The sequence below is a fragment of the Bradyrhizobium sp. SEMIA genome (assembly GCF_014844175.1).
Lineage (GTDB): Bacteria > Pseudomonadota > Alphaproteobacteria > Rhizobiales > Xanthobacteraceae > Bradyrhizobium > Bradyrhizobium arachidis.
In genome coordinates this window covers 6875866-6986273 of sequence record NZ_CP046601.1, presented here as the reverse complement: position 1 = coordinate 6986273, position 110408 = coordinate 6875866, and the positions used below count along the sequence as shown (strand labels likewise).

105 protein-coding genes, 2 tRNA genes and 16 pseudogenes (2 of these 123 only partly in view) are annotated in these 110408 nt (G+C 64.3%); 50 read left to right on the top strand and 73 right to left on the bottom strand.

Translation table 11 applies throughout. The features are described 5' to 3' along the window. Positions 1–398, bottom strand: a pseudogene (locus FOM02_RS33835) (zinc-dependent alcohol dehydrogenase); it reaches 777 nt to the left of the window's first position. Positions 399–529: 131 nt separating this feature from the next. On the opposite strand from FOM02_RS33835, the gene FOM02_RS33830 reads away from it, so the two are divergent. Beyond that, entirely contained in the window at positions 530–1315 is a 786-nt protein-coding gene (locus tag FOM02_RS33830) for an SDR family NAD(P)-dependent oxidoreductase (RefSeq protein WP_027561363.1), read from the top strand. 15 nt (positions 1316–1330) lie between these two features. On the opposite strand, the gene FOM02_RS33825 is transcribed toward FOM02_RS33830, so the two are convergent. The 6 genes from FOM02_RS33825 to FOM02_RS33800 all read right to left on the bottom strand — a co-directional run bounded on the left by FOM02_RS33825 (position 1331) and on the right by FOM02_RS33800 (position 7290). Beyond that, positions 1331–2275 (bottom strand): arginase family protein, encoded by a 945-nt coding sequence (locus tag FOM02_RS33825; protein ID WP_265440636.1) that lies wholly within the window; start codon positions 2273–2275, stop codon positions 1331–1333. Between the two features lie 16 nt (positions 2276–2291). Continuing rightward, the gene (locus tag FOM02_RS33820; RefSeq protein ID WP_265440635.1) at positions 2292–2639 is read right to left on the bottom strand and encodes a hypothetical protein; all 348 of its coding nucleotides are present in this window, start codon (positions 2637–2639) and stop codon (positions 2292–2294) included. Between the two features lie 82 nt (positions 2640–2721). Then, positions 2722–3996: a DUF892 family protein gene (locus FOM02_RS33815; RefSeq protein ID WP_027561366.1), complete on the bottom strand. Its 1275-nt coding sequence runs from the start codon at positions 3994–3996 to the stop codon at positions 2722–2724. A 210-nt stretch (positions 3997–4206) separates the two neighbouring features. Then, the gene (locus FOM02_RS33810) at positions 4207–4581 is read right to left on the bottom strand and encodes a response regulator (RefSeq protein WP_265440634.1); all 375 of its coding nucleotides are present in this window, start codon (positions 4579–4581) and stop codon (positions 4207–4209) included. After that, positions 4578–5408 (bottom strand): sensor histidine kinase, encoded by an 831-nt coding sequence (locus FOM02_RS33805; RefSeq protein ID WP_265440633.1) that lies wholly within the window; start codon positions 5406–5408, stop codon positions 4578–4580. Before FOM02_RS33805 ends, FOM02_RS33810 begins: the two co-directional genes overlap by 4 nt. Further along, the gene (locus FOM02_RS33800; protein WP_265440632.1) at positions 5362–7290 is read right to left on the bottom strand and encodes a PAS domain S-box protein; all 1929 of its coding nucleotides are present in this window, start codon (positions 7288–7290) and stop codon (positions 5362–5364) included. Before FOM02_RS33800 ends, FOM02_RS33805 begins: the two co-directional genes overlap by 47 nt. A 272-nt stretch (positions 7291–7562) precedes the next feature. Between FOM02_RS33800 and FOM02_RS33795 the strand changes: the two genes are divergently transcribed. Then, entirely contained in the window at positions 7563–7841 is a 279-nt protein-coding gene (locus FOM02_RS33795) for a hypothetical protein (RefSeq protein WP_265440631.1), read from the top strand. Here the strand turns inward: FOM02_RS33795 and FOM02_RS33790 are convergent. Continuing rightward, a pseudogene (locus FOM02_RS33790) lies at positions 7838–8942 on the bottom strand (NAD(P)/FAD-dependent oxidoreductase). The gene FOM02_RS33795 and the pseudogene FOM02_RS33790 sit on opposite strands and share 4 nt — an antisense overlap. A 137-nt stretch (positions 8943–9079) precedes the next feature. Further along, a pseudogene (locus FOM02_RS33785) lies at positions 9080–10585 on the bottom strand (FAD-dependent oxidoreductase). Between the two features lie 161 nt (positions 10586–10746). Between FOM02_RS33785 and FOM02_RS33780 the strand changes: the two are divergent. From FOM02_RS33780 to FOM02_RS33770, 3 genes and pseudogenes are all read left to right on the top strand, one after another. Continuing rightward, positions 10747–11261, top strand: a pseudogene (locus FOM02_RS33780) (ferritin-like domain-containing protein). Positions 11262–11328: 67 nt separating this feature from the next. Beyond that, positions 11329–11844 carry an inorganic diphosphatase gene (locus FOM02_RS33775; protein WP_027561371.1) on the top strand — a complete coding sequence of 172 codons (516 nt, stop codon included), beginning with the start codon at positions 11329–11331 and terminating at the stop codon, positions 11842–11844. Positions 11845–12245: 401 nt separating this feature from the next. Next, a pseudogene (locus tag FOM02_RS33770) lies at positions 12246–12443 on the top strand (DUF6496 domain-containing protein); the annotation flags it as partial. Positions 12444–12545: 102 nt separating this feature from the next. On the opposite strand, the gene FOM02_RS33765 reads toward FOM02_RS33770, so the two are convergent. The 4 genes and pseudogenes from FOM02_RS33765 to FOM02_RS33750 all read right to left on the bottom strand — a co-directional run bounded on the left by FOM02_RS33765 (position 12546) and on the right by FOM02_RS33750 (position 15208). Next, positions 12546–12734, bottom strand: a complete 189-nt coding sequence (locus FOM02_RS33765; RefSeq protein ID WP_265440630.1) for a carbohydrate porin — start codon at positions 12732–12734, stop codon at positions 12546–12548. Further along, positions 12710–13988, bottom strand: a pseudogene (locus tag FOM02_RS33760) (carbohydrate porin). The gene FOM02_RS33765 and the pseudogene FOM02_RS33760 overlap by 25 nt, the downstream one beginning before the upstream one ends. A gap of 102 nt (positions 13989–14090) precedes the next feature. Continuing rightward, on the bottom strand, positions 14091–14699 hold the full coding sequence (locus FOM02_RS33755; protein ID WP_265440629.1) for a cysteine hydrolase: 609 nt from the start codon (positions 14697–14699) through the stop codon (positions 14091–14093). 2 nt (positions 14700–14701) lie between these two features. Beyond that, a complete protein-coding gene (locus FOM02_RS33750; protein ID WP_265440628.1) occupies positions 14702–15208 on the bottom strand; it encodes a phosphatase PAP2 family protein in 507 nt (168 codons plus the stop codon). On the opposite strand from FOM02_RS33750, the gene FOM02_RS33745 reads away from it, so the two are divergent. From FOM02_RS33745 to FOM02_RS33730, 4 genes are all read left to right on the top strand, one after another. Continuing rightward, complete coding sequence (locus tag FOM02_RS33745; protein WP_265440627.1) at positions 15195–15521, top strand: hypothetical protein; 327 nt, start codon at positions 15195–15197, stop codon at positions 15519–15521. The genes FOM02_RS33750 and FOM02_RS33745 overlap by 14 nt on opposite strands. Positions 15522–15647: 126 nt before the next feature. After that, the gene (locus FOM02_RS33740) at positions 15648–16958 is read left to right on the top strand and encodes an Nramp family divalent metal transporter (protein ID WP_265440626.1); all 1311 of its coding nucleotides are present in this window, start codon (positions 15648–15650) and stop codon (positions 16956–16958) included. A 22-nt stretch (positions 16959–16980) separates the two neighbouring features. Then, positions 16981–17319: a DUF3147 family protein gene (locus FOM02_RS33735; protein ID WP_166818743.1), complete on the top strand. Its 339-nt coding sequence runs from the start codon at positions 16981–16983 to the stop codon at positions 17317–17319. Between the two features lie 5 nt (positions 17320–17324). Next, on the top strand, positions 17325–17762 hold the full coding sequence (locus FOM02_RS33730) for a DUF3147 family protein (protein WP_027561376.1): 438 nt from the start codon (positions 17325–17327) through the stop codon (positions 17760–17762). On the opposite strand, the gene FOM02_RS33725 is transcribed toward FOM02_RS33730, so the two are convergent. The 3 genes from FOM02_RS33725 to FOM02_RS33715 form a co-directional block, all read right to left on the bottom strand. Then, on the bottom strand, positions 17752–17922 hold the full coding sequence (locus tag FOM02_RS33725) for a DUF2934 domain-containing protein (protein ID WP_084334582.1): 171 nt from the start codon (positions 17920–17922) through the stop codon (positions 17752–17754). The two genes, FOM02_RS33730 and FOM02_RS33725, sit on opposite strands and share 11 nt — an antisense overlap. Before the next feature lie 435 nt (positions 17923–18357). Next, on the bottom strand, positions 18358–18768 hold the full coding sequence (locus FOM02_RS33720; protein WP_265440625.1) for a gamma-glutamylcyclotransferase family protein: 411 nt from the start codon (positions 18766–18768) through the stop codon (positions 18358–18360). A gap of 77 nt (positions 18769–18845) precedes the next feature. Further along, positions 18846–19004, bottom strand: a complete 159-nt coding sequence (locus FOM02_RS33715; RefSeq protein ID WP_265440624.1) for a hypothetical protein — start codon at positions 19002–19004, stop codon at positions 18846–18848. Positions 19005–19122: 118 nt separating this feature from the next. Here FOM02_RS33715 and FOM02_RS33710 point away from each other — a divergent pair, with 118 nt between their 5' ends. Both FOM02_RS33710 and FOM02_RS33705 read left to right on the top strand, forming a co-directional pair. Beyond that, a complete protein-coding gene (locus FOM02_RS33710; protein ID WP_265440623.1) occupies positions 19123–19320 on the top strand; it encodes a hypothetical protein in 198 nt (65 codons plus the stop codon). Positions 19321–19699: 379 nt separating this feature from the next. Further along, a complete protein-coding gene (locus FOM02_RS33705; protein WP_265440622.1) occupies positions 19700–20065 on the top strand; it encodes a response regulator in 366 nt (121 codons plus the stop codon). Here FOM02_RS33705 and FOM02_RS33700 read toward each other — a convergent pair. Then, positions 20062–21150: pseudogene (locus FOM02_RS33700) on the bottom strand (ROK family protein). The gene FOM02_RS33705 and the pseudogene FOM02_RS33700 overlap by 4 nt on opposite strands. A gap of 599 nt (positions 21151–21749) precedes the next feature. Between FOM02_RS33700 and FOM02_RS33695 the strand changes: the two are divergent. From FOM02_RS33695 to FOM02_RS33680, 4 genes are all read left to right on the top strand, one after another. Next, positions 21750–22361, top strand: coding sequence for a sensor histidine kinase (locus tag FOM02_RS33695; RefSeq protein WP_265440621.1), 612 nt, complete (start codon positions 21750–21752; stop codon positions 22359–22361). A 214-nt stretch (positions 22362–22575) separates the two neighbouring features. Continuing rightward, entirely contained in the window at positions 22576–23727 is a 1152-nt protein-coding gene (locus FOM02_RS33690) for a YihY/virulence factor BrkB family protein (protein ID WP_265440620.1), read from the top strand. Between the two features lie 418 nt (positions 23728–24145). Then, complete coding sequence (locus tag FOM02_RS47320; RefSeq protein ID WP_416207729.1) at positions 24146–24355, top strand: hypothetical protein; 210 nt, start codon at positions 24146–24148, stop codon at positions 24353–24355. 512 nt (positions 24356–24867) lie between these two features. After that, positions 24868–25170 carry a hypothetical protein gene (locus FOM02_RS33680; RefSeq protein WP_027561382.1) on the top strand — a complete coding sequence of 101 codons (303 nt, stop codon included), beginning with the start codon at positions 24868–24870 and terminating at the stop codon, positions 25168–25170. Positions 25171–25186: 16 nt separating this feature from the next. Here FOM02_RS33680 and FOM02_RS33675 read toward each other — a convergent pair whose 3' ends face one another. Next, positions 25187–25657 carry an SRPBCC domain-containing protein gene (locus FOM02_RS33675; protein ID WP_027561383.1) on the bottom strand — a complete coding sequence of 157 codons (471 nt, stop codon included), beginning with the start codon at positions 25655–25657 and terminating at the stop codon, positions 25187–25189. 123 nt (positions 25658–25780) lie between these two features. On the opposite strand from FOM02_RS33675, the gene FOM02_RS33670 reads away from it, so the two are divergent. After that, positions 25781–26014 (top strand): hypothetical protein, encoded by a 234-nt coding sequence (locus FOM02_RS33670; RefSeq protein ID WP_027561384.1) that lies wholly within the window; start codon positions 25781–25783, stop codon positions 26012–26014. 10 nt (positions 26015–26024) lie between these two features. Here the strand turns inward: FOM02_RS33670 and FOM02_RS33665 are convergent, their stop codons facing one another. Next, complete coding sequence (locus tag FOM02_RS33665; RefSeq protein WP_027561385.1) at positions 26025–26984, bottom strand: helix-turn-helix transcriptional regulator; 960 nt, start codon at positions 26982–26984, stop codon at positions 26025–26027. Between the two features lie 293 nt (positions 26985–27277). Here FOM02_RS33665 and FOM02_RS33660 point away from each other — a divergent pair, with 293 nt between their 5' ends. The 6 genes and pseudogenes from FOM02_RS33660 (at position 27278) to FOM02_RS33635 (ending at position 33645) form a co-directional block, all read left to right on the top strand. Further along, on the top strand, positions 27278–27520 hold the full coding sequence (locus FOM02_RS33660; protein ID WP_027561386.1) for a hypothetical protein: 243 nt from the start codon (positions 27278–27280) through the stop codon (positions 27518–27520). Positions 27521–27546: 26 nt separating this feature from the next. Beyond that, a complete protein-coding gene (locus FOM02_RS33655) occupies positions 27547–27795 on the top strand; it encodes a GCG_CRPN prefix-to-repeats domain-containing protein (protein ID WP_027561387.1) in 249 nt (82 codons plus the stop codon). A 239-nt stretch (positions 27796–28034) separates the two neighbouring features. Next, positions 28035–28406, top strand: a pseudogene (locus FOM02_RS47315) (phospholipase effector Tle1 domain-containing protein); the annotation flags it as partial. Positions 28407–28546: 140 nt separating this feature from the next. After that, complete coding sequence (locus FOM02_RS33645) at positions 28547–30925, top strand: T6SS phospholipase effector Tle1-like catalytic domain-containing protein (RefSeq protein ID WP_265440619.1); 2379 nt, start codon at positions 28547–28549, stop codon at positions 30923–30925. 104 nt (positions 30926–31029) lie between these two features. After that, positions 31030–31713 (top strand): response regulator transcription factor, encoded by a 684-nt coding sequence (locus FOM02_RS33640; protein ID WP_027561389.1) that lies wholly within the window; start codon positions 31030–31032, stop codon positions 31711–31713. Next, positions 31710–33645: pseudogene (locus FOM02_RS33635) on the top strand (ATP-binding protein). The gene FOM02_RS33640 and the pseudogene FOM02_RS33635 overlap by 4 nt, the downstream one beginning before the upstream one ends. Positions 33646–33783: 138 nt before the next feature. Here the strand turns inward: FOM02_RS33635 and FOM02_RS33630 are convergent. Next, complete coding sequence (locus tag FOM02_RS33630) at positions 33784–34074, bottom strand: hypothetical protein (protein ID WP_027561391.1); 291 nt, start codon at positions 34072–34074, stop codon at positions 33784–33786. Positions 34075–34311: 237 nt separating this feature from the next. Here FOM02_RS33630 and FOM02_RS33625 point away from each other — a divergent pair, with 237 nt between their 5' ends. The 3 genes from FOM02_RS33625 to FOM02_RS33615 all read left to right on the top strand — a co-directional run bounded on the left by FOM02_RS33625 (position 34312) and on the right by FOM02_RS33615 (position 36384). Beyond that, a complete protein-coding gene (locus FOM02_RS33625) occupies positions 34312–34536 on the top strand; it encodes a cysteine rich repeat-containing protein (protein ID WP_027561392.1) in 225 nt (74 codons plus the stop codon). A gap of 272 nt (positions 34537–34808) precedes the next feature. Then, positions 34809–36125: a hypothetical protein gene (locus tag FOM02_RS33620; RefSeq protein WP_265440618.1), complete on the top strand. Its 1317-nt coding sequence runs from the start codon at positions 34809–34811 to the stop codon at positions 36123–36125. A gap of 100 nt (positions 36126–36225) precedes the next feature. Then, on the top strand, positions 36226–36384 hold the full coding sequence (locus FOM02_RS33615; RefSeq protein WP_265440617.1) for a hypothetical protein: 159 nt from the start codon (positions 36226–36228) through the stop codon (positions 36382–36384). 210 nt (positions 36385–36594) lie between these two features. On the opposite strand, the gene FOM02_RS33610 is transcribed toward FOM02_RS33615, so the two are convergent. The 4 genes from FOM02_RS33610 to FOM02_RS33595 all read right to left on the bottom strand — a co-directional run bounded on the left by FOM02_RS33610 (position 36595) and on the right by FOM02_RS33595 (position 39694). Continuing rightward, positions 36595–37308: a hypothetical protein gene (locus tag FOM02_RS33610; RefSeq protein ID WP_092218002.1), complete on the bottom strand. Its 714-nt coding sequence runs from the start codon at positions 37306–37308 to the stop codon at positions 36595–36597. A gap of 75 nt (positions 37309–37383) precedes the next feature. Continuing rightward, positions 37384–38097, bottom strand: a complete 714-nt coding sequence (locus tag FOM02_RS33605; protein WP_027561394.1) for a hypothetical protein — start codon at positions 38095–38097, stop codon at positions 37384–37386. Between the two features lie 134 nt (positions 38098–38231). Further along, positions 38232–38480: a hypothetical protein gene (locus tag FOM02_RS33600; protein ID WP_027561395.1), complete on the bottom strand. Its 249-nt coding sequence runs from the start codon at positions 38478–38480 to the stop codon at positions 38232–38234. A gap of 248 nt (positions 38481–38728) precedes the next feature. Beyond that, the gene (locus FOM02_RS33595) at positions 38729–39694 is read right to left on the bottom strand and encodes an NAD(P)H-dependent flavin oxidoreductase (RefSeq protein ID WP_027561396.1); all 966 of its coding nucleotides are present in this window, start codon (positions 39692–39694) and stop codon (positions 38729–38731) included. A gap of 106 nt (positions 39695–39800) precedes the next feature. Between FOM02_RS33595 and FOM02_RS33590 the strand changes: the two genes are divergently transcribed. Then, the gene (locus tag FOM02_RS33590) at positions 39801–41363 is read left to right on the top strand and encodes an AMP-binding protein (protein ID WP_027561397.1); all 1563 of its coding nucleotides are present in this window, start codon (positions 39801–39803) and stop codon (positions 41361–41363) included. 329 nt (positions 41364–41692) lie between these two features. Here FOM02_RS33590 and FOM02_RS33585 read toward each other — a convergent pair whose 3' ends face one another. From FOM02_RS33585 to FOM02_RS33555, 7 genes are all read right to left on the bottom strand, one after another. Next, a complete protein-coding gene (locus FOM02_RS33585; RefSeq protein WP_027561398.1) occupies positions 41693–42466 on the bottom strand; it encodes a thioesterase family protein in 774 nt (257 codons plus the stop codon). 237 nt (positions 42467–42703) lie between these two features. Continuing rightward, positions 42704–43672: an NAD(P)H-dependent flavin oxidoreductase gene (locus FOM02_RS33580; protein ID WP_027561399.1), complete on the bottom strand. Its 969-nt coding sequence runs from the start codon at positions 43670–43672 to the stop codon at positions 42704–42706. Between the two features lie 182 nt (positions 43673–43854). After that, positions 43855–45255 (bottom strand): aspartate ammonia-lyase, encoded by a 1401-nt coding sequence (locus tag FOM02_RS33575; RefSeq protein WP_027561400.1) that lies wholly within the window; start codon positions 45253–45255, stop codon positions 43855–43857. A gap of 31 nt (positions 45256–45286) precedes the next feature. After that, positions 45287–45817, bottom strand: a complete 531-nt coding sequence (locus FOM02_RS33570) for a hypothetical protein (protein WP_027561401.1) — start codon at positions 45815–45817, stop codon at positions 45287–45289. 46 nt (positions 45818–45863) lie between these two features. Then, positions 45864–46466 (bottom strand): YqaA family protein, encoded by a 603-nt coding sequence (locus tag FOM02_RS33565; RefSeq protein ID WP_084334586.1) that lies wholly within the window; start codon positions 46464–46466, stop codon positions 45864–45866. 45 nt (positions 46467–46511) lie between these two features. Continuing rightward, on the bottom strand, positions 46512–46916 hold the full coding sequence (hisE, locus tag FOM02_RS33560) for a phosphoribosyl-ATP diphosphatase (protein ID WP_027561403.1): 405 nt from the start codon (positions 46914–46916) through the stop codon (positions 46512–46514). Positions 46917–47032: 116 nt separating this feature from the next. Then, positions 47033–47404, bottom strand: a complete 372-nt coding sequence (locus FOM02_RS33555; protein WP_027561404.1) for a hypothetical protein — start codon at positions 47402–47404, stop codon at positions 47033–47035. A 226-nt stretch (positions 47405–47630) separates the two neighbouring features. On the opposite strand from FOM02_RS33555, the gene FOM02_RS33550 reads away from it, so the two are divergent. The 6 genes and pseudogenes from FOM02_RS33550 to FOM02_RS33525 all read left to right on the top strand — a co-directional run bounded on the left by FOM02_RS33550 (position 47631) and on the right by FOM02_RS33525 (position 55268). Then, positions 47631–48692 carry an ABC transporter substrate-binding protein gene (locus tag FOM02_RS33550; protein WP_092217997.1) on the top strand — a complete coding sequence of 354 codons (1062 nt, stop codon included), beginning with the start codon at positions 47631–47633 and terminating at the stop codon, positions 48690–48692. An 84-nt stretch (positions 48693–48776) separates the two neighbouring features. Continuing rightward, a complete protein-coding gene (locus FOM02_RS33545) occupies positions 48777–50573 on the top strand; it encodes a glucan ABC transporter ATP-binding protein/ permease (RefSeq protein WP_027561406.1) in 1797 nt (598 codons plus the stop codon). 176 nt (positions 50574–50749) lie between these two features. Further along, positions 50750–52212: pseudogene (locus tag FOM02_RS33540) on the top strand (D-alanyl-D-alanine carboxypeptidase family protein). 193 nt (positions 52213–52405) lie between these two features. Continuing rightward, positions 52406–54091 (top strand): long-chain fatty acid--CoA ligase, encoded by a 1686-nt coding sequence (locus FOM02_RS33535; RefSeq protein WP_027561408.1) that lies wholly within the window; start codon positions 52406–52408, stop codon positions 54089–54091. 16 nt (positions 54092–54107) lie between these two features. Beyond that, positions 54108–54662, top strand: coding sequence for a DUF924 family protein (locus tag FOM02_RS33530; protein ID WP_027561409.1), 555 nt, complete (start codon positions 54108–54110; stop codon positions 54660–54662). A 120-nt stretch (positions 54663–54782) separates the two neighbouring features. After that, a complete protein-coding gene (locus FOM02_RS33525; protein ID WP_008543132.1) occupies positions 54783–55268 on the top strand; it encodes a peroxiredoxin in 486 nt (161 codons plus the stop codon). Positions 55269–55623: 355 nt separating this feature from the next. Here the strand turns inward: FOM02_RS33525 and rnhA are convergent, their stop codons facing one another. Genes rnhA through ispH form a run of 3 tightly spaced genes read right to left on the bottom strand, consistent with a single transcriptional unit; the run spans position 55624 to position 58043 of the window. Further along, on the bottom strand, positions 55624–56088 hold the full coding sequence (rnhA, locus tag FOM02_RS33520) for a ribonuclease HI (RefSeq protein WP_027561410.1): 465 nt from the start codon (positions 56086–56088) through the stop codon (positions 55624–55626). Then, a complete protein-coding gene (locus tag FOM02_RS33515) occupies positions 56085–57068 on the bottom strand; it encodes a homoserine kinase (RefSeq protein ID WP_027561411.1) in 984 nt (327 codons plus the stop codon). The genes rnhA and FOM02_RS33515 overlap by 4 nt, the downstream gene beginning before the upstream one ends. Positions 57069–57074: 6 nt before the next feature. Continuing rightward, positions 57075–58043, bottom strand: coding sequence for a 4-hydroxy-3-methylbut-2-enyl diphosphate reductase (ispH, locus tag FOM02_RS33510; protein ID WP_027561412.1), 969 nt, complete (start codon positions 58041–58043; stop codon positions 57075–57077). A 264-nt stretch (positions 58044–58307) separates the two neighbouring features. On the opposite strand from ispH, the gene FOM02_RS33505 reads away from it, so the two are divergent. Next, a complete protein-coding gene (locus tag FOM02_RS33505; RefSeq protein ID WP_027561413.1) occupies positions 58308–59003 on the top strand; it encodes a DUF1013 domain-containing protein in 696 nt (231 codons plus the stop codon). A gap of 158 nt (positions 59004–59161) precedes the next feature. Here the strand turns inward: FOM02_RS33505 and FOM02_RS33500 are convergent, their stop codons facing one another. From FOM02_RS33500 to FOM02_RS33485, 4 genes are all read right to left on the bottom strand, one after another. After that, positions 59162–59431 carry a hypothetical protein gene (locus tag FOM02_RS33500; RefSeq protein WP_027561414.1) on the bottom strand — a complete coding sequence of 90 codons (270 nt, stop codon included), beginning with the start codon at positions 59429–59431 and terminating at the stop codon, positions 59162–59164. Between the two features lie 235 nt (positions 59432–59666). Beyond that, positions 59667–61577, bottom strand: a complete 1911-nt coding sequence (locus tag FOM02_RS33495) for a propionyl-CoA synthetase (protein ID WP_027561415.1) — start codon at positions 61575–61577, stop codon at positions 59667–59669. Between the two features lie 280 nt (positions 61578–61857). After that, positions 61858–63297 carry a tetratricopeptide repeat protein gene (locus FOM02_RS33490; protein WP_084334588.1) on the bottom strand — a complete coding sequence of 480 codons (1440 nt, stop codon included), beginning with the start codon at positions 63295–63297 and terminating at the stop codon, positions 61858–61860. A 132-nt stretch (positions 63298–63429) separates the two neighbouring features. Next, on the bottom strand, positions 63430–64224 hold the full coding sequence (locus FOM02_RS33485; protein ID WP_265440616.1) for a tetratricopeptide repeat protein: 795 nt from the start codon (positions 64222–64224) through the stop codon (positions 63430–63432). An 80-nt stretch (positions 64225–64304) separates the two neighbouring features. Between FOM02_RS33485 and FOM02_RS33480 the strand changes: the two genes are divergently transcribed. Beyond that, positions 64305–65882, top strand: coding sequence for a cation:proton antiporter (locus FOM02_RS33480; RefSeq protein WP_084334590.1), 1578 nt, complete (start codon positions 64305–64307; stop codon positions 65880–65882). Positions 65883–65951: 69 nt separating this feature from the next. Then, the gene (locus tag FOM02_RS33475) at positions 65952–66722 is read left to right on the top strand and encodes a hypothetical protein (protein ID WP_027561418.1); all 771 of its coding nucleotides are present in this window, start codon (positions 65952–65954) and stop codon (positions 66720–66722) included. A 185-nt stretch (positions 66723–66907) separates the two neighbouring features. Here FOM02_RS33475 and FOM02_RS33470 read toward each other — a convergent pair whose 3' ends face one another. From FOM02_RS33470 to FOM02_RS33450, 5 genes are all read right to left on the bottom strand, one after another. Next, on the bottom strand, positions 66908–67714 hold the full coding sequence (locus tag FOM02_RS33470; protein WP_027561419.1) for an SDR family NAD(P)-dependent oxidoreductase: 807 nt from the start codon (positions 67712–67714) through the stop codon (positions 66908–66910). A 48-nt stretch (positions 67715–67762) separates the two neighbouring features. After that, complete coding sequence (locus FOM02_RS33465; protein ID WP_035730438.1) at positions 67763–68176, bottom strand: DUF1850 domain-containing protein; 414 nt, start codon at positions 68174–68176, stop codon at positions 67763–67765. Further along, complete coding sequence (locus tag FOM02_RS33460; protein WP_035730440.1) at positions 68137–70251, bottom strand: TRAP transporter permease; 2115 nt, start codon at positions 70249–70251, stop codon at positions 68137–68139. The genes FOM02_RS33465 and FOM02_RS33460 overlap by 40 nt, the downstream gene beginning before the upstream one ends. A 160-nt stretch (positions 70252–70411) precedes the next feature. Further along, entirely contained in the window at positions 70412–71359 is a 948-nt protein-coding gene (locus tag FOM02_RS33455) for a TAXI family TRAP transporter solute-binding subunit (RefSeq protein WP_027561422.1), read from the bottom strand. 369 nt (positions 71360–71728) lie between these two features. Beyond that, a complete protein-coding gene (locus tag FOM02_RS33450) occupies positions 71729–72208 on the bottom strand; it encodes a hypothetical protein (RefSeq protein ID WP_027561423.1) in 480 nt (159 codons plus the stop codon). Between the two features lie 194 nt (positions 72209–72402). On the opposite strand from FOM02_RS33450, the gene FOM02_RS33445 reads away from it, so the two are divergent. Next, complete coding sequence (locus FOM02_RS33445) at positions 72403–72705, top strand: hypothetical protein (protein WP_027561424.1); 303 nt, start codon at positions 72403–72405, stop codon at positions 72703–72705. A gap of 173 nt (positions 72706–72878) precedes the next feature. Here the strand turns inward: FOM02_RS33445 and FOM02_RS33440 are convergent, their stop codons facing one another. Together FOM02_RS33440 and FOM02_RS33435 are read right to left on the bottom strand one after the other, a co-directional pair. Then, the gene (locus FOM02_RS33440) at positions 72879–74093 is read right to left on the bottom strand and encodes a hypothetical protein (protein ID WP_027561425.1); all 1215 of its coding nucleotides are present in this window, start codon (positions 74091–74093) and stop codon (positions 72879–72881) included. Positions 74094–74148: 55 nt separating this feature from the next. Beyond that, positions 74149–74772: pseudogene (locus FOM02_RS33435) on the bottom strand (NUDIX hydrolase). Between the two features lie 70 nt (positions 74773–74842). On the opposite strand from FOM02_RS33435, the gene FOM02_RS33430 reads away from it, so the two are divergent. The 10 genes and pseudogenes from FOM02_RS33430 to FOM02_RS33385 all read left to right on the top strand — a co-directional run bounded on the left by FOM02_RS33430 (position 74843) and on the right by FOM02_RS33385 (position 83881). Then, positions 74843–75268, top strand: a complete 426-nt coding sequence (locus FOM02_RS33430) for a PaaI family thioesterase (protein ID WP_027561427.1) — start codon at positions 74843–74845, stop codon at positions 75266–75268. Between the two features lie 301 nt (positions 75269–75569). Then, positions 75570–76592 carry an aldo/keto reductase gene (locus FOM02_RS33425; RefSeq protein ID WP_027561428.1) on the top strand — a complete coding sequence of 341 codons (1023 nt, stop codon included), beginning with the start codon at positions 75570–75572 and terminating at the stop codon, positions 76590–76592. Between the two features lie 16 nt (positions 76593–76608). Next, positions 76609–77963: pseudogene (locus tag FOM02_RS33420) on the top strand (tetratricopeptide repeat protein). Between the two features lie 33 nt (positions 77964–77996). Further along, positions 77997–78815: a CoA transferase subunit A gene (locus FOM02_RS33415; RefSeq protein ID WP_027561430.1), complete on the top strand. Its 819-nt coding sequence runs from the start codon at positions 77997–77999 to the stop codon at positions 78813–78815. Then, complete coding sequence (locus FOM02_RS33410) at positions 78815–79558, top strand: CoA transferase (protein ID WP_027561431.1); 744 nt, start codon at positions 78815–78817, stop codon at positions 79556–79558. The genes FOM02_RS33415 and FOM02_RS33410 overlap by 1 nt, the downstream gene beginning before the upstream one ends. A 200-nt stretch (positions 79559–79758) precedes the next feature. After that, positions 79759–80343 carry a hypothetical protein gene (locus tag FOM02_RS33405; RefSeq protein ID WP_027561432.1) on the top strand — a complete coding sequence of 195 codons (585 nt, stop codon included), beginning with the start codon at positions 79759–79761 and terminating at the stop codon, positions 80341–80343. A gap of 154 nt (positions 80344–80497) precedes the next feature. Next, complete coding sequence (locus FOM02_RS33400) at positions 80498–82348, top strand: ATP-binding protein (protein ID WP_027561433.1); 1851 nt, start codon at positions 80498–80500, stop codon at positions 82346–82348. 22 nt (positions 82349–82370) lie between these two features. Then, positions 82371–82718, top strand: a complete 348-nt coding sequence (locus FOM02_RS33395; RefSeq protein WP_027561434.1) for a DUF3088 domain-containing protein — start codon at positions 82371–82373, stop codon at positions 82716–82718. Positions 82719–82826: 108 nt separating this feature from the next. Continuing rightward, positions 82827–83396, top strand: coding sequence for a cysteine hydrolase family protein (locus FOM02_RS33390; protein ID WP_027561435.1), 570 nt, complete (start codon positions 82827–82829; stop codon positions 83394–83396). Between the two features lie 164 nt (positions 83397–83560). Beyond that, positions 83561–83881 (top strand): hypothetical protein, encoded by a 321-nt coding sequence (locus tag FOM02_RS33385; protein ID WP_027561436.1) that lies wholly within the window; start codon positions 83561–83563, stop codon positions 83879–83881. A gap of 78 nt (positions 83882–83959) precedes the next feature. Here FOM02_RS33385 and FOM02_RS33380 read toward each other — a convergent pair whose 3' ends face one another. Genes FOM02_RS33380 through FOM02_RS33370 form a run of 3 tightly spaced genes read right to left on the bottom strand, consistent with a single transcriptional unit; the run spans position 83960 to position 86648 of the window. Continuing rightward, on the bottom strand, positions 83960–85231 hold the full coding sequence (locus FOM02_RS33380) for a flavin monoamine oxidase family protein (RefSeq protein ID WP_027561437.1): 1272 nt from the start codon (positions 85229–85231) through the stop codon (positions 83960–83962). A 9-nt stretch (positions 85232–85240) separates the two neighbouring features. Further along, positions 85241–85966 (bottom strand): RibD family protein, encoded by a 726-nt coding sequence (locus tag FOM02_RS33375; protein ID WP_265440614.1) that lies wholly within the window; start codon positions 85964–85966, stop codon positions 85241–85243. A gap of 22 nt (positions 85967–85988) precedes the next feature. Further along, positions 85989–86648 (bottom strand): FABP family protein, encoded by a 660-nt coding sequence (locus tag FOM02_RS33370; RefSeq protein ID WP_027561439.1) that lies wholly within the window; start codon positions 86646–86648, stop codon positions 85989–85991. Between the two features lie 296 nt (positions 86649–86944). On the opposite strand from FOM02_RS33370, the gene FOM02_RS33365 reads away from it, so the two are divergent. Continuing rightward, a complete protein-coding gene (locus tag FOM02_RS33365; protein ID WP_027561440.1) occupies positions 86945–87337 on the top strand; it encodes a RidA family protein in 393 nt (130 codons plus the stop codon). A 155-nt stretch (positions 87338–87492) separates the two neighbouring features. Here the strand turns inward: FOM02_RS33365 and FOM02_RS33360 are convergent, their stop codons facing one another. The 13 genes and pseudogenes from FOM02_RS33360 to FOM02_RS33300 form a co-directional block, all read right to left on the bottom strand. Then, the gene (locus tag FOM02_RS33360) at positions 87493–87996 is read right to left on the bottom strand and encodes a hypothetical protein (protein WP_035730446.1); all 504 of its coding nucleotides are present in this window, start codon (positions 87994–87996) and stop codon (positions 87493–87495) included. Positions 87997–88231: 235 nt separating this feature from the next. After that, positions 88232–89551: an aminotransferase class V-fold PLP-dependent enzyme gene (locus tag FOM02_RS33355; protein ID WP_027561442.1), complete on the bottom strand. Its 1320-nt coding sequence runs from the start codon at positions 89549–89551 to the stop codon at positions 88232–88234. 109 nt (positions 89552–89660) lie between these two features. Then, positions 89661–89909 carry a hypothetical protein gene (locus FOM02_RS33350; RefSeq protein ID WP_027561443.1) on the bottom strand — a complete coding sequence of 83 codons (249 nt, stop codon included), beginning with the start codon at positions 89907–89909 and terminating at the stop codon, positions 89661–89663. A 307-nt stretch (positions 89910–90216) separates the two neighbouring features. Continuing rightward, positions 90217–91437 carry an ABC transporter substrate-binding protein gene (locus FOM02_RS33345; protein WP_027561445.1) on the bottom strand — a complete coding sequence of 407 codons (1221 nt, stop codon included), beginning with the start codon at positions 91435–91437 and terminating at the stop codon, positions 90217–90219. 251 nt (positions 91438–91688) lie between these two features. After that, positions 91689–91764: transfer RNA gene (locus FOM02_RS33340), tRNA-Phe, on the bottom strand. 185 nt (positions 91765–91949) lie between these two features. Next, positions 91950–92132, bottom strand: a complete 183-nt coding sequence (gene yacG, locus FOM02_RS33335) for a DNA gyrase inhibitor YacG (protein WP_027561446.1) — start codon at positions 92130–92132, stop codon at positions 91950–91952. A gap of 146 nt (positions 92133–92278) precedes the next feature. Further along, positions 92279–92906: pseudogene (locus tag FOM02_RS33330) on the bottom strand (Maf-like protein). Between the two features lie 154 nt (positions 92907–93060). After that, the gene (locus FOM02_RS33325) at positions 93061–93528 is read right to left on the bottom strand and encodes a low molecular weight phosphatase family protein (protein ID WP_027561448.1); all 468 of its coding nucleotides are present in this window, start codon (positions 93526–93528) and stop codon (positions 93061–93063) included. Positions 93529–93600: 72 nt separating this feature from the next. Beyond that, positions 93601–94098 (bottom strand): UPF0262 family protein, encoded by a 498-nt coding sequence (locus tag FOM02_RS33320; RefSeq protein ID WP_027561449.1) that lies wholly within the window; start codon positions 94096–94098, stop codon positions 93601–93603. Continuing rightward, positions 94095–95390 carry a histidinol dehydrogenase gene (gene hisD, locus FOM02_RS33315; protein ID WP_027561450.1) on the bottom strand — a complete coding sequence of 432 codons (1296 nt, stop codon included), beginning with the start codon at positions 95388–95390 and terminating at the stop codon, positions 94095–94097. The genes FOM02_RS33320 and hisD overlap by 4 nt, the downstream gene beginning before the upstream one ends. 145 nt (positions 95391–95535) lie before the next feature. Then, positions 95536–95985, bottom strand: a complete 450-nt coding sequence (locus FOM02_RS33310) for a DUF2948 family protein (RefSeq protein WP_027561451.1) — start codon at positions 95983–95985, stop codon at positions 95536–95538. A gap of 80 nt (positions 95986–96065) precedes the next feature. Beyond that, a pseudogene (locus FOM02_RS33305) lies at positions 96066–96726 on the bottom strand (epimerase). Positions 96727–96752: 26 nt separating this feature from the next. Further along, positions 96753–97690, bottom strand: a pseudogene (locus FOM02_RS33300) (SDR family oxidoreductase). An 85-nt stretch (positions 97691–97775) separates the two neighbouring features. Between FOM02_RS33300 and FOM02_RS33295 the strand changes: the two are divergent. Next, positions 97776–98417 carry a TetR/AcrR family transcriptional regulator gene (locus tag FOM02_RS33295; protein ID WP_027561453.1) on the top strand — a complete coding sequence of 214 codons (642 nt, stop codon included), beginning with the start codon at positions 97776–97778 and terminating at the stop codon, positions 98415–98417. Between the two features lie 170 nt (positions 98418–98587). Here the strand turns inward: FOM02_RS33295 and FOM02_RS33290 are convergent, their stop codons facing one another. From FOM02_RS33290 to FOM02_RS33270, 5 genes are all read right to left on the bottom strand, one after another. Beyond that, positions 98588–99406 (bottom strand): alpha/beta fold hydrolase, encoded by an 819-nt coding sequence (locus tag FOM02_RS33290; protein ID WP_265440611.1) that lies wholly within the window; start codon positions 99404–99406, stop codon positions 98588–98590. A 128-nt stretch (positions 99407–99534) separates the two neighbouring features. Further along, positions 99535–100044 (bottom strand): hypothetical protein, encoded by a 510-nt coding sequence (locus FOM02_RS33285; protein WP_027561455.1) that lies wholly within the window; start codon positions 100042–100044, stop codon positions 99535–99537. Positions 100045–100233: 189 nt separating this feature from the next. Beyond that, positions 100234–100542, bottom strand: coding sequence for an EthD family reductase (locus FOM02_RS33280; RefSeq protein ID WP_027561456.1), 309 nt, complete (start codon positions 100540–100542; stop codon positions 100234–100236). A gap of 326 nt (positions 100543–100868) precedes the next feature. Continuing rightward, positions 100869–102575: an FAD-dependent oxidoreductase gene (locus FOM02_RS33275; protein WP_027561457.1), complete on the bottom strand. Its 1707-nt coding sequence runs from the start codon at positions 102573–102575 to the stop codon at positions 100869–100871. 24 nt (positions 102576–102599) lie between these two features. Then, positions 102600–102788, bottom strand: a complete 189-nt coding sequence (locus FOM02_RS33270; RefSeq protein WP_027561458.1) for a hypothetical protein — start codon at positions 102786–102788, stop codon at positions 102600–102602. 316 nt (positions 102789–103104) lie between these two features. Between FOM02_RS33270 and FOM02_RS33265 the strand changes: the two genes are divergently transcribed. Next, positions 103105–103179 (top strand) — tRNA-Thr (locus tag FOM02_RS33265). Between the two features lie 1758 nt (positions 103180–104937). On the opposite strand, the gene FOM02_RS33260 is transcribed toward FOM02_RS33265, so the two are convergent. The 4 genes and pseudogenes from FOM02_RS33260 to FOM02_RS33245 form a co-directional block, all read right to left on the bottom strand. After that, positions 104938–105411 (bottom strand): Crp/Fnr family transcriptional regulator, encoded by a 474-nt coding sequence (locus FOM02_RS33260; protein WP_027561459.1) that lies wholly within the window; start codon positions 105409–105411, stop codon positions 104938–104940. A gap of 130 nt (positions 105412–105541) precedes the next feature. Next, positions 105542–106174 carry a ferric reductase-like transmembrane domain-containing protein gene (locus FOM02_RS33255; RefSeq protein WP_027561460.1) on the bottom strand — a complete coding sequence of 211 codons (633 nt, stop codon included), beginning with the start codon at positions 106172–106174 and terminating at the stop codon, positions 105542–105544. 12 nt (positions 106175–106186) lie between these two features. Further along, positions 106187–106674: pseudogene (locus FOM02_RS33250) on the bottom strand (Twin-arginine translocation pathway signal). Between the two features lie 200 nt (positions 106675–106874). Further along, complete coding sequence (locus FOM02_RS33245; RefSeq protein ID WP_167336542.1) at positions 106875–107051, bottom strand: hypothetical protein; 177 nt, start codon at positions 107049–107051, stop codon at positions 106875–106877. Between the two features lie 255 nt (positions 107052–107306). On the opposite strand from FOM02_RS33245, the gene FOM02_RS33240 reads away from it, so the two are divergent. After that, positions 107307–108323, top strand: a complete 1017-nt coding sequence (locus FOM02_RS33240; RefSeq protein ID WP_265440610.1) for an LLM class flavin-dependent oxidoreductase — start codon at positions 107307–107309, stop codon at positions 108321–108323. A gap of 1152 nt (positions 108324–109475) precedes the next feature. On the opposite strand, the gene FOM02_RS33235 is transcribed toward FOM02_RS33240, so the two are convergent. The 3 genes from FOM02_RS33235 to FOM02_RS33225 all read right to left on the bottom strand — a co-directional run. After that, complete coding sequence (locus FOM02_RS33235; RefSeq protein ID WP_265440609.1) at positions 109476–109817, bottom strand: hypothetical protein; 342 nt, start codon at positions 109815–109817, stop codon at positions 109476–109478. A 36-nt stretch (positions 109818–109853) separates the two neighbouring features. Then, positions 109854–110084, bottom strand: a complete 231-nt coding sequence (locus FOM02_RS33230; protein WP_265440608.1) for a hypothetical protein — start codon at positions 110082–110084, stop codon at positions 109854–109856. A gap of 64 nt (positions 110085–110148) precedes the next feature. After that, positions 110149–110408: the 3' portion of a hypothetical protein gene (locus FOM02_RS33225; RefSeq protein WP_265440607.1), read on the bottom strand. Its footprint extends 166 nt past the window's final position; 260 of the gene's 426 nt are visible here — the last part of the coding sequence; its start codon lies off the right edge, out of view; its stop codon occupies positions 110149–110151.

Here is a 110408-nt window from a genome sequence, read left to right as displayed (position 1 = left end):
CCCAACATGTGCGAATAGCCGAACAGGCCAGCGGGCGAATGCCCCCACATTTTCTCAGCCTCTTGGGCGTTGGGGTTGGAGCGCTCGCAACCGGAGTAGAAGCCGTTCTTGCAGAAAAAGCATTCGCCACAGGCAATGGTGAAGGGCACCACCACGCGGTCGCCGACCTTGAGCTTGCTATTGTCCTTGCCGACCTCGACAACCTCGCCCATTGTCTCGTGGCCAAGCACATCGCCTTTTTCCATGGTGGGCATGATGCCGTCGAACAGATGAAGGTCCGAGCCGCAGATCGCGCAGGCCGTCACCTTGATGATCGCGTCACGTCCGTCCTGGATCTTGGGATCGGGAACGGATTCACAGCGGATGTCGCTCTTGCCGTGCCAGGTGAGGGCTTTCATGCTCCGCTCCAAAGGTTGCGCGACCAGACCAAGCATCAATCTTGCGGCTGGTTCCTAACCGCTTAGGAACGCTCTCGCCTGTGCCCCATTAGGCTCAGAGCCACGTAAAAAAACCGAGAGGGAATGCGCCCATGGCCGGACAGTTCGCGATTGTGACGGGTGCCTCGACCGGCATCGGCTTTGAGCTTGCCCGGCTCTGCGCCTCTAAAGGATATGACCTTCTCGTCGCCGCGGATGAACCCGAGATCGAGGCGGCCGCGGAGGCGCTGCGCAAAGAAGTCAACAGCATCGCCGTTGTGGCGTTGCACGCCGATCTAGCTACCATTGAAGGCGTCGACAAGCTCTACGAGGTTGCACAAGGTCGCAAGGTCGACGTGCTGATGGCCAATGCCGGCCGCGGCCTGGGCCATGCTTTCCTGGATCAGGAGTGGGCGCGTGTCCGTCAGGTGATCGACACCAACGTCATGGGGACGACCTACCTGCTCCATCGGGTTGGCCAGGACATGCGCCGGCGCAATGAGGGACAGATCCTTATTACCGGTTCGATCGCGGGCTTCACCCCGGGGAGCTTCCAGGCCGTCTACAACGCCTCGAAGTCGTACCTGAACTCCCTCTCTTTTGCGCTGCGCGAGGAACTGCGCGACACGAAAGTGACGGTCACCTGCCTGATGCCGGGCGCCACCGAGACCGAGTTCTTCGCACGCGCAGATATGCTCGACACCAAAGTGGGCTCTGAGGACAAGGACGATGCGGCGATGGTCGCCCGCAAGGGTTTCGAGGCGATGATGGCGGGCGAAGGCGACGTTGTGACAGGTCTCAAGAACAAGATTCAGTCCGCAGTCGCCAATGTGATGCCGGCCGAAATGCTCGCCAAGCAGCATCGCAAACAGGCGGAGCCGGGCACCGCAAAATCCTGAGGGCGCCTCAAGCTGTCATTGATCCGTTGCCCTCATAGCGGATCGCTGTCGCGCCATGCATCCGAGGGCAACGCAGAGAATGCGTGAGGCGGCTAGCACGCCCAAGCCCCGCACATCCGCATCCGGCACCAGTTCCACGAGGTCAAAACCAACGATCCGGGCCCGCTGCGTAACGCCATGCAACAGCTCGACGACATCGAGATAGCTGAGACCACCCGGCTGTGGGACCAGCACTGCGGGAATGACAGCCGGGTCGAGGCCGTCGCAATCGAGGGTGACGATGCAGCGGCCGCCCAGCGGGATGTGGTCGATGACCGGCTGCACGCCATATCGTCGCACTGTCGCCGCGCTGAACAGTGTCACGCCCCAGGCTCGGGCATCGGCGAGATCCGGTTCCCGCGAGCCACCGATGCCGCGCTGTCCAACCTGAATGATCCGCTCCACCCACGGCATTTCGCTGGCGCGGCGCATGGTACTGGAAAACGTATGCTTGAGGCCATCTCGTTCGTCACACCAGTCGAGATGCGCATCGATTTGCAGGATGGTGACGGGGCCAAACCGCTCGAACCCCGCGAAGAATGGAATTGGAACCGAGTCATCGCCGCCGAGCAACAGGGGCACGGCTCCCCCCTTCAGAATGCTCGCGGTTGTGGACGTGATCAGCGAGCGGTTCTCCTGCGGCCTTGCCGGATCGGTTGGAAGGTCGCCAAGATCAACCGTCCGCAGTCCTTCCGGTATCAAAGGGCCGTCCTGATCGAAATCCCACCGCGAGGGATCACGCGCAATTTGCCGGGTACTTTCCCGTAGAGCCGAAGGAGCCCGTGCGGCATGGCTGGTCGCGCCCGGAACATGCGGCGTCGCGTCCGGCGCACCAAAGATCACGACATCCGCGCTTGAGACCATGTCGGGCGCGGCCGCAGGAAGGCCTAGAAAGGTCGCAGGGGCGACAGGTTGTGTCATGGCGTGTGTGGAAGGCCTAAATTCCTATTGGTATTGGCAACGGCAATTGCACGTCCGCGAAGCGTCCTTCATAGCGGTCGGTAAAAGCGTGCAATGCCTCCGGTATATCGCGGAGCTGGAGATCGCAGCGCCGCCGCAATTCGTGAACCACCTCGGCCGACGCATCGCGCACCCAGCCTTGAGCGATATTGAAGACCGCGACCCGGCGCGGGCATTGATAGTTTCCCTCCAGCAGATCGATCACAACGGCTTCGAAGTCGTTGCCAAGGACGGGCGCCTCGCACCAAACAGGGCCCGAGGCGCCACGATCGTCTTCAACGAGATAGATGTCCTGCTCGTCATGCCGAGCGACGATGGACGACATCAGCAACGCCTCCGACTACAGCAAGGCACGGCGGCTGACGCACGCAGTTACAGTGGCATTGCCCGGGACCGCCCTCATCCGCCTACTGTTCGGTCTGTTCGACGGCGGCCGGCATCTTGGCGACGGACATCAGGGACCGCGCGACTTGGTTGAGCAATTGGTCAGCGTTTTCTTCTTCCGCCAGCGATTTCGACAGAAGGCTGACGACGGCGCTGTGGCGTAGCTGCTGGGCGAGGTTGCGCGCTGTCGTGTAGCCGGCAATCTCATAATGCTCGACCCGCTGCGCCGCGCCGATCAGGGCGAGGTCGGCCGCGGCGTCTTCCTTCTCCTCGCCCTCGGTCATGACTTCCTGACCTTCTTCGACAAGACCCATCATGCCCTTGCAGGGCTTGGCGCGCGCGGACTTGCCGAGCAACTCAAAGCATTCATTGATGCGCTCGATCTGGGTTTCGGTCTCGCCGAGATGCAGCTCGAACAGCTCACGCAACTGGTCGAACCGCGCCGCTTCCGCCATCTTGGGAAGCGCCTTCGTCAACTGCTTTTCGGCGTGAAGGATGTCGCGGAGCTCGTCGATCAGCAGGTCGCCAAGACCGGCCTCGTCGACCGGCGGTGAGCTTTCGGTGACGATAGCCGACGCGGGTCCTGGTTCCCCGGCCTGAATGGCCGGCGATTCCGTAAAGACCCATTCGCCGCCCTCGTTCCAGGGCCCGCGGGTGTCGATCTCACCATGATCGCCAGTGCCCGTGGAGTCGTTGAAGAACTGGTCGACGAGACCCGGTGTAGGCGCGATGCGGCCAATGCTGAAGGCCGGCTTGCTCATGCTCTCGAGGGCGAGCGAGAATGCCTTCATATGGGTGATTTCGCGGGTCATGAGGAACTGCAAGGCGTCCTTAGTGCCGGCGTCGTCAGTAAAGTTGATCAGGCGCTCGTAGACGATCTTCGCCCGCGCTTCGGCGGCGATATTGCTGCGCAGATCCACGTCCAGTTCGCCCGTGATCTTCAGGTAATCGGCGGTCCAGGCATTGCCTTGCGAATTGAAGAGGTTGACGCCGCCCCCACCCGCGATCGCGATCAGCGGATCGGCCTCGGCCGCCTGGCGATCAAACTTCGCCGGCTTGAGATGCATGCGGGCCAGCGTACCGACGACTTCCAGATGGCTCAGCTCTTCGGTGCCGATATCCATCAGGAGGTCCTTGCGATCGGGGTCCTCGCAATTGAGGCCCTGGATCGAATACTGCATCGCGGCTGCAAGTTCGCCGTTGGCGCCGCCGAACTGTTCAAGAAGCATATTGCCAAAGCGCGGGTCCGGCTCATCGACGCGGACGGTGAACATCAACTTCTTGACGTGGTGATACATGGAAGAGCCTCGGGCTTGAAGGGAGATGACTCCCGAACAGCCAGGCGCTGCGGTTGTTCCTATCTACTGAAGTGTCGCGGCATCGACGCTGGACGCGCAGAAGCTAGGCTGGCCGCGCCAACGATGCACGGACCACGCTCGTCAGGGAAGCCATGGTATAAGGCTTCGAGAGCCAACCAAGCGGCGCGAACGGCTCGGCCCGCGTGCGGGTCAAAAGATCATCATGGCCGTAGCGAAGACGCAGCGCAAGCCGAGCTCGCGAAAGAGATCACCGGCCGCCTCAACGCCGTCGCGTCGGCCGGCCAGACGTATATCCATGATAGCAAGGGCCGGCTTCTGTTCCTTTGCCATCGTCAAGGCTTCCTCGGCGGTGGTTGCAATGCCGGTCACCCGAAAGCCAGCATCGAGCAACGCGGCTTCAGCCTGCATGGCGATCAGAAAATCGTCTTCGACGATCAGGACCGCGCGGGACTGATCAACGTGATCGTTCGGTTCGTCGGCGGCGGGCGCCACTTTATTATCAGGCGAACGATCGGTCGGATCGGCCAGCTCATGGCTTTCGGACATGCTCGCCTGTGTCATCATGGACCTCGCGATGCGCCGAAACGAAGCGTAGCGCGCGAAGGCAATCGGCTCACGGTAAACTCGGCATGGAGCTGGCGGGCAAGGCCAAGTATCAGACGCAGGCCCGACGACGTTTGTCGCACTGCATTCAAGTCAAATCCGGGCCCGTCATCCTCGATATGAAGCTCGAACTGTCCATCATGCTCAACAAGGCTGACGCGAATACTGTCGGCGGCCGGATCGCTGATCCCGTGCTTGGCTGCGTTGGTCAGCAATTCATTGAGGATCAGGGCGAGCGGCATGGCAATATCATTGGACAGAGCACTGGTTGCCTGCGTACGCGTGATCTTGATTCTCGCTGGCAGCGTCTGCTGGATCGTTTCGACCACTGCGCCAAGAAACTCATCCGCCGCGAAGCTGGTCGCGTCGGTGATGCCATAGAGAACACGCTGGGCAGCGGCCATGGCGGCAATCCGGCTACAGGCATCGTCGAGCACACGTCGGGCCTCCTCGCTCCGGGCGCTGCGGGCCGGCGTGTACAGGAGCCCCTGGAGCATCTGCATGTTGTTCTTGGTGCGGTGATTGAGCTCATTGAGTAGCAGGCGCTGCTGGGTCTCTGCCTGCTTTCGCTCGCTCAAATCGACCAGCATGTTGATGGCGCCGGTGACCCGGCCGGATGCATCGAACAGGGGCGTCGGGAACGGGATGAACGGAACGCGTGTGCCATCCGGCCGCTCGGCAATAGCCTCGACCCCGCGCACCGGACGGCCTTCCTTGAGGGCGACGGCCATCGGGCACTGGTCATGCGGCAACGGCGTGCCGTCGGGGAGATAGAGCTTCCAGCTCACGCACCATTCGTCGCTGCCGAGCAACGGTGTCCGGCCCGGCGAATTCGACGGCAGTCTGGTTGAAATAGGTGATCTTTCCGTCGGCGTCGGTCGTGTAGATGGCGGCCGGTATCGCGTCGAGCAATTCCTGCAACCGCTGTTCGCTCTCCCGCAATCTCCTTTCGGCAAGCTTGCGCTCAGTGATATCGCGGGCGATCTTCGAGGCGCCAAGGACGCGCCCCATGCGATCGCGGATCGGCGAGATTGTCAGCGAAATGTCGACCAGACTGCCATCCTTGCGGCGACGCACGGTCTCGAAATGATCCACCCGCTCGCCGGCTTTGATCTTGGCCAGAATGCGCGGCTCCTCATCCTGCCGGTCGGACGGGATAAGCATCGTGATCGATCGGCCGACAGCCTCATCTCGGCTGTAGCCGAACAGACGCCGAGCACCGTCATTCCAAGTCTGAATAATGCCATCGAGATTCTTACTGACGATGGCATCGGCTGACGATTCAACGATGGCCGCCAGCTGCTGGGCATCGCGCTCGGCCAGGCGGCGGGCCTCATCGCCGGCAAGGCGCGCAAGGGCAAAGCCGAGCAGGCGTGCCAGCGTGAGCGCCGTATCGAGCTCGGATGGCGTGAAGTGATGGGGCTCACCATGGTAGGCCATGAACTTGCCGGCAAGCCGGCCATCCTGGACAATGGGCGTAAAGGCCGTGGCTTGAATGCCTTCGTTGAGGATTGTCTGTTTCAGATCATCCGGCAGGTCGCTGCGGGCAACGTCTTCGATGCAAACAGGCGCCGGCCTTGTCTCATTGCGGTCCCACGGGGAATGTCCTTCCACCGCCTTTCGGTAGGCTTCCGAAAGGTCGCGCCAAGCCGCGAACCGCATGATGTCGGCCTGGTCATAGAGTAGGATCGAGGCCCGCGTACAGCCCAGCGCGCGCGTGATGGCATCAAGCGCGGCCTGGTGTATTTGCTCGGCCGATTGGCAGTGCTGAAGTCGCTCCGAGAAAGCGAACAAGGCGGCTTGCTCTTCCATGCGCCAAGCGAGCGCCTGTTCGGCGCGCTTGCGGTCCGTAATATCGTGCTGCACACGGACGGCGTACAGAAACTTGCCGGCCGCGTCACGAATGCTCGATGACGTGACGGCCGCCCAGATATGTCCGCCATCCTTGCAATAAATTCGTTTCTCAATGCTGTAGCGATCGAATTCGCCCGCGATCTGGCGGCTGAATTGCGCGCGGTCCTCGGCAATATCTTCGGGCAGCGTCTCCTCGAAGATCGTTCGTCCCAAAAGCTCGGAAGCCGTATATCCGGTCAGCCGGCAAAGCTGCTGGTTGACCCGTAGCATGCGGCCGTCGCGATCGATTTCGACGATGCCGGCGCCGACATGCTCATAGGTGGCGGCAAGTCGTTCGTCGCGGGCCCGCATCCAGTCGTCGGAACGGGCGTCGGACATTTCGAGTCGGCCGCCGATGCGCTCGTGAAAGCAGTTGATGGCCCCGGCCAGGACACCGTCCTCATCGAAGACCGGCGCAATATGGATGGTGACCCAGACGTGTGAGCCATCGGGCCTTTCCAAGCGACCTTCGAGGCCACGGACCGGAGTTCCGGTCCGCAGCACTTCGGCCGTTGGCGTCAGCTCGCGCGAGATCGGCCGTCCATCAAGGAAGAGCTTGTAGGAGCCGCAGAAGAGTTCGCTATCATCACCAGCCCGCGGTGCGCGGCCCCACAAGTCCGCCGCGCGTGAATTGAACCAAAGAATGCGACCCTCCGCGTCACAGGCGTGGATCGCGATGGGAAGCTGCGCGAGGAAACCGGGTGACGGGCTTTGCAAACCGAGCTCTGCGAGCGGCTCGAGACTGTCAAGATCGACCGCCGTCTGCTGAATATTCATAGGCCTCATCCCCCGCGCCAGGACCAAGAGGGGTGCGGCACCATTGTTTTTCCTGCCCCTGGGTCGCCTTGGCCGGTTGGTTCCCGACTCCGCGAAACATGCCTAAACGCCCGGCCGAGACCAGAAGTTCCTAAATCGGGTCTTCCGTACGGCACACGCGAGGACAGACCATTACGCCACGATAAGCGGAGTCGTTGGGGCTTGCTCTCCGTCCTTCGTCTCAGGCGCCGAAGCAAGCTTCCGGCGATGGTTCACTTCACCACAACAGCTTCATGGTGAAGGACAGAACGGTGGAGGAACGACTGGGCATCCATGAGCTTGGCTTGTTGGATATGCCGGAGGAGGATCAGATGGACAGCGAAGACGCCTTGGCAAAAGTGAAGGACGTTTCGGAAGGCGTGCGTGAGACCGCCCGCACGGTGCGGCAAAGCTTGGAAGAAGGGCAGCCGCCGGGCCAGGCGCTCGCCTTTCTGCGCGACGTGGTGCGAGAGGCCCCGCTGCCCTCGCTACTCGTCGCCTTCATGCTAGGCTGCCTGATCGCGCGCCGTTAGCCAGGAATATCGCGGTCAATCGCAAGATCATCGAGCAGGGGCGAAGAGCCTCCGGCAAGCAACGCAGCCAGAAGTTCCGCCGCGAGGAAGCTAAAGGTAATCCCGTTGCCGCCATAGCCAAAGGCGGCGAAGATATTCTTGCAGCCGGGCACCGCGCCGATTAACGGCAGGCCGTCTTGGGTGGTATCGAAAGCGCCCGACCAGGTGAAGTCGACCCGGTCCGAGGCCTGCGGCCAAAGGGCCTTCAGATAATCCTTGAGCGCCGCAACCTTTGCCGGCGTGGCGTCATTACGAGCGTCAGGCTCAATCAGCGCATGATCATCCTCGCCACCAAGGATGATGCGGCCATTAGCGGTAATGATAGTCCCGGCTCGCTTCCCAGATCAGCGCCTGTTCGGGCCACAGATTGCCTGGCTGCCGCCGGGTCGCGATAGCCCAACTGGAGGGTGGTCGGGCTTTGAGCTTCACGATGTCGGGTACCACGTAGCCAGTCGCGAGCACGACATGGCGCGCCTCGATCGAAAGCCCGTTTTCGAGGCCGACGGTTACGCTTCGGGCCGCGCTATCAAAGGCAACCGCATTGGCCTTGAGAAGGCGTGCACCGCGCTGGACGGAGATATCGAGCAGGCCGTGCGTGAGCAGCACGGGATCGGTATCAGCCGCGTCCCTTGACAAAAGGGCGCCCGCCCGCGCGATCCTGAAGCGCTTCAGCAGCGCGGCATGATCGAGATAGCGGGATGGCAGATCGGCGCGGCTCCTCAGCGCATATTCATCCTGAACAAGCTTCGGACTGTCATCGACGGCGAGATATAGCGAAAGACGGGACCGCATCTGGCAGGCAATTCCATGCTGCTTGACCAGGGACAGCAGGCCTCGCGCGGCATCGTGACTGGCCCGATAGCAACGCACCGCTTTCTCGAAGCCATAGAGCTGCGCAAGTTCAAACAGCGGCCGGTCGATCTCCCAGAGCAGCATCGCGGTGCTGGCGACCGTGCTGCCGAGGCTGGGAAGCTCGCGATCGATAATGACAACCTTTCGGCCTTGCCGTGTCAGGCGCTCGGCCACCAGCGCACCGGTTATGCCGGCGCCGATGATCAACACCTCGCATCGAAAGCTGTCAGCGATCGGCTCAATCGGCTGCGGTGGCAGGACGGCCCACGGTGTACGCGGGCTGCGCAGATCGTCCTGCTCGATGTCATCGTCTTTGAAGATAGAACGCTCCCAGGTGCCTTGACCCGCTAGACCTTCACCGGGCGCAAGGCCGACACGGCCGGTGCATTGATCGGCTGTCCGTTGGGGGCAAAGATCGAACCGTGGCACGGGCAGTCCCAGCAGCTCTCAAAGCTGTTCCAGTGCAGATGACAGCCGATATGGGTGCAACTGGCCGAATGAAGATGCAGTTCGCCGGCCTTGTCCTTGTAGGCGGCGATCTTTTCGAGTCCCCGCCGCAGGATAGCGCCATCACCCGGCTCAAGCTCTTCGAGGGAAGCGATTTCACCCGGTGCCACATATTCCGCGAGATTTTGCAGGATCGTCATGTTCTCGCGTAGGAAGTTCCGCGCCGCTGCGAGCGGCTTGCGATCCGGCGCATAGACGGGCTTCCAGGGATGATCTTCGCCCAGAATGAGCGCCGTGTTCAGCATCGCGCCCATCACGCCATGGGTCAGACCCTGGCCTGAATCTCCCATCGCGAGGTAGATGCGCTCGCTGCCGGGCTCGCGGCCGATGAAGCCGGCATAGTCGATCGTATCGAGAACCTGACCCGACCAGCGATGGGTGATGCGGCCCAAAGCCGGGATCAGGTCGCGTGCCCAGCTTTCCAGCCGGGCAAAGCGTTTGTCGGCGTCGTTGGCCTCGCCGCTTTTATGGTCTTCGCCGCCGACAAGGACGAAATCATGATCGTCTGGGCCGGTTTGCAGCCGTACATAGTGGTAGGGATCTTCGGTGTCCCAATAGAGCGCATCGGGAAGTTCGCCCCGTTCAATGTCGAAAGCGACGACATACGTGCGATAGGGAGCCACCTTCGTGTGCAGTTGAAACCGATCGGCGATGGATGCGTTGGTCGCGATCACGGCGTGGCTGGCCGTGACCTGCCCTTGCGATGTTCGCAGCGTGACGGCGCCGTCCTGCTCGGCAACTTCTTCCACTGGACTGTTGGCAAAGAAACGAACGCCGCCGCTCTCGCAAACGGCCGCAAGTCCGGCGAGATATTTAAGGGGGTGGAATTTTGCTTGGCGTGGATATCGAAGGACATGCCGGTTCTCGCAGCCTTTGAGCGGCACGCCGACCAGCCGATGAACGGGAGCGCCGACCTCGCGCACCGCTTCCAGCTCCGCATCGAATATATCGGCCGGCATGCGTTGCCTTGAAACAGATAGCCGTCGAGACGGAGGAAATCGCACGCGATCCTCTCGCTGGCCTGGATGTCCTCAATGCGATCGACGGCGGCGGCCTGGCTTTCGTAGAACAGCTTGGCGGCATCGGCGCCGCGCAGCTTCTTGAATTCGCTCATCAGATCATTACAAAGCGGCGCAAGGTGCGCCGACCGTGCGCGCCGTCATACCGCTTGCGATGCCTTTGCGATCAATGACGACGACTGACCGGCCGCGCTTCATGAGTTCGTGCGCCGTCGAGAGCCCGGCGATGCCGGAGCCGACCACGGCGGCATCGCAGTGCACATCACCTCCAAGCGCCCCCGCCTCCGGCAGGATCTCGGTCTCCATCCAGAGCGAGGTGCTGACCATGTTGAACTCCACCCAAAGAGGCAAAACGCGGCCTGTTCGCGCGAGTTCCTGCGGACGCGCAATACGCCATGTCATCATCTTCCCGGCCGGCTGCGGCGTTGTCGCATAGGAACCGGCACGCTGAGCGTGCGTTTCCCTCGCTTTGGAGCAAGGAGTAAGCCATGGGACTATTCACCAAAGACATCAAGACGATGGACGACCTGCTGCTGCATGGCTTGCAGGACATCTATTATGCCGAACAGCAGATCACCAAGCCTTGCCGAAAATGATCGACAAGGCCACCAACCGTGATCTGGCCACTGGCCTTAAAAATCATCTCGAGGAAACCAACAAGCAGATCGAACGGCTTGAGAAGGTCTTCGAGAAACTCGGCCAATCGCCAAGCGGCACGCAATGCCCGGCCATCGACGGCATCATCAAGGAAGCCGACGAAACGGCCGGCGAGATCGAAGACAAGACGGTGCTGGATGCGGCGATCGTAGCCAACGCGCAGGCCGTCGAGCACTACGAGATTTGCCGCTATGGCACCTTGATCGCTTGGGCGGAAGAGCTCGGCCACGACGACATCGTGCGCTTCCTGACGACGAACCTCAACGAAGAGAAGGCGGCGAACACCAAGCTCAACACAGTCGCGTTGCGCAAGGGCGTCAACAAGAAGGCCTCCACCGCCGCATGATCCGGCAGGGCCCGACGGATCGTTTTCCATCGGGCCTGCTACTCCTTTCGAGGCCAAGTCATCCGTCATGACCAATCTGACAAAACTGCCGAGTTGGGCTGACGATAACAACATCTTCGCCGTGGTCGAGACGCCGCGCGGCAGTTCGTGCAAGCTCGAATTCGATCCTAAGCTCGGTGCTTTTGCTCTTGCGAAGCCGTTGATGGCGGGCCTGACCTATCCCTACGATTGGGGTTTCATTCCCTCGACCAAGGCCGAGGATGGCGATCCACTGGATGTGCTGATCCTGCACGACGCGCAAACCTATCCCGGTGTTGTGCTACGCTGCCGGCCGATCGGCATTCTCGAAGTCGAGCAGAAGAAAAAGGGAAAGAGCGAGCGAAACGACCGCATTTTTGCGGTACCGGACCGGTCACCGCTCGAAACGGATCTCATGGATATCCGCAATCTTCCATCGCATGCGCGCGATGATCTCGAACAGTTCTTCCGGGCAACGAATGCCCTGGAGAACAAGGATCTGAAGTTTCTCGGCTGGCATGGGCCAAACCGTGCGACCAAGGCCATCAAACGGCTGGCCCGCTGAGCTGCACTCTCAGTCCATAGCCATTGCACTCATCACTGGGGACTAGAACGTGTATCTTGCTGATCCGTCGCGCGGCTAAGCTGTGTGGCGACACATTTCGATGGCGCGGGCAAATTCCAAGGTACAGCTCCGCGCATCCGACCTGGCACGCGCTGAATAGTATTTACCGCATAGGAACGCCGCCAGATGTTGCATGGTTGATGGCGTGGAGAACCCTTGATCGATGCGCCGCACCAGAACTCAGCTGAAGCAACAGATGTCCGACCGATTCCGCCGACGCAGTTGGCGGCTGAGTACTGAGGAAGACGACGAAGGCATCGAGGATTAAATGATCGGTGGGGGTGGTGACAGCCCGACTTGACAACGTCTGTCGTTATCCGAACACGGAAAGGAAGAAACCCATGGCAAAGAAAGCAAAGAAGAAGCGTCGCACCTCGAAGAGCTCGGGCTCGGACGTCAAGAGCGAGATGCGACGGTACAAGAAGGGGACCGCCAAAAGCGGCCGTGGTGGAAAGGGCGGCAAGGTGAAAAGCAAGAAGCAGGCAATCGCGATTGGCCTCTCCAAGGCCCGCAAAAAAGGCAAGAAAGTCCCCAAGAAAAAGAAGTAACGGGGCAATATTCAGGCACTGCGCAGTCACGCGTCATTCGGGCCGTCGCGACGTTCCCTGCAACGCGTGGCGCCAAGTTTCCAGGCATATGGCTCAAAACTTCAGGGTCGTTCGCAGGCCAAGCACTGTCGCATTGTGAAGCGCCTTGCCGGGCATTGCACTGCAAGGGCTGGTGGCACCTCCACCCGGATGGATGATGTATTGAAGATTGGGCTGTAACGTCCACCCGTCCCTGATCTGATATTGATACACGGCCGTCAGAAGGCCTTCAAAACTTCGCATCGGCAGGATGGATCGACAAATGTGCGATAATCCGCATCGAGCGCCTGTGCGCGCTTCGATACATGTGCGTAGCCGGCTGCAATTCCGAACTTGTCGTCGGGACAGCGGTCGTCGAGTCCGATGAATTCGATGCCGGCGTCGGCGTAGCGATCAATAAGATTGCGGTCGGCAGGCGCACCCGAGATACGCGCAAAGATGCCAATGCCACGGTCGTCGCTTTTCGGCACACGATAGAGCTTCTGCTCGAATACCATCCAGCCGCCGACATCACCGGGCAAGAGCAGAGGTTCGCCGCTGCTAACGGGTGAAGCGAGTGAGACGCCATTGGACGCCAATCTCTGATCGGCGAATGACCCAAAATGTCGCCAGCCGCCAAACTTGATCTGGCCGGCCGGGTTCGGATCGCCCTTTGTGTTATTCCAGGCATACTGGATCTGGCCGAGCAGGAGGGGCGGATCGTTGACGCGGAAGTTGACGCCATAGCGGTTGCGCTCCTGCGGATCCGCGGGGCCGGGCCCAGCCTGATCGCCATCGAAGATGCCGCCAAGAACGGACAACTGCTCAGTGACATTCACCAGAAGCCGGGCCCCCATGGCAGCCAAGGGAGGCGACGGACCGCCGCTTGGCAAATCAAGCGAGGTGATAGCCGGCCAGCCCATCGAGGCGTTTGTCAGCACGTCGGTGTATTTGGTATTGAAGAACTTGCTGTCGGCCGCGAGTTGCCCCACTTTGATTGAGACTTTCTTGTTGCCCCACTGCTTTTCAAAATACGCCTCGTTAAAGACGCGCGGACGGCAACGCCTCGATCCCGCTGACCACAAAGTAATTCTGTAGACTGCCGCGCGACAACCCGCCGCCATGGATTTGGAACATGTTGGCATGGAATGTCAGCTGATCGAGGCCGGCGAGCTTTTGCAGGTCTAGGTCCACGGCGAGATTCAACCGACCTTCGTAGACCGAACCCTGTTTCAGTCCGCCGGAAGGGTTGCCCAGCACTTCGCCGATATAGGTGGCTGCGAATTTGACGCCGTATTTTTGGGAAGGGTTGGGAAGGAGACCCAACGTCTTTTCCTCCACGGTACTTTCGCCCGTATCGGGATCGGCCGGCTTATCGTCGTCGGTCTTCTTGTTTTCCTGGGCGGCCGCTACCCCCGCCGCCAGCAGCGCGGCGGCGAGAAGCAATTGGTGAAGGCGCCTTTTGGCACGGCTCACAGTTTCGATCCTGATCGGCGGGACGCCCACCCATCGGGCCATGTGACCGGCTTCAATTCAAGCCCGTTGATCGAAGTGTTTGCTTTGCAAGCACAAGTCTAACCTATGTTAAGCGCGCCCTAGAAGTTCCATCATCCTACGCGCTCAGTCGTCGACCGCCCAACTCGCTAGAATGCGGTCAATCGATGCCACCTCGATCTGCAGGCTGAAGCGCTTGGTATAGAGCTCGATCAGTGCGTCGTGGCTCTCATCGGATGAGCTGCATAGCGCGTCTTCGGCAAGGATCACGCGGTAGCCAATATCGACCGCGGCAAGCACGGTGGCCAGCACACAAACATCAGTCTCGCCGCCGGAAACGATCAGCGTATCCACCTGATGCCCATCAAGGAAGCCTTGCAGCCGCCCATTGGCGAAAGCGCAGTAGGTTTGGCGGTCGATGACAGTGGCAGGCGGCACGAAGCGTAGCAGGGCCGGCATCAGTTCCAGCAGCGCCGGATCGATCCTATCACGTGTTACGCATTCCCATTTCTCGTAATAGGCCTTCCAGACGCCGCGCGCCTCGGCCTTGTTGCGGACGGGTATGAATCGCGTGAAGACGGTACGCTGCGGCGCATGTGCAATCAGCCTGACCGCCTCGGGTAGCGCATGCTCAAGCCAAGGCGTTGCCCATGGAGCACCGGGCGCGAACAATCCTTGCATATCGATGCAGAGATGGACGGCATGCGGGCCAGGCGGTGAGAGCAATTGCCCCATGACTAGCGCGACCTTCCGAAGCCGGTCAGCCGCCGAATCAGGCGCTCGAGGATCGCGCCGATCGCCAGACCCGCGATCACGTCGCTTGCCCAATGCGCGAGCAAAACGATGCGCGTCGAGACGAGAACGGCACCGACGGCCCTGACAAGGTTTCTCTTGACTGGAGACAACTCGGTTGCGGCGGAAGCAAGGGCGCCGACATGCACAGCGTGACCCGACGGAAACGCATCCAGCGCCTTGCCCGAGAGCGGAATGCCATGAAGATGGCCGCGCACGGTGCGACGATCGGGCCGGACCTGATCGAACTGCGTTTTCAAAAGGTGAGGCAGCAGAACCGCCGCTAGCGTCGTCAGCAGCACATGATCGCTTACCCGTCGCTGCGCGGGTGGCTTGGAGCGCGACCAGAGCCACCATCCGACGGCGAGCGCCGTCAGGACATGTCCGTCGGCTCCCCAAGTGATGATCGAGGATACGTCTTCAGGCAGAGGCCGTGTGTTGCGCGCGATCATGCGTGCGAGCGCGGTGTCGGCGGGCAAAGGGTGCACGCGTATCGTCATCGATAGCCTTGACCTCCTTTCCACGATCGGCCTGCCGCAATCCCATAAAATAGCGATTGGCAAGCGGAGCAGGTCATCTCGGTCTCTCAATCAACAGCCGCGAAAACCGTTCCCAGCGAGGAACTGTGCGGCGGACGGTGGCGTTGAAAGCGTGGGACAGATAATTGGAGGAAAGGCCATGGGTTTTGGACGAGGCGCATTGTTGTGGTTGCTGGGTATCCCGCTGCCGATCATTCTGCTGCTGGCGATCTTCTGGCACTATTAGGCTGGCGAGCCGTGTCCCCGGCGGCGCGGGCGTCCCCTATCGCGCGTTGAACTCTGACCGAAGAAGTCCTCGTTGCTTCTTGACGTGGCAAACGGGACGCTGCGCAGCCCTGATCCCGAGGAGCACATGGCAAAAGCCGAGGCCAAAACGCCGGATGACAAAAAGCCGGATGAGAAGAATGGCCTTCTGAAACGGCTCGGTCCTGGACTGATTACGGGCGCATCGGACGATGATCCTTCCGGCATCGGCACCTACAGCCAGGCCGGCGCGCAGCTCGGTTTTGGCATCGGCTGGACGATGCTTCTCAGCTATCCATTAATGGTAGCGATCCAGGAGATTTCGGGCCGGATCGGAAGGGTGACCGGTCACGGCATCGCCGGCAATGTCTGCCGCAATTATCCCAGCTGGGTGATCTGGTCGCTCGTCGGTCTTCTCTTTGTCGCCAACACGATCAATGTTGCGGCCGATCTCGGCGCCATGGCGGATGCCGCGAAGCTGGTGATTGGCGGCTCGGCGATCATCTATGTCGTTGCCTTTGCGGTCGTCTCGGTACTGGCGCAGATCTTCATCGCCTACAAGCGCTATGTCGCGATCCTCAAATGGCTGACGCTGGTGCTTTTTGCCTATGTGGTTGCGCTGGCGGTCGTCAAAGTGCCCTGGCCTGACGCGCTCAAGGGACTGTTCATCCCGAAGGTCGAATGGAGCGGCGCCTTTCTGACGACGCTGGTCGCCATCCTCGGCACCACGATCTCGCCGTACCTGTTTATCTGGCAATCCTCGCAGGAAGCCGAGGAACAGCGCATTCATCCCGACAAGAAACCGCTCAAGGAGGACGCGCGTACCGAAGAGCGCGAGCTCTGGCGCATTCGGCTCGACACGATGATTGGCATGGCCTTCTCGAACATAATTGCGATCGCGATCATCATCACGACGGCCGCCACGCTGCATCAGCAGGGGGTGACCGATGTGCAGTCATCGGCGCAGGCGGCCGCCGCCTTGAAGCCAATTGCGGGGCCGCTGGCCGAACTGGTTTTTGCGCTCGGCATCATTGGCACGGGTTTGCTCGCCGTGCCGGTGCTGGCCGGATCGACCGCCTACGCCATCGGCGAAGGCCGCAAATGGCCGGTTGGTCTCGCGCGCAAACCGAAGCAAGCGGTGGCTTTCTATTCGGTGCTTGCCCTCTCGGTCGGCCTCGGTGTTGCGCTCAATTTCACGCCCATCGATCCAATCAAGGCGCTCTACTGGAGCGCGGTCATCAATGGCGTGCTGGCGGCGCCGGTGATGACCATGCTGATGCTGCTGGTCAGGCGCCGTGACGTGATGGGCAAGCTTGTCGTCGAAGGCTGGCTGTACTGGCTCGGCTGGGCGTCAACAGCCGCGATGGCTCTTTGCATCGTCGGCATGGCCGCCAGCATGCTGATGCCGACAACGTCCTAAAAGCGAGAAGCAAGGAGCCGTCGTGGATTACGCATTGCGATTCATCATCGGCGGCCTTGTGGTCTCACTGTTCGCGGTCATAGGCGACGTGCTGCGGCCCAAGAGTTTCGCGGGATTGTTCGGCGCCGCGCCCTCGGTGGCGCTTGCCACGCTCGGCCTCGCTTTCTGGAAGCATGGCGGCGACTATGTTGCGATCGAAGCTCGCTCGATGATCCTCGGTTCGGTTGCGCTGGCCGCCTACAGCATGGTTGTTTGCCAGTTGCTGATGCGGGCCGACTGGTCGGCGCTCAAATCCACTCTCGCGGCTCTCGTGGTCTGGATCGTGATGGCGGCAGGCCTCAAGCAAGCCCTCATCGGGTAACGGTCATGGCGGTACATTTTAAGTTTTCCGCGCTCAAGCAGGGACGACCTTATGAATATGTCGCGCGCTTCGCCCTCGGCGGGTTCGCGACTGTCGTTGCCGGTCTCGTGGCGGACTTGGAAGGGTCCGAGGCCGGCGGGCTGATGCTGGCCTTTCCGGCGATTTTCTGCGCCAGTGCGACCTTGATCGAAAAGCATGAACGCGAGCGCAAGCAACAAAAGGGCCTGCGGGGCGAGCAGCGCGGCAAGGGCGCCGCCGCGCTTGATGCCGCCGGAGCTGGCTGGGGCAGCATCGGCATGGCCGGATTCGCGCTGGTGATCTGGTGGCAGGCACCTCGTCTCAATCCGGCGCTCTGCCTGGCTGCCGCGTCGTTGACCTGGTTCGCCGTCGCGGTGTGCATGTGGAGAATACGGCGTGCGTTGCCAAAGCCTCCTACTCAGTAAAGGTACCAGACTTCTCGTCCGCATTGAGCGCCGGATCGGACCGCGTCAGCTCGCGCTCGGCTTCGAACCAAAACCGATCCTGCTGCCCTTCAGGCTCGCCCGCCGCTTGCCACAGCAAGTGAGCGCGCTCGCGTATCTGCTCGTCCGTCGGCTTTGCCATGCTGTCCTCCCACCATTGGATTGTGCAGGCGCAACGCGATCGTCGGTTGCCGGTTCCAACTTAACCGCCGTTTAAGCGTCCATTCAATCTGGGCGGATTAGCGTCTCCCATCTATTGTATCGACTTGGCCCGATCTCTCGGCACCTCCGTGCGCACATAGCGAGAAGCTCGGGGATGCGCTTGCACGACTACATACGCCAGAAAAGGCTACTGGCCGTGCAGCGCACGCCTCCTGCGAGGTGACGCCTAGCGTCAAGGCTGTCGCGAAAATGGCTTCTGGCATCTCGGTGACTTTTCGCGCGCCTATCGGACACTATTCGGCGAACTGCCATCGCAGTCATGATCGCTCGCCGCGCGCGGAGAAGTGCGGATCTATCCTCAAAACACCCTGCCGCGTGCGACGATTGTTGCGCATCGTAAACGCATCGTCTGATCTTATCGTCGCCATGGAGCGACAAATCGGTCGTCCTCGTAAATTTCAAGGAGATCGCTGTGATATGCCCCCTCGGCGAGATCGCGCGATTTCATATAGGCGAAGGCCATGACTATTTGGCCGAAACTAACTGGGACGACCTCTATGGCGATGCGGAAGTTGCCTGGCTTGCCGAGCGATTCCAGCCTGTCAAGCTTCTGAAGCCGGTGCGCATCAATGCGATACACCTCGCCGGTGATCCAATGTCCGCAACCAGGTTCATTGAACATCAATGGCGCGAACCACGGTCCGGCAATGACGAGCGGAAAACGCTCGACCGTTCGGTACTCGCCGAGCAGCAAGGCCCCATCGAGACCGCATTTGTGAAGAGGCCGCCCTCTTTTTAGCGTTCCGAACACGAAAACATGCGGCATGGCACTCGCTCGTCACGCGCGTTTCTAAGCCGACTTGCGCTCCGTCGTTTCACGAATGGCATTGCGGGCGACAATCATCAAGCCTTCGATTGTGGTGTTGCCCTTGCGCGCGCTGTGATGAGCTTCTGGGCAATCGCTTTTCGGAAAATGTGATCTCCGCCGTGCGGCAGGTCGCGGCAGGCGCCTTCGAGCACGGCGTCGAGGGCGGCCTTGGTGCGTCGATCGAGTTGTTTCATTGGATATTCCCCCGGCGGGAGAGCCAAAAATCTAGGTCCAATTGCCTACCAATCCCAGAGGAACCTCGATGTTCCTAAATCGTTGGGGGGCCGGAAATTGGAAATTGGAGATTCAGTCGTGCCCGGCAAACGTAACCGGAAGCGGCCTGCAGGCTCGCTGCAAGAGCGTCTCTTAGCGATGGCCGAGCTGGCCAGACGGCGAGCTGAAGAGATTCCTGAAGGCGAAGAACGCAAGAAGCTGTTGCAGAAGGCCGAACTGACTGAGCGCTCGGCCGAGATTGAGGCCTGGTTAGCTCCCACGGCGTCATCGAAGTAGGCGGCGTAGCTGACTACGCGAACCCAGAGGCGCGAAACGAACCTCCGACCTCCGAGCCTGGCCGCCGACTTTTCCCCGCCTCCTTCGCAGGCTGGGCGCCTTCGCCGCCGCAACCTCCTGATCCACGCTTCGCCGCAACGCCATCGTCGGAACGGCACGTGTGAGGTCGACCTGCGCCGCCTCATACTGGTCCTCGAACTCGACGGGTTCGAAGCGCCGGGCCTTCTGAGTCAGGAGGTCGTCGTAGCCTTCGAAATACGGTCGATCACGCGCGGCACCGACAGCTGCCGGACCTCCCCAAAAGTATCTTAGGTTAATTCGGAACAGCCCCAGGCCTGGACAGTTTCGAAAAAAGGAATGATGCAATTGAGGTTCTACGTTGCGAGTACTCGTCGTCGAGGACGACCCCCTGATCCGCGAGTTCGTGGTCGAAGCTCTTCGCGAAGAAGGCTTCGAAGTAATCCACGCCGCGAACGGTGAACAGGCGCTCATATGGTGCAGACGGAAGGTCGCGGACGTCTTGGTTACCGACATCAAGCTCCCAGGCAATGTTGACGAATGGCAGATCGCGGTGCGCTGCCGTGAACACGACCCCGACCTTCCGGTGATCTACGCGACGGGCTTCTCGCCCGTGGCACCCCGTCCGGTCCCCGGCAGCCGGGTGCTGCAGAAGCCATATCATCCGGATCAGATCGTCGAGGCTATCCGGGAAGTGACGTCCGGACGGGCGCCACCGAGCGCCTAGCTCTTGCCATTGCCCCGGTTGGTGAAGCGGGCGTTGCCCAGGCCAGTGCCGATGGTCAACACGCCCCAGCGCTTGACGTCCTGCATGAACGGCATCTCGGACAAACCCTGTACGACGCCGTCGTTGTGCACGACAATGGCGGTGTCATGCTCGCCAATCTGTGGGATCCGTTCGACCAGGCTGGCCGGCAGGTTGAACTTGCTGCTCTCTCAATGGCCCGGCAGGTTCTGGGCGCCCTTCTCGATCGAGCCATCGCTCTTGATGACGCCGGGACCCGCGATTCCGATGAAGGGCGCTAGGTTGAGTCCTTCCTTACCCGCCTTCGCGATCAGGTCCTTGAGCATTCTCACCAGACGCTTCACGGCCTGCTCGCGGCTCGGATCGTCATCGGCATGCTTCCAGAGCTCGGACTTCCAGACGCAGGCCTTTGCCAGGTCGGATGACTTCTTGCCTCGCGTCTCCACGACGCCAGCGCGAATGTTGGTGCCGCCGATGTCGACGGCGAGGATGGAATCGTGGCTCTCGAAGATCCAGGACGGCGCAAGATGCAGGGCGCCCACGAGGCCAGCATCGTCCGGGTGGTTGCGAATCGGCACCATCTCGATCTTGAAATCTTCGGCCTTTAGGATGATCTCGGTGCGAGCGATGGCGAGTTCGCCGAGCCGGCTGTCGCGGAAGCCGCCCCCGACGACGATGCGCTCCGTCTTCTCCCAGGCCTTGGACTTGAGAAAGCGACGCGTGATGTAGGCGAGCTCCTGCGCGAACTCCTCGATCGCGCTGTGCAGCACCGCTGACGCTTCGGTGTCGCCGCCCACGAGAATCGCATCGAGCACCTTCTTGCTGATGCTTTCGGACGGCTCCTTGCCTTCGCCGGTCTTGCGCAAAGGCTTGCGCCACTTCTCGAGGATGTCGCGGAAGGCGCCCTTGCTGGCGCGGTCGCCGATAAATCCTTCGTCGTCCTTTAATTCGATGTTGAAGCTGTCGATCTCCACCGACGGAAGGCGCGAGGCGCCGTGGGCGGCTATGCCGGTGGTGGTGATGACTTCGTCGGTCAATTCTGCCCCTCCGCGCCGCGTTTGGCGCATGCTCATCAACCCGAGGGGCAATGCGCGGTTCCAAGCCCGGCTTTGCGGGACAAAGGTTCCCGGCCGACTCGTCGACCTCCCTGAGGATGCCGTCGTCAACCTAGCCGGCGGGCAACGATTTGCACTCGGAGCGAGGCCTCGAAGAAATCTGCTAGTCCGTTCTTCCGGACAGCGGCAGGATATCAGCCACAGTCTGGCCCTTTCGAGTGAACCTTTATGAGGTCGCAAATTCAGTCGATCGCGACGGTGTTCATCACCGACCAACTCGCCGACCGAAAGGCGGACGCGCCCGACTTCCTGCGCGAGAGGCTCGCCATCCAAAACCTCGCTGCGGTGATGTCCGATCGTGGACGAGGTTTTGCCGCGCCTCGTGAAGATCGGCATGGAGATCTGCGGTGCGCATGCCGCCGGCATCAGTATCCTTGAACCTGAGGCCGGCCAATTCCGCTGGCACGCCTTGCGGGAGAACTGGCCATGTTCGCGGGCACGACGACCCCACGCAATTCCAGTCCTTGCGGCGATTGCCTCGATCTGGCCGAACCCATCCTCATGGAGCGCCCCGAGCGGCCTACGACTGGATCTATGATGCTGGCATCACGGTGCCCGAAGTCCTGCTCGTCCCCCTGACTGTGAAGGACTCCGACGCGATCGGGACGCTTTGGCTGGTCGCCGCCGATGCAGGCCACTTCAACAAGGAGCACGCGCGGGTAACGGCCGAGCTGTCGGCCTTCACCGGCATGGCCCTGCGCACGGTCCAGACCAAGCAACGGCTCAAGCTCGTCCTGCAGCAGCAGGAAACTCTGATGCGCGAGATGAGCCATCGCATCAAGAACCACTTCAGCGTCGCCGACAGCATGGTCCGGATGACGGCCCGCAACGCAGCGACGAAGGAAGAACTCGCCGAAACCCTGTCCGGACGCTTGCATGCTTTGGCCCAGGCCAATGGTCTGATCCGCCGATCCTTCGGCCCCGACGTGGCTGCCGTTGCGAGCTTCTCCGATCTCATCCAGCGGATCCTCCGATCGCACGAAAGGGAGCCCGCCGTCCTGGAAGGGCCGCCGCTCGCGATAGGAGAGCAGGCCGCGAACCATCTCGCCCTGATCTTCCACGAGCTCGCGACTAACGCGGCCAAGTACGGCTCCTTGAGCCGCGAGGGCGGCCGCGTCGCCGTCACCTGGTCGACGGAGGATGAACGGGTCCGCATAGTATGAACCGAAGATGGCGCGAGCGACCTGCTGCGACCGGCTTTGGCACGAAGCTTGTCGAGACGACGATCGAAAGGGTCGGCGGCGAGATCGAGCGCGACTGGCTGAAGCGTGGCCTTTGCGTCCGGATTACGCTACCGCTCGGCGCGTTGCGAGGCTGACGGAGCCCCGAGCAGGAACCGGCTCCTTCCGCGGCGATTGAAGTCCGCGGAGGAGATCGATGGCCGAACTCGGAAAAACTCGCGCAGGAAGATCGCCGAACGAAAAATGGAGTTTCGCCGCAGCGCTTGGGCTGTTGGCCGTCGCCTTCCTGTGGGATCGGCTTGCCCCGCCCGATCGCGTCGCGCCCCTCGAACACGATCACGACTTCCCCGAAAATCGAGAGGCCAATCGGGACGCCTCGCCCAACGAGATGTCGACCGAAGTTGGAGATCGCGGACGACATGCGACTTCGCCCGTCGAGATCCCGGCGAGAGGGTGGAAGGACATCCTGTGGCGCGTCTACGGCAACATCGGCAAGCATCGCATTCTCGCGCTCGCTGCCGGCATGACCTACTACAGCCTTCTAGCGATCTTTCCCGCGATCGCCGCACTCGTCGCCATCTACGGATTCTTTTCCGATCCCGGCAGCATCGCCAAGCATCTCGACGACGTGTCCGGCTTCATTCCCGGCGGGGCCGTGGATGTGGCGCGCGAGCAGCTAACGCGCGTCGCCACCAAGGGCGACCGGACCCTCGGCTTCACTTTCGCTATCGGCCTCGCCATCTCTCTCTGGAGCGCCAACGCCGCCATGAAGTCGCTGTTTGACACCCTGAACATCGTCTATGGCGAGGAGGAAAAGCGCGGGTTGGTGAAGCTGAACGCGATCTCGCTCGGATTCACCGTCGGCGCAATCGCATTCGTGTTGGCAGCGCTGGGCGCCGTCGTCGTCGTCCCCGTGGTGCTGCAGTACGTAGGATTGTCGAATGCGACGGACCTTCTCGTCCGGATCGGACGCTGGCCGGCCCTTTTCGTCGCTCTGGCCCTTGCGCTGGCCTGCATCTACCGGTTCGGCCCGAGCCGCGAGGCGCCGCGGTGGACCTGGATCACCTGGGGCAGCGCCGCCGCCACCATCCTCTGGCTTGCGGCCTCCGCGATCTTTTCTTTCTACGCAGCCAATTTCGGCACCTTCAACGCCACCTACGGGTCCTTAGGCGCGGTGATAGGATTTATGACTTGGCTCTGGATCTCGGCCATCGTGATCCTCCTGGGTGCCGAGCTCAACGCGGAGATGGAGCACCAGACGGCACGCGACACGACGACGGGAGAGCCTAAGCCGCTCGGCGTCAGAGGCGCGAAGATGGCGGACACCGTCGGGACCGCCCGGTCGTGAAACCGCGCGCTCCACATCTACCTGGACCGGTTCGCCACCAGGCGAATGCGTAAACACGCGCGCTACGGAGCCCTGATCGTCGGGCCAAAAAGCTCGAGCGCGGCGACTGCGCTTCGGTTCCTCTCAGCAGAACCTCGGTGAGGATAAGTCGACGGACGAGGAGCTCAATACGATGGCCCTTCGCGTGAACGAGAAGGCAGCGTAGCCAGAAGCGACGAACTTTTGAAGCCGTCCGCACCGATGCGGGCGGCCTCTTCTCCGACGAATTCATGCCGCGCCGAGCGAATTCTCAAGTAGTTCCATTTCCAGAAGTGTGGACCTGCGAAGCAGCCATTCCCCATGGATTTGCCGCGGTCTTAGTGAGAGGCTACACAGCGCAAGGAACGCGAACGCAGGTTCTCGCCAGGACCCTATAGTCATGAAGCGCTCGCTCGCGGTATTGCTGGTCGAGGACGAGGTCCTAATAAGGATGAACTTGTCCGACATGCTCGACGAACTCGGTCATCGCGTGGCCGGTGAGGCTGGAGACATCGAGAGCGCCTCGTCCTTCCATGACGGCCGAGTACGACCTCGCCATCCTCGACATCAAATCTGCACGGCCGCTACGTGGATCCCGTGGCGGATCTGATAGCCCTTCGCCGCAAACCGTTCTTATTCGCGTCCGGCTACGGCCCCGAGGTTCTTCCGTCGCTACTCAAGGGACACCCGCTGCTTCGCAAGCCGGTCTCGCTGGACGAACCACGGCTCACGATCGACAAGATCTTCGAAGGTATGCCGCCATCCGGTCCGGTCACAGCTTAGGCACTCCCTCCCGGAGGACGGCGGCAGCCAGCGCGCCTCCTTTCGTGAAGCCACGCACTTATTTTTTTGCCAGCTAACTCACGTTGCTGGTATTTATGCTGGTATCGGTGGCAATTGATAACAAAAGTGACTTCAAATTCAATTAGTTATGGTACTAGGTGATTGTCGGCCAGGGGCACCACGCTTCGCCCTTCGCGTGGCGCAGCCATGCGAGAGCGAAGAGGCGTGTCAGGCGAAGCCCTTTGGCGAAGACGGACTGCCTCAACATCCCCTCCCTTCCAATTGTCACATCCCCACTGTATAAGCCGGTAGCTTCTTCCGTAACTCGAAGGAGCTCTTATGAACGACCTGCACGCGTGGCTTTCAGAGCAGCACCACGGCCTGCGCACCTTCCGGACATTCCAGCAGAAGCTCGAGACGCTCGGTCGCGACGACCCTGAGCAGCGCGGCCTGTGCCGCCTGTTGAGCAGCCTCGTCGGCAGCTATGTCGAGGCGTTTGACGAGGCTCCGCTGCCGGTCGAGGTCGCCGACGGCGCCTATCAGCGTCTGCTGACGCTGGTCGCAAGCATCGACCCGAACGCCGACGCCGACCGCCGGCTCGCCGACATCAACCGCGTGGCGGAGAGCCGGCTCTGGCAGTGACGGGAGCGCTTCCGCGTCAGCTCCCGCGCTCTTCCTCGACAGCGCGCTTCAGCATCGCGAGCGCGCTGCGCCAGTAGAAGGCTGCATGCTTCCAGCCCGAGTCCTCGCCAATCTCCCATCCGGGTCCTGAACGCGGAGGTGAAGGGGGCACCAGTTGGTCGACCGTCAGGATCGTCTCCGCGCCGTCGGCTCGGAGCGCCATGGTGATGGTCGACCAGGATTGAGGATGGTCCGGCAGACCGGAGACGCGGGACCAATAGGCGTAGCGAAGCAGCATCGGTGGCTCGACCGCGAGGATGCGGCCCTTGTCGCGATAACGCTTCGTCCCGATCACGGCCTCGATCTCGAACGGCGCGCCGATGCGCCAGTCTGTCTTGAAATGAGCGTTGCGCCATCTCTCGCCCGCCTGGGGATCGGTGAGCGCATCCCAAACACGTCCCGGCTTCTCCGCGATCCGGATCGATTCAGTCACCGTCTTGAAGGTCATTTCCAGGCTTTCCGGCTTGCACCGGCAGGCCGCGATGAGGACCATCCGCAGCAAGCCGTTCGACTTCGCCGCGCCGATACCTATATCCTACCGCAACGCGTAGCGATGCAGCGAGCAGCTCTGATGGCCAGGAGACGCACGACGGAAGCGGAGACCGACGACCTCCCCCGCTATTTCGTCTGGGTCCGGGGCCTCGAAGGCCCCGAGCCGCAGAAATGGATGGCGATGGACTTCGGCGTCGGCGACTGGAAGCGGCCGCTGGTGCTGGCCTATCTGGAGCTGCCGGAGGGCGAGCGGCATCTGTCTCTGTCGGTGCTGGCGCGGCACTATCCGCCGCCGAGGATGGATACGCTGTAAAAGGCGTACCTCACTTCCCCCGAGCCGCAGTCGGCGTCAGCCCGAACCGCCGGCGGAAGCAGCGGTTGAAATAAGAGAGATCGTTGAAGCCGCAGGCAAAGGCGATGTCGCTGATTCGGCCCTCGCGATGGGCGAGCAGGTCAGCGGCCTTGCGCAGGCGCAGTTCGGTGAGGCGGGTGGTGAAGCTGGCGCCGGCCTCGAACAAGAGCTCGTTGACGTAACGCTCGGAGAGGCCGGCGGCGGCCGCGAGCTTCTGCGCAGAAAAATCCGGCTCGTGGAAGCGCATGTTCAGGATCGACAGCACGGCCTTGAGCCGCACGGCGCGCAGACCCCGGCGTCGCGCGGCGATGGCAACGTCGCTGTGGGCGCCGAGGCCGATCGCGGCGAGATCGAGCAAATGGCCGGCGATCGCCATCCCGGCCTCGACCGCGGCGGCGGGATGATGGAGCAGGAGATCGCTGTAGTCCATCGCCAGCGACAGCGCGCCGCCGGGCTCGAGCTCGCGGCCGACCAGATCGTCGACATCGCAGACCATCGCGCGCAGCGTGTCGACCGGCAGATGCACGTTGGTGAAGCGCTTGTGGCTCGCGCCGTCGGCGGCGAAGAACGGCTCGTCGAGCTTGAGCAGCACCATCGACCCCGGCCGCATGGTGAATTCGCGGCCGCGATGGATCATCTGCGACGGGCGGTCTCCGCTGTTGCGCGCGAGGCAGAAACGGTCGTCGCCGGTCTCGATCACCTGTCGCTTGTCGCGCCGCACCGCGACGAAGCTGCCGTCGCAGCGGCCGAGCATGGTGGTGCCGATGTGGATCGAGTTCATGGTGGCGCGAAACGGCACGTCGGACGCAGGATCGAGCTCGCCGGTGTTGGAAAAATGCTCGAACAGCTCCGCGAAGCGGATGAAGCGCTGCCGGTCGGACAGGTCCTGAGGCAGCATGTCGGTCGAGAGCGCCTTCCTGATGACGGGCATCGAAAGAACTTTCGAAAAAGACTTTTGGGAAAAGGTCGTGCACGAAAGCGGCGCCAGCCTGTCAGGACCGGAATGAATGCCCGCTGAAGACCGGCGCGCGCACGCTATCAGCACGCCAACGTGAATCAAGCGGCGCCGGTCAGTCCAAGGCCCCACCCCTCCGGCGCCGGACAGTCCAAGACGGCCTGCGCAGATGGGCCCTATTCAGGCGGCGGATGCGGTATCCCCACACGATGACGGCATCCGGGCAAACGGGCGCCCCTGGCCTCGCGCCCGCTGGAGGAGACGACGACATGCGAACCTCTCTACCCCGCAGCCTCGTGCTCGGCGGCGCCATCGCGACCAGCCTCTGCATCGGTTATGCCCTGGGCGCGCAGCCGCACATGGACGAAGCCATTGCGATCCTGCAATCGGCCCGCGCCGAGCTCGGCAAGGCCGAGCCGAACAAGGGCGGCCATCGCGAGAAGGCGATGGGCTTGATCGACCAGGCGATCACCGAGGTGCGCGCGGGCATCGCCTTCGCCGCAAGCCATTGACGCAACGGCATTCGGGAGCACACCACATGATGCGCATCGTGTTTGCCGCAAGCCTCGCGCTCGGCGCGATCGCAGCTTCTGCTCAGGCCATGCCGCTCGCCCCGCTTGCCAGCGCCAATGGCGACGTGATCGCGGTCGCCGGCGGCTGCGGCAAGGGCTGGCACCGCGGCCCCTATGGCGGTTGCCTCAGAAACTACGCCAACCCCGCCGCGCATGCCTGCCCGCGCGGCTACCATATCGGTCCCGGCGGCGCGTGCCGCGGCAACGGTAGGTAACAGCCGGCCAGACGGCCGCCTCGCAAATCGGACTCAAAGCTCGGGCCCGCCCGGGCTTTTTTCTTTGCCGATTGTGGCGGAGTTCATAGACAACCGGGGCAGGACGCCGCCATCCTTTTTGCTCCCTCGGCGCGATTCCGGGTGAAATCCATTACTTCACGATGAAATCACGGATGAATTTGAAGGATGCCGCCCGAGCGGGCCCCTAAAGCATCCGCCTGAAATTTTCGGAGGAGCGCATGACGCACCAGGACGAGGCGCTGCAAGGCGGTCCTGCACGGCCGGACCATACGCACGATGATCCAAAGGTTGCGGCGAATGCACCCGACGCACCGGCGCCGCGCAAGCTGGTGCTGTTCGCCGACGGCACGGGCAACGCGTTCACCACCCAGGAATCCAGCGTCTGGCGGCTCTACGAAGCGCTCGACCACACCCAGCCGGATCAGATCGCACACTACATCAAGGGTGTCGGCACCGCCGGCTGGGCGCCGCTCGCCGCGCTCGACGGCGCCACCGGCATCGGCGTGCCCGGCAACGTCCGCAAGCTCTACCGCTTCCTGTGCTGGAATTGGCGCGAGGGCGACGAGATCTACATCTTCGGCTTCAGCCGCGGCGCCTTCACCGCCCGCACGCTGGCGGCCATGATCTCCAGTCAGGGCCTCATGCCTGCCGTGATCGACGACACGCCGGTGTCGCATGCTGAGATGGAGCGCAACGCCAAGGCGCCTGGCGCGAATATCGCCGGGACACCGTGCCCTGGACCAAGAGCCTGCCGACGATCTGGGTCACGCGCTGGATCCGCGACTTCCTGCTGTTCATCTATCACTGGCTCTGCGGACATCGCTCCTACGCCGAGGTGCGCAGCAAGATGGGCGTGCGCAAGGACGTCGAGATCGAATTCCTCGGACTGTTCGACACCGTCGAGGCGTTCGGCGTGCCGATCGAGGAGCTTCGCCTCGCCGTCGACTGGGCGATCTGGCCGATCTCGTTCCGCAATCATCGCCTGTCGCACAAGGTCAGGCAGGCCTGTCACGCGCTCGCTCTGGACGACGAGCGCACCACTTTCCATCCGCTGCGGATCGATCAGAGTCATCTGGGACGGGAGCAGATCGTCAAGGAAGTGTGGTTCGCGGGCGTTCATTCCGATATCGGCGGCGGCTATCCGGAATCCACGCTGTCCTTTGTCCCGCTGGTCTGGATGGTCGAGCAGCTCGGCGGCAGGCTGCGCTTCCAGGACGGCGAGATCGAGCATTTCCAGGACTATCAATCGGCGATCGGACCACGGCATGATTCACGCAGCGGCGCAGCGGTGCTGTACCGCTACGGGCCGCGCCCGATTTTGGCCGGCCGCGAGAATGGCGGGGAGCCAGTCGTGCATTTCGCCGTCATCGAGCGGATGTTGTTCGGCTGCGACGATTACGCGCCGATCATGCTTCCGGCGGATTGCCGCGTGCTGCTGCCGAACGACACGAAGCTCCCGGACGGAACGGTGCTGCCGGGCGGAACGAGACTTCCCGACGGGACGGTGCTACCGGACGGAACGAGACCTCCCGACGGAGCGGTCCTGCCGGCCGGAACGACGCTGCCGCTGCAGTCGAAGAAAACGGACGAGAGAGAAAAGGAGCTCGAGGAGCAGCTCGTCCGCGCACTCCTGAAGATCGCCTATCTGGCAAAGGCCACGGGCCCGCGACGCAAGCTAGAGGCCGAAGCCTTCATCACGATGAGCACGCCGGACCCCGGCATGTCGAGCCTGACGCGCGACACCGTGTGGTGGCGGCGCGTCGCCTATTTTTCACTGTTGTTCATGGTCGCCTTCATCGCCGTCTTTCCGTGGATTGCGCGCGGCCTAGTCGGCTCATCTGAGGACGGCGGCCTGAGGGACACCTGGTTCTTGAAGCGCGTCACCGACACCGACTGGCTGCTCAGCGCGGTCGTGGCGCCGCTCACCAATATCCTGAGACACGTGCTGCCGGCCTATGCGACGCCGTGGCTCGACATCGCGACCTATTATCCGGTCCTGACCTCGGCCGTGCTGCTGCTCACGCTCTGGGTGTGGAACAAGAACTCCGTGCTGCGCGACAACATCCAGGAGCGTGCGCGGCTCGCCTGGAATACGCCGCGCCGCAAGGCAAGCCGGGAACACATCACAACGTCCGGCCGCGCGCTCAGATTTGGCAACTGGATGCGCCACAATATGGGCTGGGCGCAAACCCTGTTTGCCAGGCGGCTCATGCCTATCGGCTTCCTGTTCATCATCTTCAGCTCGGCTTTGCTGATGGTATCCACCAGCTACTTCACCGGCCGTGTCGCGCTCGGCAGGGTCTGCTCAGCGCCGGAGGTCAAGACCGCGAGCGGCCCGCGCGTCGAACGCGGCAAGCCCGTGCTCGACGAGGCCTTGTCTGCGGGGAGCGTATTCGAGACCAGGGACTTCTGCTGGTGGAGCGGACTGGCCGTCGAGAAAGGCCGCAAATATCGCGTCTGGCTCGACATCGACGAGCCCTGGTTCGACCGCACCATCATGACCGGCGTGAACGGCTTCGGGACGGACCTCGCGCGTTACATCTTCCTGCCGATGCGCCGGCTCTACGGCGCCGACTGGTTCCAGCCGGTGGTGCGCATTGGCTCGAAAGGCATAAACGATATTCCGCTCACGGCCATCAATGTCGAGCCGGCGGACGTGCTGCCGCGCCGGAAGGACCCGACGCTTCCGGCGGAGGACGATCTGGAGAAGAGTCCCGACCACAGATATTGGGTCCGCGTCGAGGACGAGCTCGGCGACAACGATCCGCACCGCGCGAAGCTCAAGGCGCTGGACGGTTTTCTGCCGATCCAGGCCGACGACCTGCCGGTGGCCCGCGAGGTGTGGAAAAGGCAGAATCTGACCGGTCGTGTAGTCGCCGAGTTCGTCGCGCCGGATTCCGGCGAGCTCTTCTTCTACGTCAACGACGCCGTCCAGATCTTTCCGACCGTGCTGCCCTGCTGCTTCACGCCATGGTGGCTCGCGCCCTTCCAGGGGCGGACCGAGAAATTCTACGACAACAACAGCGGCACGGCGCGGATCAAGGTGCAGCGGCTTCCCGTGCCGCCACAGCCGCCTGAGAAGCCGGCGCAGACCGTGTCTGCCCGGTAGGAGCGACCTGGCTGTCGATGCCCCATGATTATGGGTGTCACGGCAAGTGGGCTGCGGATAAACTGGCTCGCGCCGCGGGGGACACGCGGTGCGGGACGATGAACATGAGCGAACAGGGCGAGACGGGTGAGGCGATCACTATCCTCCTCGTCGAGGACGACGCACCGACCTGCTGGCGGCTCCAGGATGCGCTGGTCAAGGCCGGCTACGAGGTGCGCAGCGCCGGCACGCTCGGTGAGGCCCGCTCCGCGCTCGGCGACGGCGCGCCGCGCGTGCTGCTGACCGATCTCAGGCTGCCCGACGGCCACGGCATCGAGCTGATCCGCGAAACCCGGCAGCGCTTTCCCGACACCGAGATCATGGTGATCTCGGCGCTCGGCGACGAGGAAAGCGTGATCTCCGCGATCACGGTCGGCGCCACCGGCTATCTCCTGAAGGACGCCTTCCCTACCGACATCGCCACCACGGTGCGCGATCTGGTCGCCGGCCATTCGCCGATCTCGGCCTCGATCGCCCGTTTCATCGTCCGCAGAACACAAGGTGCCGCGCAGAATTCGGCGGAGCCGCCCCCCGGGCCCGTGCTCAACACGGCAAGGCTGACCCCGCGGGAGATCGACATCCTCTGGGGCATCGCCAAGGGCTTCAGCTACGCCGAGATCGCCAGCCATCTCGGCTTGTCCAGGCAGACCGTGCCCGGCCACATCAAGAACATCTATCGCAAGCTCGAGGTGCACACGCGCAGCGAGGCGGTGTTCGAGGCGGTGCAGCAGGGCCTGATCAAGCTGTGAGCGAGATCGCGGCGAAGGCACCGGTCAAACCCGCGCGGCGCCGGCTGCTGGCCTCGCGCCTCGTGCCTTATCTGCTACTCCAGGCGCTGATCGTGATCGCCACCATTCTCGGACTGCGGCTGCTCCAGCCCAGCGATCCCGACGATCATGCCGTGACGGCCTTCTCGTTGCGGGAGGACGGCATGACGCGTCCCGTAACGCTGCCGCATTTCACCGCCTCGCGCTATTCGCTGGCGGACCCGCCGCTCTATACCGGCACCTTCACCTTCAGAAGCGGCGATGCGGCCTCAGGATGGTCGGTCTACCTGCCGCGCTTCAGCAACGCGGCGGAGGTCGCCGTCAACGGCGTCGTCGTGCTCGATTCCCGCCGCGACGCCAACGCCAACCGGCCGGACCGCAACACGCCGCAGATCGCGCTCATCCCGGCTTCGCTGCTGCGCGACGGCAGCAACGAGATCACCGTGCGGCTGTTCGTATGGGGACCGCTGAAGGGGTTTCTCGACACCGTCTATGTCGGGCCGGATGCAGCCCTGCGTCCGGCCTATGAGACGCGCACGCTGCTGTTCGTCACATTGCAGGTGGTGTTCTCCGCCTGGCAGTCGATCCTCGCCGTCATCCTCGCGATCATGTGGCTGATGCGGCGACGCGAGCCGGTCTATGGCGTACTGGCGGCTGCGATGGTGCTCGGCGTCATCCAGGCCTTCATGCCGCCGCCGGTGCCGCCGTTCACCGTGTCGCGGCTGCCCGCGGTGCTGCTCGCATCCGCGCCGATCGAGAGCGCGCTGATCGTCGCCTTCGGCGTGCTGTTCTTCGGCTGGCGCTGGCCGCGCTACGGCATCCTGCTGTTCGCGCCGGGGCTGATCATATTCGTGGTCGGATTGATCGCGGGACCGCCGCTGCCGCGCATCCTGTTCCTGGTGCTCGGCATCCCCACGGTCGGGCTCAGCCTGTTCCTGATGGCCTGCGTCACCACGGCCGCGGTGATCCGGCGGCAGGACGCGGCGAGCTTCACGATCGGCTGCGCGGTGACGATCGTGCTGACCTGCTGGATCCACGACATGCTGTCGGTGTTCGAGATCGTGACCAACGAGCGCATCTTCGTCTCGCGCCTGTCCTATTCGGCGATGCTGGTGGCGATCGGCGCCGGCCTGACCTGGCGCTTTGCCCGCGCGCTGAACCAGGTCGACAGCTTCGCAGGCCAGCTCGTGACCCGCGTGCGCGAGGCCGAGGAGCGGCTGAAGGCGAGCTTTGCCCGCGAGGAAGAGCGCGCCCGCGCCGCCGCGCTCGCCAACGACGCACACGCCTGATGCGCGACCTGCATGACGGTCTCGGCGCCAGCTCGTCAGCATCGTGGCACTGTCCGAGCGCGGCCATGAGGGCGCGACCATCACCGACGCAGCCCGCGCGGCGCTGAAGGATCTGCGTCTCGTCATCGACTCCATGGACGACATCGGCGGCGACCTGATGCTCGCGCTCGGCTCCTGGCGCGAGCGCGCGACGGCGCAATTGCGGCCGCACGACATCGCGCTCGACTGGCGCGTGACGACGCCGCAGGGCCTGCCGCTGCATCCGGAGCTGCGGCCCTGGCACGTCATCCAGATCGTGCGCATCCTCGACGAGGCCGTGACCAATGCGGTCAAGCACGCCAAGGCCCGCCACATCGCGGTGACCATCGAGACGCTGGAGGGGGGCCAGGGAAATGACCAGGGGCCGTATGGCGTGATCAGCGTGACGGACGACGGCTGCGGTTTTGCGCTCGCCGGCAATGGCGAAGCCGCGGGCGCGAGCCAGACCGCGCGCGGCCTGCGCAACATGAGAAGCCGCGCCGCGCGCTGCGGCGCCGTGCTCGATCTGAGCTCGGAGGGCTCGGGCACGCGCGTGCGGCTGCAGTTGCCGCGAATCTTTCCCGACAGCGACGCCGCCGCCGGCTGAAAAACCCCCTCCCCGAGCGTGTGGGACGCACGGAGAGAGGGAACGGGCCGGATTGTCTGCCTTGCGGAGGACGGGGGGTGTTCGTCCGCAGGGCTCCGTTGCCCGAAACGATGCAATCAACTCAATCGAACGAACTCGTCAGCGCACGCCGACCCGATTGACCGGACCGCCGCGGTTCATCGGCGTGCCTGCGCGAACGCCAACGCCGGGCGCGCCGACCCCGGGCGTTGCCACCGCTGCCGCGGCAACCGGGGCCCCGGGCGCGACCACCACCGCCGCGGTCGGCCGCACCACGCAGCCCTTGGGCACGCCGACCGTCTTGCAATACACCACCGCCTGCGCCGGGCTCGTGCCCAGCGCGACCGTTGCCGCACCCGCCAGCATCATCACCGTCAGCCCGGCGCTCAGCGCTCCCGCTTTTTTCGACATCTTGCTCTCCTCGTTCGCGTTCGGCGTCCCGATGCAATCACCGGGTTTCGCAGCCGACGTGAAGCTGTGAATGGCAAAAGACGGCGCACGGATACATGCCATGAAGATGGGGGTGCGGCGGCGATCAGCGCGAGCCGATGCCATGAACATGGCATGGACCGCGCGCACGGCTTCGCGAGATGGTCCGGCCCGCTTGATCCCAGGCGGGACAAACGACAATCCCAAAAGAGGTGCTTTATGAAGATTTCGGTTCTTGCCGCGCTGCTGCTCGCCGCCACCGCCCTGCCCGCCGCAGCGCAATCCGGTCCGACACCGCAGGAGCAGATGGCCTGCCGCAGCGACGCCAGCAAATTCTGCGCCGAGCATATCGGCAAGCCGCCGCAGATGAATGCCTGCCTGCGCGAGAACAAGTCGAAGCTCTCCGACAGCTGCCGCAAGGTGGTGGAATCGCACGGCGGATAGTCGTCGACGCGAACTGCGCTGCCGTCTTTCCGCGTGAAAGAAGGCAGCGCGCAAGCAGCTCGCGACATGAGCGCCCTTCGACGCAGGGCCCGATTGTCGCCGGCTTGGCCCGGCTTGTGCGGGCTGCAATGCAGCCCTTGAAGGCGGGCCGCACGGCAAGATCGCCGGCGGCTCCCGCACGTGCCATTTTTGGGACGGCGCCCGGACGGCCCCACCTCCGCGCCGCACTGTCGCAGGTCGCCTCAGCGCCCGAGATTTCGCGTTCCCGCATCTTGCACAACGAAAGATTGCACGCCAGTTTAGACGGGTTACACGCACGCATTGTCGCCCGGCCCGCACCTTTCGCGGCAATCGGGAATTTTTATCGACCTGATCTGGCCTGGTTGAAGGCCGCGATCGCGGACCATTTGTGCTTTGAAATTTGGAGCGCTCCAATGAGCATCAATTGGCGGCCCGCCAAGAGCCTTGAAGTCCTGCTCAAGCAGGTCAACGATATGGCGCCCGGACGCGACAAATCGAGCGACGGGATGCTCGGCGACACATCCCATCAGGCGCGCAAGTCCGATCACAACCCTGACGCTAACGGCGTGGTGACCGCGTTGGACATCAGCCATGATCCGGCCCACGGCGTCGACGCAGGCGATATCGCCGAAGCGCTGCGCCAGTCGCAGGACAAGCGCATCAAGTACATCATCTCCAATCGCCGGATCGCCTCGAGCGTCGTTTCGCCCTGGCAATGGCGTCCCTACAACGGCGCCAACGCCCACACGCATCATGTCCATGTTTCCGTCATGGACACGCCGACGCTCTATGACGACACGTCGCCATGGCAGATCGACGCCAACCTGATGCGGCGTGCCAAGATCATTCCCGAGACCGTGACGCTTGGCGGCAGCCGTTGCGCGAATATCACCGCGACCGTGTTCGGTGGCAGCGCCGATCAGGACGAGAAGAGCGCCTATGACGGCCACCGCATCGACGATGTGGAGCTCGGCGTCGCGCTGCCATTCCGCTTCGCGGGACCGCGGCCTCAGGTGCGGGTCACCAACAGGGCGAGTGGAAAATCCGTCGTCTGCAACATCGTCGATGTCGGGCCGTGGAACATCAACGACCCCTATTGGGAGAAAGGCGCAAGACCGCAGGCCGAATCCGGGACCGATATGAGGGGACGGCGGACCAACGGCGCCGGCATCGACCTCACGCCGGGCGCCGCGCGCGCGATCAGCATCCCGGGCAAGGGCGTGGTCGATTGGGAATTCGTGGGCGCCGCTCAGGGCCCGCAACCGAATGCCCAGGCCCTGCTGCCAATTGTCGCCTTGCTGCAGAAATTCGTGAAGGACGGAGCCATCAAGATGCCGCTTCCAGCCAACGATATCAGTGCGATTATCCAGCTGCTGCTCAAAGTCGCACAGGGCCAGAACGCAGCGCCCGGCTCGGTGGTCCCCCCCGGCGCCCGCGCCGGCTCTCGATCCTGCCGATCCGACCAAGCAGCTCATCGACGAGATCCTCAAGCTCGTCCTGCCGCAGGTCACCAAGCAGATTCCGCAACTTGGCCAGGTCAACGGCGCGCTGGGGCAGACGATCGGTGAGCTCCTCAACGGCAAGAAGACTGCGATCGGACTCTTCGGCACCCTCGCGTCGTGGCTGGCGCCGATCATCGGCTCCTCGAGCTTGTTCGGCGGTGCGGGCATGGCGGCCGGTGCGGCCCTCCCGGCCGCGGCTGGGGGCTTGGCCCTGGTGCCGCAGATCGGTGTGCCGATCTTCATCGCCATGACGCTGTGGGGCATTCTCGGCAAGGTCGAGAAATGGACGCAGGGCAACGTCCCTTTATCGCAGTCGCCGAAATAGGGCGCGGCGGACCCGCGATCTGGCTACCCCGGCGCACTGGCAACGACCACGGGAAATCGCGCCAACATAATAAATTGCCTCGAGCCTGAAACGGCCGGAGCGTACAACAACCGAAGGTAGTTGGAAAGAATCGAGGCACTCTGTCGCAGCGCCCACCGCGCTGGCGGTCTTGGGTTAACGCGCGCGGCGGCGGGGCAGACGTCTCAGGCGCTAATCATCGTCGTCGGACCCGAACAGCCTGATCTGCGGGACGCCACTGCGCGGACGGTTCGTATAATCGCGCGCGTCGGAATCTTCGCGGATGTTGCGCGCGACATCGTCCCAATCGGTGCGGTCGCGCATGCCGCGCGGTTCACGGGATTCGGAGTGACGGCGCTCGGCCCAGCGCTCACGGCGCTCCGCCCGGCGCCGCTCCGAGGCGGCGCGCTTCATGTCGGAATCTTTGGCCTTGGCATAGGCATTGTCAGGTGAGGAGGACGGCTCCGTCGACGCCTGCTGCTCGGCAGGTTTTGCGCCCTGCGGAGATGATGCAGGTGCCGGCTTGGCTTGCTCCTTGGGCGGCTCGACTGCGGCGGCTTGCGAAGGCCGCGGAGCCGCCGGTTCGGCGCTCGCCTGAGTGGTCTGCGTCTCGGACTTGGTCGCAGACTTGGCTTCGTCCTGCGCCTGCGCGGGCGCGGCAACCATCGCTCCGAAGGCTTGCGAGCCGGTGAGGTATTGAACGCGCTCGGACGGTGCATTGGTGGTCGCGGGCGTGTTGTCTGGTGCGGCGGCTGCAGCGCGCTGCGCCATCTTGCTGGCGTCCGCCCCCTGCTTCGGCGCGATCGGATTCATGATGTTGCCGGCGACGATGCCGCCGCCGAGGCCAATGGCGATGGCGGCAACGATCGTTCCGGCACCGACGAAATAAGCTGTCGAGGCGCGCATTGGCCCACTCCCTGTTTCGAGCGGGCAACGCATGAGGATTGCCGGATGTTCCTGATATCGGCGGGGAACCGCGCCTCAGATCTGCTGCGCGACCTTCTCGAGCCCGATGAGGCGGGCGAGCTTGCGCACTTCTTCCTTCTGGTCGTCACGCAGCTGGAACAGCAGCGGCATCGCGGCCGACTTCAACTGCTGGACCTCGTCGCAATTCGGATCGATCTGCGCGCTGGGCGGTGCGTTCGGATTTGACAGCTTGTTCGCCTGGATCTTGCGGGCGACGTTGCGCAGTGCGGTCTCGACCGAGGGCCAGTAATATTCCTGCGACGACGACAGCTTCAGGCGATCCTTGATGCCCGAGATCTGAACGTCGGACAGCAGCGAATAGGATTTCTGCGGCTGCGGCTTGGCGACGACCTTCGGCTTGGCCGGGACCTCGACGGCGGGAATCTCGGCGGCGGCGGGCGCCTGGTGCGCGCTTGCCTTGGGCATCGGAAAATCCGACGGCGTGGCAGCGGCAAAGGCCTGGCGCAGCGGCTCGGTCAGCACGGGCGCCTGCGAAAGCTTGTCGGCCGGCACCTGAACCGGGTCGATTGCAGCCGAGGCCAGTGCCAGCGTCGGAACCAGGCGGTCGGCCTTGGCAGCGCGATTGGTCGCGAGCGGCTTGGGCGGAGGCGTCTGCGCGATCATCTCGGCACTGACGCTGGGCACGCTGTCGCGGCCGAGAATGGCGGTGGTGGCGGCGCCGAGGACGAGGAAACAGGTCAGCACGACGATGGTGATGGCTCTGGACAAACGTCTCTCCGGAACGATCGCTTCACGAGTTTGTTAGGGATGCCCGGAAAAAGGGCGCGAAATAAGGCTCGAGTGTGCCGTCGCTGCGACAATCAGCATGCCTGCGACGACATTTCCCGAAAAGGCCAAGGAAATCAGGCAGCTGCCGACAGGTCGTAGGCGTCCTGGATGTCGGCGACGATCTCGGAGGCCTCCCACACCGCGCGCGGTTCGACCGATTGCAGCGTCACCGTCCAGTTGCCGCCGCGACGGGTGCGGGGAACGCTGACGATGTCGAACCGCACGTTTCGGCACAGCGGGTGGCGGGCCAGCGCGTGGGCGACGCGGATGCGGATCTCGTCCAGCGTCGCGGCTGTCTTGCTGTTGAGAAAATCGAAGTCCATCGCCTGTCCCTCTCGGTCCTGATTGGCGGCCGTGAGGGGATTCTTGGCGGGGCTTGGTTAATCTGCCGTTAAGTGGGCCGGGCCGGAGATATGCGGGATTAACTGTGACGGATGCGCTGGCGCCTCCTCTCCCTCTCCCCGTTCTTACGGGGAGAGGGTGGGGTGAGGGGCTGTCTCCACAATCGCGGTAACAGCTGCCCTCGCGGAGGCTCCCCCTCACCCGCCGCGCGCGGGGAGAGGCGAAGAGCTTACCGCCCAACCGCTTCGCGGTATTCCGCGATGGTCCGCGCAACGAGATCGCTGGCCGCCGGCACGTCGGTCACGCCCGACGTCGAATGCCCGCCGCTCCAGATATCGCGCCAGCGTTTGGGCCGGTTCTCACGCGCTGCGACGTCGATGTCCTTGCCGATGTCGATCGCGCCGCGCGCCGGTAGATCATTGGGGTCAAGGCCGGCGGCGGCGATCGACGGCTTCAGCATGCTGGTCTGAAGGCCCGTGAACGCGGTGGTCAGCAGGATGTCGTCGGCGCTGCTCTCGACCAGCATCTGCTTGTGGCGGTCGTCCGCCATGCTCTCGCGCGTCGCGATGAACTTCGTGCCCATGTAGCCGAGATCACAGCCGAGCACTTCGGCCGCATGCAGCGCTTGGCCGTCGCTGATGCCGCCCGCGAGCACGATGATGCCATCGTAGAACGAGCGCACCGCGCGGACGAAGGCGAACGGATTGAGCCAGCCAGTCTGCCCCCCTGCGCCCGCGGTGAGCAGCACGAGACCGTCGGCACCAGCTTCCGCTGCGCGTTCGGCGTGACGGATCGAGGCAACATCCGCCAGTACCAGTGCGCCCGCATCGTGCAGCGGCTTCAACACCGGCTCGGGCGAGCCGACCGATGTGATGACGATTTCAGGCTTGTGCTTCAGCAGCACGGCGAGATCCTGTTCCAGCCGCGCATTGGAGCGGTGCACGATCAGGTTCGGGCAGAGCGGCGCTGCCTTGCGGCCGGCCTGTCGTTCGTGCTGCAGCAGCCGCGCTTCGATCTCGCTGAACCACGTATCGAGTTGTTCCGTGCTGCGGCAATTCACGGTGGGAAAGCTGCCGATCACGCCATTGCGACAGGCCGCGACCATGAGCTCGACGCCCGACACCAGAAACATCGGCGCTGCAATCAAGGGCAGCGCGAGGCGATCACGAAAGAGTCGCAGTCGATCGGATGTCACTCACGCCTCCTTGCACGGGCTTTGCCGTTCCATCCCGCCTTCTCTGTGCTAGCGTTGCGCAAACATTGGCACGCGAGAAGCCAATGACAAGACAACGAGGAAACATATGTCCGATCAGCTCCACGCATCGTCCCCGACTTGCGCGCAGACGCTACGGGCATTGGCGCGCTATCCTGGCCGCACGGCATTCGCTTGGCCCGGCGGATCGCTGAGCTATCAAGGCACCATCGACCTGATCGGACGCATCCAGGGCGTGTTCATGCGGCTCGGCTTGCAGCGAGGTGCGCGCGTTGCCTTCCTGACCGCGAACCGCGCCGATACGTGGTGCGCCGGTGTCGCCGCGCAATTGTCGCGGTGCTGCATCACATGGTTGCACCCGCTGGGATCGCAGAGCGACCAGCTATTCCAGCTCGAGGATTCGGAAGCCGAAGTCCTGGTGGTCGATGCCGCCGCCTTCCGCGATCGCGGCGGCGAGCTCGCCGCGCAAGCTGCCCGGCTCAAGGCCGTCTTCACCATGGGGCCGGCCGAATACGGCGTCGATCTGCTGGCGGCGATCGAGAGCGCTGGCCATGTCAGCGCACAGTGCCTCGCAGGTCTCGATGATCTCTCCACTCTGAACTACACCGGCGGCACGACGGGCAAATCCAAGGGCGCGCTGCGCTACCATCGCGAGAACGCCGGAGCTGCCGCCGCGATCCTCGCCGACTTCGAGATCCCCGATGCCGCGCGCTATCTCACCGTCGCGCCGATCAGCCACGTCGCCGGTACGAAGGTGCTGCCGACGCTGATGCGCGGCGGCACCGTGCACATGCTGAAGGGCTTCGATCCCGAAGCCGTGCTGGCGACGATCGCGCGCGAGCGCATCAATTTTACCCTGTTCGTGCCGACCATGATCTATGTGCTGCTCGATCATCCCGCACTGAGCAGGACCGACCTCTCCTCGCTCGAGCTCGTGCTCTACGGCGCCTCCGCGATGTCGCCGAGCCGGCTGGTCGAAAGCATCGAACGCATCGGACCGGTGTTCTCGCAGCTCTACGGCCAGACCGAATGCTACCCGGTCTCGGTGCTGCGCAAGGCCGATCACGATCCCAGGACGCCGGAGCTGTTTTCGTCCTGCGGCTTCCCGATCTCAGCCTGTGAGGTCAGGATCCTCGACGACAACGACAACGAGGTGGAGACGGGCGAGGCCGGCGAGATCTGCGTGCGCGCGCCGCATGTGATGGCGGAATACTGGAAGCGCCCTGACATCACCGCCGAGACGCTGAAGAACGGCTGGGTGCACACCGGCGACATCGCGCGCAAGGACGAGCGCGGCTACATGTTCATCCTCGACCGCAAGAAGGACATGATCGTCACCGGCGGCTTCAACATCTTTCCGCGCGAGGTCGAGGACGTGCTCTCCCAACACGCCGATGTCGCGATGGTCGCGGTGGTCGGCGTCCCCGACGAGAAATGGGGCGAGGCCGTCACCGCAATCATCGTGCCGCGCGAGGGCGTCAGGCCCGATCCGGACGAGCTGATCAACATGGTGCGGGCGCGAAAAGGCTCCGCGCATGCGCCGAAACAGATCCAGTTCGTCAAGCAGCTGCCGATGACCGGCGTCGGCAAGGTCGACAAGAAGGTGCTGCGCGCGGGGTTTTGGAGCGGGCGGGACCGGATGGTGGGGTAAATCCCCGGGATTTTACGGTGGTCATTGTGGCTCCGACACCACAGCGCGCAACGGAGTGTGCGCCGGCAATGCCGACCCGATTGCCCGCGAATCAGGGAATCACCTAGACCAGCTGACGGGGCTGGGAAGCGGAGTAACGCATGAGAGTCGCTTCCCTGGAAAGTGCAGTCGCCGCGATCACGTTGATCACGGCTATCGTCGTGGTGCTGTGGGAGATCAAGATCTTCTACGGAATATGAACTGGCAGGATGCCGAGCATCCCTTCCGCGGCGGCGGAAGTCTGCCGTTCAATCGGCGCCAGGTGCAACCATGGCGCGCTTGCCGTCATTTCACCGCTTCTCGATCACCAGGCTTTGCACGGCGCGGCCGAAATAGCCCTGCCGATCCGCCAGCCGCGACATCGCGAGCCCAGCACCGTCAGGTCCGATCCAGGATTCGCCGTCGAGCAGGATCCACTCCCCGACCGGCTGGCGCGCGAAGCTCACCGTCAGGTCGGCATTGATGTAGGTCCAGGCGCGGAAGTCGAGCGTCGAGGCGGTGCCGTTGGAGAAGTCGGCGGCGACCACGGCGCGCATGGCCTGCGAGATCGCTTCGCCCTCGATCAGAGGATAGTCGACGCGAAACCAGATCGCGCCCGCGCCGGCCTGGCCGAAGCGGCCGCGCGCGGCGCGCATCGAGACCGATCGCACGAACGGGCTGGTGGCGGCGTGACCGTCCTCGACCAGCGAATCCTCCGGCGAGGGCAGCGTGACCGGCAGCTCCTTGACGTCATCCGGCAGTGCCTGCGCCTTCGCCTTGATCTTGAGCACGGTGGCACCCACGACCTGCACGCCGTCAGCCAGAAGCTTCACTTCGCAGAGCTGGATCTTGCGGCCCTCGCGCAAAACCTCGGTTACGATGGTGAGCGGCGCCACCGGCACGGGACGCATCAAATCGATGGTGACGCGCGCGATATTCATGGGCACGGGCGCCGGGATGCGTTCGGCCGCCCACGTCACCAGCGAGGCCGGCGCCGAGCCGTGCTGCATGCGCCGGTCCCAGGGACCGGCAGCGTCCGGGCTGGTGACGACGTTGTCGCCGTCGACGCGGTAGATGGCGGTCATCGTGTCTCCGTGGAGCAAACTCGGCGCGCAGCAACCGGTGTCGTCCCCGCGAAGGCGGGGACCCATAACCCCAGGGAGAAGTTGTAGCGCAAGACCGGTAACCACGAGCCTTCGCCAAACTCCTCCCTGGGGTTATGGGTCCCGGATCGGCGCTCCGCTCTAGACAACGCTACGCGTTGTCGAGAGCTACGCTTGTCCGGGACGACGGATGAGAGAGATGTGGGGCGATGGCCTACATCACAACGGCGGGTCGATCGCCTCGTCGTATTCCTTCTTGAAGCGCGCGATCAGCTCGGCCGCGGGCACGACGCCCTCGATGCTGCCGATGCCCTGGCCCGAGCCCCAGATTTCCTTCCAGGCCTTTGGCTTGGCGCGCTCTCCGGAGGCGTCGGTGCCGAAATTCATCTTGGAGGGATCGGAGGTCGGCAGGTTTTCCGGATCCATGCCGGCCGCGAGGATCGACGGCTTCAGATAGTTGCCGTGCACGCCGGTGAAGAGGTTGGAATAGACGATGTCGTCGGCAGTCGAGCCTGCGATCATCTCCTTGTACTTCTCGACCGCGTTGGCTTCCTTGGTGGCGATGAAGGCCGAGCCGATATAGGCGAAGTCGGCCCCCAGGATGCGCGCAGCGCGGATCGCCTTGCCGTTGCCGATCGCGCCCGACAGCGCGATCGGGCCGTCGAACCATTTGCGCGTCTCAGCGACGAAAGCCAGCGGCGAGATGGTGCCGGCATGGCCGCCGGCGCCGGCCGCGACCAGGATCAGGCCGTCGGCACCCTTCTCGATCGCCTTGTGGGCGAATTTCTGGTTGATCACGTCGTGGAAGACGATGCCGCCCCAGCCGTGGACGGCCTGGTTGAGCTCCTCGCGCGCGCCGAGCGAGGAGATGATCATCGGCACCTTGTACTTGGCGCAGAGCTGCATGTCGTGGTCGAGCCGGTTGTTCGACTTGTGCACGATCTGGTTGACCGCGAACGGCGCCGACGGCTTGTCGGGATGAGCACGGTCATAGGCCGCAAGCTCTTCGGTGATCCGCGCCAGCCATTCGTCGAGCAGCTCCGGCGGCCGCGCATTGAGCGCCGGGAACGAGCCGACCACGCCCGCCTTGCACTGCGCGATCACGAGATCGGGCACCGAGATGATGAAGAGCGGCGAGCCGATCACGGGGATCGACAGGCGCCCCTTGAACAGGGCGGGCATGGACATTGCGGAACGGTCCTCTTGTGACGGTCAAATGGAAGCTGGGAGCCATACCAACAAGGCAATCTTTCCACTGTCAAGTATTGCGTTTTGCAGCCGCGGCGGATGCAGTTACCGCAATTCCAACGCGCGGAATTCGTCCGCCGTCATTCCGGGTTCGCGCCTCGCGCGCCCCGGAATGACGGCGCCTACCCGATCAAATCCGGATTGATCAGCCGCTCGAACGAGAACATCTCGTCCCACTTCTCCTGCGTCAACAGCTTGCGTTCGGTCACCACGATCTGGTGCAGCGACTTGCCGCTTTTGTAGCCTTCGCGCGCGATCTCGGCGCATTGCTTGTAGCCGAGCAGCGGCTTCAGCACCGTGACGATGCCGAGCGAGTTCAGCACCATGTTGCGGGTGTGGTCTTCATTGGCGGTGATGCCGACGACGCAGTTCTCGCGCAGGCTGTTCACTGCACGCTCCATGGTGCGGATCGAGAAGAACAGCGCGAACGAGATCACCGGCTCCATCACGTTGAGCTGGAGCTGGCCGGCGGAGGCCGCCAGCGTCACCGTGGTGTCGAGGCCGATGACGAGGAAGCTGGTCTGGTTGACGACCTCGGGGATCACGGGATTGACCTTGCCCGGCATGATCGAGGAGCCCGGCTGAAGCTGCGGCAGGTTGATCTCGTTGAAGCCGGCGCGCGGGCCCGAGGCGAGCAGGCGGATGTCGTTGCAGATCTTCGTCAGCTTGCTCGCGGTGCGCTTGAGCACGCCGGAGAGCTGCACATAGGCGCCGGTGTCGGAGGTCGCTTCCACGAGATCGCCGGCGAGGATGAAATCGACGCCGGTCAGCGCGCTCAGATGCCGGACCGCGAGCTTGGGATAGCCGACCGCCGCGGTCACGGAGGTGCCGATCGCGGTGGCGCCGAGATTGATCTCGCGCAGCAGCGCGCGTGCTTCCGAGATGCGGTCGACCTCCTCGCCGATCGTGGTGCCCCATCCCCGGAATTCGGCCCCGAGCGACATCGGCACAGCGTCCTGGAGATGCGTGCGGCCCATCTTCAGCACGCGGTCGAATTCGCGGCCCTTGGCGAAGAAGGCCTCCTGGAGCTGGCGTAGCGCCGTCATGTAGCTCTCGAGCCGCAGGATCAGCGCCAGCCGGAACGCGGTCGGATAGGTGTCGTTGGTGGACTGGCCGTAATTGACATGATCGTTGGGGCTGACGTGCTGATAGTCGCCCTTGTTGAAACCGAGCGACTCCAGCGCGAGGTTCGCGATCACCTCGTTGGCGTTCATGTTGGTCGAGGTGCCGGCGCCGCCCTGGATGAAGTCGGTGACGAACTGGTTCATCATGTCGCCGGCGATGACGCGGTCGCAGGCCAGGATGATCGCGTCGGCCACCTTGGCGTCGATCGCGCCGAGATCGCGGTTGGCCATAGCGGCGGCCTTCTTCACGAAACCAAGCGCCTTCACGAAATAAGGCTCCTGGTTCATCGGAATGCCGGTGATGTGGAAATTCTCCTTACCCCGGATGGTCTGGACGCCGTAATAGATGTCGTCGGCGATCTCACGCTGTCCGAGGAAGTCCTGCTCCATACGGCTCATGGGCGCTCCTAGCTGCTCGCGCGTCACCGCATCAGTTCTGGCATAGCGCGCTGGTCACGAAAGTGTCGGTGCGGCAATCGTCAGGTTTGCGTTGCCGGCCCGGAATCAGAACCTTGGCCGAGCATTTTTCGGCGGAGTCGGCGTTGATGCTCTTGCCTTCCTTGTAGCCCTTGGTCCGGCAGAGCTGGTCGGCGGCAAGCTTGCAGTCGGGCGCGCCGTTGGACGAGACCGGGCACGCCACGCGCCCGGAGACCATGGTCGAGGGCGTTGCCAGCCGCGACAGGTCGCTCATGGTCTCGCTCGGGCTTTTGATCGGCGGCAGGATCGAGGGCAGCTTGTCGAACAGCTTGCCCATTTCGTTGATCAGGCCGGGATTTTCCTCGCGCGTCGGCGGGGTAGGCGTCGACGGCGGCGGCGCGGCCTGCGGTCCCTGCTCCTGGAGACCGAGCGAGGGAGGGGCGGATTGCGGCCATCCCGTCTCGCTGCCGCCGAGCAGGATCAGCAGCACTGCTGAAGTCGTCGTCCCGAATCTCACAGCCGGATTGCCGGATCGAACCATCATGAGGGCAACCGTAGCCGAAGCCGGCGCAGCGGCAAAGCGTTGCGGGTCAGATCAATTTGACCGCCACCACGAAGCCGAGCACCAGCACGGCGGCGCCGATCGCCACCCACAATCCGAGATGCTCCTCGAGCTTGTGCCGGATCCAGTCACCGTAGCGGTTGAGCAGGATCGCCACGATGAAGAAGCGGCCGCCGCGCGCGACGATCGAGCACAGGATGAAGAGAATGAGACTATAGCCGGCAAAGCCCGAAGTGATGGTGACGAGCTTGTAGGGGATCGGCGTCAGGCCCTTGAGCAGGATGATCACGGCGCCCCATTCCGCATAGGAGGCGCGGAAGGCTTCGACCTTGTCGCCGAGGCCATAGACCTGGATCAGCCAGTGGCCGACCGAGTCGAACAGCAGCGCGCCGATGGCGTAGCCGAGCAGGCCGCCGAGCACGGAGGTGACGGTACAGACCGCGGCATAGACCCAGGCGCGCTGCGGGCGCGCCAGCGACATCGGGATCAGCATCACGTCCGGCGGAACCGGAAAGAACGAGCTTTCTGCGAAAGCCACGGCTCCCATGATCCAGAGCGCGTAGGGCTTGTGGGCGGCGTCGATGCACCAGTCGTAGATACGTTTCAGCATGGCGCCGCGATGAAGCACCATGGGACGGATTTGTCCATCGCGAGTTTTTGAGCGATTTGTGACGCCCTAGTGGCGCTTGCGCCCCGCCCGCCCTTCCAGGGCGACAATTGGCCGCCGCGCCGAGATGCGCGGTGACGCGACTTTGGGCAGTTTCATCGGCGACTTCGGCAGCTTCTCGGCGATGCCGAGCATGTCTTCCCGCCGCGCCATCTCGCGCCAGACGTCATCGGGGCGCACACCGGCGGAGGCCCAGAGCACGGTCAGGTTGTAGAGCAGGTCGGCGCTCTCGCGGACCACGGCTTCGCTATCGCCGTTAACCGCGTCGATCACGACTTCGATAGCCTCTTCGGCCAGCTTCTTAGCCATTTTGGAGGGGCCGCGCTGAAACAGCCGCGCGGTGCGCGATGTTGCCGGATCAAGGTCCCTGGCCGCGAGCACAGCCAGATATAGCCGCTCAAGCGAATCACTCATGTACGCGAAAATACTCTAAACCGGTGGCGAGCGCGTTAACGTACGGCAGCAAAAGCAAAAAACCGGCCGTCGCGGCGCCGCGACGGCCGGTTGTGGTCAACCTTTGGTAGCCAAGGTCAGTAGCAGTTCTGGACATAGCCCTGGCCGCAGAGCTCCGACGGCGCCGAGCCGCCATAGCGCTGGTACTGGTAGTTGGGGCCCGGACCGTAATAGGGGCCATAGGCAGGGGCACTGTAATAGGCCGGACCGCCGTAATAGCCATAGCCTGGACCGTAGTCATAGGCGTAGGCGTCACGGCTCGCGGCGATCGCAAGGCCGGTGCCGATGGCGCCTGCAATGGCCGCGCCGGCGAAGGCCGCGCCGCCGCCGCCATGCCAATGGCGGCCGCCTGCATAGGAGGCGGTCGGGGCGGCAGCGGTCAACGCCAGTACTGCGGCCGTGGCAAGGACGGCCTTGCGGCCGCCAAACTTGGAAAATCTGTCAAACATGTCCTGGACCCTCCTTGGGACCTTCAATGGTGCCTTGAGACAGGCTCATGTCTCTCAAACACCCGCATCCATGTTGGGTTCCCCAACCCCAACACAAGCTGAACGGGGTTGCGTAATCGTGACGCAACCTCCGCTCATCCGCCGTTCATGTTGGCGTTGACAGACTGCCCGCCAGCCGGCGCTGCAAGCGTCACGAAATCATAACAATGCGGGACCGGCGCCACTGATGTCTGGATTCAAGACGATCGCCCTTTGCCGCCTGCCGGCCCTTGTGCTCGCCCTCGCAATCTCGCTCGCCGCTCTGCCTGCACGCGAGGTCGCGGCGGCCGATACCGCCGCACCGTCCACTGCGATCCACTTCACGTTCGATCGCCCGATCGATGCGAGCATGGCGCCGTTCTTCCTGGCCGCAAAGGACGGCGGCCTCAGTGCCGAACGTCTCAACGTTTCCTTCAACAGCGCCGCCGGATCGCCGGAGGCGCTCGCGCGCGTCGCCAAGGGCGACAGCGAGCTCGCGCTTGTCGACATCAACGAGCTGATCCGCTTTCGCGACAAGGACGATGCGGCGCCGGTCAAGGCGGTGTTCGTGCTGTTCAACCGCGCGCCTTACGCCATCGTTGCGCGGCGGAGTCGCGGCATCCATGTGCTGTCCGATCTCGACAGCAAGACCGTCGGCGTTGCCGAGAGCGATCTGTCGATGCGGCTGTGGCCCGCGCTGGCGCAGCGGAACGGCATCAACACCTCGCACGTGAAATTCCACAAGATCAGCGCTGCCGTGCGTGAGCCGATCCTCTCCGCAGGCCAGGTCGATGCCGTGGCCGGCTTCAGCCATCTCTCTGCGGTGAATCTGCGCGACCGCGGCGTGCCCGGCAGCGATCTCGTCGTGCTGCGCTTTGCCGACTATGGCTGCGAGGCCTACGGTTTTGCCGTGGTGGCCAATCCCGCTTTCGCCGCGGCGAAGCCCGACGCGGTGAAGGGATTCGTTCGCGCCTTGATCGCGGGCATCCACGCCACCGTCAAGGAGCCGGCGCGTGCGGCGGATGAGGCCGCAAGCCGCATCGACGACGGCGACCGCGACCTCGAGCTCGAGCGCCTGCGCACCGTGCTCGCCGACAACATCCTGACCGACGAGGTCAGGCGCAACGGCCTCGGCGGCATCGACCCGGCGCGTCTGGAGCGCTCGATCGACCAGATCGCGCAGGATTTCAAATTCCGCAAACGCCCGGCGGCCGCCGACATCTTCGACGACCGGTTCCTTCCGCCGGTCGCAAGCCGGCTCGTCAACTGAGCAAAACCGCAAGCTTCCGCTGTATCTCGCGGGCGATCCCTGCTTAAAATGCGGCTCCATCAGCCGTCCGAGTTGCTTGCCCGCATGTCCATATTCCGTCTCTACACCCGTGTTCTGGAACTGCTCGGCAAGGAAGCGCGGCTCGGCTGGCTGCTGGCGGTCGCCAATCTCCTGCTCGCGGCCTCGCAATTCGCCGAGCCGGTGCTGTTCGGCCGCATCGTCGACGTGCTCTCCGGCAAGACGGTGGCCGGCTCCAACTCGGCCTGGCCGTTCCTGGGTGCCTGGGTGGCGTTCGGGCTGTTCACCATCGCCTGCAACGCGCTCGTCGCATTGCAAGCCGACCGGCTCTCCCACCGCCAGCGCCAGGCGGTGCTGACCAGCTATTTCGAGCACATTTTGCAACTGCCGCTGACCTTCCACTCCGGCACCCATTCGGGCCGGCTGATGAAGGTGATGCTCAACGGCACCGACGCGCTGTGGCGGCTTTGGCTCGGCTTCTTCCGCGAGCATTTTGCTGCGATCCTGTCGGTCGTCGTGCTGCTGCCGCTCTCGCTCTATCTGAACTGGCGGCTGGCGATCCTGCTGTTCGTGCTCTGCGTCGTCTTCACCGCGCTGACGACCTTCGTGGTGCGCAAGACCTTCGGCATGCAGATGGCGGTCGAGGAGCACTATAGCGAGCTCTCCGCGCGCGCCTCCGACGCGCTCGGCAATGTCGCGCTGGTGCAGAGCTTCGTCCGCGTCGAATCCGAGGTGAAGGGGTTGCGCTCGGTCGCCGACGAGCTGCTGGCGGCGCAGATGCCGGTGCTGTCGTGGTGGGCGCTCGTCACCGTCATCACGCGAGCCTCCACCACCATCACGGTGCTCGCGATCTTCACGCTCGGCATCGCGCTGCACGACCAGGGCCTGACCTCGGTCGGCGAGATCGTGATGTTCGTGAGCTTTGCGACGCTGCTGATCCAGAAGCTCGAGCAGGTCGTGAGCTTCATCAACAGCGTCTTTATGGAAGCGCCGCGCCTGCGCGAGTTCTTCGGCGTGCTCGATGCGGTGCCCGCGGTGCACGACCGCCCCGATGCGATCGACGCGGGGCGGCTCTCCGGCCTCGTCGAGTTCAACGACGTCACCTTCTCCTATGACGGTAAACGCCCTGCGATCGAGGACCTCTCCTTCACCGCGCTGCCCGGCCAGACCATCGCGCTGGTCGGCCCGACCGGTGCCGGCAAGTCCACCGCCATCGCGCTCTTGCATCGCGCCTTCGACCCGCAATCCGGCTTCATCAGGATCGACGGCATGGATGTGCGCGGCGTGACGCTGACCTCGCTGCGGCGGAACATCGGTGTCGTGTTCCAGGAAGCGCTGCTGTTCAACCGCTCGATCGCGGAGAATCTTCGCGTCGGCAAGCCGGATGCGACCGAAGCCGAGATGCGCAAGGCCGCGGAGCGCGCACAGGCGATCGAGTTCATCGAGCGCAGCGGCGGCTTCGAGACCAATGCCGGCGAGCGCGGCCGCATGCTCTCTGGCGGCGAGCGCCAGCGCCTCTCGATTGCCCGCGCGCTGCTGAAGGATCCGCCGATCCTGATCCTGGACGAGGCGACCAGCGCGCTCGACGCCGTCACCGAGGCCAAGGTGAATGCCGCTCTCGACGAAGTGATGAAGGGCCGCACCACCTTCGTGATCGCCCATCGTCTGTCGACCATCCGCAATGCAACACGGATCCTGGTGTTCGAGAATGGCCGCGTGATCGAAAGCGGAACTTTCGATGAACTCGTGGCCAAAGGCGGCCATTTCGCCGAGCTCGCCAGGGCGCAGTTCATGGTTCAGGAAAACGCACGGGCCAGCGTGACGGCGGGCGAGACTGCCGCGACTGCGGTCAAGTCCCCATAGGACCGTCGAAATTCGGCCTATTTCATTGCGGAATACCGCACCGATCCCCCTATTCTCGCCGCACCAGCCGGTATAGGTTTGCGACGCCGCAAGCGGCGGCGCCGGATTTCAGAACCGAACGTCAGATCACGAGAGCCGGCCGTATCAGGCGGGTCTCCAAGGACCGGAATCGGATAGTGCACGCCATTCGCCCGCTGCTTCGCAAATCCCTGTTCAGCCTGTTCGCTGCGACGCTCGCATGCGCCGCACTGCTCGCGCCGCGCGCGGCGAGTGCCGAAGCGCTGCTGCTGATCGAAGCCGACAGCGGCAAGGTGCTCCAGGCGGAGAACGCGACCATTCCGTGGTATCCGGCCTCTGTCACCAAGATCATGACGGCCTATGTGACGCTGAAGGCGGTGAAGGACGGAAGGCTCACGCTCGACACGCTGCTCACGGTGTCGCCGACGGCCGCCTCGCAGTCGCCGTCGAAGATGGGGTTCCGTCCGGGAACGCAGCTCACCGTCGACAACGCGCTGAAGATGATGATGGTCAAGTCGGCGAACGACATGGCCGTGGTGCTCGCCGAAGGCGTCGGCGGCTCGATCGACGGCTTCTCGGCGATGATGAACGACACCGCGCAGCGGCTCGGCATGACGCAGACGAGCTACGTCAATCCGAACGGCCTGCCCGCCGACGGCCAGATCACCTCCGCGCGCGACCTCGGCATTCTCGCGCGCTCGTTCCTGCGCGACCTGCCCGAATACGAATACTACGTGCACATCCCGGCGATCCGCTTCGGCAAGCGCGTCACCGGCAATTTCAACAAGCTGATCGGCCGCTATCCCGGCGCCGACGGTTTCAAGACCGGCTTCATCTGCGCCTCCGGCTACAATCTCGTCGCCTCCGCCACGCGCAACGGCCGCCGGCTGATCGCGGTCGTGCTCGGCGCCAACTCCGGCACCGCGCGCGCGGTGAAGGCGGCGCAGCTGCTCGAGCGCGGCTTCAGCCAGGACAATCTCACCTGGCTCCGCCCCTCGCTCGGCACGGTCGACAAGCTGGTGCCGGTCGACGCTTCGCCGCCGAATCTGCGCGAGGAGATGTGCGGCGGCCATCGCAAGCGCCCGGCGAGCGACGACGACGATGCGCTGATCGCCACCAATGGCGGCACCGCCGGATCGGCCTCGGCCACCGGCGGCGAAGCCCAGGTCACCTTTTTCACGGCCGGCTCCAGCCGCCGCTGATGAAGGCCTCCGAGCTGATGGCCACCGCTCCCGCGGCGGCCGAGCCCGTGCTGGTCTATACCGGCCCGACCCGCACCGGCACGGCCCTCATCGCGGCGGTGGCCGCCGATGCTGACCAGCAGGCGACGCCCAAAGCGCGTGGCAAGAAGTCGCGCGTCGCCAAGAAGCCCGACGCCGCCGACAAACCCGCGGACAAGCCGAAGGAGCCGAAGACAGCGGCGGCCAAGCCCGATGCGAAGAACAATGCGAAGGGCGACAGCAAGACCGCAGCCAAGCCGGCCGCCAGGCATGCCGCGGCCAAGCCGGATGCAGCGTCGAAACCTGCCGAGAAGCCCGCGAGCGGCGAAGCGGCGGCAAAACCCGCCAAGCCCAAGGCCGCGACCAAGCCGGCTGCTGCCAAGCCCGCGAACAACAGTTAACGCCGCCTCGGAATTGAATCACAGCCCGCGCTTCGCAGTTGCGGCAAACCGATTTGCGACGATTCCAGTAGCCACTCCCCGGCCTTTGCCCTAAGCCACGACGGCTTGCCACCTGTTCCGGCAGGCTCGATACTGCCGGCAATGAGGCAAGCCCGAGACACAACGGGCTCAGGTGTAAGAGAGGGGAGTTTCCATGGAGCGCATCTGGCTCAAGCAATACCCGCCCGGCGTGCCCGCCGACATCGAGCCGACGCAATACGCATCGCTGGTCGACCTCCTGGAGGAGAGCTTCACCAAGTTCGCCGACCGCAAGGCGTTCATCTGCATGGACAAGTCGATCAGCTATCGCGACCTCGACCAGATGTCGCTGGCGCTCGCCGCCTACCTGCAGGGCCGCGGCCTGCAGCGCGGCGCCCGCGTCGCGATCATGATGCCGAACGTGCTGCAATATCCGGTCGCGACTGCGGCCGTGCTGCGCGCCGGCTACGCGGTGGTCAACGTCAACCCGCTCTACACCCCGCGCGAGCTCGAGCATCAGCTCAAGGATTCCGGCGCCGAAGCCATCATCGTGCTGGAGAACTTTGCCCACACCGTCGAGCAGGTGATCACGAAAACGCCGGTGAAGCATGTCATCGTCGGCAGCATGGGCGATCTGCTCGGCTTCAAGGGCATGATCGTCAATCTCGTCGTCCGCCGCGTCAAGAAGATGGTGCCGGCCTTCTCGCTGCCGGGCGCGGTGTCCTTCAACGACGCGCTCGCGACCGGCCGCAGCCTGACCTTCAACAAGCCGAAGCTCTCGCCCGGCGACGTCGCCTTCCTGCAATATACCGGCGGCACCACCGGCGTCTCCAAGGGCGCCACGCTGCTTCACCGCAACATCGTCGCCAACGTCTTGCAGAACGATGCCTGGCTTCAGCCGGCGCTGGCGCAGCCGCCGCATGTCGAGCAGCTGATGATCGTGTGCGCGCTGCCGCTCTATCACATCTTCGCGCTGACGGCGTGCTACCTGCTCGCGGTGCGCGCCGGCGGCTGTAACCTGCTGATCCCGAACCCGCGCGACATCGCCGGCTTCGTCAAGGAGCTCGCAAAATACCAGGTCAACAGCTTCCCGGCGGTCAACACGCTCTACAACGGGCTGATGCACCATCCTGATTTCAAGAAGCTCGACTTCTCCAAGCTGAAGATCTCCAACGGCGGCGGCATGGCGGTGCAGCGCCCGGTGGCCGAGCAGTGGAAGGCGGTGACCGGCTGCTTCATCGCCGAAGGTTACGGCCTGTCGGAGACCTCGCCGACGCTGACCTGCAATCCCGCGACCACGACCGAGTTCTCGGGATCGATCGGCATCCCCGTGCCCTCGACCTGGATCTCGATCCGCGACGACGACGGCAACGAAGTCCCGCTCGGCCAGCCCGGTGAGATCTGCGCCAAGGGCCCGCAGGTGATGTCGGGCTACTGGAACAGGCCGGAGGAGACCGCCAAGGTGATGACCGCCGACGGCTATTTCCGCACCGGCGACATCGGCGTGATGGACGAGAGGGGCTACACCAAGATCGTCGACCGCAAGAAGGACATGATCCTGGTCTCCGGCTTCAACGTCTATCCGAACGAGATCGAGGAAGTGATCGCGAGCCACCCCGGCGTGCTCGAATGCGCCGTGATCGGCATCCCCGATTCCAAGTCGGGCGAGGCGGTGAAGGCCTTCGTGGTCAAGAAGGACCCGAACCTTACGGCGGAGGACGTCATCAGGTTCTGCCAGGAGCAGCTCACCGGCTACAAGGTGCCCAAGCACATCGAATTCCGCACCGACCTGCCGAAGACCAATGTCGGCAAGATCCTGCGCCGGCAGCTGCGCGACGAGAAGAAGGCCGAGGCGGCGTGAGCCGCATCGCGGATTCATGACTGACGTGAGCGACAACACGCCGGCCGGCATTCTCGCCTTCTGGCGCGAATCCGGCCGCGAGCGCTGGTACGAGCGCGATGACGCGTTCGACGCCGAGGTCAGTCGGCGCTTTCTGGCGCTGTGGCAGAAGGCCGTCGCCGGCGAGCTGGCGTCATGGGAAGACAGCGACGACGGCGCGCTCGCGCAGGTCATCGTGCTCGACCAGTTTCCCCGCAACATGTTTCGCGGCACACGCGAAGCCTTCGCCAGCGACGCGCTGGCGCGCGAGGTCGCCCGCCGCGCCATCGCGCGCGGCGTCAACAAAAGGGTCGATCCGATCCTGCTTGAATTCCTCTATCTGCCCTTCATGCATTCCGAGCACCTGCCCGATCAGCTGCATTGCGTCGCGCTGTTTGAAAACACCGACAATGCCGAAAACCTGAAATACGCCCGCCTGCACGCCGACATCATCCAGCGGTTCGGCCGCTTTCCCCACCGCAACCCCCTCCTCGGCCGCGACACCACCGCGGAGGAGCAGGCCTTCCTCGACAGCGGCGGTTTTGCCGGTTGATGACATCGCGGTGAAGGGCGGCCGCCCCCACGGCTTTGCGCATCACTTCCCTTGCCGGCAATATTGTGCAGGCCGGCGCCACGGTCTAAAAAGCGGGACCGATTTTCAGGGAGACTGACGATGGCGATCCAGACTGGCGACAAGCTGCCCGAGGCGAAATTCCGCGTGATGACGGCGGAAGGCCCGCAGGTGAAGACCACCGACGACATCTTCAAGGGCAAGAAGGTGGCGCTGTTCGCCGTGCCCGGCGCCTATACCGGCACCTGCCACAAGATGCATCTGCCGAGTATCTTCCTCAACGCCTACGCCATGAAGGACAAGGGCGTCGACACCATCGCCATCGTCTCCGTCAACGACGCCTTCGTGATGAACGCCTGGAAGCGCGACACCGACCAGCGCGACGAGGCCATCTTCCTCGCCGACGGCAATGCCGAGTTCGCCAAGGCGATCGGCATGGAGCTCGATGCCTCCGCCAACGGCCTCGGCATCCGCTCCAAGCGCTATTCGATGCTGGTCGAGGACGGCGTGGTCAAGAAGCTGAACCTCGAGGCGATGCCCGGCAAGGTCGAGGTCTCCGGCGGCGATACGCTGCTGGGACAGCTGTAAGCTTTAGGCGCCGTTCTTAGCCACAAATGACACTGTCATGCCCCGGCTTGACCGGGGCATCCAGTACGCCGAGGCTTCTCGGCTCAATCACAACCGCCTCTGGAATACTGGATCGCCCGCCTTCGCGGGCGATGACAGTTGAGAATGAGGCGGTGCCGTAGGGTAGGCAAAGGCGCGTCAGCGCCGTGCCCACCATCTTGCCTCGATTGAAAAAAGGTGGGCACGCTTCGCTTTGTCCACCCTACGAGACTCGGGCAGCTGTAAGCTTGAAGTCATTCTGGGGCGCGCGAAGCGCGAACCCGGAATCTCGAGATTCCGGGTTCGGTGCTACGCACCGCCCCGGAATGACGGAGCACTACTCCCCCACCCGCTGCTGCAACCGCGCCTTGACGATTCCGTCCCGCGCGAGCTGATCCGCCCGCTCGTTCTCGGGATGGCCGGCATGGCCCTTGACCCAGTGCCAGCGGACGTCGTGCTGCTTCAAGGCCGCATCGAGGCGCTGCCATAGCTCGACATTCTTGACCGGCTTCTTGTCGGCGGTGCGCCAGCCGTTGCGCTTCCAACCGTGGATCCACCCGGTGATGCCCTGCCGGACATACTGGCTGTCGGTGTAGAGATCGACGGTGCACGGCTTCTTCAGCGCTTCGAGCGCGGAGATCGCCGCCATCAATTCCATCTGGTTGTTGGTGGTATGGCGCTCGCCGCCGTTCAGCTCTTTCTCCTTGTCGCCGAACTTCAGGATCGCACCCCAGCCGCCGGGCCCCGGATTTCCCGAGCAGGCACCGTCAGTATAGATCGTGACAACGGGCTTTTCGCTCACGCAACCAGTCCTGACGGCATCAGCCCGTAATCGCGCACGCCGGAAACACTCTGGTGGAAGCGCAGCTTGCGAAAATATTCCAGCGGATCCTTCGGCTTGACCAGCGCGCCCGGCGGCACGTTGAGCCAGTCCACCAGCCGCGTCAGCAGGAAGCGGATCGCAGCGCCCCGCGCCAGCAGCGGCAACGCGGCCTCCTCGGCTTCGCTCAGCTTTCGCACCCGGCCATAGGCATTGAGGAAAGCGCGCGCCTTGGTGACGTTGAAGGAATGATCCGGCTCGAAGCACCAGGCGTTGAGGCAGATCGCGACGTCATAGGCCAGCATGTCGTTGCAGGCGAAGGTGAAGTCGATGATCCCCGAGAGCTTGTCGCCGAGAAAGAAGACGTTGTCGTTGAAGAGGTCAGCGTGGATCACGCCCTCGGGCAGATCGGTCGGCCAGACGCCACTCGAGAGATGGTCGAGCTCAGTGGCAAGGAAGCTGCGCAGGCCCGGCTGCACCTCGTCGGCGCGACTTGCCGCCGCGTCAAACAACGGCCGCCAGCCCGCAACCGAGAGCGCATTGGCGCGCTTGATCGCGAAATTCGCGCCGGCCAGATGCATCCTGGCGAGCCCCTCGCCGACGCCGGCGCAATGCGCAGCGTTCGGCTTGCGCGGCCAGACGCCTTCGAGAAAGGTGATGATCGCGGCGGGGCGCCCCGACAGCTCACGCAACGCCTCTCCGTCTTTGGCCTTCACCGGCAGCGGACAGGTCACGCCGTGCTCGGCCAGATGCGTCATCAGCGCGAGGAAGAACGGCAGATCGTTCTTCGCCACGCGCTTCTCATAGAGCGTGAGGATGAACGAGCCTTTGCTCGTGTGCAGCAGGAAGTTGGAATTCTCTACGCCCTCGGCGATGCCCTTGTAGGAGAGCAATTCGCCGAGATCGTATTGCTTCAGGAAATCCGCAAGCTCGTCGGCGGCAACGTCGGTGTAGACCGCCATAAAAGTCTACTCAGCGGCGGCTTCGGGGCGCACCTGACGCGGCAGCGGGAAGAACTCGTTCTCTTCCGCGGCCGAGACCGTCTCCACATGCAGCGTGTAGCGCTCGGCGAAGGCGTCCATGATCTCCTCGACGATCACTTCCGGCGCGGACGCGCCCGCGGTGATGCCAAGGCTCGAGATGTTGCCGAACTTGTCCCAGTCGATGTCGGCGGCGCGCTGCGCCAGCACGGCGATCTTGCAGCCCTCGCGCTCCGCGACCTCGCGCAGGCGCTGCGAGTTCGACGAATTGGGCGCACCGACAACGATCAGCGCGTCAACCACCGGCGCCACCTTCTTCACCGCGAGCTGGCGGTTGGTGGTGGCGTAGCAGATGTCTTCCTTGTGCGGGCCGTTGATGTTCGGGAAGCGCTCCTTGAGCAGCGCCACGATCTCGGCGGTATCGTCGATCGACAGCGTGGTCTGGGTCACGAAGGCGAGGTTGTTTGGGTCCTTCGGACTGATGGTCTTGGCGTCCTCGGCGGTCTCGATCAGGGTAACGGCGCCGGTCGGCAGCTGGCCAAGCGTGCCGACCACCTCGGGATGATGCGAATGGCCGATCAGGAAGATCTCGCGGCCGCGCTTGAAGTGGATCGCAGCCTCGCGATGCACCTTGGTCACCAGCGGGCAGGTCGCATCCAGCGAGAACAGGTTGCGGGATTGGGCGTCGGCCGGAACCGACTTGGGGACGCCATGGGCCGAGAACACGACCGGCGCGGTGGTGTTTTCGGGGATTTCGGCCAGCTCCTCGACGAAGATGGCGCCCTTCTTCTTCAACCCATCGACGACGTACTTGTTGTGCACAATCTCATGGCGAACATAGACGGGAGCGCCGTACTTATCGAGCGCCCGTTCCACGGTATCGATCGCCCGGACCACCCCGGCGCAGAAGCCGCGGGGAGAACAAAGCACGATCTTGAGGTCTGGTTTGGCTGACATTGAGCGATCTCGGGACCGAATCACCCGTTTCGCCTTCTGGCGGGGGCGGTCGATGGCTGGAAAGGGCTAAAAAGGGTTTGCTTGGACTTTACCGGGTCTGCAAAGGGAATTGGGCCCCCTTTCGGGCGCTGTCAAGGCACTATCTATAGCAGAACCATTGCGTGGCTAGCCCCTCCCGGCTTATATAGCGCGAATTCCCTGTCATCGCTGATGACTACCGGTTTCGCCTCCAGAGGGGTGGGCGAAGCACAAAGGAGATTTGCCATGAGCAACGCACCTCTGATGCCCAAGGCGACCGCCGTCTGGCTGCTGGACAACACCGCGCTGACCTTCGACCAGGTCGCCGATTTCACCAAGATGCACCCCCTCGAGGTGCGTGCGATCGCCGACGGCGACGCCGCCCAGGGCATCAAGGGCATGGACCCCCTCTCCAACGGCCAGCTCACCCGCGAGGAGATCGAGAAGGGCGAGAAGAACCCGGATTACCGGCTCCGCCTCCAGGAGAGCAAGGTGGTGCTGCCGCCCCAGCCTAAGCGCAAGGGCCCGCGCTACACCCCGGTGTCGCGCCGCCACGAGCGCCCGAGCGCCATCCTCTGGCTGCTGCGCAGCCATCCGGAGCTCAAGGACGCCCAGATCATGCGCCTGGTCGGCACCACCAAGAGCACCATCGCCAGCGTGCGCGACCGCACGCACTGGAACACCTCGCAGCTGACCCCGATCGACCCCGTCACGCTCGGCCTCTGCTCGCAGATCGAGCTCGATTTCGAGGTGCAGCGCGCGGCGAAGGAAAAGCCAATCGACGCAGCCTATGGCGGCGCCACCCTGCTGCCGGCCTCCGAGACCACCAAGAAGGACGAGTACGAGCCGGCGGAGAAGTCCAGCGACGACCTCAACGTCGACGCCGTGTTCGCCAAGCTCAAGACGCTCGGCGGCAAGAAGCACGAGGACGACGAGGAGTAAGGCTCCGCTCTTCGTTGACGATCGAATGCAAACAAAAAGCGCGGCAGGGAAACCTGCCGCGCTTTTGTTTTGTGGAAGCGTCACCCTCGATGTCGTGGCGTCAATGCCTCTCGCGGTGCCGCTGACCGAATGCGGGGCGCACGATGCGGCACTTCACATTACGGCCGCTCGGGATGGTTCAGCATATATTCGCCGAGATCGCGCTGGCGGCGGTCGGCGCGGGCGGTCGCGGCATTGCGCTGGACGTCGCGGTCCTTGCGGCAGGCCACATATTCGGGCGAGCCCTGGGCGTAGCCGCGGCTCTGGCACACCGCATCGTCATCGTCGCCGCCCATCGCCACCGGCGTCTGGTAGCGCGCCGAGCAGGCGGAAAGAGCGATGGCGAGAGCTACGGCTGCAAGCAGGCGCGGCGCGGTGGCGAGTGGCATACGAGGTCCTCGATTGGTCGGCCCTGTTTAGCGCGGAATGAGGAGATTGTAAGTCCCGGACGCCGTTCCCCACTCGCTGTCATTCCCCGCGAAAGCGGGGAATCCAGTACTCCGCGGCGGGCATTGGAGCACACAACTCCGGCCGCGGAGTACTGGATCACCCGCTTTCGCGGGTGATGACAGCAGAGGTTGGAGCGGCGGGGGCGTCCCGGTGGCACGACGGCCGGAGATCGCGTCACACTCGCCCCTTCAGCGCCTCGCCGATCTCATCCAGCACCTTGGGGTCCTCGATCGTGGCCGGCATGGTCCAGGCCTCGCCATCGGCGATCTTCTTGATGGTGCCGCGCAGGATCTTGCCGGAGCGGGTCTTGGGCAGGCGGCCGACGGTGATGGCGAGCTTGAAGGCGGCGACGGGGCCGAGCCGCTCGCGCACCAGCGCGACGATCTCCTTCTCGATCTCGTTCGGTGTGCGCTTCACGCCGGCTTTCAGCACCAGGAAGCCGCAGGGCACCTCGCCCTTGATCGCATCCTTGACGCCCAGCACGGCGCATTCGGCCACGTCAGGATGCGAGGCCAGGATCTCCTCCATGCCGCCGGTGGAGAGCCTGTGGCCAGCGACATTGATGATGTCGTCGGTGCGGCCCATCACGAAGACATAGCCGTCCTCGTCCTTGTAGCCTGCGTCCGAGGTTTTGTAATAGCCGGGGAATTCGCTGAGGTAAGCCTCCTTGAAGCGCGCATCCTGATTCCACAGCGTCGGCAGGCAACCCGGCGGCATCGGCAGTTTGATGACGATCGAACCCATCGTGTTCGCAGCAACCGGCCTTGCCGCTTCATCGACGACGTCGACCTGATAGCCCGGCATCGGCACCGTCGGCGAGCCGTGCTTGACCGGCAGCATGCCGAGGCCGACCGGATTGCCGGCAATGCACCAGCCGGTTTCGGTCTGCCACCAATGATCGATCACGGGCACCTTCAGCTGCTGCTCCGCCCACTCCACCGTCGGCGGATCGGCGCGCTCGCCGGCGAGGAACAGCGTGCGGAATGTCGACAGGTCATATTGTCGGATGAACTTGCCGTCCGGATCCTCCTTGCGAATGGCGCGGAACGCGGTCGGCGCGGTGAACAGCGCCACCGCCTTGTGCTCGGAGATGACGCGCCAGAACGCGCCGGCATCGGGCGTGCCGACCGGCTTGCCCTCATACATGATCGAGGTCGCGCCATGCAGCAGCGGGCCGTAAATGATGTAGCTGTGGCCGACCACCCAGCCGATGTCGGAGCCGCACCACCAGACCTCGCCCGGCTTGACGCCATAGAGGTTGAACATCGACCATTTCACCGCGACGAGATGACCGCCATTGTCGCGCACGACGCCCTTGGGGATGCCCGTGGTGCCCGAGGTGTAGAGGATGTAGAGCGGATCGGTGGCGGCGACGGGCACGCAAGGCGCCTTCTTGCCTTCGTTCAGCGCCTTGCGGCGCAGGCTTGCCCAATCATAATCGCGCCCGGGTGTGAGATCGCAGACGAGCTGGGGACGTTGCAGCACGATGCAGGCCTTGGGCTTCGCAGACGCAAGCTTGATCGCCTCGTCGAGCAGCGGCTTGTACTGCACGATGCGGCCCGGCTCGATGCCGCAGCTCGCGGAGAGAATGAGCTTCGGCTGCGCGTCGTCGATGCGGGTGGCGAGCTCCTTTGCCGCAAAGCCGCCGAACACCACCGAGTGCACCGCGCCGATGCGCGCGCAGGCGAGCATCGCGACCACGGCTTCCGGCACCATCGGCATATAAAGGATGACGCGGTCGCCCTTGGCGACGCCGAAATCCTGCATCACGGCGGCGAGCGCCTGCACCTCGCCGAGCAACTCCGCATACGTGAATTTGGTGATGCTGCTGGTCAGCGGCGAATCGTGGATCAGCGCGACCTGGTCGGCGCGGCCGCGTTCGACATGGCGGTCGAGCGCGTTGTAGCAGGTGTTGACCACGCCGCCGGTGAACCAGCGGCCGTAGACGCCTTGCGAGGCATCGAAGATCTTCTTCGGCGGCTCGATCCAGTCGATCTCCTTGGCCGCCTCGGCCCAAAACCCTTCCGGATCGGCCAGCGAGCGCGCATGGACCTCGTGATACTTGCTTCCACCCTGGGCGTTCATTCCGCGCTCCCGTTCCCTTTATTCGCCTGGCCCTGACCTTGCGGCACGACGGACGTCCCGCCATGACCCGGATCAAGTGCCGGCCTTGTTTGAGGGCTATTTTCCCGGGAACGGGCCGCGGTTCAAGCTGAAAAGGATGGGCCTTTTGGTAGGCGGGAAGAAAGGCCATCGAGGCAAGCTGGAGCCACAGCAAAGGTGGGCCCTCTCCCCCCCTTGCGGGGGAGAGCGGGAGAGAGGGGTGGCCACGAACTCAGTCTAGAGTTTGTGGCTCCCCCTCTCCCTAACCCTCCCCCGCAAGGGGGGAGGGAACGCAGTGTGCGCGTAGAGGCTTCTCAGCCCTCTCCTCCATCGCATTCAACCGCTGCAACCGATCCTGCATGACCTTCTTCAGATCATAGCCGGGGCGGCGGAAGCTCGCATCGCGCGTGACGAGGAAATCGCGCTGGGACTTGCGCAGATCATCCGCCGAGCGCCGGTTCAGGGATTTCAGCACGCGCTCATAGGTCTCCGCGATCCGGCGATCGAGCATGCCGAGCTGCGGATCGGCGCAGATCACCTTCTCGACCTCGCGCTTGGCGCTCGCGCAATCGAACGACGGGCCATTGCCCGAATTCGCCGCGAGCGGACGCGGCGCCTCGGTGCCGAACTTCGCGATCTCCGCCATCGTGGTGCGGCGGCCATTCGCGGCGTTCTCGTTGCCGGGATCGAGCTTCAGCGCGGTTTCGTAATCGGCCAGCGCATTCCTGCGCTCGCCCATCTTCTTGTAGAGCACGGCGCGATTGTTGTAGGTCAGCGCGAAATTCGGATCGAGTTTCAGCGCAGCCTCGTAGTCGCTGAGCGCCGCCCCAAACTCGCCCTTGTACTGATAGGCATCGCCGCGGTTGGTGAAAAAGTTCGGCCGCGGCACGAGGCGCAGCGCCTGATCGTAATCGGCGATCGCCTTGTCGTATTCGCCCATCGCGGCCAACGAGAGGCCCCGATTGTCGTAATATTCCGGCACTTTCGGATCGAGCCTGATCGCCTCGCCGTCGTCGGCGACCGATTTGTCGAGCTGGCCGAGCTTCTTGTAGGCCGCGCCGCGATTGGTGTAGCTGCGCGGCCGGTTCGGATCGAGCCGCAGCGCTTCGCTGAGATCGCGGATCGCCTTCTCGTTGTCGCCGCCGAGATAATAGGTCACGCCGCGGTCGGACCAGGCCTGCGCATAATCGCCCTTCAGCTTGATCGCCTGGTCGTAATCGGCAAGCGCCCGGTCGAGCCGGCGCTGGCTGGTATAGACCACGCCGCGCAGCTCGTAGGCCTCCGCATCCTGCGGGTCGAGCTCGATCGCCTTGCTGAGGTCGGAAGCGGCACGGTTGAGGTCGCCACCGGCCTCGCGCAGCAAGTCGCCGCGCAGGCGCCAGGCCTTTGCGTTCTTGCCGTCGAGCGCGATGGCGCGGTCGATGTCCCGCAGCGCCTGGGTGAGGCCGCCCGAAGTGCGCGCATTGGCGTCGGCGCGCACCAGCAGCGCCGCGGCACGGTCGCTCGTCGAATTCGAAGCCTGGTCGATGATGGCGCTGCAGGCCGGGATCAGCTCGGCCGGAGCGGCCTTGGTGCCCATGACGCAGTCGGCGGCAGAGGCTGGAGCAGCAAGGGCCAGGCTCATCGCCGCGCCGAGGAGGAAGCTACGCAGCGAGATCTTGGCAAACGGGAACGTTTGCGCGGAAGAAGGCGTGCCGCACATCAGGAAGGCTCCGTGACATCAGGTTTTCACCATTGTCGCGGCGGGAAAAGAATGGGTTCAATTTGGACCTGTTAGGGATGCACCGGCGCATCGCCCCCTCGCCCCGCTTGCGGGGAGAGGCGAAGGAGGCACTCAATACCCGTCCACGCCGTTGATCCGCTGCAGCCGCTCCTGCATCGCCTTCTTCAGATCATACCCCGGCCGGCCGTACCCAGCATTGCGCCGGGCGATGAACTCGTCCTGCTCGTGCTGGATCTTGCGCGCCTCCGCCGGGCTCTGGGCTTCGCGGATGGCGCGCAAATGCGATCCGTAGATCTCGCGGTCGAGATCGGCGAGCTCGCGGCTCGCGCAGATCGCCTTCTCGACGGCGCGGGATGCGCGGGCGCAGTTGAAGCTGGGCTTGCCGGCGACCGCCATCTGCGCCCCGATCCGCTCCAGCTCGCGCGCCATCGCCTTGTGATTGGCCTTGGCCTTCTCGTGGTTCGGATCAATCTTGAGCGCAGCGCCGAAATCCTGCACCGCCTTGGGCTTGTCGCCCTTCTTCAGCCAGAGCTCGCCGCGCGCGTTGAAGATATCGGCGAGCGTGGGGTCGAGCAGGAGCGCGCGGCTGTCGTCGGCGATCGCGCGGTCGATCTGGTCATGCCGCGCATAGAGCGCACCGCGCGCGATCAGCGCCTTGACCAGGTCCGCCTTCGCCGTCTTCTCGTTGTCGATCACGGCCGCGCAGGCGGCGGCGGCCTTGTCGATGTCGTCGGCCGCGGTCGCCGCGAGGCATGGCGCGACATCGACCGGCGGCACGCGAGGCATGGCGCCGACATCGACCGGCGGACGCGGCCGGCTCGCCGCCGTCGCGGCATGGGCTGCGGCGAGCGAGAGCGCGGAGAGCAGAACGACACCTGCCAGTTGAATGAGATTTTGAAAACGCATGCTCGTTGCAGTCGGAAGGTCGTCTTCGGTCTTGCCTTGAGGCCGTACTATCCACCATACGGCCGGATTGGTGCTAGCTTGTGGCGCCGCTCAAATTGGTCTCGGGGATCGACGTGTCGACATTCGAATGGATCATCGCGCTTCTGCTCGGCGCCGTTGCATTATCGGCGGCGGCGCGTCGGATCAAGGTCCCCTACCCGACCTTTCTGGCCATCGGCGGCGCCCTGATCGCTTTCGTGCCGAACAGCCCGTCCTGGACGCTCGAACCCGACCTTGCCTTGGCGCTTTTTGTCGCACCGGTGCTGATGGACGCCGCGTTCGACACCTCGCTGCGCGATTTGCGCAACAACTGGGTTCCGGTCTCCACCCTGGTGGTGGCCGCGGTTGGCCTGACTACGATCGGCGTGGCTTTCGTCGCGCACCGGCTGATGCCCGACATGCCCTGGGCCGCGGCCATTGCGCTCGGCGCCATCGTGGCACCGCCGGATGCCGCAGCCGCGGTTGCGATCCTGAGCCAGGTGAAGCTGCCCTATCGGATGGTGAAGGTGCTGGAGGGCGAGAGCCTGCTCAACGACGCCAGCGCGCTGCTGATCTATCGCATCGCGGTCGGTGCGGTCGTTATGGAGCACCTGAAATGGAGCGAGGTCGCGCCGACGATTGCGCTCGGGCTGGTCGGCAGCGTCCTCGCTGGTCTTCTGGCGGGACGCATCATCCCGCTGTTCCTGGAACGCGTGAAGGAGGCGCCGAGCGCGATTATCGTCCAGTTCGCCACCACCTTCATGGTCTGGATCGCGGCTGAGCATCTCGGCCTCTCCGGCATCCTCACCATCGTGGTCTACGCCATCACCATCGCGCGCACGGCGGGCGCGCGCATGCCGGCACGGCTGCGGGTGCCGTCCTATGCGGTGTGGGAGACGATCGTGTTCGTCCTCAACGTGCTCGCCTTCATGCTGATCGGCATGCAGATGCGGCCGATCTGGACGCGGCTGGATACGGAAGTGCGCTGGGAATATTGCGTAGCCGCAGCCTGGATCCTGCTCACGGTGGTGCTGGTGCGGCTCGCCTGGATCACCTTCTACCGCACCACGCTGCGCGTGCTGATCGCGCGCGGGCTCTATCATCCGAAGGATCCCAAGGCCGTCGCCTCGCCGAAAGGCGGCCTCATCATCTCCTGGTGCGGTATGCGCGGGCTCGTCACGCTCGCCACCGCGTTCGCCCTGCCCGAGAATTTTCCCTATCGTGACTTCATCGTCTTCATCGCCTTCGCGGTGGTGCTGGGCTCACTGATCATCCAGGGCCTGACCCTGCGCCCGCTGATCCTGGCCTTCGGCCTCAAGGACGACGATCCCGTCGGCCTCGAGGTCGCGCGCGCCCGCGCGGTCGCCTATCGCGCCGCGCTCGATGCGATCGAAGACGATCCCTCGGAGGAAGCCGAAATCTTGCGGCTCGAATACCGCGCCATCCTGATGCAGGCGGATGACGATCCTGACGGCGGAATCGCCCACGGCCGTCTCCCCGCCGACGCGCTGCGCCTCCGCGCCATCGAGGCTGCGCGCAAGTCGATCCTCGGCCTTCGCGATACCGAAGTGATCGGCGACGATGCATTCCACCGGGTCGAGGAAGAGCTCGATCGCGCGGAGTTGAGCGCCGGGGGATAGGCAACGTGCGCCAGATCACACAAGCGATCCGGCGTTGAACCTGATGGTGTCGTCGTAGACACATTCCTGATGACGACCTTGATCGACGACCGTCGTGTACGCGCGCGTGATGCGTCGCCTGCACGATATTTTTATCTCCACATGGCCCTGGCCTGCGCGGCCACTGCATTCCTCGGCTTCGCACCGACATATTGGATGCCGCTCGTCCACCGGACATTTTCCGCAAGCCCGGTGATTCATTTTCACGGATTGTTGTTCTTCACCTGGACGCTTTATTTCGTGCTCCAGACCTGGCTCGCGGCTTCTGGCCGCGTGGTCAATCACCGCGCGCTCGGCATCGCCGGCGTGTCGCTTGCGACCGCGATGACGATCTTCGGCTTCCTCGCCTCGGTCACGTCGATGAAGCACGCCGCGGCGCTCGGGCAGACCGACGCCGGCATCGCCTTCTCGATCGTGCCGATGAGCGGCATCGCGTTCTTCGCCATCGTGTTCGTGCTCGCGATCATGAACACGCGCAGGCCCGAGCTTCACAAGCGCCTGATGCTGCTCGCCGCGGTCTCGATCCTCGATGCCGCGATCGCGCGCTGGTTCCTGACCTTCCTCGCCCCTCCCGGACCGCCCGGCCCGCCGCCGGTGCCGGTCACGATCGCCCCGGCAGTGGTCGCCTCGCTGCTGCTCGTCGTCGCCATGGTGCGCGACTGGCGCACTGAGGGCCGCGTGCACCCGGTCTACATCTACGGCACGCTCGCGATGCTGGCGGTGAAGTTCCTGAACTGGCCGATCAGCGAGACCGCGGCGTGGCATTCGTTTGCCGGCGGGATTCTGGCGCTGGCGCAGTAGGGCGCCAAACACTCCACTGTCGTCCGGACAAGCGCAGCGAAGCGAAGCGCCGATCCGGGATCCATAGCCACAGGGAGTGGTTTGGCGAAGACTCGGAGTTACCAGCTCGCGCGACGACTTCTCCCTGTGGTTATGGGTCCCGGGTTCGCGCTTTGCGCGCCCCGGGACGACAGCGGAGATTGGGGCTACGCCCCCGCCTTGCACGTGATCCCGCCGTCGACCACGAGCTCGATCCCCGTCACATATTTCGACTCGTCCGACGCCAAAAACAGCGCCGCATTCGCGACGTCCCAGGCATCGCCCATATGCCCCATCGGCACCTGCGCGTCGCGGGCGCGCCACATCGCTTCCACGTCGCCCTTGGCGTAGCTGCTGGCGAGGCCCGCCGAATGCTCCACCATCGGCGTCTTCATCAGGCCGGGCAGGATCGCGTTCACCCGGACATGATGGCGCGCGAACTCGATCGCGGTGGTGCGCGTCATCTGATTCATCGCCGCCTTCGAGGTGCCGTAGGTGACGTAGGAGATGCCCATGTGGCGGATCGAGGCGATCGAGGAGATGTTGATGATCGAGCCGCCGCCCTGCTTCACCATCACGGGGATGACGTGCTTCATGGCGAAATAGGCGCTCTTGAGGTTGACGCTGAAGACGCGGTCCCAGCTCTCCTCGGTGACCTCGACCACGCTGCCCATCTCGGCGATGCCGACATTGTTGTCGAGCACGTCGATGCGGCCATAGGCCTTGAGGCACGAAGCGACCATCGCCTCGATTTCGGCAGGCCGCGCGACGTCGGCGGTGAAGGCCGCCGCCTTGCCGCCTTCGCCGGTGATGATCTTCGCGGTCTCCTCGGCCGCCGCGCCGTTGCGGTCGACGCAAAACACCTGCGCACCCTGACGCGCGAAAGTCACCGCGGTCGCCTTGCCATTGCCCCAGCCCGGCCCGATCGAGCCGGCGCCAACCACCATCGCAACCTTGCCCTTGAGCCGATCCATCGCGTCTCTCCCGTGTTGTTGTTCTGATTGTAGCCCGGGCGTGGCGGGCTACGGATCGCTGCAAATCTTCATCGTGGTGACGTTAGCACCGATGGGATGGCCGACAATCTCCGAAAGCGTCTGGCACGTACCGTGATGGCACAGCCGCCATTCTCCTGCCGCGCCGGAATTGCCCAGCACCACCTCCGGCATCGGCGCGCGTTTCGGTTGCCATTGAAACCAGCCGTCGACCAGCCGCGCCTCGGGTGGCGGCTCCATTCCGGGCCCGGTGCCTTTGACGCGGGCCTGCACCAGCTCAAGGCCGGCGGGCGTCACGCGCCAGTCTTCCTGCCAGTCGACCCTGGCGATCGAATGCGTCCACACCAGCGTGAAGGCGGACAGCGCGAGCGCCTTCACGCCTCCCGCTGTTGCGAAGCAGAGGCTCACACCGCCTCGACTGCTGCCGGCGGGCGCTGCCGCCACTGCCACAGCACCAGCGCAGCCGAGAGCACGAAGCCCGCGGTGTCGCTGAAGGCGAAATCGCCGAGCAGGCACATCGCGGCGCCGAGCGCGACCACACGTTCGAGCAGCGTCAGCCGCGTGAACAGGAAGCCGATCGCCACCATGCCGAACAGCGCGATCGCCACCAGCGCCTTGAAGCTCGCGAGCGCCACCGCGCCGTAGAAGCCGAGCTTGGCCGCCATGGGATCGCCGGCCTGCAGCATCAGCGCAGGCGAATAGACGAAGATGAACGGAATGACGTAGCCGGCAAGCGCAATGCGCATCGCCTCCCAGCCGATCTTGTCCGGATTCTCCTTCGCGATCGGCGCCGCCGCAAGCGCGGCGAGCGCCACCGGCGGCGAGAGGTCGGCCATGATGCCGTAATAGAACGCGAACATGTGGCTCGCGATCAGGGGCACCCCTAACTTCGCCAGCGCCGGCGCGGCCAGCGCGGCGGTGATGATGTAGGTCGGGATGGTCGGAATGCCGGTGCCGAGCAGGATCGACAGCAGCATGGTCATGATCAGCGCCAGGAACAGGCTTTTCTCGCCGAGCCCGATCACCCAGCTGCCGAAGATGGTGCCGACGCCGGTCTGCGACATCATGCCGATGATGACACCGACGATGGCGCAGGCCATGCCGACGGTGATGGCGGATTTGGCGCTCTCGGCCAGCGCATCGCGGCACTCGCGCAAGGCCTTCAGCCCGCCGCGGATGAAGGCCGTGATCACGATCAGCCCGACCACGACGCTCGCGACCGGCACGATCTGGAGGCCGTCACGCGACAGCGCGGCGACGACCAGCGCGAGGCCGACCCAGAAGATGGTGCGGATCACATTCGAGGACGCGCCGGTCGTGATGGCGGTGCCGAGGATCAGGGCCACCGTGAGCGCAAGGCCCATGCTGCCGGCATAAAGCGGCGTAAAGCCTTCGAATAGCATGTAGACGAGAGCGGCGAGCGGGAGCACGAGGTACCAGCGCGTCACCAGCGCCTTCCACGCGCTCGGGATCTCCGAGCGTTTCATGCCGACGAGGCCGTGCTTGCCGGCTTCCAGATGCACCATCCAGAACGCCGAGGCGAAATAGAGGATTGCGGGGATCGCAGCGGCCTTGACGATCTCCGAGTACTGGACGCCCAGCGTCTCGGCCATGATGAAGGCGACTGCACCCATCACCGGCGGCATGATCTGGCCGCCCATCGAGGCCGTCGCCTCGACGCCCGCGGCGAAGGCGCGGCGGTAGCCGAACTTGATCATGAGGGGGATGGTGAACTGGCCGACGGTGACGACGTTGGCGACGCCCGAGCCGGAGATCGTGCCCATCATGCCCGAGGCGAACACCGCGACCTTGGCAGGGCCGCCGCGGGTGCGGCCGAACAGGCCGAGTGAGACGTCGGTGAAGAGCTGGATCATGCCGGCGCGCTCCAGGAACGAGCCGAACAGGATGAACAGGAAGATGTAGGTCGCCGAGACGTAGATCGGCACGCCGTAAAAGCCTTCGGTGCCGAACGACAGATGCGTGACGATCTGGTCGAAATCATAACCGCGATGATTGAGCGGCGACGGCAGGTATTGCCCGAAGAACCAGTAGAGCAGGCACGCGCCGCACATCAGCGGCAGCGCCGCGCCCATCAGGCGCCGCGTGCCCTCGAAGATCAGCACGGCAAGCAGCGTGCCGACCGCGAGATCGAGCTTGGTCGGATCGCCGTCGCGCGCGATCAGATCGGCATAGAATATCCATTGATAGAGCCCGCAGAAGAAACCGGCGGCGCCGATCACCCAGCCGAGCGCACGGCCCGCATTGCTCTTCGCGGTGAAATTGGCGATCAGTCCGAAGGTGAGCAGGACCAGGAAGCCGACATGGACGCCGCGCACCACCTGGCTCGGCAGATAATTGAAGGCGGCGACATAGAGCTGGAAGGTCGCGAACGCGATGCCGACCCAATAGGCGAGCGTGCCCCACCAGCCAGGGCCGAAGCCTTCCGGAAAACCATGCTCGAAATTATCGAACTCGACCTTGATGGGCGCCGCCGCGGTGCCCTCTGTCTTTTCCAGCATTTTAAATCGTCCTCAGCCGTCCAGCGCTTATAGCTTGGCACGGTCCACCCGCGCCGTCATGCCCGGGCTTGTCCCGGGCATCCACGATCTTTCTCGCCTGCCCATAGAACGTGGATGGCCGGGACAAGCCCGGCCATGACGCCTACTGCGAGAGCCGAACTTACTTGATCAGCCCTTTTTCCTTGTAATAGCGGATCGCGCCGGGATGCAGCGGAACCGGGCTGCCGGTGGCGGCGGTCTCGAGCTTGATCTCCTTGCCGGCGGCGTGCGCGTTGGCGAGCTCGGGCAGCGACTCGTAGACCAGCTTTGTCATCTGATAGGCGAGATCATCCGACACCGCCGAGCTGGTGACGAGATAGTTCACCACGGCCGCGGTCGGCACGTCCTTGTCCTGACCGGTATAGGTGTTGGCCGGAATGGTCGCGGAGATGAAGGGCGGGCCGATCTTGTCCACGGTCTCCTTCGGCACCGACACCACGGTGATCGAGGCCGAGGTCGAGAGGTCCTTCAGCGAAGCGACGCCAAGGCCGGCCGACTGCAGCGTCGCGCCCAGCTGGCGGTTCTTCATGAGGTCGACGGATTCGGCGAAGGGCAGATATTCGACCTTGCCGAGGTCCTTGTAGCTCATGCCAGCCGCCGCCAGGATCGCGCGGGAATTCAGCTCGGTGCCCGATTTGGGCGCGCCGACCGACAGGCTCTTGCCCTTGAGGTCGGCCAGCGTCTTGATGCCGCTCTCGGCGGTCGCGACGATCTGGATGTAGTTCGGATAGATCGCGCCGATGGTGCGCAGCTTGTCCAGCTTGTTCTTGAAGCCGGCTTCCTCCTCGCCATCCCAGGCAGCCTTGAGCGAGTCGCCCAGCGTGAACGCCAGCTCGCCGCGGCCCTGCTGCAGCAGGATCAAATTCTCGACCGACGCCTTGGTGGCCTGCACCTGCGTCTTCACGTTCGGAATCTTGTCGCCGTAGATCTTCCCGATCGCGACGCCGAGCGGATAGTAGACGCCGGAGGTGCCACCGGTCAGCACGTTGATGAAAGACTGCGCATGCGCGCAAGGTACCGACGCCGCCAGAGCAAGAGCCGCGGCCGCGCCGAAAATCGTCCGTTTCATGGTTGTTGTACTCCCCAAACCGGCCGCGAAATTGGCCGGATGAGGGATGCGGGTCAACCCATCCAAAAGGCAAAACAGCACTGCGGTAAACGGCCGTTCCGGCTCGACTTTTTGGGAACCGGCCGGTGCGGCGAGGTGGCGCAGGCGGATGCGAGCGAACCCGAGTGAGGGTCAAGAACTCGTGCCGCTGGACTCGATGTAACCTCTCCCACTTGCGGGAGAGGTCGCGCCGAAGGCGACGGGTGAGGGCTTTCTCCTCCTGGGGATTATCCCGTTGCGGCAACACCCTCTCCCCAACCCTCCCCCGCAAGCGGGCGAGGGAGCTCACCTTCTACGGGGCGACGATCAAGCGCGCGTCACGGCGCAGTATCACTGGAACGTCATGTCCAGGCACTTGGAGATGTCGGAGCCGAGGCCGGAGGAGATGGTGATGCAGCCGCGCACCTTCTGCGCGGTGACGTCGGCGGCCCAGATCGAATAGCCGCCGGGGCCGAAGAACGAGTTGGTGTTCGGCGGCTCGGTCTCGGTCGCGTCGAAATCGTACTTGCCGTCGGTCTCGAAGATGCGCGGCTTCTTGGTGCAGCCGCCGTCGGTCTGGACGTTGATGACCTCCTTGTTGTCGCGGGTCAGCGCCAGCGAGACCTGGCAACGGAAATATTCCGAGGTCTTGGTGTTGAAGAGATAGGTGTAGGACTTGCAGGTCGCGGTGTTCAGCTTGCCCGGGGCAAGGCCGCGGCTGCAGGAAATGCGCTGGTTGTGGCTGAGCTGGTAGTCATCGGCCCTGGCGGCCGGCGCCAGCATTGTCAGCAGCAGCGCGGCAGCCGGGCAAACTCTCATCACATGCTTCATCCGAATCACCCCCACCAATATTTTTGTCGAATTGCGTTCTAGACTGAAAGCGGAACATAGTCGCGCGGGGACGAAGGGAAAATCACAAACTGCTGGGCAGGACGTGCTGCGCCGCGGCGCTATCGCAAATTGACCCGGACACACCGTTCGTGATTTGTTCAAAACGGATGCCCCAACGATGGGGAGGATGGATGATGGCATTTTCAACGAAGACGTTTGCACTTGTAGCCGTGCTCGGCGCATTTGCCGCGCCCGCATGCGCGCAAGCCCCGGCAACGCCGTGGGAGCTCAAGCCCGACACGGGCTATGCCTATGACAAGGAAGGCAAGACCTTTTCCTACAGGATGGGCACCAGCAACGCCGGCGAGCTCTTGAAGGGCGCCAAGAAGGTGCCGAAGGGCACGCTGTTCTTCATCGGCCACAACGGCCAGCTCTACATGCGCAGCGGCCCGTATCTCGAAGGCGACGGCAAGTTCAAGTTCGGGCCGGACCAGTAGGACGGCGATGACGGTGCGCTCCCTCGCCCCTTTCTTACGGGGAGAGGGTTGGGGTGAGGGGCTTCTCTCCGCGCATGAGATTTGTCGAGGGACCTGTACCCCCTCACCCGAATTCGATCTGCGATCGAATTCGACCTCTCCCGCAGGCGGGGAGAGGTGCAAAAGACAGCGTCTTAAAACGCCCCCGCCAATTCCCTCGCGCCGGCATTGCTGCTGTTCGAGTCCATCCGCGTATCCGTCACCGCCAACAGCTTGGCTACCGTGTTGTGGCGGATCGCGACCGGGTTGCGCTCGTAGCCGCCGCGCTGGAAGAAGTTCGAGGTCGGCACCTGCTCGCGCATCGCCTGCGGCATCGTCACCATGTCGAGCCCGGTGCCGTCGCCGGTGAGGTTCATCATCTCGAGCTCGGCGGCGCTGAGCGGACGGGTGAAGCCCTTGGCGCGCGCGAACAGCACCGACGTCAGGAGCTTGTGGGTCTGCAGCATCGGCCCGACATCGACGTCGAGCACCATGGCATGCATGGCCCAGCCCTGCGCGGTGTTGCCGATCTTCTCGTGCTCCGACCAGGTGTCGGGCACCGACTTCGCATGCGCCACCATTTTCTTCAGCACGGCGAGCTTGTGCTCGAGCGACTGGCGCGCCGGCCCGGAGGTCCGCGCCACCTTGTCGGAGAGCGCGCGGATGAATTCATGGCCCTGCTCGGCCAGCAGCTCGACGCTGTTGGTGGTCAAGAGCTGGTTGTAGCCGATCGCGGTCGAGATCGCGCGCTTGCCGCCATGCTCGATGCCGGCCTGCACGTCGTAGCTGCCGGTGCCGCCGGTCTCGAACGAATAGACCCGCACCGCCTGCTCGCGCGTCAGCCCCGAGCCGAGCGCGTAGCGCGCATAGGCGCGCTTGAACTCGAGCTCGTTGGACGGGCGCTGCGGCGTGAACTGGTAGAGCTCCTGCGCCGCGCGCAGGAGATCGGCGACGACGGGAATCGGCTTCCTGGTGGGACGCTCCGGCGTCTCCTCCGGCTCCGGGTTCACCGGCCGCTTCGGCCCGTTATAGAGCGGCGGGTGCTCCAGCACGTAATCGTCGAGCGTGACCTGCTGGCCGTTGCGCCGCTTGGCGTTGCGCCCTTTCCGCTTCTCCGAGATCTGGCTCCAATAGGCGCCGGCCTCCTCGTCGAAGGCCGCGCGCGCCGCCTGATATTCCCCGAGCTTGCGGCGATATTCGAGCACGGCAGCAGACGCCCCACCTTGCGCGAAGAACTGCGACAGCAGCTGCGCATTGGCGTTGCGGACGGCCGGCGGCAGCGCATCGGCCTCGCCGCCACGCGCGGTGGGCGCGAGCAGGAGAAACGCGAACGGAACCAACGCCAGAGAATTTCGAATCGAGTGATGCATGCTGCCCTCTTAGCAGGCATCCGGTAACCGTCACGTTAACACGCCGTTTACCATCTCATTTCCAGGCGAACACCGGCTGTTCCAGGTCGGTGACGCGGGTGTGACGCCCCGCCAGCACCTCGCGGACTGGTAGATCAGCGCCGCCGTCGGCGCGTGGATCAGGCTCATCTGGTGATGGAAGCGGATCACCCGGCGCGTGCTTTCGGGGATCGCGGTGAAATCGAAGGCGTCGTCATGCTCGATCGTGTCGAGCGCGATGCGATGGACGGAGGCGACCTCGTCCGGATTCGGGTTGATCGCGGCACTGTCGGCGGCCCACACCACGACCGGCGTGATCAGATAGCCCGAGCGGGTCGGATAGTCGTCGAGCAGGCCGAGCACCGCGTCGGCTGAAAGCTTGAGCGCGAGCTCTTCATCGAGCTCGCGCAGCGCGCCTCGACCGGCGTCTCGCCGCGTCGCAGCGCCCGCCCGGCAGCGCCCATTGGCCGCGATGCGCACGCAAGCTCGATGCACGCCTGGTGAGCAGGAAGGCCGTGTCGTCGCCGTCACTGGATTCAGTCAGCGCTAGCACGACCGCGGCGCGCTTCAGCGCCGACGGTTCGGCCTCATCAGGCAGCCGCGCGAAGGCCGCGCAGGCCTCTGCGATATTCCGTCTGGTGGCATCGTCGAAAGCTCTCATGATGCTTGACTACACCAGGACCGCATCTGATGAAACGAGGAGAGACAGCATTGCAGGAATGGACGGAGCGATGACGAGCAAGGCCGCCGCAAGGCTGAAATCAGACGGCTGGACCATCATGGAAACCACGGGCTTCCTGCACCTGATCGGCCCGTTGTGGGAGCGCAAGGTCGACGGCCATTACGAATTCGCGCTCGCGACAGAAGACAAGCATCACAATCGTCGCGGCATGGTCCAGGGCGGCGTGATGATGACCTTCGCCGACCGCACCTGCGGCATGACAGCCCGCTACGTCTCCGGCAAGGAATACATGGCGACGGTGCAGCTCGACACCCATTTCGTCGAAGCCGGCCAGATCGGCGACATCCTGATCTCCCGCCCCCGCGTGGTCCGCTCGACCCGCAGCCTGATCTTCATGAGCACCGAGGTGACGGTGGATGATCGCTGCATCGTGATGGCAAATGGTGTGTTCAAGATCTTGAAGGGGCCGGGGTAGGTCGCGGTCAGGCTGCCACTGCAGGTCGCCAGACCCACGCTGTCATTCCCCGCGAAGGCGGGGAATCCAGTACGCCGCGGCCTCTCGATCGATCACAACTGTCTCGGAGTACTGGATCGCCCGCCTTCGCGGGCGATGACACCGAGTGTGGGGCATGACCGCGCCCCACCCCGTCATTGCGAGCGCAGCGAAGCAATCCAGAAATCTCTCCGCGGACGCAGCTCTGGATTGCTTCGCTGCGCTCGCAATGACGGAACTGGGCGGCTATGCTGCGCCCCAACGAAGCGTTGAGGACCCGCCCATGCAATACCGTCAGCTCGGCCGCAGCGGCCTGAAAGTGTCGCCGATCTGCTTGGGCACCATGATGTTCGGCGGGCCGACCGATGAAGCCGCCTCGAAGCGGATCATCGACAAGGCGCGCGGCGCCGGCATCAATTTCATCGACACGGCGGATGCCTATTCAAAGGGCGCATCCGAGGAAGTCGTCGGCCGCGCCATCGCCGGCAACCGCCACGCCTGGGTGCTCGCCACAAAGCTCGCCAATCCCATGAACGCCGGTACCGGCGATGATCCCAACCGCGTCGGCCTGTCGCGGCGCTGGGTGTTGCAGGCGGCCGACGAAAGCCTGAAGCGGCTCGGCACCGATCACATCGACATCTACTATCTGCATAAGGAAGACCATGCGACGCCGCTGGAGGAGACCGTGCGCGCGATGGGCGACCTGATCCGCGCGGGCAAGGTGCGCTATTTCGGCGTCTCGAACTATCGCGCCTGGCGCGTCGCCGAGATCTGCAACATCTGCGACCGGCTCGGCGTCGACCGGCCCGCAGTGAGCCAGCCTTATTACAACGCGATGAACCGCATGCCCGAGGTCGAGCACTTTCCGGCCTGCGCCTATTACGGCCTCGGCATCGTACCCTACAGCCCGCTGGCGCGCGGCGTGCTCACCGGCAAGTACAAGCCGGATGCTGCTCCCGACAAGGAGACGCGCGCCGGCCGCAACGACACCCGCATGATGCAGACCGAATGGCGGCCGGAATCGCTCCAGCTCGCGCAGGAGATCAAGAGCCACGCCGAGAAAAAGGGCATCACCGCCGGCCAGTTCGCGGTCGCCTGGGTGCTGAACTCCGCGTTCGTCTCCTCGATCGTCGCGGGCCCCCGTACCGAGGAGCAATGGGACGGCTATATCAGCGCGCTCGACTACCGCTTCACCGCCGATGATGAGGCGCTGATCGACCGTCTGGTCGTTCCCGGTCATCCCTCGACGCCGGGCTACAACGACCCGGCCTATCCGATCGAAGGACGCCGCGCGCGGACGGCTTGAATTTTTGGAGGCGACGATGGCGCTTGAAGACCGCTACGGACTGCCGCTCTCCACAACTTCGTCCGAGGCCGCATCGGACTATCGCGACGGCGTCGACCTCATGCTTGCGGGGTGGACCGGCACGGCGGAGACGCTGGAGCGCGCCATCGCGGCCGATCCGGATTTCGCGCTTGCCCACATCGCCCGCGCCCGCGTGCATGCCTTCTACCAGCAGGGCGATCTCGCACGGCAGAAGGCTGCGCTCGCGCGCGAGCTCGTCGCCAGGCGCGGCACCGATCGCGAGCGCTCGCATGTCGAGACGCTGTCGCTCGCCATCGAGGGCCGGCTGCCCGAGGCGATCGCATCGACGCTGAAGCACGTCGAGGCATGGCCGCGCGATGCCGTCGTGCTGTCGCTGCCGCTCGGCGCCTTCGGCCTGTTCGCCTTCTCCGGCATGGCCGACCACGACCGCGCCCGGTTTGAGCTGTGTGAGCGCGTAGCGCATCACTATGGCGAAGACTGGTGGTTCCTCACCCTGTATGGCTGGGCCATGACCGAGAACGGTGATGTCGCGCGCGGCCGTGGTGTCACCGAACGTGGTTTTGATCTGCGCCGCGCCAACGCCCACGCCGCGCATGCCGTGCTGCATGCGATGTTCGAGGACGGCTCGATCGAGGAGGCCGATCGTCTGGTCGACCAGTGGATCCCAACCTATGATCGCGCCGGAATTTTGCACGGCCATATCCGCTGGCATCAGGCGCTCGGCGCGCTCGAGCATGGCGATGCCGCTCGCGCGCTCGCGATCTATGCCGACGTGCTGCAGCCTTCCGCCACGCAGGCGCCACCGCTGAACGTCGTCACCGACAGCGCCTCGCTGCTCTGGCGCCTGTCGGCCTACGGCCACGACGTGCCGCAGGCGCTCTGGGTCGAGGCCGACGCCGCCGCGCAAAAACTGTTTCCGAAATCGAGCCTGTCCTTTGCCGACGTCCACATGGCGCTGTTCGCGGCCGCGACGCAAAATCGCGACGCGCTCACTGCCCGCCTTGCCGTGATCGAGCAGCGGCTCGCCGAGGGCAAGCTGCCGGCCGGCTCCGTGGTGCCGGCAATCTGCCGGGCGCTCGCGGCCTTCGCGGATGAGGACTACCGAGCCTGCGTGCAGACGCTGGCGCCCGCGCTCGGCGAGGTCGTGCGCATCGGCGGCAGCCACGCCCAGCGCGAGCTGATCGAGGACACCTACATCGTCGCCCTCACTGCGCAGCGGCCGAAGTGCCTCGCGCCATCGTCGCCCTCATGCGCAGCGGCGAAGTGCCTCGCGCCCGCGCGCTGCTCGATGCCCGCCTGCACCGCCGCCCGTCCCTGCGCGATACGCGCTGGCAGGCGGCGATGGCTTGAGGCAGGATTAAGAAAAACAGACCGGAGGACGCCATGACCGAGATCGTCGCGCTGGAGGCGCTGGTCGCGCGCATTGCGCCGGGACAGTCGCTGGCGATCCCGGTCGACAGTTCCGGCGTCGCGATGGCGGCGACCGCGGCGTTGCTCGAGACGGGGATCAGCGATGTCAGGCTGATCTGCGTGCCGATCTCCGGCATGCAGGCCGACCTCCTGATCGGCGCCGGCGCGATCGCCTCGCTCGAGACCAGCGCGGTGTCGCTGGGCGAGGCCGGCGGCGCACCGCGCTTCACGGCCGGCGTCAAGAGCGGCGCCTTCGCATTGCGGGATTCGACCTGCCCCGCCATTTACGCCGGCCTCCTCGCGGCGCAGAAGGGCGTGCCGTTCATGCCGATCGCCGGCATCATCGGCAGCGATCTCCTCAACGTGCGGCCCGACTGGCAGGTGATCGACAGTCCCGTCGGCGAAGCGCGCAAGGTGGTCGTGGTACCCGCGATCGCCCCCGATGTCGCACTGTTTCACGCGCCGGAGGCCGACCGCGCCGGCAATGTCCGTATCGGCCGCCATCGCGAGCTCGCAGGCCTTGCCTATGCCGCCAAACGCACGCTGGTCACCGTCGAGCGCATCGTCGACCGCAATTTGCTGGAGACGGAGGATTCGGCCGCCGGCGTGCTGCCATCGCTCTACGTCGACACCGTTGCGGTTGCCGTGCGCGGCGCCTGGCCGCTCGCGCTGTGGGACGAATATCCCGCCGACGAAGCCGAGATCGCGCGCTACGCGGCGATGGCGCGCAGCGAGGAGGGCTTCCGCGCCTATCTCTCGACTTTCCTGTCGCATCGCAAGCAGGTGGCCTGATGTCGGCCGAGCGCGAACGGCGCGAGATCCTGATCGCCGCCATCGCCGATCTGCTCGACGGCATCCGTCACGTCGCGGTCGGCGCCTCGTCGCCGATCCCCGCGGCCGGCGCCATGCTGCTGCGCGCCTGCAACGAGCTCTGTGGCAAGCCGCCGGTGCGCATCTCGATCCTGGGCTCGCAGGCGCATAATTTCTTCACCAATGGCGGCATCGAGCTGTTCGACTGCGCCGCGCAAGGTAGGGTCGACGCCTTCTTCCTCGGCGGCGGCCAGATCGACGGCGACGGCAACATCAACCTGGTCGGCACCGGCGATTATCCGGCCAGCAGCGTGCGCTGGCCCGGCTCGTTCGGCTCGGCCTATCTCTATCACCTCATTCCGCGCGTGATCCTGTTTCGCGAGGAGCATTCGCCGCGCGTGTTCGTGCCCAAGGTCGATTTCGTCAGCGCCCGGGCGATCACGCCGGAAGTGCCTCGCCGCGGCGGCCCGCATGCGCTGCTGACCAACATGGCGCTGTTCGACTTCGACCGCGAAGCGGGCCGCTTCGCGCTGCGCTCGGTCCACCCGCCCTTCACGCCGGCTGACATCAGGGAGAATACCGGCTTCGACTATGACGAGCCGGAGGTCGTGCGCGAAACGCCGCGGCCCGACGCAGCGACGCTTTCGCTGCTGCGCGGACGGATTTTCGACGAGCTCGCCGAGACTTATCCGGCCTTTGCGCGGGCCATGAGACAGGCGGCATGACCCTTCTTTGCCACGAAAAAAACACCGGCCTGACGGCAAGTGTCCGCCGGGACGGGTTTGGGTGATGGGGCGAATCGCCGATGGGTGGTGCGGTGGTATTCCAGTCGGGTTTGACGGCGCAAACGGGATCGCAACCAATTCCGGCTTCGATGGTTGTTGGACGGGATGATTCCGTGGCCCCTTGGCATACGAGCCTGACGATGCGCCTCCGAAAACCGGTTCTGGCCGCAACGCTCCTCGCGCTGGCATGCGCAAGTCCTTGTTTCGCCGAGTCTTCCGCGCCGATCCCGGTCAACAATCCGCAGCCCCAGCAGAACGCCTATATCGACCTGCTGGCGCTGATCTCCGGACACTGCAAGACGCTGAAGGTCGCCGGCCGCACCCTCGCCTGCAAGACGGTGGCCTACGCCCATGGTGACAAGGGCCGGGTCAATTTCGCGGTCGCGGTCGACGATCCCGCTGATGCGAATCACGTGGTGTCTTTCTCGGGGGAGAACGGCAAGCGCGCCGACGACAATTCCTACGAGCTGCCGGTCGACCGCATGCTGCTCAACTCCAAGGACCGGCCCAAGGTCGACGGCCTGCCGGTGCCGGCCGAGCAGGTCTCCAGAGGCGTCTGCCGCCAGACCGGCAATTTCGCCGCCAGGAAGGTCAACGACATCACCTGCTCGGCAACCGACAGCGAAGGCCGGACCTACGAGCTGCTGTTCGTCTCCGACGGCAAGCCGGTGAGCGTGCGCCGCATCCGGCAATCGGCGCCGTCGATCCAGGATCCGTTCAAGTAGCGATCCTTGGCTAGCGATCCCTAGGCTCGCCCCGCTTGTCGCGGGCCGACCCGCATCCTTCCGTTGAAACTCCGGGTCTTGCGGGTATGCTTCCGGCGCGCGTCCTCATGGAGGAGGCCGGATTGCAACCGGAGGCGGGACCGAGACTCCAGCAATGCGTCAGATCACCGGGCTCGCGCGCGTCCTGATCCTCTGCCTGTTTGCCAGCCTGTCGCACCAATGCATCGCGACTGAGGGTCCGCGGCAGCGTTCGGTCGTGGTCCTGGAGGAAGCCGATTTTCGCTCGCCGTTCTACTCGGAGATCTTTTCCGGCATCCGCGCCGCCGCCAAGCAGAACGGCAAGGCGCACACGGTGATCTACGGCGAGAGCCTCGACCTCGCCCGCTTCCCGGGACCGGACTATGAGGAGAGCCTGGTCGGTCACCTCAAGACCAAATATGCGCGCCGGCCGATCGACGTGATCGTTTCGATCGGTGTCGCATCGGCGAAATTCCTTCAGCAACGGAAGCAGCAGATCTGGCCCGGCGCCCCCGTCGTGTACGGCTTCGTGCCCGATCTGCCCGAGACGCGCGCGCTGTTCCTGCCCGACTCGACGGCCGTCTTCGCCAGGGTGAGGCCGGCACATCTCCTGACTGCGGCGCGCGCCATCGTTCCCGACCTGACACGTGTCGTCCTCGTCGGCGACGCCTGGAAGAATCCGCTGGTCTACGGATACTGGAAGCAGGACTTCGCGGCGGCGATGCCCGATCTCGAGGTCACCGATTTGTCCGGCCTGGTGCTCCGCGAGGTGCGCGAGCGGGTCGCCTCCCTGCCCGACCGCTCCGCGATCCTGACCTCGGCGATGTATTCCGACGGCGAAGGCACCTATTATGCGCCGGCCTCGGCCCTCGCACGCGTCGCCGAGACCGCGAACCGCCCGATCGTCATTACCTCCGATACGTTCCTCGGCCGGTCGGGAGTCGGCGGCTTCCTGCTGCTGCCCGAAATCATCGGACGGGAAACCGGCGAAGTGGCGATGCGGATTCTCAACGGAGAAGCGCCGTCGAGCATCCCGCCCGTTACAGGGAACAACGTGAAGCCGATCTTCGACTGGCGGCAGCTGCAACACTGGAACGTGGATGAAGCCAACCTTCCGCCGGGCAGCGAGGTGCGTTTCCGGGAAGCGAGCTTCTGGCAGCAATATTACTGGCACTCGACCATCGTCGCCGGCGTGGTGCTGGTGCAGGCACTGCTGATCACCGGCCTGCTGCACCAACGCCGCTTGCGATTCCTGGCGGAGATCGAGGCACGCCAGCGCATGTCTGAGCTTGCCCATCTGAATCGCCGCGCGACGGTGGGAGAGATGTCCGCCTCGATCGCGCACGAATTGAGCCAGCCGCTGGCCGCCATCATGATCAATGCCGAGGCCGCCAGGGAGGTGTTGCGGCATTCCACGCCGGACCTCGGCGAAGTCGGAAACATCCTGGACAACATCCGCCACGACGACCAGCGCGCAAGCGAGGTCATCGCCCGGCTCCGGATGTTCCTGAAGAGGGATCCGACTGAGCGGCGCGAGCTCGACCTCAACGCGACGGTCGGCGAGGTGTTTCGATTCCTGTCGGTGCAGGCCCTGACCCACGATGTCGGGCTTGCGACGGAGCCGGCGCCCGCCGACATTCGCGTGAAAGCCGACAAGGTCCAGCTGCAGCAAGCCATCCTGAATCTGGTCGTGAACGCCATGGATGCAGTCGCCCATCTTCCCGACGAGCGGCGCCGCATCGTCGGCCGAACCAGTCTCGTCGACGGCAAACAGGCCGTCGTCTCCATTGCCGATGCGGGCGATGGCATCCTTGCGGACAAGCTGACCGAGATCTTCAAGCCGTTCTTCACGACCAAGGCGCAAGGCATGGGCATCGGCCTGTCGATCGCGCGCACCATCGTCGAAGCCCATGGCGGCCGGATCTGGGCCGAGAACGCGCCGACGGGCGGCGCCGTCTTTCACATCAGCCTGCCGCTGGCAGCGTAGGCAGTCCTCTTATGGAGCGACCATGACGCGCGACCGTCTGTTCCTGCTGCGCCCCGGTTTCGAGGACCCGGCGTTTCCGAACCAGCGCTTCTATTGCTGGCACTGCGCACTGATCGAGGGCGTGCTGGCCTCGTTTCCGGCGCTCGCCGAACAGCTCGACGTCGCGCGCATCGCCTGGCCGCGGCCGCGGCAGGCGGTGATCGCGCTGGTCGGCGAGGAGAACCAGTCGTTGCCGCTGCTCGTGCTGGCGGAGGGAGCGACATCGCGGCACCAGACCGGCAGCCATCAGGGCCGCGCCTTCATCGCCGACAAGGACGCGATCCTCGCGGCGCTATCCGAACGCCATGGATTCCCCGATCCGCATCCGTGAGCGGAAGATGTCCCGCAGCCCCCGTCGTGAAACGAGGGAAAATCGACATTGCCTGCGCGCGCATAGCCCGCATATTCGTCTCGACGACAATCCTGAAAGCCGCGCCTCATGACCAGCCCCCTCCCCGCCCTCATCGTCGTCGACGTCCAGCGCGCATTCGACGAATGGGAAGCCGCGGGCAAGCGGCGCAACAATCCGGACGCGGTTAAGCGTATCGCCGACCTGCTGAAGGCGTTCAGGGCCAATGGCGCACCGATCTTCCACATCCGCCATGAGGGGACCAAGCCGAACTCGACATTCCTGCCGTCGCGTACCGGCTACGCCGTCAAGGACGAGGCGCGCGAGCTGCCGGGCGAGCCCGTCATCGTCAAGCGCGTCAACAGCGCCTTCATCGGCACCGATCTCGAGCAGCGCCTGCGCGCTCGTCACATCACCACGCTCGTGATCTGCGGCGCCACCACCAATCATTGCGTCGAGACCACGACGCGGATGGCCGGCAATCTCGGCTTCGATGCGCGTCTCGTTCGCGACGCGACCTGGACCTTCGACCGCATCGGACCTGACGGCGACGCGCATTCCGCCGAGGCGATCCATGCGATGACGCTATCGAATCTGAACGGCGAATTCGCGCGCATCGTCACCACCGGTGACGTGGTCGCGTCATTCGCGGCGGAGTGATGGCGGCGGCGTGATCGACATCGCCGATGCGACAATACATCTCACGAGACTCGACGACTCGCGCAGAATGAGACTGCGCGCGCTGCGTCGTTTCGACGCCCGCACTGGACGGAACGCAGCCGACCTCCATCTGTTGTCACACGACATTCAACTGGAGTGATGACATGAAGTATCTCTTTGTCGCGCTGGCGGTCGGGGCTGCGGCGGTTGCCGGCGGATCTGCGGCGCACGCGGCCAACAACACAAGCGCGAAGCAAAGCGCGCGAGGAAGCCAATCGACCGACATCAGCGCACAGCACCGGCACCATCATCATGGCTACCGCCATCATCACTGGCGCCATCACCACCATGGCTACTATCGCCCGCACTACAGGAGCTACGGATACTATCCGCGGCACCACGGCTATTACGGTGGCGGACCCTACGGATATTACGGCGGTGGCGGTCCCGGCGTGACGTTCAGCTTCGGCGGCAGCCGCTGGTAACGTAAAAGGCCCGCAGCGATGCGGGCCTCTCTTTCTCAATGATGGTCTGATCGTCATAGCGGGGGCTTGACGAAATAACTATGCCCGCAGGATCATCCCCGCCGTCTCCAGCCCGCTCGTCAGCGCCGCCTCGACCGTGCCCATGTCGCGGCCGCGATAGAGCGCTTCGCCGGAGAACAGCACGGGACCATCGGCGCGCGCGAGCATCGCCTGCGCCGCGCGCGTACGCGGCGTCGCCCAGGAATAGGCACCCCGAGCGAAGGGATCGTGCGCCCAATTGATCGCCGCGGCTGCGACGAGGTCGCGCGCAATCTCCTCGCGCGACAGGCCGAAAATGGCGGCAAGCGAATCGATGCCAGCATTGATCAGTCCCTGCGGATCGAGACCTTGCAGCTCCGCCGTGCGCGGGCCGCCGAACCAGCCTGTGAGCACGGGATGCTGATCCGGATATCGCGTCCACCACACCGGGATCGTTTCGCCAGATAGCAGGAAAGTCATGTCCGCGAGATCCTGCTTGCGCTCGCGCCACCACGGCCGCGCGAAACGCAGCACGATCTTGATGACGCTGCCGAAACCGATGTCGTCGGCAGCCGCAGCCTTCGCGCGCGCGCTCGCCGGCAGCGCGATGTCGCGGAGCAGCGGCAGCGGCACGGTGATGATCACGCGATCGCAGCCATGCACCTCGCCGCTGGTGCAGCGAACGGCCAATACGCCGCCCTCCTCCTCGATGGCCGATACCACGGAACCGAAGCGGATCGCCGCGCCATGCCGGCGGCACTCGGCCGCCAGAAAATCGATCAGCGCGCCATAGCCGCCCTTGATGCGCGCCTGCGCATGGTGGCCGCCGTCCATCCATTCCTCGCGTAGCGCCAGGATGGAGGCGCGTTCGGGATCGGCGGCGTCATAGCCTTCGACCATCCGCTCGATCGAATGGCGCAGCCGCGCATATTGCTCCCCGGCGAAGTGACGGCGCAGGAATTCGGCGACGGTGAGATCGTTCTTCAGCTGGCTGAGCGCCGCATGAAGCTCCGCCTGATGCGGATTGCGGCGATCCTCGCGCGACAATTTTGTGCCGTCAAGACTCCACTGCGTGCCCGCGATCTCCTGCAACGACAGTCCGGCCTCGCCCAGCAGAGCGCGTGTGACCGGCGCCTCGCCATGGACGAATTCGGCACCGCCGTCGGCGGGGTAGCCGAATTCCGACGCCGGCAGCGGATGGATGCGCCCGCCGCAGCGCTCGCGCGCCTCCAGGATCGTCACCGCCCGGCCCGCACGTGCGAGCGCGCGCGCCGCCATCAACCCGGCCGCGCCGGCGCCGACGATGATGATGTGCTCCGATCTGTCCGACATGCCGGCGCTTTACTGAGCTGCGGCTTGCGGATCGTTCTTGATCAGATAGCGCAGCAGCAGCACACCGCCGCCGAGCTCCCGCGTGCTCTCCAGCGTCATCGCCGTGAGCGGCGCGCGCTTGTCACTATCCGCCTCGTTCGAATCGAACACGAAGGGCGTCCCCTTCGCGCCATCGATCGCGGGGCTGAGGATCAGGTTGAATTCGTCGATGAGACCGGCGCGCAGGAACGCGCCATTGGCGACACCACCGCCCTCCACCAGCAGGCGCTTCACCCCAAGGTCGCGGTTGAGGATGTCGAGCGCCAGCGTCAGGTCGATCTCGGACGTGCCGGCGAAGATGTAGGACACGCCCTCGCTGCGGAGCCCGGCTAGATGCGAATCCGGCACGCCCTCGGTCAGCACGACGACGATCGGATCGCCGCCGATATCCGAACGGCCCCAACCGATCTTGCCCTGGGCATCGAGCACGACGCCATAGCTCTTCACATCCGGGCCTTTGCCATCGCCCCAGGCGAACCAGCTCTTGCGTGGAAAGGTCTCGCTGGACGCCGCGGGATAGAGTTTGCCCTTGGCAAACTCCGAGCCGGTGACGCGGCCGATCACCCAGGCATCGCCGCCGAGCTCCTCGTGAATCGTCTCGAACCAGTCTGTGCCCGCGCCCTTCGGACGCCAGCGGCTCGGATGCGTGCGGCCATCGAGGCTCGAGTGCATCAGACAGATGACGTAGGGCTTCATGCAAATTCTCCGTACCCGCTTGTCAGACCGCCCCGCCGCCCTTGGCGCGATCGTTCACGATCACGGCGAGCGGATTGAGCTTGGGCGGCGCGACCAGCTTGAGCGTGTTGCTGTCGTGATGATTGAACGGCGCGCCGCGCACGAACAACTCGGTCTGGATCAGATAGGTCCAGCTTTCGTCCTCGTTGAAGGTGATGTCGCAGCGGTAGGAATCGGTGCGGAAGGCCTGTTCCAGGAAATCGGTCGAGCAGATCCCGTAGGCGGCGTCGCCGCGCTTCGCGGTGACGGAGATCTTTCTGTCATCAGGCCCGGCCTTGCCGGAGGCAAGCAAGACCTGCCCGCGCGGGATCGCCAGCGTCTGCAGGATCAGCCGGGTCGCGGGCTCCCACAGCCAGTAGCCGACCTGGTCGTGGAAGGTGATGTCTTCCTCGGGCGTGTTGATGTGGATGTGATAGCGCAAGCCATAGAACAGCTGCGGGCCGTTGGCCTGCGGATCGATCGGGTCCATCCGGATGTGCTCGATGAAGGTCCGCCGCTCCGGCCCTTCCGCCTTCGGATTGATGTCGATGCCCTTGTCCGCCTGCCAGGTGCCGGCCAGACGGCGCAGCGGGCCGAGATTGGCGAGGGCGTCAGGCGAGACGTCCTCGGGCTCGGTGAAGATATCGGCGGGAATGGGGAGCATTGGGGGGCCTCGCGTCGTTGCGCGGAGCAAGCAATAGCACGGAGGCGGGAACCTGGCGCGTACTCAAGCCTCACAATCGCGAATGGACGTCGGCGCTATGCGCAGGTGATCGCCGGGCGTCCCGCCTGATCCGTCGCCTGGTGGATCACCGCGAACCACCTGACAACGGGCAGCCGAGCGTGGTCCGTTCGGAGGGGAAGCCAAGCCACGAAACGAGCACTGCTGACACCACGCTGGCAGTATCCATGAGAAACAGTGTGACCTTGAGATCGCGGCAACTGGCAGGAGAAGTCATCGTGAACAGGCAGACTTTCCGCGTGGAGCCTTTGTCGACCTATATCGAGGCGCGGGGCGTTCCGGTCTCTCCGGTCGTCCGGCATGAAAACCTAGTCTATGTATCCCAACAGCCACCTTATGACCCCGCAACGGGCGAGATCAAGCGCGTATCGGTAGAGCGGCAGACGGAAATCGTTCTTGACCAGATGAAATTGTGCCTGGAGGCAGCCGGCACATCGCTCGAAAAGGTCATTAAGTGCCACGTCTATTGCAATGACCCGGCGCACTTCCAAACGATAAATGCCGTATACGCGCGCTATTTTCCAGCTGACCCGCCGGCCCGGAGCTTCATCTTTGTTTCAGGCTGGCATGGTCCATTTGACGTCGAAGTCGATTGTGTCGCCGGAGTTTAGCTAAAGCATGATCCGGAAAAGTGCGCAGTGGTTTTCCGAAAAGATCATGCTCAAACAACAACCTAAAGCGCGATGACGATTCATCCTAATCTCATCGCGCTTTAGGCCCGCATGAGCGACTCATGCGGGTGCGCCCTGAGTTGATGCCAGCTCCCTCAGCGCCAGCCCGCTGCCAACGCGACGCTGCTGCAATATGCTGAAGTCTCACCGGTGCGCCAGCCGGTGACCCTTCCGGCCTCCTTGCATTCGTCGTAGCTCTTGTAGTTGCCGACGTTTCGGCATGTGGCCGAGTACACGCCGCCCGAGGCGTTGCAGCCGACCCAGGGCTTGTCGCCTGTCTTGAAGCTCGATTGGCAGCCGCCGGCGCAGCTCCCCGTTTCGCGCTCGAGCTTGGCAAGCTTCGCGGCGTCCGACATCGGTGCGGCGGGGGTCGCTGCGGCAGCTCGGGGCGTGGCGACAGACCTGGTGCTGCGGATGGCCACGTGATGCGTCGGCCTGTGCGGCCTCGCCACCTGCTTCGGCGCTTCGACCATGACGCCGGGAAGCTGAGTGTCTGCGGGGGTCGGTTGCGACATTGCCGGGCCGCCGAAGGCGCACAGCAGTGCAATGGACGAGATGGCGACAGCGGGACGCGCAAGGAAGCGGGACGAGATTCTCATGGACCTGTCCTTCCAAATGTGGGGACAGTCAATTCCATCCCCCAGATGGAAAGTTATCACACGCGAAATGCAGTTGCATCGCTGAATCTTGCAACTAGCTACGGATCGGGCTGCGCGGAATCAACGATGCACGTGCCACAGTTTTAATCAGGCGATTGCGGTGACAGCGCACCAATAAGCGGATTTGCGATGTGCAATACCGATTGCTGGCGTGTGCATTCCGCTTCGCGCGGATTCAGCCCGCTTTCGAACCGGTGATCGCAGCAAGCGCCTCGACGAGCCGGTCGAGATCGGCCTCCTCGGTGTAGAGCGCCGGCGTCACGCGGATGCATTGGCCCTTGGCGACGCCCGCGCGGCGAACCGTCAGGACCTGGTAGGTGTCCCTGAGCGTCGCCACGGTGGCGTCGTTGTCAGCCTTGCTGGTCCTGCCGGCGAGGCGGAAGGACGTGATCGCCCCATAGAGGCCAGCCTCATCCGGCGTCAGGATCTCGAGGCCCTTGAAGCCCCTGCTACGACTGACCCAGTAGTCGCGCAAATAGCGCAGGCGGGCCTGTTTCGCTGCCGCGCCGATCTGCTGATGGAGCTCGACGGCCGCGGGCACCGTCAGCACCGTCGCGAAATTGACCGTGCCGGTGTGCACCCGCGAGCGGATGTCGGTTTCCGGGAAATCCTCGTCACCGAGGTCGCGATCGATGTCGGCGAAGCGCCCCTTCTTGATGTAGAGGAAACCCACGCCGAGCGGCGCGCCGATCCATTTATGCAGGTTGAAGCCGGCAAAATCGACCTCGAGCTCGCCCACCCTGAAGTCCAGCTGGCCCCAGGAATGCGCGGCGTCGACGATGACGTCGACGCCCTTCGCCCTGGCCATGCGAGCGATCTCCGTGACCGGCATGATGAGACCGGTGCGATGGCTGACATGGGTGAGGAGGAGGAGCCTCGTCTTCGGATTTGCCTCGAGGGCGCGGGCATAGGCGTCGAGCACGGCCTGACGGGTGGCCGGCTCCGGCACCTCGAACTTGACCACGTCGACACCGCGGCGCGCCTTCAGCGCGTTCATCGCATACTGCATCGAATCATAGTCGAGGTCGGCATAAAGCACGCTGTCGCCAGGCCTCAGTCTGTTGTAGCCGCTGATCAGAAGCTGCAGCGCTTCGGTCGCGCCGCGGGTAAGCGCGATTTCCTCCGGCGCAGCTCCGACCGCCTCCGCCACCCTGGCCCGCACGGCCTCGAAATCAGCACCCGCCCGCTGCCGCGCGTAATAGGTGTTCTGATAGTTGATCATCTCGGACAGGCCGATGAACTCGCGCCTGACAGGCTCGGCCATGATGCCCCAATAGCCGTTCTCCAGATTGACGACGTCGGGCGTCACCGCATAGAGCCCCTTCACGGCCGTCCAATAGGCCTTGTCGGTGGCGATCGCGGCCACAGGTCCCGCCGGCTGCACCGGCAGGCCCTCGGCCGCCATGACCGGCGCCGCCAGCGGCGCAACGGCTGCGGCCGCGAGGCCCTTCAGGATCGACCGGCGGTTGGAAGAAATTGTGTTGATCAGATGCATGTCCCGCCCTCCGCGATGCGCGGCGAAGGGAGCAGCAATCCATGGAACGCCAATGACAGGGCGACGACAGTCTGACGATGCCGGGCGCTGCCCTTCGACCGAAGACCGCTCAGGCGGCTTCCGACATCGATTTCGCACGCTGCTCGAGCACGCCGATCGTCGCGACCAGATTGTCACGTCGCGCGCGAAGGGTCGCCGCGAGCAGCGGATAGGTCGGCTGCTGCGCGTCGAACACCCCGGCTTTCGCCTCTTCCTCGAGAATGTCGGTGTTGAGCAGCCGAACGCGCCACCACAGATCGGCGATCAACCCATCGAGCCGAAGTTCATCGGCAGCACCAGAACGGGACACTTCCTGCATCGCTTTGCCTCAACCTGAAACGGTCTCCATGCCGGGACCGAGCTTTGGCCCTGACTGAGCAAGCGGAGTGCCAGGAATGGTCGGACGCCATCGGGTTGCGGAATTGGCTGCGTGTCAGCGGGCGCTGGCGCGCACCTTTGCGCGGGCGGATGGCGGAGCCGCCTTTCAGGTTCCGGGGAGGTCTGTGAGGTTCAGCGAACGAGCGATGGTGCCCAGGGAGGGAATCACACACAACCACCGACACAGCGAGCTGTTGTCTATCCTTAACGAGCTGCTGTTTATCCTTAATATGGTGCCGTGAGCGGGATCAATCGGCGACAATCGGCCCAAACGCCTCCCATCGGTCGCCAGTGAAGCGCATCATTCGGAACTCCTTGACCACACGATAGTCGGCCACGCCGGTGTTGACGGAGAGCCCCGGGAGCAGCAGATCAAGTTTCACGCCTTTCAGGTTCGTCGCTTGCGCCATGACATTCTCGCGCGAGAGATTGTCGCCGCATTGCTTCAAGACCTCGACCAGCAGCTCGGCGGCGCTATAGCCATAGACCGTGAAGATGCTTTTCCGGTCGCCTCCCGGATAGTAGCCGTCCATGAAGGCGCTCCATCGCTTCATGCCTTCGTCATCACGCCAGGTTGGGTCCGTGGCCTCCTTGAATGAGCTCGCCGAGATGATGCCCTTTGCGTTCTGGATGCCTGCGGGAATCAGAACTGCGTCGATCGAGGACGAGCCGACGCCAAGGAGGTGAACGGGCTTCCAATCCAGCTCGGCCATCTTTCTGATGACCTGGGCGGCGAACTTCGAGGCAGCCATGTTGACGAGAACGTCGACACCGGCCGCCTTGAGGCGCACGACCTGCGAGTCAACGGTCGGGTCCGCCACATCGTATGAAGCGTCACTGACGATGAGTTCGGCTGCCCTTGCGCCGAGTGCTTCCTTCAAGCCGGTCAGATAATCCCTGCCACTCTCATCATTCTGGTAAAGCAGGCCGATTCTGGCATTCGGATAGTTATCCAGGATGAAGCGCGCGTAAACGCGAACCTCTGTGCGCAGATTGGGCGCAAATCCCATCGTCCAAGGGAAGTTGACCGGATCCTCGAAACGCGTCGACCGCCCGGCCACGAAAAGCTGAGGGATCTTGCGGTCATTGAGATATTTCTGGACCGCGATGTTCGAGGCATTGCCGAGCGTCTCGAATGTGAACAACACTTCGTCGCTCTCTATGAGCTTGCGGACCTGCTCGACGGTCTTGGACGGCGTCGCCGCATCGTCGTAGGAAATCAACGTGATCTTGCGTCCATTGACGCCGCCATGATCATTGATCATGCGGAAATAGGCTGCCTGCACCTTGCCGATCACGGAGGATGCCGAAAGCGGACCGCTATAGGGCATCGTCTGGCCGATCTTGATCTCGGTATCACTAGCGCCTGGACCATATTGACGATCACCCGCGAGCAAAGGCGGCGTGATGAAAAGTCCGGCCACAAGGATTGCCGCTCTGGCAGCATTCGTGCGCAAGCTCTTGCTCATCGCTGCAACCCATCGCTGGAGCGGAGCTCGCGGATCCGGGCGCCGTTCACGACATGCATGCTTCTTCGCTGACTGGAGAGCGCACTCATCGCGCCGGTGGCGAGAAAGCTGTTCAGCCGGATGGGATCAGAGCAGGCAAGCGCCGTCCAACGAGCCCTGCCCGCAGTGCGCTAGGAAATTTTCCTGATGTTCGGCAAGCCTACAATCGGCAACAGCCAGCAGCGTTGGGGCGGGGTGGCGTTGACGAGCTATGGTGCCCAGGGGCGGAATCGAACCACCGACACTGCGATTTTCAGTCGCATGCTCTACCAACTGAGCTACCTGGGCGTGCTGAGCGAAGGACCCAAGGCCCATCGAGCGGGCGGTTTATAGTGGGCTGAGAGCGGCCTGTCCACCCGGCTTCGCCAAGAGGCTTCGCCGGGCGCGGCCCGGCTGTGCACAAGCTGGGGCGGGCTAGCCGCGGCTGGCGCGCGGCGCGGCGGACATCCGACCAAGGCGTTGATATTGCTTATCTATTCGACGTCATCGACCTCGTCGTCGCGGCCGGGGATGACGTAGGAGCCCTTCAGCCAGCGGTTCAAATCGACGTCGCGGCAGCGCGAGGAGCAGAACGGGCGGGTGGCATGCTCGGTGGGCTTGCCGCAGATCGGGCAGGTTTTGAGCGGGCCGGTGGGCTTTTTGACCAGGTCGTCCATGACGGGCGCAGCTTACACGGGGTGAAGGATTTTAAGCGCCGGTCCGCAAACAGGTTTCGGGAGCAGCGGCGCATGTGCCCCAGTCGGGCCCGGCCGGGCCATTCTACTGTGCATGGGGTTGTTTTCGAGATTTTTATCGGCGCGGGTCAAACGGCGGTGGCGTTGAGCCAGCCGAAGCGGATCGGGAACCCCTCGCCGCCTAGCAGGGTCGTGGTCTCGTAGAGCGGCAGGCCGACCACGTTGCTGTAGGACCCGACCATCTTCACTACGAACGAGCCGGCGATGCCCTGCACGGCATAGCCGCCGGCTTTGCCGCGCCATTCGCCGGAGCCGATATAGGCCTGGATATCGTCCTCGGAGAGGCGCTTGAAGCGGACGCGGGTCTCGACCAGGCGCTGGCGGAACGCCTCGCGCGGCGTCACCAGGCAGATCGCGGTGTAGACGCGGTGGTTGCGGCCCGACAGCAGCCGCAGGCACTGCGCGGCTTCGTCCACCAGATTGGCCTTGGGCAGGATGCGGCGGCCGACCGCCACCACCGTGTCGGCGGAGAGGATGAAGGCACCGCGCAGCTCGTCGTCGAGCTGCACTGACTTCAGCGCCGCGTCGGCTTGGCCCGGGCAAGCGGTTGGCGCAGGCGCGCGGCAGCTCGCCCCGCCTCGGCGTCTCGTCGACGTCGGCCGGCCGGAGCGCATCCGGCTCGATGCCGGCCTGGTTGAGCAGCGACAGGCGCCGCGGCGAACCGGAGGCAAGTACGAATTTGGGGCGGCCGAGCATCAGGTGATTTGGGGGATGAAGCGGGGGTGAATTGCGCGCGGAACCTATCGGAAGGGGGCTGATTTCACAACCGGGAACCCGAGCTTAGGTGATTCGAGGCTTCCGATAAGCGTGTGCCTGCGCTCTGTGACGCGGGTGTTACGGGCCCTCGACGCTACCCGCTCGCCGCGCCGACCTTGGCAAACCGCCGGCGGATGCGCATCAGGAGCTGGTCGCAGACGTCGCGGTAGGCGGCAAGCTTCTGGTCGCGGCTGCCCTCGATGGTGGTGGGGTCGTGCGTCGGCCAGTATTCGACGTCGGCGGCGAGCGTGCGGGTCAGTTCCAGCGCCTTGTGGTGCGCCTCGGGCGAGAGCGTGATGATGAGGTCGAAATTGAGCCCCTCCCAATCCTCCAGCTCCTCGAAGGTCTGCGGCTTGTGCGTGGAGATATCCTGGCCGAGCTCGGCCATCACGGATATCGCGAACGGATCGAGCTCGCCCTTTCTGGCGCCGGCCGACTTCACGTAGAGGCCCTGCGGAAACATGTGCCGCAACAGGCTCTCGGCCATCGGCGAGCGCACACTGTTCATCGCACAGGCGAACAGCACCGATTGCGGATCGCGTGCGCGTGAGGGCGCAGCCATCGCTTACGCTCTTTTTGTTTTGCGCATGATCCGATCCGAAAACCGGTTCCCACTTTTCGGGATCATGCGCGTTCACCCCTTCCAATGAAGGACGGTGATGAGCGTGAACAGCCGGCGCGAGGTCTCGAAATCGACCCGCACCTTGCCCTTCAGCCGCTCCTGCAGCGTGCGCGATCCCTCGTCATGGATACCGCGGCGGCCCATGTCGATGGCCTCGATCTTGTCCGGCGTCGCGGTGCGGATCGCCTGGTAATAGCTGTCGCAGATCATGAAATAGTCCTTCACGATCCGCCGGAACGGCGTCAGCGACAGCAGATGCGCGACAACAGGCGTGCCGTCCTCGCGGCGGATGTCGAACATCAGGCGATTGCCGGTGATGCCGATATGCAGCGTGAACGGGCCCTGCCCGTCCGCGCCATCGGGCGCGAACAGATTCTGCTCGATCAGGTCGTAGATCGCGATCGCGCGCTCATGCTCGATGTCGGGCCCGGAACGGCCGATCGAGTCCTCGTCGAGCGTGACGCCGACGATGCGGTTCTGCGAGTCGTCCTGTTCGGGCGGCTTTGTCATGACAGATTGAGGCGCAATCCAATCGAGCGCGAATGAGCATCGAGGCCCTCCGCTTGTCCGAGCGTCATCGCGGCAGGTCCCAGCGCACGCAACTGGTCCGGACCGCATTTCAGGATCGAGGTGCGCTTCATGAAATCGTGCACCGAGAGGCCTGAGGAAAACCGTGCCGAGCGCGCTGTCGGCAGCACGTGGTTGGAGCCGCCGACGTAGTCGCCGATCGCCTCGGGCGTATGCGCGCCGAGGAACACGGCGCCGGCATTGCGGATCCTTGCGGCGAGCGCGTCCGGATCGGTGGTCATGATCTCGAGATGCTCGGCCGCGATGGCGTCGGCGAGCGGGATGGCGTCAGCGAGAGTCTTCACCATGATGATGGCGCCGAAATCGGCCCAGGAGGCGCTGGCGATCGCGGTGCGCGGCAGCGTCTTCAACTGCGCTTCAACGGCCTTCTCGACATCGGCGGCCAGACGCGCCGAGTCCGTGATCAGGATCGATTGCGCGCTGGCATCGTGCTCGGCCTGCGCGAGGAGATCCGCGGCGATCCAGTCGGCATTGCCGGTGTCGTCGGCGATGACCAGCACTTCGGAAGGGCCGGCTATCATGTCGATGCCGACCTTGCCGAACACCAGCCGCTTTGCGGCAGCGACATAGGCATTGCCGGGGCCGACGATCTTGGCGACCGGCGCAATCGTCGCGGTGCCGTGCGCGAGCGCCGCCACGGCCTGCGCGCCGCCGACGCGGTAGATCTCAGAGACACCGCCGAGATGCGCTGCCGCCAGCACCAGCGGATTGAGCTTGCCGTCGGGCGAGGGCACCACCATCACCAGGCGCGAGACGCCCGCGACTCTTGCCGGCACAGCGTTCATCAACACCGAGGATGGATAGGCCGCGGTGCCACCGGGCACGTAGAGGCCGGCGGATTCGATTGCGGTGTAGCGCCAGCCGAGCTCGACGCCGAGTGGGTCGGTGAAGCGCTCGTCCTTCGGCAGCTGGCGGCTGTGATAGGTCTCGATGCGATCACGCGCCAGCTTGAGCGCATCCAGCGTCGCGGCATCGCAGGCCTTCACCGCGGCGTCGATCTCGGCGGCGGTGACGCGCAGGCCGGATGCATCCAGCGTCAAGCGGTCGAACTTGGCGGTGGCTTCGAGCAGGGCCGCGTCGCCGCGTTTGGCGACGTCGTCGACGATCGCGCGCGCGGCGGCCTCGACGTCAGCGGAGACCTCGCGCTTGGCGGCGAGGAAGGCCGCGAATCGCTGGTCAAAATCGGCGCTGCTGCGGTCGAGACGAACGGGCATTTTTGGCTTGGCTTCCGGCTGGTCTTTGGGGCGGATTGGCTCACCCGGCCCCCTGCTCAATGGCGCGGCGGGAAAGCGGCGTCAACCCTTGGCGGGTGCTGCTCTGGCGACGGCCTGAGCCGGGCCGGCTGGTATACAGGCGACCTCACCCCTCCCCGTCGATCTCCAGTCCCGTTCCCAGTTCGTCCGCCCCAAGATCGGTCAGCTCGCATTCCAGGCATTCGACATCGAGGCGGATGGCGCCGCCCTGGGCGAACAAGAGCAGGGCGCTACCGCCCGGCTCCTCGGCGCGGCCGTCCTGGGGGTGAAACTCGATGCCGACAAGGTCCAAAACCTTGTCCGGCGCGTCGAGATCGATGTTGCGCGACTTGCAGGCGAGCACGCGGTCGAAGCGGAGCGCGGCGACCAGCCGGCGCGGCTCGGCCTCGCCCGCCAGCGTCTGCTCCCAGTCCAGCCGGTGCATGCCGACCACCAGCCGCTTCTCGCTCTGCCGCCAAATGATGTCGGAGGCCTGCACGCGGGCATCCTGGACATGGGTCGAGATCACGGCGAGATCGTCGGCATCGAGCGCGATCATCTTGAGCTGGGGAGACATCGCGGGCGCTTCTCCTTCAGGACGGACAGAGTCAACGCGCGCAGGCGCCGAAATTTCCCCACAACTAACGGGCCGGCCGGCTAGACGCTATTGATATCCTCCATCTCCAGCACCTTCCGCGGATACCCGTCCCGGGCAACATGGATCATGGCGCGGCCCATCTGCTCGGTCGAGGTGACGAGCGAAGGCGAGATCCGGCGCAGCACCGACCAGAGCGGCCAGGTTGCGGTATACACGGCCTGCACCCAGGCGGTCTTGGAACGGGCACCGTGCAGCGGCTGGATCGCCCCGGGGCCGGAACATGTAGGCGCCCTTGAACGGCAGCTTTAAGAGATCGTTCTCGGTCTTGCCTTTGACCCGCGCCCACATCCGCGAGCCCTGCTCGGTGGAATCGGTGCCGGCGCCGGTGACATAGGTAAAGGTCATCTGCGGATTGAGCCGCGCCAGCGTCGTCGCCGCGGCGAGCGTGAGGTCGTAGGTGAGATGGCGGTGGCGCTCCTCGCTCATGCCGATCGAGGAGACGCCGAGGCAAAAAAAGCAGGCGTCGAAGCCAGTGAGCCGGGCTTCGATCGCCGAATAATTCAGGAAGTCATCGTGGATGATCTCGGTAAGCTTGGCGTCGTGCACGCCGGTCGGGCTGCGGCCGATCACGAGCACGCGCGCGACGCCGGGGTCGATCAGGCACTCGCGCAAGACGCCCTGCCCGACCATGCCGGTCGCACCGAAGATGATCACTCGCATCGCGACGTCCCCACCGATGTCACGGCTCATGCGGCGACCGCGATGTCGTCGAAGGATATACCGGTCAGCAGTGCCGAGACATCCCACAGCATGGCCGCCGCGGCAAAGTCCTTCGCCTGCGGCATGATCTTCGCGGGCGCCGGCGGGCCCTTCAATTCATAGAATCCGTTCGGACCGTAATAGCCGCCCGGTTCTGCTCCGGGCGAGGTCGCGGCGAACAATGTGGGCAGCGCGCCTTCGGCCGCGGACTGGCTCATCAGCGGCTGGAGCAACCGGCCGACCCGCCATTGGAACGTGTTGGCGCCCGGCCCGTTCGAAATGAGATCGGTCCGCGCGTAGCCGGGATGCGCGGCAAGGCTCGTAATGCCCCAGCCGGCGGCAAGGCTGCGGCGCTGCAATTCCAGCGCAAACATCAGCATCGCCAGCTTGGACTGGCAGTAGGCCCGCCACGGACGATAGGAGCGCTTGCTCTGGAGATCGTCGAAATTGATCGCGCCGGAGCGGTGCGCAAGGCTGGAGAGATTGACGACGCGCGCGCCTTGGCGCGGCGAAGCTGCGGCAGGAGGCGTGCCGTCAGCGCGTAATGGCCGAGATAATTGGTGCCGAGCTGCATCTCGAAACCATCCTCGGTCTGCTGCCGCTTCGGCAGCGCCATCACGCCGGCATTGTTGACGAGGAGATCGAGCTGCTCGTTGCCGGCGGCAAAGCGCCTGGCGAAATCGGCGACGGAGGCAAGGCTGGCGAGGTCGAGATGCTCGTAGGCAATCAACGCATTGGGAAAACGCTCGCAAATGCCCTCGATCGCGCGCAGGCCCTTTGCGTCGCTGCGCCCGGTGAGTATGACAATGGCGCCGGCGCCCGCCAGCGCCATCGCCGTCTCGTAGCCGAGGCCGCCCGTGGCCCCGGTCACGACGGCGGTCTTGCCGCTGAGAGAGGGGATGTCTGCCGTCGTCCAGTCGGTCATGCCATGTCTCCGTTCGGGGGCTGGAATGAGGCCCGCGACGGCTCTAAATGTGCACTGAGTGCAAGTTTGCAAGAGGTGAAATGATTTGAAGGTTTCGAAGGCCATCGAAAAGCGTGCCAAGTCATTGCCGACGGAAGGAAAATCGCCGTCGTCTGCGGGCCTGCGACAACGCAAGCAGCAGGCGACCCGCGAGCGGCTGACCCGCGCGGCGATGGCGCTGTTCCGCGAGCGCGGCTTCGAGGCCACCACCATCGACGACATCGCAGCCAAAGCGGATATGTCGCGCCGCAGCTTCTTCCATTATTTCGCGTCCAAGGAGGACGTGGTCACCGCCTGGCAGGAGGATGCGGCAAGCGCGCTGGTCGCCGAGATCCTCGCACGGCCTGCGGATGAATCCATGCTAACCGCGGCGGAGAATGCAATCACGGCAGCGGTCAAGCGCGTCGATCCCGCCGAGGCAGCGGCGATGTCGCGGCTCAAGCGCGACAACCCCGCGCTTCACGCGCGCGACCAGCTCAAATACGAGAAGCTTGAGCGCGCGCTGGCTGACGGGCTCGCCCAGCGCGCGAAAAGCAAATCGGACAAGGCCAAGGCCCGGCTCGTCGCCATGATCGCCACCGGCGCGATGCGCGTCGGTGGCGAGAGCTGGATGGGCGAAGGCGCGCGGGAGAAGCCGGAGGTTTTCGTGAAGCGGACGTTCGAAACGATCCGGGCGATATTGAAGTAGCGCTTTTCCCCTCTCCCCTTGTGGGAGAGGGTGGCTCGCCGCTGAGCGGCGAGACGGGTGAGGGGTTGTCTCTGCTTACTCACTCGCAACTGAATTCGGCGGATAGAACCCCTCATCCGGCGCTTCGCGCCACCTTCTCCCACAAGGGGAGAAGGAAGACTCGTCACTCCTTAAAAAAACGCCAGGAGGTCCGCGTTGATGGTCTCGGCGTGCGTGGTCGGCATGCCGTGCGGGAAACCCTTGTAGGTCTTCAGCGTGCCTTTCTTCAGCAGCTTGGCCGACAGCGGGCCGGAATCGGCGTAAGGCACGATCTGGTCGTCGTCGCCGTGCATCACCAGCACGGGGACGTTGATCTTCTTGAGGTCTTCGGTGAAATCGGTCTGCGAGAACGCGACGATGCCGTCGTAATGCGCCTTCGCGCCGCCCATCATGCCCTGGCGCCACCAGTTCTGGATCACCGCTTCGGACGGTTTTGCGCCGGGACGATTGTAGCCGTAGAACGGGCCGGCCGGGAGGTCGCGATAGAATTGCGTGCGGCTGGCCGCGAGTTGCTTCTGCAGGTCGTCGAACACGCTCTTCGGAAGGCCGCCGGGATTGGCCGCGGTCTGCACCATCAAGGGCGGCACCGCGGACAGGATCGCGGCCTTCGCCACCCGGCTCTCGCCGTGACGCGCGATGTAGTGCACGACCTCGCCGCCGCCAGTGGAATGGCCGACATGGATGGCGTTCTTGAGGTCGAGATGCGCGGTGACCGCGGCGAGGTCGTCGGCGTAATGATCCATGTCGTGGCCGTCGGCGACCTGCGACGAGCGGCCGTGGCCGCGGCGGTCATGAGCGATGACGCGATAGCCGCGCGTGACGAAAAACATCATCTGCGCGTCCCAATCGTCCGACGACAGCGGCCAGCCATGGCTGAACACGATCGGCTGGCCCGAGCCCCAATCCTTGAAAAAGATCTCGACGCCGTCTTTGGTGGTGATGGTGGGCATGGTGGGGCTCCTTTAGTGAGAAACGTCATTCCGGGGCGCGCGAAGCGCGAACCCGGGATCCGGAGATTGCTGCGCGGGAGTCCGGGTTGGATGCGTTGCATCGCCCTGGAATGACGAGCGAATAACGATCAAGCAAACGTCATCGGCTTGTAGCGGCGCCAGGCGCCGATGGTGAGCAGCACGAAGAACACCAGCACGATGCCCTGCACCACTGCGAACACCGGGCCCGAGGGCGGTGCCGGCGGCACGGCGGGCGCGAGCGCGGCGAGCGCCGGCACCTTCAGGAACGACTGGATCACCAGCACGAAGACGTTGAAATAGAGCGAGATCATCGCAGTGACGATGTAGACCGGACGCCAGACCCCGGAGAGCTTCATGCCGTAGAGCGCGAAGCAGGCGATCGCGAGCAGCACCAGCGAGATGATGCCGATGATGTGCGAGGGCAGCAGCTCCTTGAACGGAAACAGGAAGCCGGTGGCGCTGGTGAGGATCGTGAACAGCAGGAAGATCGCGGTGAGGCCCGGCATCGACTTCGAGCCGAGCAGGCCGAACATCACGACAAGGCCGGCGGCGATGGCGATCAGGCTGATGATGACATGGACCAGTGTGAAGGCGGGCAGGCTCAACCCAAGGACCATGGCATCTCTCCTACGCTCTGCATTGAGATCAGAGTAGTATTACGCTCCTCATGGGATTGCCACATACGTTGTCGTCACATGCATGTGCGCGGCCATGCGTCATCGTGCGAATCGACAAACGCATGGCTGATTTTTTTGCAGCGCTGTCACAAACGACAGCAGGTTTTCGACGAAAGTCGAAGCGATCGTTCACACCTCCTTGGTGTCGAAGATCAGGATGTCAGCGCCGCCACTGGCGAATTTCGGCACGTCAGCGCCGGTCGCATTGCCTTCCGGGCTGGCGAATGCCGCCTGGATGTCGGCAACGCTGTCGAAGGTGAGAATGGCGACAAGATGGATTCCGGTCGCGCCGCCGGGAGATGCGACCGGTCCCTTGCTGACGGCGTATTTCTTCAGGCCGGGAAGTTTCTTGGCGAGTGGAATGTGGGTTTCGGCATAGTATTTGTCGAAGGCCGCGGCATCCTTGGGCGTTTTGTAGAGCACGACGATTTCAGCCATTTAGTCCTCCCGTTGAATCTCTTGTTCGCTCGTTCAGCCTTCGATCCTCATGGTGAGGAGGCGCGTTAGCACCCGTGCGGACGATGCTTCGCATCGCCGCGCGAACCATGAAGGCCCGGGGCGTCGTTCCGGGCCTTCATCCTTCGAGACGCGCTGCGCGCTCCTCAGGATGAGGGGAGATAGTCACGCATGACGCGGCAAAATGGCAAGCCTCATTCGACTTGCCATTTGCTTGTCTTGTCCTTGACTTATTGTTTGAGCACGATCTTTTCGGAAAACCGCTTCACACTTTTCGCTAACCCGGCCCTTCGGGTCCGGATCGTGCTCTAAAGCGCCGGTTTTGCGGCGTCGCCGAGATAGCCGTGCAGGGAGGCCACGACCTGTGCGCCCTCGCCGATGGCGCCGCCGACGCGCTTGACCGAGCCGGAGCGGACGTCGCCGACCGCGTAGACGCCCGGCACCGAGGTCTCGAGCGGCGCCACCAGCTTGCCCTGGTTCAGCTCGGACTGCGCGCCGGTGACGACGAAGCCGCCGCGATCGAGCGTCACGCCGCAGCCGTCGAGCCAACCGGTGGCGGGATCGGCGCCGACGAACAGGAAGAGGTTGCGGATCTCGGTTTCATCCTCGTCGTCCGACAGCCGGCTCTTCCAGCGGATACGCCGCAACAGCGAGGTCTCGTCGCCCTCGAGCGCGGTGATCTCGGTGTTGAACATCAATTCGATGTTCGGCGTCGCTTCGATGCGCTCGATGAGATAGCGCGACATGCTGGCCCCTAAGCCGCCGCCGCGGATGATCATCAGCACGCGCTTGGCGTGGCCCGACAGGAACACGGCCGCCTGCCCCGCCGAATTGCCGGCGCCGACCAGCGCCACCTCTTCGCCGGCGCAGAGCCGCGCCTCGACCGGCGAGGCCCAGTACCAGACGCCGCGGCCCTCGAACTTGTCGAGGTTGGCGATGTCAGGCCGTCGATAGCGCGCGCCACTCGCGACCACCACCGCGCGCGAGCGCAAGGTGTCGCCGCAATCCAGCGCCAGCGCGAAGGCGCCGTGGGCGCGCGAGCAGTCCAGCGATTTCACCGACATCGGAATCATGATCTCGGCGCCGAATTTCTGCGCCTGGGTGAAAGCGCGCCCCGCCAGCGCCTGGCCCGAGATGCCGGTGGGAAAGCCCAGATAGTTTTCGATGCGTGCGCTGGCGCCGGCCTGGCCGCCGAAAGCGCGGGTGTCGACGACCGCGACCGACAGACCTTCGGACGCCGCGTAGACCGCGGTTGCAAGTCCCGCCGGTCCGCAGCCGACGATCGCAACGTCGTAGATGCGATCGTCCTTGGCGCCGCCGATCATGCCGATCGCGCGGCCGAGCTGGGTTTCGCTGGGATTGCGCAGCACGGTGCCGTCGGCGGTGACGACGAGCGGCCAATCCTCCGGCTTCGGCGAATAGCGCGTGATGATCTCGGCCGCGTCATGCTCGCTGTCGGGGTCGAGCAGATGATGCGGCTGGCCGTTGCGGGTGAGAAAGCCTTGCAGGCGCACCACGCCGGCGGAGTGCGACGGCCCGATCAGCACGGGCCCGCCGATGCCGCCCTGGATCAGATTAACCCGGCGCAGGATCAGCGCGCGCATGATGCGCTCGCCAAGCTCGGCTTCGGCCACCAGCAGCGCACGCAGCCGGTTCGGCGGAACGAGGAGCACCTCGACCTCGCCCTCCGCGCGTCCGTCGACCAGCGCCGGCCTGCCCGAGAGCTGGCCGAGCTCGGCCAGGAACTGTCCCGGCCCCTGGTCTATCACCGGCGTGACGTGGCCGAGCCCGTCGCGCTGGGTGATGGCGACGTGGCCCGCCAGCACCACGAACATGCCCGGCCCTTGTTTGCCGGTCTCGAACAGCAGCTCGCCGTCCTTATAGCGCCTCAGCTCGCCGAAATGGCGCAGGCGCTCGATCTCGGCAGGCGCCAGCGCCGGAAAGGTCTGCTCGGGACGCGTGAACTGCGCCATAAGCGCGTTCCTGTCGGTTCGTTGCACCTCGTCCTGGGCCATCGTCATTCTCGCTCATTGCAAAATCTAGCCGCCGGCCTTTCCGGCGGCTCCCTCGTCGAGGGAACCATCGTCGTTTAGCGCGGGCTCGGTGCCTGCGGCGCGTTCGCGCGCCTGCAGCTTGCGCCGCTTCAAATTTTCGCGCAGCGCCGATTTCAGCCGGTCGTCCCGGGACGTCTTCGCCTGCTGTGCGCGCTTGTCGTTCTCGTCAGCCATCACGGCTCCATTCACGGGATCGGCGATAACATGCCCCATCAACGTGGCAGCTCAAGAGGCGCGCGCAATTCGATCGTGCGAAACTCCAAATGAGTCGAATCCGCCAAGTGGGCCAACTGGCCAGTTGGGCGGGGATATCGGAACCCGAATCGGCAGAAAGTCGACGGTTTCGCGCCAAAACGGGCATTTTGGCCTTGATATCGGACCGATTTTCTCGTTTTGACGGGACTAGCAAGCTTGCACAGGAGGGGGGCTTGTGGCAGATATCGGCCCGCTTGGTAGGCCCCCTTGGCGGCCGATTCTGATCCCAGCACATGCTGCCGTAGCTCAGTGGTAGAGCACTCCATTGGTAATGGAGAGGTCGACAGTTCAATCCTGTCTGGCAGCACCATTTCTTCGGTACAATCACGCGCAGATCAGCATTCTCGCGGCACCAAATGCCCGAGTTTTGCTCTCCTCTTTCGCCCTCCTGAACTGAAGAGGGCGCAGGGAAGGCCGGGTGCCGGCTGGCACCCATGATCCGCTGCGTGAAGAATTTGCACACGCAAATGCGCAGGCGGGAAACAGGTGGGCCGGAAAACACCCGGCCTTCCCTGCGCGATGGTCTGACGGCTTATACGCGCTCTCCCCGGAGCCGAGTTCCTTCTGGCCTCCGTCACCTCGCGAATTGGCGATGTCTAGAGGCCCGGTTGAGCCTCGATCCATCTCCGCAAGGCTTGACCGTAGCAACGACGGTCAGAACCACGCGCTTTCGCCGTACGCAGCTGGCCCGGCTTGGCTTGAGTAGCTTCGCCGGACACAGCGCCGTCCGTCTGCACGGAGCAAAGACCTCACGAGGTTCATCTCGCCCTGGTCCCGCATACCCATGCCTGGCGCTGCCGCGTCCACCGCACCCCGATCCACGTTCGACACGACGTACGATCGCCCCTCTCCGGGGATCGGGATGGCGAGATATTGCCGCAAATCCGAATTTCGGTAAAGTGGAATATTTTCGCAGGAGGGGATTGACGGGTTTTGGCGCGCAGGGGATGTGTTGCCCGACGGGTCGAGATTGCACCGCGCAGGTAAGGTTAATTCTTCCTTTCGATTGTCGGTAAAATTTTATCCATTATCGTCCTTGCCGTGGATGACGAGCAAGAGGCGTCGATAGTGTTTGCGTGTTGCCTGATCGTGACTGGGATTGCGTTGCTTCTGTCCGGCATAGTTGCCTTCGGTTTTCATAGAAATTCGCTGCACTCCTTGGCGTTGCTGTAATCGCATCAGAGAACCGGCTCCTACGCACGATCAATCCGCTTCGCCGATTTGATGTCCGGCAAACCGATCATCGTCCCGGCGCCGCTCGTAGGATGGGTAGAGCAAAGCGAAACCCATCAAGGGCTCGTGCGAACATGCAAAATGATGGGTTTCGCTTCGCTCTACCCATCCTACGCACTGGCAGGTTCATTGATGTCCACGGCTCTCTTGGCGTCCTGCGCAAAAGACACCGTCACGACGCTTTGCATGATCAAGGCGAGGATCAAGGAACGGGCGCGCATGAGCGCGTCTCCAACGCATCTCCTGCACCACAACCTGGAATATATTGCACGAATCCGCGAAGCAGGGAGTTGCGGCCCATCGACGCGCGCGAGCTGTGGCCTGGCCCCTTACCGGCATTTGAACTGCGCCGCTTGAGGCGCGCCCCCGCCACGGACCATGTGGTGACGAGCATTTGAAATATGCAGCCGCACTGTCCGTTTGCCCTCCAAATTCGTAGTGATAGTGTCGTGTTTCGCGGTCTGTCCGGGAGGACACAATGGGATGGTTTGACGGGCTGTTTGGAAGGACGTCGGCGCCTGCGACCCCACTCCTTGCGAGATTCAGGCGGAAATCACGGGCACCAACTGATCCTGATCTTCTGAAGATTGCCAAAGACCGAAAAGGGCATGTTTCGAAGAGAGCCGTGAGAGACGAATATAATCGGCTGCTCCTGGAGAAGTACGCGCACGATAAGTCGTGACTTCCAGCTAGCAGGACGGGCGGAGCGACTTGCCCGCCGGAGCTCAACGAGCGAAGGCGGAAGCGAGTGTCGTCGACGCCTTGCTGGGTGATGAAACGGTTCCGTGGCGAAGCAGGATGGGTTTCGCAAGTGCTCTAACCGTCCTACGAGTGATCAATTGCCATCACCCACCCGCCCGGCGAACCGATCATCGGCCCTTCGCAGCCGCCGGCACAGCTCGCGATTGATGTTCTGCAGAACGATCACGTAGGCGTGGATGTCGGCCTTGTAGCAGGCGTAGAGATTGTGGGCGGTCAGCTCGTACAGCACCGTCGGCATCTCCGCGATCACCGTGGCGGAGCGGTTCTGCATTTCGATCAGCGTCATCTCGCCGAAGAAATCACCAGGCTCCAGAACGGAGATCGGGACGACGCTCCCTGCAGTCGCTCGTTTGCTCACCGCGAGGCGACCGGACTTGACGATGAACATCGAGCGTCCCGGCTCGCCTTCCGCGACGACAATTGCGCCGGCCCCGAAGCGGCGCTCGACCAGCATCGACATCAGGAGCTCGAGGCTGGGGTCCGCAAGACCGCCGAAGAATGGCGTTGCGAGCAGGAACGCTTTCAGGTCGGGGGCAGTGACAGCCATTGCGCGAGGATACGCCCCGCCGCAATCTGCGGCAAGCAAAGCGCAGCTCGTAGGATGGGTAGAGCGAAGCGAAACCCATCATGCTTCCGCGCGGACAAAGTGCGATGGGTTTCGCTTCGCTCTACCCAACCTATGCGGGCTCACTGCCGCGCAGCGTCCTTCGCTTTCGCCACACCTGAAGATCAATCATGGCCTTGACGGTCGCCGCAAGCACCAGCGCACACAACGCCGCCTTCGAGATCGTCTCCATCGTCCCCTCGATCAGCAGGCAATGGGCGACGCTGCCGGCGACGATGACGACCGCCAGCGGCATATGAACGAAGCGCCAGGTTCGCGGCCGCAGGCCCAATCGCCGGCGCAGGAGGGCCAGTAGCGCGACGGCGAAGATGGCCCACATGGCGGTGACGCCAAAGGGAGAGAATGGCGTCGGCGATGTGTAGGTCAGCGCGTCGATCATATCAGGTGGACTGGTGACCCAGAGGCCGGCGACGTGGATCACGATCGCCAGCGCAAGCGCGCCGCCGATCCAGTGATGCGCACGCCGTCCGCGATAGGCCGAGAACCCCGGCAGATATCCACCGATCAGCAGGGGCTGAACGAGCACGAGCGCGAGGGCAACGATCCCGGCGAAGCCGGCGAGGATGTAGACCGGACCGCGCCATGCGAGTTGCTCGCTTGTTGCGGCGGCGGCGATCGGCACGCCAATGACTAAAGCAAGGGCAACCCAGATCAGGATCACCCGGGCGAGCTTCCACCCCGTCATTCGCTGGTTCGCTCAGGCGGACTGAAGGACGAAGTGCGCCTCGAGGCTGGTTTCCTTCGGGCTCCGCATCACCGGCCGCAGGAACACGGTCTTGAATTCACCGCTGTCATAGGCGAGGTGACCGTGCGGCTGGCCGAAGATCGGAATGATCTGCGGCATCTCGAGGCGGAACTTGCCATCCTTGTCGGTGAGCGTGGCGCCGTGACTTTGCGGCTCGTGCTCCTGGCCTTCGACCGTGTGCGCCCAGATCTGGATGCGCTGTCCGGCGAGCGGCGCCCCGTCGCCGGCGCGCGCACGGTGCCGCTCATCCAGAAGCCGCCCTTGCCGATCCGCTCCACGATCGGCGCGCCCCTGCGATAATTGTTCGCCCCGCCCGACATGGTTTCGGTCGGCGCGAGGCCTTCGGCACGGGCGGGCACCAAAAGCCCGGATGCGCCGGCTGCAAGGAGAGTGCCGCCGGCGGCGAGGAGGGTGCGGCGGTTAAAGACGACCGTGGTCATGTCAGGTCCTCCGGGCGACCGTGCAATGGCTTGGCTCCGGCAAGGGTACAACAACAGGCGCAAAACGCCCAGTTGAGACAAAGGGCGCCATAGGTCGCAATAACAGGGTTGTGAACGAAGGCCGCGTCGTCGCAAACGGACGCCAAACGACATGGCGACCGCGGGTCTTGCCCTTATCCATCTACCAAGAAAGGCGCCGTTCAGCCACGCTTGCCCTGTCCTCGTTCAAGGCGGAGCCTTTGTGCTCTCATGCGCTTGATCTCTTCGTTGAGAGCGTCGGTTTTTTCATCGAGGCGTGAATTCTCTGATTTCGGCTCGTCGCGCTGACGTATCTTTTCGAGCGCTTTCTCAACCGAGAGCTTGGTCGAATCGGCCATGACATCTCTCCTGGAAGAAAATCGAAGCAGCCAATGCCGGCAATGAAAATGAAGCCAGGTTCCGAATGTTGACGTAGGTCAAACCTGCGCGGAAGTCCGCTGGATCGAAAACGTCGGCCGGGCAGTTCGCCGGTCACCTACGACAATTCCGAATGGTATCGTTGCGTGTCCAATCGCACTGCAACGCTAACATCTGCCCGGGACGGTACTACATATGGAGCCCCGGCGCGCTGCGCCCCTCACCGGACCTCTCGCATGATTCCCTTCTCCGTGCTCGACCTCGCACCCATCCGCCAGGGCGGCGATGCGGCGCAGGCGTTCCGCAATTCGCTCGACCTTGCCCAGCACGCCGAACGCTGGGGCTTCAAGCGCTTCTGGCTGGCCGGGCATCACAACATGACGGGGATCGCGAGCGCGGCGACATCGGTGGTGATCGGGCATGTCGCGGGCGGCACTAAAACCATCCGCGTCGGGTCCGGCGGGATCATGCTGCCGAACCATTCACCGCTTGTCATCGCCGAGCAGTTCGGCACGCTGGAATCGCTTTATCCCGGGCGGATCGATCTCGGCCTTGGCCGCGCCCCGGGCACCGACCAGTTCACGGCGCGGGCCCTGCGGCGCGATCTCGCCACCACGTCCGAGAATTTTCCGCATGACGTGCTGGAATTGCAGGCGCTGCTCGGTGACGTGCAGCCGAACCAGGCGATCCGCGCCGTGCCGGGCATGGGGACGAAGGTGCCGCTCTGGATCCTGGGATCGAGCACGTTTGGCGCGCAGCTTGCGGCCATGCTCGGCCTGCCCTTCGCCTTCGCCTCGCATTTCGCGCCGCAGATGATGATGCCGGCGCTGCGCGAATATCGTGCGCGCTTCGAGCCGTCGGCGCAGCTCGACAAGCCCTATGCGATGATCGGCGTCAACGTGTTCGCCGCCGACAGCGACGCGGAGGCGCAGCGCATGTTCTCCTCACTGCAGCAGCAGTTCATCAACCTGCGCCGCGGCACGCCGGGACCTCTGCCGCCGCCAGTCGAAGACATGGATACGCTGTGGTCGCCGGCCGAGAAGGCCGGCGTCGGGCAGTCGCTGTCCTGCTCCGCGGTCGGCTCGCCCGCCGTGGTGGAAGAGAAATTGAGGGCGCTGATCGCCGAGACCGGCGCGGACGAATTGATGACCACGGGCCAGATCTACAGATCGCGATCTCGGCGTTGGTCTCGTCGGGGTCGTGCCCGGTGGCGTCGCTGGCGCCCTTGGTCAGGTACATTTCGATGGCGTTGATCCGCACCGCGTTCGGAAAGCTGCCGAACGGCCCGGTGTCGATCCGCATCATGATCGGGTTGCCCAGCTCCTTGCGCACCTGCGCGCTGATCTCGCAGAGATTGGCGGCGTCGCTGTCGCCGCACAGCCACTTGCCGAACGCCTGCACCGGATAGAGGCCGCGCCAGTAGGTCTTCAGATAGGACAGCCGCTCGTGCCAAGTGTTGAGGGTGGTGTCGAAAATCCAGCACCATGCCGCGCCCTGCACCACGACGAAGCCGTGGCCGCGCGAGTTGAGGACGCCGACGCGGATGCCGCTCTTGTTCGGCTCGCGCTCGATCAGCGTGTCGAGGTCGGAGTTGGAGATCGGCACGCAGGAATAGCCGTCGAGGCGCGAGACGCGGAAGTCGTCGCCCACCAGGAAAATGCCTTTGCCGAAGCCGTCCTCCGCACCGGCAATCGCCGCAGGCCCAACGATGCCGCGCGCAATCGTCGCGATGTAGGAGAACGGATAGCCGCTGTCGTTCTGGTTGCCCCACACCTCCAGGGAACTCGAGCCGCACAGCAGCAGCTGGCCGTTGGCGAGCGGCACCGGGCGATAGAGCGTGTCGGGCTTGCTCTCGGCGGTCGCGACGTTGAGCGTGTTGATGGCGGTGACGTTGACGTTCGAGGTGCGGGTGGTGCCGTTGCCGTAGGTGAAGACGAAGAAGCCCTTGTGGAACACCACCGCGTTGGGCTGGCCGACATTGGCGTCGGGGTAGGCTACGACCTGATTGGAGCCGTTGATCCAGAACGCGCCGTTGCCGGGCGAGACGAACACCACGTCGGGGTTGCTGGCGTTGTTGCGGACAGCGAAGACGATCTCGGTGCCGGGGACCGAGCCCGGCAGCAGCGTCCCTGCCCCGCCCGCCGAGGTCCACGAATAGACCGCCGAGCCGAACACGCCGTAGAAGATGTTGTTGACCAGCACGCCACCCCGGAAGCGCCCCGAGGGCGCGGTGCCGAATGCACCCAGCCCCGGCACCCTGAACCACGCATACGGCTTGCCTGCGGTCTCCGGCAGCTTCTCCGGGTAGCAGTTGAGCACGCGTCCGCCTGCGGCCTGCGGCTTGAGACCCGGCGCTGTCAGGAGGGGAAACGGGACATCGGTCATCTCAGGTTCGCTTGCGATACCTAGAAATAGTTCGTCGCCAGCACTTCGTAGGTCGGCGTCTGCGCGATCAGGTAGCGCAGCCGCATCTCGTGCTGCTGCACGGCGACCAGATCGAGCGGCTGGTTGGAGAACTCGGCGGCGGCATAGATCGCGACAAGGCGCGCCACCGTCTCGAACACGAGGTTGGGGATCTCGTCGCGGTCGCCGATGGCCACGATCTTGGCGATCTCGGCGAGCACGTCGTCGATGCACTTGTCGATGGTCGCGTGCTCGACATCGCCGAGTGCCTCGCCCGGCACATATTTGCCGAGGATCGCGGCGGCCTTGTTGATCAGCTCCTCAGCCGTGTGGGTCTCGGCCATCCCGGTTGCTCCCCGAAAAAAGACCGCTCGCGCGGGCTACTTCTTGTGATGTGCCTTGCCGGTCTCGTCGGGCGGATCGTGCTTCTCGGTGTACTCGGCGACGCCCTCCACCTTCAGCATGCCGCCCGAAGCCTTCTGCAGGCGCGCCATCAGCGCGTCGTCGCAGATCACGGTGTCGGCCTTACCGGTCACCAGCGTGGTGCCGCCGATGTCGAGCGTCTTCGCTTCACCGGGCGGCGCGGTGTACGTCACAGTTGCTTTCTTCATTGCCGTTCCCTTTGCGGTATGCGTTCCACATGAAACGAGCCCCGGCATCGCTGCCGGGGCTTGATCACTTCATGTAGCCTTCCATCAGAGCGACGATGGTTGGCGTCGGGCCGAGACCGGTTGCGGCCACCGTTGCGGTCACGAGGATGTCGGTGTCGTCGGTGAACTCATAGAGCACACCGCCCGCCGCCAGCGCGGGCAGAGCCCCGCCCGCCTGCCCGAGGTTGGACGCGGCCATGAAGCGGGCGTTGTTGCCCGCGTCGCCGATGGCGATCATCAGCGTCGTGCCGGTGTCCATGTCGCCCACGGTGCCCTGCCACGATT

Bases quoted from the DNA above. Each gene is read 5' to 3' on its own strand.
- FOM02_RS33530 (WP_027561409.1), top strand. From the start codon at position 54,108: ATGACTGACGTGAGCGACAACACGCCGGCCGGCATTCTCGCCTTCTGG.
- FOM02_RS33410 (WP_027561431.1), top strand. From the start codon at position 78,815: ATGTCGGCCGAGCGCGAACGGCGCGAGATCCTGATCGCCGCCATCGCC.
- FOM02_RS33795 (WP_265440631.1), top strand. From the start codon at position 7,563: ATGGTGAAGGACAGAACGGTGGAGGAACGACTGGGCATCCATGAGCTT.
- FOM02_RS33275 (WP_027561457.1), bottom strand. From the start codon at position 102,575: ATGGCCCAGGACGAGGTGCAACGAACCGACAGGAACGCGCTTATGGCG.
- FOM02_RS33825 (WP_265440636.1), bottom strand. From the start codon at position 2,275: ATGACACAACCTGTCGCCCCTGCGACCTTTCTAGGCCTTCCTGCGGCC.
- FOM02_RS33625 (WP_027561392.1), top strand. From the start codon at position 34,312: ATGAAGATTTCGGTTCTTGCCGCGCTGCTGCTCGCCGCCACCGCCCTG.
- FOM02_RS33575 (WP_027561400.1), bottom strand. From the start codon at position 45,255: ATGAGCCGTATGGAGCAGGACTTCCTCGGACAGCGTGAGATCGCCGAC.
- FOM02_RS33395 (WP_027561434.1), top strand. From the start codon at position 82,371: ATGACGCGCGACCGTCTGTTCCTGCTGCGCCCCGGTTTCGAGGACCCG.
- FOM02_RS33245 (WP_167336542.1), bottom strand. From the start codon at position 107,051: ATGGCCGATTCGACCAAGCTCTCGGTTGAGAAAGCGCTCGAAAAGATA.
- FOM02_RS33235 (WP_265440609.1), bottom strand. From the start codon at position 109,817: ATGGCCGAGACCCACACGGCTGAGGAGCTGATCAACAAGGCCGCCGCG.
- FOM02_RS33350 (WP_027561443.1), bottom strand. From the start codon at position 89,909: ATGCAGGAAGTGTCCCGTTCTGGTGCTGCCGATGAACTTCGGCTCGAT.
- FOM02_RS33680 (WP_027561382.1), top strand. From the start codon at position 24,868: ATGAACGACCTGCACGCGTGGCTTTCAGAGCAGCACCACGGCCTGCGC.
- FOM02_RS33345 (WP_027561445.1), bottom strand. From the start codon at position 91,437: ATGAGCAAGAGCTTGCGCACGAATGCTGCCAGAGCGGCAATCCTTGTG.
- FOM02_RS33360 (WP_035730446.1), bottom strand. From the start codon at position 87,996: ATGAGAATCTCGTCCCGCTTCCTTGCGCGTCCCGCTGTCGCCATCTCG.
- FOM02_RS33325 (WP_027561448.1), bottom strand. From the start codon at position 93,528: ATGGCTGCGCCCTCACGCGCACGCGATCCGCAATCGGTGCTGTTCGCC.
- FOM02_RS33725 (WP_084334582.1), bottom strand. From the start codon at position 17,922: ATGGCAAAGCCGACGGACGAGCAGATACGCGAGCGCGCTCACTTGCTG.
- FOM02_RS33545 (WP_027561406.1), top strand. From the start codon at position 48,777: ATGTCCATATTCCGTCTCTACACCCGTGTTCTGGAACTGCTCGGCAAG.
- FOM02_RS33455 (WP_027561422.1), bottom strand. From the start codon at position 71,359: ATGAAACGGACGATTTTCGGCGCGGCCGCGGCTCTTGCTCTGGCGGCG.
- FOM02_RS33690 (WP_265440620.1), top strand. From the start codon at position 22,576: ATGGCCGAACTCGGAAAAACTCGCGCAGGAAGATCGCCGAACGAAAAA.
- FOM02_RS33750 (WP_265440628.1), bottom strand. From the start codon at position 15,208: ATGATCGCGCGCAACACACGGCCTCTGCCTGAAGACGTATCCTCGATC.
- FOM02_RS33555 (WP_027561404.1), bottom strand. From the start codon at position 47,404: ATGTTTGACAGATTTTCCAAGTTTGGCGGCCGCAAGGCCGTCCTTGCC.
- FOM02_RS33585 (WP_027561398.1), bottom strand. From the start codon at position 42,466: ATGACCGCCATCTACCGCGTCGACGGCGACAACGTCGTCACCAGCCCG.
- yacG (WP_027561446.1), bottom strand. From the start codon at position 92,132: ATGGACGACCTGGTCAAAAAGCCCACCGGCCCGCTCAAAACCTGCCCG.
- FOM02_RS33715 (WP_265440624.1), bottom strand. From the start codon at position 19,004: ATGAAACAACTCGATCGACGCACCAAGGCCGCCCTCGACGCCGTGCTC.
- FOM02_RS33670 (WP_027561384.1), top strand. From the start codon at position 25,781: ATGGCCAGGAGACGCACGACGGAAGCGGAGACCGACGACCTCCCCCGC.
- FOM02_RS33675 (WP_027561383.1), bottom strand. From the start codon at position 25,657: ATGACCTTCAAGACGGTGACTGAATCGATCCGGATCGCGGAGAAGCCG.
- FOM02_RS33380 (WP_027561437.1), bottom strand. From the start codon at position 85,231: ATGTCGGACAGATCGGAGCACATCATCATCGTCGGCGCCGGCGCGGCC.
- FOM02_RS33285 (WP_027561455.1), bottom strand. From the start codon at position 100,044: ATGGTCCTTGGGTTGAGCCTGCCCGCCTTCACACTGGTCCATGTCATC.
- FOM02_RS33270 (WP_027561458.1), bottom strand. From the start codon at position 102,788: ATGGCTGACGAGAACGACAAGCGCGCACAGCAGGCGAAGACGTCCCGG.
- hisD (WP_027561450.1), bottom strand. From the start codon at position 95,390: ATGCCCGTTCGTCTCGACCGCAGCAGCGCCGATTTTGACCAGCGATTC.
- FOM02_RS33370 (WP_027561439.1), bottom strand. From the start codon at position 86,648: ATGCTCCCCATTCCCGCCGATATCTTCACCGAGCCCGAGGACGTCTCG.
- FOM02_RS33515 (WP_027561411.1), bottom strand. From the start codon at position 57,068: ATGGCGGTCTACACCGACGTTGCCGCCGACGAGCTTGCGGATTTCCTG.
- FOM02_RS33505 (WP_027561413.1), top strand. From the start codon at position 58,308: ATGAGCAACGCACCTCTGATGCCCAAGGCGACCGCCGTCTGGCTGCTG.
- FOM02_RS33660 (WP_027561386.1), top strand. From the start codon at position 27,278: ATGCGAACCTCTCTACCCCGCAGCCTCGTGCTCGGCGGCGCCATCGCG.
- FOM02_RS33240 (WP_265440610.1), top strand. From the start codon at position 107,307: ATGATTCCCTTCTCCGTGCTCGACCTCGCACCCATCCGCCAGGGCGGC.
- FOM02_RS33390 (WP_027561435.1), top strand. From the start codon at position 82,827: ATGACCAGCCCCCTCCCCGCCCTCATCGTCGTCGACGTCCAGCGCGCA.
- FOM02_RS33640 (WP_027561389.1), top strand. From the start codon at position 31,030: ATGAGCGAACAGGGCGAGACGGGTGAGGCGATCACTATCCTCCTCGTC.
- FOM02_RS33800 (WP_265440632.1), bottom strand. From the start codon at position 7,290: ATGAATATTCAGCAGACGGCGGTCGATCTTGACAGTCTCGAGCCGCTC.
- FOM02_RS33580 (WP_027561399.1), bottom strand. From the start codon at position 43,672: ATGTCCATGCCCGCCCTGTTCAAGGGGCGCCTGTCGATCCCCGTGATC.
- FOM02_RS33730 (WP_027561376.1), top strand. From the start codon at position 17,325: ATGGCGGTACATTTTAAGTTTTCCGCGCTCAAGCAGGGACGACCTTAT.
- FOM02_RS33665 (WP_027561385.1), bottom strand. From the start codon at position 26,984: ATGCCCGTCATCAGGAAGGCGCTCTCGACCGACATGCTGCCTCAGGAC.
- FOM02_RS33590 (WP_027561397.1), top strand. From the start codon at position 39,801: ATGTCCGATCAGCTCCACGCATCGTCCCCGACTTGCGCGCAGACGCTA.
- FOM02_RS33375 (WP_265440614.1), bottom strand. From the start codon at position 85,966: ATGAAGCCCTACGTCATCTGTCTGATGCACTCGAGCCTCGATGGCCGC.
- FOM02_RS33655 (WP_027561387.1), top strand. From the start codon at position 27,547: ATGATGCGCATCGTGTTTGCCGCAAGCCTCGCGCTCGGCGCGATCGCA.
- FOM02_RS33615 (WP_265440617.1), top strand. From the start codon at position 36,226: ATGGCGGCCGGTGCGGCCCTCCCGGCCGCGGCTGGGGGCTTGGCCCTG.
- FOM02_RS33755 (WP_265440629.1), bottom strand. From the start codon at position 14,699: ATGGGGCAATTGCTCTCACCGCCTGGCCCGCATGCCGTCCATCTCTGC.
- FOM02_RS33820 (WP_265440635.1), bottom strand. From the start codon at position 2,639: ATGTCGTCCATCGTCGCTCGGCATGACGAGCAGGACATCTATCTCGTT.
- FOM02_RS33440 (WP_027561425.1), bottom strand. From the start codon at position 74,093: ATGCATCACTCGATTCGAAATTCTCTGGCGTTGGTTCCGTTCGCGTTT.
- FOM02_RS33430 (WP_027561427.1), top strand. From the start codon at position 74,843: ATGACGAGCAAGGCCGCCGCAAGGCTGAAATCAGACGGCTGGACCATC.
- FOM02_RS33470 (WP_027561419.1), bottom strand. From the start codon at position 67,714: ATGGATCGGCTCAAGGGCAAGGTTGCGATGGTGGTTGGCGCCGGCTCG.
- FOM02_RS33385 (WP_027561436.1), top strand. From the start codon at position 83,561: ATGAAGTATCTCTTTGTCGCGCTGGCGGTCGGGGCTGCGGCGGTTGCC.
- FOM02_RS33450 (WP_027561423.1), bottom strand. From the start codon at position 72,208: ATGAAGCATGTGATGAGAGTTTGCCCGGCTGCCGCGCTGCTGCTGACA.
- FOM02_RS33720 (WP_265440625.1), bottom strand. From the start codon at position 18,768: ATGCCGCATGTTTTCGTGTTCGGAACGCTAAAAAGAGGGCGGCCTCTT.
- FOM02_RS33565 (WP_084334586.1), bottom strand. From the start codon at position 46,466: ATGGTGCTTCATCGCGGCGCCATGCTGAAACGTATCTACGACTGGTGC.
- FOM02_RS33280 (WP_027561456.1), bottom strand. From the start codon at position 100,542: ATGGCTGAAATCGTCGTGCTCTACAAAACGCCCAAGGATGCCGCGGCC.
- FOM02_RS33765 (WP_265440630.1), bottom strand. From the start codon at position 12,734: ATGCGAAGTTTTGAAGGCCTTCTGACGGCCGTGTATCAATATCAGATC.
- FOM02_RS33355 (WP_027561442.1), bottom strand. From the start codon at position 89,551: ATGCATCTGATCAACACAATTTCTTCCAACCGCCGGTCGATCCTGAAG.
- FOM02_RS33490 (WP_084334588.1), bottom strand. From the start codon at position 63,297: ATGTGCGGCACGCCTTCTTCCGCGCAAACGTTCCCGTTTGCCAAGATC.
- FOM02_RS33815 (WP_027561366.1), bottom strand. From the start codon at position 3,996: ATGTATCACCACGTCAAGAAGTTGATGTTCACCGTCCGCGTCGATGAG.
- FOM02_RS33810 (WP_265440634.1), bottom strand. From the start codon at position 4,581: ATGATGACACAGGCGAGCATGTCCGAAAGCCATGAGCTGGCCGATCCG.
- FOM02_RS33320 (WP_027561449.1), bottom strand. From the start codon at position 94,098: ATGACAAAGCCGCCCGAACAGGACGACTCGCAGAACCGCATCGTCGGC.
- FOM02_RS33550 (WP_092217997.1), top strand. From the start codon at position 47,631: ATGTCTGGATTCAAGACGATCGCCCTTTGCCGCCTGCCGGCCCTTGTG.
- FOM02_RS33445 (WP_027561424.1), top strand. From the start codon at position 72,403: ATGGCATTTTCAACGAAGACGTTTGCACTTGTAGCCGTGCTCGGCGCA.
- FOM02_RS33630 (WP_027561391.1), bottom strand. From the start codon at position 34,074: ATGTCGAAAAAAGCGGGAGCGCTGAGCGCCGGGCTGACGGTGATGATG.
- FOM02_RS33600 (WP_027561395.1), bottom strand. From the start codon at position 38,480: ATGGACTTCGATTTTCTCAACAGCAAGACAGCCGCGACGCTGGACGAG.
- FOM02_RS33415 (WP_027561430.1), top strand. From the start codon at position 77,997: ATGACCGAGATCGTCGCGCTGGAGGCGCTGGTCGCGCGCATTGCGCCG.
- FOM02_RS33290 (WP_265440611.1), bottom strand. From the start codon at position 99,406: ATGCCCACCATCACCACCAAAGACGGCGTCGAGATCTTTTTCAAGGAT.
- FOM02_RS33400 (WP_027561433.1), top strand. From the start codon at position 80,498: ATGCGTCAGATCACCGGGCTCGCGCGCGTCCTGATCCTCTGCCTGTTT.
- FOM02_RS33260 (WP_027561459.1), bottom strand. From the start codon at position 105,411: ATGGCTGTCACTGCCCCCGACCTGAAAGCGTTCCTGCTCGCAACGCCA.
- FOM02_RS33310 (WP_027561451.1), bottom strand. From the start codon at position 95,985: ATGTCTCCCCAGCTCAAGATGATCGCGCTCGATGCCGACGATCTCGCC.
- FOM02_RS33570 (WP_027561401.1), bottom strand. From the start codon at position 45,817: ATGATGGTTCGATCCGGCAATCCGGCTGTGAGATTCGGGACGACGACT.
- FOM02_RS33425 (WP_027561428.1), top strand. From the start codon at position 75,570: ATGCAATACCGTCAGCTCGGCCGCAGCGGCCTGAAAGTGTCGCCGATC.
- FOM02_RS33500 (WP_027561414.1), bottom strand. From the start codon at position 59,431: ATGCCACTCGCCACCGCGCCGCGCCTGCTTGCAGCCGTAGCTCTCGCC.
- FOM02_RS33740 (WP_265440626.1), top strand. From the start codon at position 15,648: ATGGCAAAAGCCGAGGCCAAAACGCCGGATGACAAAAAGCCGGATGAG.
- FOM02_RS33610 (WP_092218002.1), bottom strand. From the start codon at position 37,308: ATGCGCGCCTCGACAGCTTATTTCGTCGGTGCCGGAACGATCGTTGCC.
- FOM02_RS33495 (WP_027561415.1), bottom strand. From the start codon at position 61,577: ATGAACGCCCAGGGTGGAAGCAAGTATCACGAGGTCCATGCGCGCTCG.
- FOM02_RS33775 (WP_027561371.1), top strand. From the start codon at position 11,329: ATGACCAATCTGACAAAACTGCCGAGTTGGGCTGACGATAACAACATC.
- FOM02_RS47320 (WP_416207729.1), top strand. From the start codon at position 24,146: ATGAAGCGCTCGCTCGCGGTATTGCTGGTCGAGGACGAGGTCCTAATA.
- FOM02_RS33405 (WP_027561432.1), top strand. From the start codon at position 79,759: ATGCGCCTCCGAAAACCGGTTCTGGCCGCAACGCTCCTCGCGCTGGCA.
- FOM02_RS33535 (WP_027561408.1), top strand. From the start codon at position 52,406: ATGGAGCGCATCTGGCTCAAGCAATACCCGCCCGGCGTGCCCGCCGAC.
- FOM02_RS33485 (WP_265440616.1), bottom strand. From the start codon at position 64,224: ATGCGTTTTCAAAATCTCATTCAACTGGCAGGTGTCGTTCTGCTCTCC.
- FOM02_RS33830 (WP_027561363.1), top strand. From the start codon at position 530: ATGGCCGGACAGTTCGCGATTGTGACGGGTGCCTCGACCGGCATCGGC.
- FOM02_RS33255 (WP_027561460.1), bottom strand. From the start codon at position 106,174: ATGACGGGGTGGAAGCTCGCCCGGGTGATCCTGATCTGGGTTGCCCTT.
- FOM02_RS33525 (WP_008543132.1), top strand. From the start codon at position 54,783: ATGGCGATCCAGACTGGCGACAAGCTGCCCGAGGCGAAATTCCGCGTG.
- FOM02_RS33460 (WP_035730440.1), bottom strand. From the start codon at position 70,251: ATGCTGGAAAAGACAGAGGGCACCGCGGCGGCGCCCATCAAGGTCGAG.
- FOM02_RS33230 (WP_265440608.1), bottom strand. From the start codon at position 110,084: ATGAAGAAAGCAACTGTGACGTACACCGCGCCGCCCGGTGAAGCGAAG.
- FOM02_RS33475 (WP_027561418.1), top strand. From the start codon at position 65,952: ATGACGACCTTGATCGACGACCGTCGTGTACGCGCGCGTGATGCGTCG.
- ispH (WP_027561412.1), bottom strand. From the start codon at position 58,043: ATGTCAGCCAAACCAGACCTCAAGATCGTGCTTTGTTCTCCCCGCGGC.
- hisE (WP_027561403.1), bottom strand. From the start codon at position 46,916: ATGAGTGATTCGCTTGAGCGGCTATATCTGGCTGTGCTCGCGGCCAGG.